Annotated in this window: 94 protein-coding genes, 1 tRNA gene and 1 pseudogene (1 of these 96 running past the window's edge); 70 read left to right on the top strand and 26 right to left on the bottom strand. The window is 64.5% G+C overall.

Annotated features, from left to right (window positions below):
- A protein-coding gene (locus tag BLU54_RS12830) for an exodeoxyribonuclease V subunit gamma (protein ID WP_170845140.1) crosses the window boundary here: on the bottom strand, positions 1-3500 show its 5' portion. It extends 454 nt beyond the left edge of the window; the window shows 3500 of its 3954 coding nt (coding positions 1-3500); its start codon is at positions 3498-3500; its stop codon lies beyond the left edge, outside the window.
- A gap of 318 nt (positions 3501-3818) precedes the next feature.
- On the opposite strand from BLU54_RS12830, the gene BLU54_RS12825 reads away from it, so the two are divergent.
- Positions 3819-6611, top strand: coding sequence for an FUSC family protein (locus BLU54_RS12825; protein WP_091909236.1), 2793 nt, complete (start codon positions 3819-3821; stop codon positions 6609-6611).
- Between the two features lie 261 nt (positions 6612-6872).
- Here the strand turns inward: BLU54_RS12825 and BLU54_RS23740 are convergent, their stop codons facing one another.
- On the bottom strand, positions 6873-7025 hold the full coding sequence (locus tag BLU54_RS23740; protein ID WP_170845139.1) for a hypothetical protein: 153 nt from the start codon (positions 7023-7025) through the stop codon (positions 6873-6875).
- Between the two features lie 335 nt (positions 7026-7360).
- Here BLU54_RS23740 and BLU54_RS12815 point away from each other — a divergent pair, with 335 nt between their 5' ends.
- From BLU54_RS12815 to BLU54_RS12805, 3 genes are read left to right on the top strand one after another with little or no spacing between them, the layout of a single operon-like run.
- The gene (locus BLU54_RS12815) at positions 7361-8674 is read left to right on the top strand and encodes an MdtA/MuxA family multidrug efflux RND transporter periplasmic adaptor subunit (RefSeq protein WP_091908822.1); all 1314 of its coding nucleotides are present in this window, start codon (positions 7361-7363) and stop codon (positions 8672-8674) included.
- Positions 8675-8697: 23 nt separating this feature from the next.
- Positions 8698-11910 carry an MdtB/MuxB family multidrug efflux RND transporter permease subunit gene (locus BLU54_RS12810; protein ID WP_091908821.1) on the top strand — a complete coding sequence of 1071 codons (3213 nt, stop codon included), beginning with the start codon at positions 8698-8700 and terminating at the stop codon, positions 11908-11910.
- An 8-nt stretch (positions 11911-11918) separates the two neighbouring features.
- Entirely contained in the window at positions 11919-15308 is a 3390-nt protein-coding gene (locus tag BLU54_RS12805) for an efflux RND transporter permease subunit (protein WP_091908818.1), read from the top strand.
- A gap of 358 nt (positions 15309-15666) precedes the next feature.
- Here BLU54_RS12805 and BLU54_RS12800 read toward each other — a convergent pair whose 3' ends face one another.
- Entirely contained in the window at positions 15667-15945 is a 279-nt protein-coding gene (locus BLU54_RS12800; protein WP_091908816.1) for a hypothetical protein, read from the bottom strand.
- Positions 15946-16082: 137 nt separating this feature from the next.
- On the opposite strand from BLU54_RS12800, the gene BLU54_RS12795 reads away from it, so the two are divergent.
- From BLU54_RS12795 to BLU54_RS12745, 11 genes are all read left to right on the top strand, one after another.
- Positions 16083-17198: an NAD(P)/FAD-dependent oxidoreductase gene (locus BLU54_RS12795; protein WP_091908813.1), complete on the top strand. Its 1116-nt coding sequence runs from the start codon at positions 16083-16085 to the stop codon at positions 17196-17198.
- A gap of 458 nt (positions 17199-17656) precedes the next feature.
- A complete protein-coding gene (locus BLU54_RS12790) occupies positions 17657-18394 on the top strand; it encodes a PIG-L deacetylase family protein (protein WP_091908810.1) in 738 nt (245 codons plus the stop codon).
- Positions 18391-19536, top strand: a complete 1146-nt coding sequence (locus BLU54_RS12785) for a glycosyltransferase family 2 protein (protein WP_235837944.1) — start codon at positions 18391-18393, stop codon at positions 19534-19536. Before BLU54_RS12790 ends, BLU54_RS12785 begins: the two co-directional genes overlap by 4 nt.
- Before the next feature lie 584 nt (positions 19537-20120).
- Positions 20121-21434, top strand: a complete 1314-nt coding sequence (locus tag BLU54_RS12780) for a glycosyltransferase family 4 protein (RefSeq protein ID WP_091909230.1) — start codon at positions 20121-20123, stop codon at positions 21432-21434.
- 38 nt (positions 21435-21472) lie between these two features.
- Positions 21473-22324 carry a D-glycero-alpha-D-manno-heptose-1,7-bisphosphate 7-phosphatase gene (locus tag BLU54_RS12775; protein WP_328586126.1) on the top strand — a complete coding sequence of 284 codons (852 nt, stop codon included), beginning with the start codon at positions 21473-21475 and terminating at the stop codon, positions 22322-22324.
- Positions 22321-24171 (top strand): glycosyltransferase family 9 protein, encoded by a 1851-nt coding sequence (locus tag BLU54_RS12770; RefSeq protein ID WP_091908807.1) that lies wholly within the window; start codon positions 22321-22323, stop codon positions 24169-24171. The genes BLU54_RS12775 and BLU54_RS12770 overlap by 4 nt, the downstream gene beginning before the upstream one ends.
- A gap of 2 nt (positions 24172-24173) precedes the next feature.
- Positions 24174-25928, top strand: coding sequence for a carbamoyltransferase family protein (locus BLU54_RS12765; protein ID WP_091908804.1), 1755 nt, complete (start codon positions 24174-24176; stop codon positions 25926-25928).
- Between the two features lie 22 nt (positions 25929-25950).
- Positions 25951-27210: a glycosyltransferase family 2 protein gene (locus BLU54_RS12760; protein WP_235837943.1), complete on the top strand. Its 1260-nt coding sequence runs from the start codon at positions 25951-25953 to the stop codon at positions 27208-27210.
- The gene (locus BLU54_RS12755) at positions 27207-28343 is read left to right on the top strand and encodes a glycosyltransferase family 9 protein (protein ID WP_091908801.1); all 1137 of its coding nucleotides are present in this window, start codon (positions 27207-27209) and stop codon (positions 28341-28343) included. The genes BLU54_RS12760 and BLU54_RS12755 overlap by 4 nt, the downstream gene beginning before the upstream one ends.
- Positions 28333-29295, top strand: a complete 963-nt coding sequence (locus BLU54_RS12750; RefSeq protein WP_091908798.1) for a glycosyltransferase family 4 protein — start codon at positions 28333-28335, stop codon at positions 29293-29295. The genes BLU54_RS12755 and BLU54_RS12750 overlap by 11 nt, the downstream gene beginning before the upstream one ends.
- Before the next feature lie 73 nt (positions 29296-29368).
- Positions 29369-30508 (top strand): UDP-glucuronic acid decarboxylase family protein, encoded by a 1140-nt coding sequence (locus tag BLU54_RS12745; protein WP_091908794.1) that lies wholly within the window; start codon positions 29369-29371, stop codon positions 30506-30508.
- Between the two features lie 393 nt (positions 30509-30901).
- Here the strand turns inward: BLU54_RS12745 and BLU54_RS12735 are convergent, their stop codons facing one another.
- Positions 30902-31468, bottom strand: a complete 567-nt coding sequence (locus tag BLU54_RS12735; RefSeq protein WP_091908788.1) for a Dps family protein — start codon at positions 31466-31468, stop codon at positions 30902-30904.
- Between the two features lie 340 nt (positions 31469-31808).
- Between BLU54_RS12735 and BLU54_RS12730 the strand changes: the two genes are divergently transcribed.
- Positions 31809-33584, top strand: coding sequence for a ClcB-like voltage-gated chloride channel protein (locus tag BLU54_RS12730; protein ID WP_091908784.1), 1776 nt, complete (start codon positions 31809-31811; stop codon positions 33582-33584).
- A 19-nt stretch (positions 33585-33603) separates the two neighbouring features.
- Here the strand turns inward: BLU54_RS12730 and BLU54_RS12725 are convergent, their stop codons facing one another.
- Positions 33604-33864, bottom strand: a complete 261-nt coding sequence (locus BLU54_RS12725) for a hypothetical protein (RefSeq protein ID WP_091908781.1) — start codon at positions 33862-33864, stop codon at positions 33604-33606.
- Positions 33865-34087: 223 nt separating this feature from the next.
- On the opposite strand from BLU54_RS12725, the pseudogene BLU54_RS12720 reads away from it, so the two are divergent.
- The 4 genes and pseudogenes from BLU54_RS12720 to pdeM all read left to right on the top strand — a co-directional run.
- Positions 34088-35146 (top strand): annotated as a pseudogene (locus BLU54_RS12720) (ligase-associated DNA damage response exonuclease); the annotation flags it as partial.
- 263 nt (positions 35147-35409) lie between these two features.
- The gene (locus BLU54_RS12715) at positions 35410-37065 is read left to right on the top strand and encodes an ATP-dependent DNA ligase (protein WP_091908774.1); all 1656 of its coding nucleotides are present in this window, start codon (positions 35410-35412) and stop codon (positions 37063-37065) included.
- On the top strand, positions 37065-39971 hold the full coding sequence (locus BLU54_RS12710; RefSeq protein WP_235837942.1) for a DEAD/DEAH box helicase: 2907 nt from the start codon (positions 37065-37067) through the stop codon (positions 39969-39971). The genes BLU54_RS12715 and BLU54_RS12710 overlap by 1 nt, the downstream gene beginning before the upstream one ends.
- Before the next feature lie 12 nt (positions 39972-39983).
- Positions 39984-40664, top strand: coding sequence for a ligase-associated DNA damage response endonuclease PdeM (gene pdeM / locus BLU54_RS12705; RefSeq protein WP_091908771.1), 681 nt, complete (start codon positions 39984-39986; stop codon positions 40662-40664).
- Between the two features lie 49 nt (positions 40665-40713).
- Here pdeM and BLU54_RS12700 read toward each other — a convergent pair whose 3' ends face one another.
- Together BLU54_RS12700 and BLU54_RS12695 are read right to left on the bottom strand one after the other, a co-directional pair.
- A complete protein-coding gene (locus BLU54_RS12700; protein WP_091908767.1) occupies positions 40714-42444 on the bottom strand; it encodes an AMP-binding protein in 1731 nt (576 codons plus the stop codon).
- Between the two features lie 75 nt (positions 42445-42519).
- Positions 42520-43653: an acyl-CoA dehydrogenase family protein gene (locus BLU54_RS12695; RefSeq protein WP_091908764.1), complete on the bottom strand. Its 1134-nt coding sequence runs from the start codon at positions 43651-43653 to the stop codon at positions 42520-42522.
- Positions 43654-43809: 156 nt separating this feature from the next.
- On the opposite strand from BLU54_RS12695, the gene BLU54_RS12690 reads away from it, so the two are divergent.
- Both BLU54_RS12690 and BLU54_RS12685 read left to right on the top strand, forming a co-directional pair.
- Positions 43810-44928, top strand: a complete 1119-nt coding sequence (locus BLU54_RS12690) for an AraC family transcriptional regulator (protein WP_091908760.1) — start codon at positions 43810-43812, stop codon at positions 44926-44928.
- A gap of 102 nt (positions 44929-45030) precedes the next feature.
- The gene (locus BLU54_RS12685; RefSeq protein WP_091908757.1) at positions 45031-45393 is read left to right on the top strand and encodes a hypothetical protein; all 363 of its coding nucleotides are present in this window, start codon (positions 45031-45033) and stop codon (positions 45391-45393) included.
- Positions 45394-45475: 82 nt separating this feature from the next.
- Here the strand turns inward: BLU54_RS12685 and BLU54_RS12680 are convergent, their stop codons facing one another.
- Entirely contained in the window at positions 45476-45736 is a 261-nt protein-coding gene (locus BLU54_RS12680) for a hypothetical protein (protein WP_091908755.1), read from the bottom strand.
- A gap of 141 nt (positions 45737-45877) precedes the next feature.
- On the opposite strand from BLU54_RS12680, the gene BLU54_RS12675 reads away from it, so the two are divergent.
- Positions 45878-47026, top strand: coding sequence for an FUSC family protein (locus tag BLU54_RS12675; protein WP_235837941.1), 1149 nt, complete (start codon positions 45878-45880; stop codon positions 47024-47026).
- Between the two features lie 91 nt (positions 47027-47117).
- Positions 47118-47208, top strand: a tRNA-Ser gene (locus BLU54_RS12670).
- A gap of 65 nt (positions 47209-47273) precedes the next feature.
- Here BLU54_RS12670 and BLU54_RS12665 read toward each other — a convergent pair.
- The 6 genes from BLU54_RS12665 to BLU54_RS12645 all read right to left on the bottom strand — a co-directional run bounded on the left by BLU54_RS12665 (position 47274) and on the right by BLU54_RS12645 (position 52334).
- A complete protein-coding gene (locus tag BLU54_RS12665) occupies positions 47274-48104 on the bottom strand; it encodes a tyrosine-type recombinase/integrase (protein ID WP_235837940.1) in 831 nt (276 codons plus the stop codon).
- A 205-nt stretch (positions 48105-48309) separates the two neighbouring features.
- A complete protein-coding gene (locus BLU54_RS12660; RefSeq protein ID WP_235837939.1) occupies positions 48310-48546 on the bottom strand; it encodes a DUF4224 domain-containing protein in 237 nt (78 codons plus the stop codon).
- 64 nt (positions 48547-48610) lie between these two features.
- Complete coding sequence (locus BLU54_RS12655; RefSeq protein WP_091908751.1) at positions 48611-49297, bottom strand: metallophosphoesterase; 687 nt, start codon at positions 49295-49297, stop codon at positions 48611-48613.
- Positions 49298-49544: 247 nt separating this feature from the next.
- Positions 49545-49724, bottom strand: a complete 180-nt coding sequence (locus BLU54_RS23295; RefSeq protein WP_139169679.1) for a hypothetical protein — start codon at positions 49722-49724, stop codon at positions 49545-49547.
- A gap of 689 nt (positions 49725-50413) precedes the next feature.
- Positions 50414-50632, bottom strand: a complete 219-nt coding sequence (locus tag BLU54_RS23290) for a hypothetical protein (RefSeq protein WP_139169677.1) — start codon at positions 50630-50632, stop codon at positions 50414-50416.
- Positions 50633-51647: 1015 nt separating this feature from the next.
- On the bottom strand, positions 51648-52334 hold the full coding sequence (locus BLU54_RS12645) for a LexA family transcriptional regulator (RefSeq protein ID WP_091908747.1): 687 nt from the start codon (positions 52332-52334) through the stop codon (positions 51648-51650).
- A 91-nt stretch (positions 52335-52425) separates the two neighbouring features.
- Between BLU54_RS12645 and BLU54_RS24555 the strand changes: the two genes are divergently transcribed.
- The 30 genes from BLU54_RS24555 (at position 52426) to BLU54_RS23280 (ending at position 82069) form a co-directional block, all read left to right on the top strand.
- On the top strand, positions 52426-52686 hold the full coding sequence (locus BLU54_RS24555) for a transcriptional regulator (protein ID WP_091908745.1): 261 nt from the start codon (positions 52426-52428) through the stop codon (positions 52684-52686).
- A gap of 1515 nt (positions 52687-54201) precedes the next feature.
- Positions 54202-55044, top strand: a complete 843-nt coding sequence (locus tag BLU54_RS12625; RefSeq protein ID WP_091908736.1) for a YdaU family protein — start codon at positions 54202-54204, stop codon at positions 55042-55044.
- A complete protein-coding gene (locus BLU54_RS12620) occupies positions 55031-55753 on the top strand; it encodes a DUF6475 domain-containing protein (protein ID WP_091908733.1) in 723 nt (240 codons plus the stop codon). The genes BLU54_RS12625 and BLU54_RS12620 overlap by 14 nt, the downstream gene beginning before the upstream one ends.
- Positions 55754-56076: 323 nt before the next feature.
- On the top strand, positions 56077-56511 hold the full coding sequence (locus tag BLU54_RS12615) for a hypothetical protein (protein WP_091908730.1): 435 nt from the start codon (positions 56077-56079) through the stop codon (positions 56509-56511).
- Between the two features lie 312 nt (positions 56512-56823).
- Positions 56824-57444 carry a phage neck terminator protein gene (locus BLU54_RS12610; protein ID WP_091908727.1) on the top strand — a complete coding sequence of 207 codons (621 nt, stop codon included), beginning with the start codon at positions 56824-56826 and terminating at the stop codon, positions 57442-57444.
- 5 nt (positions 57445-57449) lie between these two features.
- Complete coding sequence (locus tag BLU54_RS12605) at positions 57450-58913, top strand: DUF3383 domain-containing protein (protein WP_091908724.1); 1464 nt, start codon at positions 57450-57452, stop codon at positions 58911-58913.
- A gap of 5 nt (positions 58914-58918) precedes the next feature.
- Positions 58919-59365 carry a tail tube family protein gene (locus tag BLU54_RS12600; RefSeq protein ID WP_091908721.1) on the top strand — a complete coding sequence of 149 codons (447 nt, stop codon included), beginning with the start codon at positions 58919-58921 and terminating at the stop codon, positions 59363-59365.
- A gap of 11 nt (positions 59366-59376) precedes the next feature.
- Complete coding sequence (locus BLU54_RS12595) at positions 59377-59802, top strand: phage tail assembly chaperone (RefSeq protein ID WP_235837938.1); 426 nt, start codon at positions 59377-59379, stop codon at positions 59800-59802.
- Positions 59802-59981 (top strand): DUF6889 family protein, encoded by a 180-nt coding sequence (locus BLU54_RS12590; protein ID WP_091908715.1) that lies wholly within the window; start codon positions 59802-59804, stop codon positions 59979-59981. The genes BLU54_RS12595 and BLU54_RS12590 overlap by 1 nt, the downstream gene beginning before the upstream one ends.
- Complete coding sequence (locus BLU54_RS12585; protein WP_091908712.1) at positions 59974-61773, top strand: phage tail tip lysozyme; 1800 nt, start codon at positions 59974-59976, stop codon at positions 61771-61773. Before BLU54_RS12590 ends, BLU54_RS12585 begins: the two co-directional genes overlap by 8 nt.
- Complete coding sequence (locus BLU54_RS12580; RefSeq protein WP_091908709.1) at positions 61773-62351, top strand: phage baseplate protein; 579 nt, start codon at positions 61773-61775, stop codon at positions 62349-62351. The genes BLU54_RS12585 and BLU54_RS12580 overlap by 1 nt, the downstream gene beginning before the upstream one ends.
- Positions 62351-62668 carry a phage baseplate plug family protein gene (locus tag BLU54_RS12575; RefSeq protein WP_091908704.1) on the top strand — a complete coding sequence of 106 codons (318 nt, stop codon included), beginning with the start codon at positions 62351-62353 and terminating at the stop codon, positions 62666-62668. Before BLU54_RS12580 ends, BLU54_RS12575 begins: the two co-directional genes overlap by 1 nt.
- The gene (locus tag BLU54_RS12570) at positions 62665-63585 is read left to right on the top strand and encodes a phage protein (protein ID WP_091908701.1); all 921 of its coding nucleotides are present in this window, start codon (positions 62665-62667) and stop codon (positions 63583-63585) included. Before BLU54_RS12575 ends, BLU54_RS12570 begins: the two co-directional genes overlap by 4 nt.
- Before the next feature lie 235 nt (positions 63586-63820).
- Positions 63821-64567, top strand: coding sequence for a phage baseplate assembly protein V (locus BLU54_RS12565; RefSeq protein ID WP_091908698.1), 747 nt, complete (start codon positions 63821-63823; stop codon positions 64565-64567).
- 489 nt (positions 64568-65056) lie between these two features.
- Entirely contained in the window at positions 65057-65410 is a 354-nt protein-coding gene (locus BLU54_RS12560; protein ID WP_091908695.1) for a hypothetical protein, read from the top strand.
- A 254-nt stretch (positions 65411-65664) separates the two neighbouring features.
- A complete protein-coding gene (locus tag BLU54_RS12555; RefSeq protein WP_328586124.1) occupies positions 65665-66591 on the top strand; it encodes a baseplate J/gp47 family protein in 927 nt (308 codons plus the stop codon).
- A 1-nt stretch (position 66592) separates the two neighbouring features.
- Positions 66593-67369 (top strand): baseplate wedge 1 family protein, encoded by a 777-nt coding sequence (locus BLU54_RS12550; protein WP_091908689.1) that lies wholly within the window; start codon positions 66593-66595, stop codon positions 67367-67369.
- Positions 67370-67372: 3 nt separating this feature from the next.
- Entirely contained in the window at positions 67373-68011 is a 639-nt protein-coding gene (locus tag BLU54_RS12545; protein ID WP_091908686.1) for a hypothetical protein, read from the top strand.
- Positions 68012-68067: 56 nt separating this feature from the next.
- Positions 68068-70095: an exo-alpha-sialidase gene (locus BLU54_RS12540; protein ID WP_091908683.1), complete on the top strand. Its 2028-nt coding sequence runs from the start codon at positions 68068-68070 to the stop codon at positions 70093-70095.
- The gene (locus BLU54_RS12535) at positions 70092-70994 is read left to right on the top strand and encodes a hypothetical protein (protein WP_091908680.1); all 903 of its coding nucleotides are present in this window, start codon (positions 70092-70094) and stop codon (positions 70992-70994) included. The genes BLU54_RS12540 and BLU54_RS12535 overlap by 4 nt, the downstream gene beginning before the upstream one ends.
- A gap of 14 nt (positions 70995-71008) precedes the next feature.
- Complete coding sequence (locus BLU54_RS12530; protein ID WP_139169675.1) at positions 71009-71518, top strand: hypothetical protein; 510 nt, start codon at positions 71009-71011, stop codon at positions 71516-71518.
- On the top strand, positions 71463-71894 hold the full coding sequence (locus tag BLU54_RS12525; protein WP_211435349.1) for a hypothetical protein: 432 nt from the start codon (positions 71463-71465) through the stop codon (positions 71892-71894). The genes BLU54_RS12530 and BLU54_RS12525 overlap by 56 nt, the downstream gene beginning before the upstream one ends.
- Positions 71895-72321: 427 nt before the next feature.
- Positions 72322-74322, top strand: a complete 2001-nt coding sequence (locus BLU54_RS12520; protein WP_091908671.1) for an exo-alpha-sialidase — start codon at positions 72322-72324, stop codon at positions 74320-74322.
- 4 nt (positions 74323-74326) lie between these two features.
- A complete protein-coding gene (locus BLU54_RS12515; RefSeq protein ID WP_091908668.1) occupies positions 74327-75214 on the top strand; it encodes a hypothetical protein in 888 nt (295 codons plus the stop codon).
- A 756-nt stretch (positions 75215-75970) separates the two neighbouring features.
- Positions 75971-76405: a glycoside hydrolase family protein gene (locus BLU54_RS12510; RefSeq protein WP_091908665.1), complete on the top strand. Its 435-nt coding sequence runs from the start codon at positions 75971-75973 to the stop codon at positions 76403-76405.
- Positions 76405-77064, top strand: a complete 660-nt coding sequence (locus BLU54_RS12505; protein WP_091908662.1) for a hypothetical protein — start codon at positions 76405-76407, stop codon at positions 77062-77064. The genes BLU54_RS12510 and BLU54_RS12505 overlap by 1 nt, the downstream gene beginning before the upstream one ends.
- Before the next feature lie 346 nt (positions 77065-77410).
- Positions 77411-77794, top strand: coding sequence for a hypothetical protein (locus BLU54_RS23990; RefSeq protein WP_211435348.1), 384 nt, complete (start codon positions 77411-77413; stop codon positions 77792-77794).
- Between the two features lie 403 nt (positions 77795-78197).
- Positions 78198-79301 (top strand): hypothetical protein, encoded by a 1104-nt coding sequence (locus BLU54_RS23285; RefSeq protein ID WP_139169671.1) that lies wholly within the window; start codon positions 78198-78200, stop codon positions 79299-79301.
- A gap of 219 nt (positions 79302-79520) precedes the next feature.
- Positions 79521-81191 (top strand): hypothetical protein, encoded by a 1671-nt coding sequence (locus BLU54_RS12490; protein ID WP_091908656.1) that lies wholly within the window; start codon positions 79521-79523, stop codon positions 81189-81191.
- A 560-nt stretch (positions 81192-81751) separates the two neighbouring features.
- Entirely contained in the window at positions 81752-82069 is a 318-nt protein-coding gene (locus BLU54_RS23280) for a hypothetical protein (protein WP_139169669.1), read from the top strand.
- A 1409-nt stretch (positions 82070-83478) separates the two neighbouring features.
- Here the strand turns inward: BLU54_RS23280 and BLU54_RS12485 are convergent.
- The 4 genes from BLU54_RS12485 to BLU54_RS24470 form a co-directional block, all read right to left on the bottom strand.
- On the bottom strand, positions 83479-83832 hold the full coding sequence (locus BLU54_RS12485; protein ID WP_091908653.1) for a hypothetical protein: 354 nt from the start codon (positions 83830-83832) through the stop codon (positions 83479-83481).
- 151 nt (positions 83833-83983) lie between these two features.
- The gene (locus tag BLU54_RS12480) at positions 83984-84166 is read right to left on the bottom strand and encodes a hypothetical protein (RefSeq protein WP_091908650.1); all 183 of its coding nucleotides are present in this window, start codon (positions 84164-84166) and stop codon (positions 83984-83986) included.
- Complete coding sequence (locus BLU54_RS12475) at positions 84163-85962, bottom strand: FAD-dependent monooxygenase (protein WP_235837936.1); 1800 nt, start codon at positions 85960-85962, stop codon at positions 84163-84165. Before BLU54_RS12475 ends, BLU54_RS12480 begins: the two co-directional genes overlap by 4 nt.
- Positions 85963-86127: 165 nt before the next feature.
- On the bottom strand, positions 86128-87885 hold the full coding sequence (locus BLU54_RS24470) for a methyl-accepting chemotaxis protein (protein WP_170845137.1): 1758 nt from the start codon (positions 87883-87885) through the stop codon (positions 86128-86130).
- A gap of 771 nt (positions 87886-88656) precedes the next feature.
- Between BLU54_RS24470 and BLU54_RS12465 the strand changes: the two genes are divergently transcribed.
- Positions 88657-90441, top strand: coding sequence for a putative bifunctional diguanylate cyclase/phosphodiesterase (locus tag BLU54_RS12465; protein WP_091908641.1), 1785 nt, complete (start codon positions 88657-88659; stop codon positions 90439-90441).
- A gap of 52 nt (positions 90442-90493) precedes the next feature.
- On the opposite strand, the gene BLU54_RS12460 is transcribed toward BLU54_RS12465, so the two are convergent.
- The gene (locus BLU54_RS12460) at positions 90494-91246 is read right to left on the bottom strand and encodes a sulfite exporter TauE/SafE family protein (RefSeq protein ID WP_211435347.1); all 753 of its coding nucleotides are present in this window, start codon (positions 91244-91246) and stop codon (positions 90494-90496) included.
- A gap of 130 nt (positions 91247-91376) precedes the next feature.
- Between BLU54_RS12460 and BLU54_RS12455 the strand changes: the two genes are divergently transcribed.
- Together BLU54_RS12455 and BLU54_RS12450 are read left to right on the top strand one after the other, a co-directional pair.
- A complete protein-coding gene (locus BLU54_RS12455; protein ID WP_091909212.1) occupies positions 91377-92324 on the top strand; it encodes a LysR substrate-binding domain-containing protein in 948 nt (315 codons plus the stop codon).
- A gap of 167 nt (positions 92325-92491) precedes the next feature.
- A complete protein-coding gene (locus BLU54_RS12450; RefSeq protein ID WP_091908639.1) occupies positions 92492-92902 on the top strand; it encodes a group III truncated hemoglobin in 411 nt (136 codons plus the stop codon).
- A gap of 269 nt (positions 92903-93171) precedes the next feature.
- On the opposite strand, the gene BLU54_RS12445 is transcribed toward BLU54_RS12450, so the two are convergent.
- Complete coding sequence (locus BLU54_RS12445) at positions 93172-94638, bottom strand: YihY/virulence factor BrkB family protein (RefSeq protein ID WP_091909209.1); 1467 nt, start codon at positions 94636-94638, stop codon at positions 93172-93174.
- Between the two features lie 203 nt (positions 94639-94841).
- On the bottom strand, positions 94842-95240 hold the full coding sequence (locus tag BLU54_RS12440) for a hypothetical protein (RefSeq protein ID WP_139169667.1): 399 nt from the start codon (positions 95238-95240) through the stop codon (positions 94842-94844).
- A gap of 390 nt (positions 95241-95630) precedes the next feature.
- Here BLU54_RS12440 and BLU54_RS12435 point away from each other — a divergent pair, with 390 nt between their 5' ends.
- Positions 95631-95858, top strand: coding sequence for a hypothetical protein (locus BLU54_RS12435; protein ID WP_091908635.1), 228 nt, complete (start codon positions 95631-95633; stop codon positions 95856-95858).
- A gap of 124 nt (positions 95859-95982) precedes the next feature.
- Positions 95983-96624: a CDP-alcohol phosphatidyltransferase family protein gene (locus tag BLU54_RS12430; RefSeq protein WP_091908633.1), complete on the top strand. Its 642-nt coding sequence runs from the start codon at positions 95983-95985 to the stop codon at positions 96622-96624.
- 170 nt (positions 96625-96794) lie between these two features.
- Here BLU54_RS12430 and BLU54_RS12425 read toward each other — a convergent pair whose 3' ends face one another.
- Complete coding sequence (locus BLU54_RS12425) at positions 96795-97019, bottom strand: hypothetical protein (RefSeq protein WP_091908630.1); 225 nt, start codon at positions 97017-97019, stop codon at positions 96795-96797.
- 378 nt (positions 97020-97397) lie between these two features.
- On the opposite strand from BLU54_RS12425, the gene BLU54_RS12420 reads away from it, so the two are divergent.
- On the top strand, positions 97398-97955 hold the full coding sequence (locus BLU54_RS12420) for a YaeQ family protein (protein WP_091908628.1): 558 nt from the start codon (positions 97398-97400) through the stop codon (positions 97953-97955).
- Between the two features lie 58 nt (positions 97956-98013).
- On the opposite strand, the gene BLU54_RS12415 is transcribed toward BLU54_RS12420, so the two are convergent.
- The 4 genes from BLU54_RS12415 to acs form a co-directional block, all read right to left on the bottom strand.
- Positions 98014-98406 (bottom strand): response regulator, encoded by a 393-nt coding sequence (locus BLU54_RS12415; protein WP_170845136.1) that lies wholly within the window; start codon positions 98404-98406, stop codon positions 98014-98016.
- A gap of 976 nt (positions 98407-99382) precedes the next feature.
- Positions 99383-101479, bottom strand: coding sequence for a VC_2705 family sodium/solute symporter (locus tag BLU54_RS12410; protein WP_091908625.1), 2097 nt, complete (start codon positions 101477-101479; stop codon positions 99383-99385).
- A 5-nt stretch (positions 101480-101484) separates the two neighbouring features.
- A complete protein-coding gene (locus BLU54_RS12405; protein ID WP_235837935.1) occupies positions 101485-102150 on the bottom strand; it encodes a DUF4212 domain-containing protein in 666 nt (221 codons plus the stop codon).
- Between the two features lie 73 nt (positions 102151-102223).
- On the bottom strand, positions 102224-104209 hold the full coding sequence (gene acs, locus BLU54_RS12400; RefSeq protein ID WP_091908622.1) for an acetate--CoA ligase: 1986 nt from the start codon (positions 104207-104209) through the stop codon (positions 102224-102226).
- A gap of 431 nt (positions 104210-104640) precedes the next feature.
- Here acs and BLU54_RS12395 point away from each other — a divergent pair, with 431 nt between their 5' ends.
- The 10 genes from BLU54_RS12395 to BLU54_RS12350 all read left to right on the top strand — a co-directional run bounded on the left by BLU54_RS12395 (position 104641) and on the right by BLU54_RS12350 (position 114366).
- Positions 104641-105546, top strand: coding sequence for a DMT family transporter (locus tag BLU54_RS12395; RefSeq protein ID WP_091908620.1), 906 nt, complete (start codon positions 104641-104643; stop codon positions 105544-105546).
- A gap of 90 nt (positions 105547-105636) precedes the next feature.
- Positions 105637-106209: a TIGR00645 family protein gene (locus tag BLU54_RS12390; protein ID WP_091908618.1), complete on the top strand. Its 573-nt coding sequence runs from the start codon at positions 105637-105639 to the stop codon at positions 106207-106209.
- A 515-nt stretch (positions 106210-106724) separates the two neighbouring features.
- Positions 106725-108248, top strand: a complete 1524-nt coding sequence (locus tag BLU54_RS12385) for a fumarate hydratase (protein ID WP_091908616.1) — start codon at positions 106725-106727, stop codon at positions 108246-108248.
- A 310-nt stretch (positions 108249-108558) separates the two neighbouring features.
- The gene (gene bfr, locus BLU54_RS12380) at positions 108559-109035 is read left to right on the top strand and encodes a bacterioferritin (protein ID WP_091908614.1); all 477 of its coding nucleotides are present in this window, start codon (positions 108559-108561) and stop codon (positions 109033-109035) included.
- A gap of 427 nt (positions 109036-109462) precedes the next feature.
- Positions 109463-110302, top strand: coding sequence for a glutamate racemase (murI, locus tag BLU54_RS12375; RefSeq protein ID WP_211435346.1), 840 nt, complete (start codon positions 109463-109465; stop codon positions 110300-110302).
- A gap of 657 nt (positions 110303-110959) precedes the next feature.
- The gene (locus BLU54_RS12370) at positions 110960-111196 is read left to right on the top strand and encodes a (2Fe-2S)-binding protein (RefSeq protein WP_091908612.1); all 237 of its coding nucleotides are present in this window, start codon (positions 110960-110962) and stop codon (positions 111194-111196) included.
- Positions 111197-111405: 209 nt separating this feature from the next.
- On the top strand, positions 111406-112056 hold the full coding sequence (locus BLU54_RS12365; RefSeq protein ID WP_139169665.1) for an energy transducer TonB: 651 nt from the start codon (positions 111406-111408) through the stop codon (positions 112054-112056).
- Positions 112057-112075: 19 nt separating this feature from the next.
- On the top strand, positions 112076-112795 hold the full coding sequence (locus BLU54_RS12360) for a MotA/TolQ/ExbB proton channel family protein (RefSeq protein ID WP_091908608.1): 720 nt from the start codon (positions 112076-112078) through the stop codon (positions 112793-112795).
- 10 nt (positions 112796-112805) lie between these two features.
- Positions 112806-113228 carry an ExbD/TolR family protein gene (locus BLU54_RS12355; protein WP_091908606.1) on the top strand — a complete coding sequence of 141 codons (423 nt, stop codon included), beginning with the start codon at positions 112806-112808 and terminating at the stop codon, positions 113226-113228.
- 655 nt (positions 113229-113883) lie between these two features.
- A complete protein-coding gene (locus BLU54_RS12350) occupies positions 113884-114366 on the top strand; it encodes an SRPBCC family protein (protein WP_091908604.1) in 483 nt (160 codons plus the stop codon).
- Positions 114367-115343 lie beyond the last annotated feature (977 nt).

The raw sequence follows: 115343 nt of genomic DNA, 5'->3' as shown, positions 1-115343 counted from the left end.
GCTGCGAACCCATCCCGCGGCGTGGGCGCGGTCTCGTCGCGCGCCAATCGGGCATCGGAAAGCGTGGCCGGCGCGAGGTCCGGCAGCGCGGCGTGCAGGGTATCGTCGTCGAGCGCGTTCAGCACCAGATGCTCCAGCCATACCGCCAGCAGGACGCGCGGGTGCGGCCGGCTGAAGCGCCAGGCAATGCGACCTGACCGCGTTACGCCATCCAGCGCGCCGGTCAGTGTCAAAGGCGCCAACGCGTCGGCGGGCAGCGTGCGCGACGGCCACAGCGCTGCATCGAGGCCGGCCGGCCAGCGTGGCGTGACAGAAAGGATGAAGCGCAGTTGCGCCTGGCCGTCGCGGGTGGCGGATGCGACCCGCGACGCCAGCGAGGACAAGGCGCCGAATTCGCGTTCCCGCACCACCGCGCCGGTCGCCCCCCCAGGCAGTTCGGGGCTGGCCTCGGCCAACGCACGCGCGACGCGACGCTGGCGCTCGCCGTCGCGCGTGTCGCCTGCACCGTCGCTCGCACGGTCGCCGGCGCGCCCGCCTTCGTCCAGCAGTGCGGGCAGCACGCGTTGTGCGAGGGCATCGCACGCAGCGAAGTCGGCAACGAACGGCTCGTACGGCGGCGGCATCGCCGCGGCCTCGTCGAATACCACGCCGAGGCGCTCGCGCAACAGCGTCGCCTGCGGATAGCGCCAGAAACGGCTGAACGCCTCCATCGTGACCGCGTCCTGCCGCAGCGGCGGCAACGGCGCATCGAACAACGCGCCGGCGTGACGGCGGCCGCGTTCGCTCGCCCCGTCGTCAGCGCGATCGCCGTGGTCACCGCGGTCGCCGTGGTGATCATGTCGCGGTCGCGCCGTCGCGTCGGGCTCTGCCGGCCCGAACGACAGGCCGATGACCTGTCGCAACCTGCGGCCGATCTCGGCACGGTCGACATCGTAGGTTGGCACGGGCGCGTCGGGCGCCAGATACGCTTCGGCAAAAGGCTGCAATGGATGAACCGTAATCAACCCCTCCCGCTCGCGCGCCACATCGCTCGCATCGGCCCCTTCGCCTGCAAGGGCCTGTGCGCAGTAGTCGAGCAGTTCATCGACCAGCCCGGACGGCGGCAGCACCGCATTGTCACGGATGCTCCGCCCGGTGTAGGCGACGAACAGTCGATGCCGGCTCGCCAGCAACAGGTCGAGGAACAGGTTGCGCTCGTCGTCGCGGCGCTGGCGGTCGCCACGCCGGCCAAAAGCCGCGATCAGATCGAACTCTTCGGCGCGCAGCAGCGACGGCAGCGCGCCGTCGTCCATGCCCAGCAGGCACACCACGCGATACGGCAGCAGGCGCAGGCTCGGCAGCGCGGCGAAGGTCACGCCACCGCCCGGCACACCGCCGCGCGCCGACTCGTCGAGCGTCGCCGCGAGGGCCTGCCGGACCACGTCCACGGACAGGACGGTGTGGTCGGCAGAGGTGCCTGCACCACTGCGCAACGTCTCGAAGACAAGCCCGCTCGCTTCGACCAACGCATGGAGGTCGTCGCTCGACGCCGGCTCCGAGACGAAGAAGCGCGCCAGCGCCCAGTCGAGCAGCGCCTGCCAGTCGGCCGCGGAACGGGTCGTCTTCAGGCTTGCCCGCAAGCGGCCCAGGTCGTCGCACGCCTCGCTCAGGCCGCCGAGCCATTGCTGCGCCGCGCCGCTCGCGACCGGCAGCCAGTCGGCCTGCGGTGCGCCATCGTCCGGCATCGCATACCCGAGGACCAGTCGCATCACGGCGTCGTCCAGCGAGTGGCCGGGGCCCGCGCCAGCCGGCGCATCGTCGAAAGCCGCCCGCGCGCCGGCAGCCAGCAGCGCGCGCTGGATCGCGTCGACGTCGTCGGCCTCGATGCCGTAGGCGTGCGCGAACGCGTCGACCCGCAGCCACTCGATCATCTCCGCCAGTCCTGGCGGGTTCTCGGTCATCTCCAGCCAGGACAGGAACAGCCGCGCCACGCGATTCACGCGCGACGGCGGCAGGCCCGTGATGCGATAGGGAATGCGGCGCTCGTCGGGCATCGTGCCGAACACCGCATCGACCAACGGCGCCGCCGCGGTCAGGTCCGGGAACGTGACCAACACGTCATGCGGCGCAAGGTCGGGATCCGCATCGAACCAGGCCAGCAGGCGGTCGTGCAGCACTTCCAACTGGCGCGACAGACTGTGGCAGACATGAACCTCGATGCCGGCTGCCGCCTCGGGCTCGCTGTCGGGGACGGGGACGGGCGTCAGCGACAGGATCGCGTTCTGCACGCTGGCAAGCAGCGTCGGCTCCGGATTCTCGAGGAACACTTCGGCCTGCGCGTCGACCCGCCCTTCGGTCAAGTCGAACAGCGTGGAGAGCAGCGCGCGGCTCTGCCGCCCCCATTCGGCGAGCAGCGGCTGGCCGAGTTCGAGGTGCGCGTCGGCCATGCCAAGCGCGCCGACCTGGTGACCGCCGCCGTCGTCGAAATCGATCTCGCTGTCTCTGTCTCTGTCTCTGTCGCTGTCTTCCCAGTCATGCCGGGCCTCATCGCGCTCGCTGCCCGGCTTCCGCTCTTGGTCCTCTTCGCCCTGTCCGTCCTCGCCATCGTCTTCGTCGTGTTGTTCCTCGCCCGATCCTTCGCCTGCCAGATAGTGCGCTTCGCCGCCGTGCAGACCCGCTTCCCCGCCATGCAGCGCAGCCGTGGTGGCGCCGACGTCCGGCATCACGCCCGCGGCCAGCGCCATGCGCAATGCGGTGCGGTCGCCGACGACATCGAACCAGAATTCACGGCAGGGATTGAGCGCATAGACGCCGATATCGACCACGCTCGACAGCTGATTCAGCAAGGCGACGTGCAGCGGCGCCATCGTCGGTAGCGCCAGCACCGCGACACGACGATCGGCAAGCACGGACAACGCGGCCGGGTCGAGTGCCAGGAAGCGCTCGCTGGCCGGCGCATCCGCTGCCGGCACCGCTCGCCACAGCGCCGCCTGCCAGCGCTCGTCGTCACGCTGAGCGTCGTTCGGCGTCGCCCACGGCATGCGCTCGAAAATCGACCGGCCCGAGCGCCACGCCGCCAGCCAGTCGGTGCGATAGGTTTGATAGTGGTCGAAGACCCGTGCGAGGCGACGGGCCAGGCGGAAGCGCTGGCCCGCGTCGGCGTGCGCCAGATAGCTGTTCAGGCGGCCATCGGCCGGCAGCTCGGCGCGAGGCGACGCGGCTTCGTCGCCCAGCAGCGCGTACAACTGCCAGGCAAGCGCGTCGGGCGCCAGCGGCGAACGATCCGGTACCGGCATCACGCGGCCGATCTGCTGCCACAGCCACTCGGCAAGGTAGCAGCACCGCACGTTCGCGCACACGCCATGCCGCGTCGCCCAGTCGAGTTCGACCCGCCTGGCCACTGCCGCGCTTGGCACGATGATCTCCACGGGCGCGAACGGTCCGGTCCGCGCCGCCGACTCGGTGGCCATCAGGGCTTCGAGCAAGACTTCGAAGCGGTTGGACTGGAACAGTGTCAGCATCGGCAGGATCGGAAGCGCGGCCGCGACGTCGATCGAAAACCGACATCCGGTACAGGCGAAGCAGGATAGCAAATTCGAGCATTCGGCCGCCATGCGCCGCCTGGCCGATGCCGCCCGGAAACGGTCGCTTACACATTATTGCAGCAGCGGCGCGCGTGCCGTGGCGAAATGCAGCCGATGGCGCGGCTGCGGCCGGCCGCACATCGAAATGCGCTAGACTCGATGACGGTCGCGGTCGCCTTTGCTTTCCACGAGGATGCGCCGACGGCGGCGGCGCCTCCCGCCCGACCCGAGCGCTCCCTCCCGCAACTGGCACCGATGCGTTATTCATTCGAAATAAAAAAGTTTTTCTACAGCCAGTACGTGTTCAGCGGGCTGCGCGTCTCCCTCGGCCTGGCCCTGCCGCCCATCTTCTGTCTGCTCGTGTTCCACCAGGCCGATATCGGCTTCGTGATCGCATCCGGCGCAATCAGCGCGAGCGTGGTCGACCTGCCCGGCCCGCTGAAGCACAAGCACAACGAGATGCTGGCCTGCTCGGCCCTGGGCTTTCTGTCGGCGCTGGCGAGCGGCTTCGCGACGATCAGCAATCTGACGATGTGGCTGACCGTCGTGCCGCTGACCTTCCTGCTGTCGCTGCTCGTCGTGTATCCGAACCGCGGGCCGCAGATCAGCTTCGGCGCGCTGTTCATGATGATCATCAACATCGAACAGCACTTCACGCCAGTCCAGGCGATCACCAACGCCCTGTGGCTGTTGGCCGGCAGCCTCTGGTACACCTATTTCAGCTACTTCTGGAACCGTCTGACCTCCGAGCGCACCGAACAGCAGGCGATCGCCGAAGCGATCTTCGCGACCGCCGAGTACATGCGCGCACGGGCCCGCTTCTACGACATCAAGGAAAATCTCGACGACGTCTATCGAGAGCTCGTCGCCAAGCAGATTGCCGCGGTCGAGCGGCAGGATGCGGCGCGCGACATCGTGCTGCGCAACCTGCCCCACCTTGAACGAGAAGGCAAGCCAAGCGGTGAATGGCGGCGCGTGATGCTGTTCAACCTGTTCATCAATTCGGTCGACCTGCACGACACCATCATCGGCTCGCATACCGACTACGGCATGCTGCGCCAGTCGTTCGGCGAGGCCGACATCCTGCTGTTCTTCCGCGACCTGGTGCGCAAGTCGGCCACCGAACTCGAGGCGATCGGTCTGGCGGTGCTGCAGCATCGCGCGTCGGCGCCGGTGGTCACGATGAAGGCCGAGTTGCGCGCGATCGAGTATGAGATCGACAAACTGCGCCGCAAGGACCTGCCCAATCGCGATTCGGCCGCCTACGCGACGGTGGCGGCGAGCTACCGGCGCGTCTGGTCGGTGACCCGGCTGATCGACCGGATGCATCGCAACACCCAAGGGGAACGCACCGACACGGACATGACCGTCGATCAGGCGCTGTCGCGCTTCCTGGTCAGCCGGCGCTTTTCCTTCAAGCAACTGTGGACCAACCTCACGCCGTCGTCGCCGAGCTTCCGTCACGCCCTGCGGGTCACACTGGCCGTGGCGGTCGGTCTGGCGATCGGCAAGCTGCTGCCGCTGACCAATAGCTACTGGATCGTGTTGACCACGGTCATCATCATGAAACCCGGCTTCTCGCTGACGCGGCAGCGCAACGCGCAGCGGATGGTTGGCACGGTGATCGGCTGCGCGGCCGCCCTGGCGCTGATCGCGTTCGTGAAGGACGCACCCGTGCTGCTGGCCGTGATGTTCGCGTGCATGTTCATGGCGTACTCGCTGGTGATCCTCCACTACGGCGCCGCGACGGTCTTCATCTCGGCCTATGTGCTGCTGCTCTACCACCTGCTGGCGCCGGCCGGCATGCGACTGATCGGCGAGCGCGCAATCGACACGCTGATCGGTGGCGCGCTGGCCATCGGCATCAGCTACCTGTACGCGAACTGGGAATATCGGTTGATGGGGCCGCTGGTCAAGGCGGTGATCCGCGCCACGCGTGCGTATCTGGGCGCGGTGGTGGACGTCAGCCATCGGCGCGCGCCGGGCGACGGCGCTGGTGCGCGCGCCACGCCCGCCCCGGCCGCCGAAACGAATGCGACGCCGGCGCAGGATCAGGTGTTTCAGGGCGGCACGGTCGCGCCGGCTCCCCCAGGCGCCGGGCTGGGGGCCGCGTTCACGCCCGAAGCGGCCAAGGCTGCGGTGCCGCCGACGCAATCGGCAAGCGGACAGGCCAGCAAACAGGCGGACGAACAGGCAAGTGGGCAACCGAGTGCGCCGCTTGCTGAGAAGCCGGTCGTGCCCGGCGACCAGCCGAACGGACAGGCAAGCGAACAGGCAAGCGGACAAGCAACCGCGCAAGCCGGCTCCGAGGCGGGCACGCAGGCGGCCCGGACCGCCGTAACGGACATTACGGCCGTCCGGGCCGTCGCTCCGTCCGACACGCCCGCCGCGACGGTCGATGCGCTGACCGGTGGTGCGAGCGCGCCAGCGGCGGCCGCGAGCCAGCCCTCGACGGCTGGACCCGAGACGACCGCGCCGCCCGCCGCGGCCGCACCGATCGCCGCGGTACCGTCAACCGTGCCACGCGGCGGCGAAGCAATCGGTTCGCAGGCGGCTCGCGCGCTCGACTATGACTTCCGCTATCGTCTTGCGCGAAAGGATGTGCACATTGCCTTTGCCAATCTTGGACAGGCTTTCTTGCGCATGATGCGCGAGCCACGCTCGAAACAGCGCTTCGTCGCGGAATTCAATGAACTGCTGATCCAGAGCCATGCGTTGGCGTCGCAGATCAACGCGATCGGGCCCTTGGTGCTGGCCGCCGCGCCGCTCGAACGGCGTGCGCTGGACAGCGTGCTGCAGGCGATCGGCGAGAATCTCGCCCAGGCCGAGAACGGCGCGCCGCTGCCGGCCGACTATCGCGAAACCGCGCGCGCGCTGTCGCGTTCGCTGGACGAGATGGTGGTCGACACCGAACGGGCGGCGCCCAATCTCGACGGCATCACGACGCAGGAGTCGATCGAGTCGCTCAAGGCGCTGGTACATCACTGCAAACAGATGCTCAGCGCATCGCAGATCGTCCGTCAGGACGCCAGTACGATCAGGCTCTGAGGATTGGACGCGCTTGTTCTCAACGGTTTCGCGCCGACATGCGGCGCATCGGCCGTGCAACCGATCTGCGGCGAGGACGGCGCTCCGTCCGGCGACTCGAACCGGGACCGACGCGGCATCCGAAGCGGCGCACCGAACGGCGCCCCGCATGGGCACCTGAATGGGCAACCGGAACCGGCGACCTGAAGGCGCAACCTGTCGGTCGCCCGACGAGGCGAGCCGCCCCGCCGTCGGCCCGGCGCCGTCCACCGGCGGTGCTGCTCAGCGCGTCGACGGCGCCTGCTGCTCGCTGTCGTATTCGGCCTTGCCCTTGTGTGCGTTGTACAGCAACGCGCCGAGCACGAACAGGACGGCGAGAATGATGATGACGGCAACGCCGCGGGTGGGATCGCTTTTCGGCTTCTTGCTGGACATGATGCTTCCTGTGTGACGGGCGCTCCGCCGGGACCGTTGCGACAGGCGCCATCGGGTGCCGCCATCGGGGTGCCGCCGCCGGGCACCCCGATGGCGCCCCGCAGCGCAGTCCCGCGTTGGCGCCGCTCGAAGGCACTTGCAGCCACCTGAGGCCACCTGAAGCCGTCTGAAGCCGCGTGGCGACCCGCTGTCGGGTCGCGCGCCGGGTCGAGCGCGGTTCGCCAGAGCAGGCTATTGTAACAAGATGGAAATGGACGCCTGCCACGGAGCCACGTAGGATTTCGGTTTCCCAGGCGCAGGCAGTTCATACCGCTTCCCCACGCTCACCGTCCCGAATGCAGAATCCTGATTCCGAACGCGCCGTGCCTCCCGTGCGCCGGCGACCGCGCCGTATCTGGCTGATCGTCGTCATACTGTTGGTGATCGCGCTCGTCGCCTTCCTGGTGCTGCGTGGTCGCAATCACGCTGCACCGGGCCGAGGCGGTCACGGTGGCCGCGGTGGCCATGGCGCCGCCGCGATGGCCAACGTCGCGCAGCCGGTGCGGGTCGCGAAGGCGACGCGCGCCGAGGTCCCGATCGTGAAGTACGCGCTGGGCACGGTCACGCCGCTGGCCACCGTCACGGTGCGTTCACGGATCTCCGGGGAACTGCTCTCGCTCGGCTTCAAGGAAGGCCAGCACGTCAAGCGTGGCGACTTCCTCGCGCAGATCGATCCGCGCCCGACCCAGGCGGCGTTGGCGCAGGCCGAGGGCAACCTGGTCCGCGACCAGGCCCTGCTCGAACAATCGCGGCGCGATCTCGAACGCTACAAGATACTGCTGGCGCAGGATTCGGTTGCGCGCCAGACCTATGACGACCAGGTTTCGCTGGTCAAGCAGCGCGAGGGGACGGTCAAGACCGACCGCGGCGCGGTCGAGGCGAACCGGCTCGACCTGCAATACGCGCGCATCACCTCGCCGATCGACGGCCGTGTCGGCCTGCGTCAGGTCGACGTCGGCAACTATGTGCAGACCGGCGACACGAACGGCGTGGTCGTGGTCACCCAGACCGCGCCGATCAGCGTGCTCTTCACGCTACCCGAGGACGACGTGAACCAGGTCATGGCCCGGGTGCGCGCGGGCGCGTCGCTCTCGGCCTCCGCCTACGACCGCGCGAACACGCGCGAACTTGCCCTTGGGCGGTTGATCAGCGTCGACAACCAGATCGATACCTCGACCGGCACCGTTCGTCTGCGCGCGAGCTTCGAAAATCGAGACGACGCGCTGTTCCCGAATCAGTTCGTGAACGTCCGGCTGCTGGTCGACACGCTCCGCGACGTGATTGTCGTGCCGGCCACGGCGGTCCAGAACGGCTCAATCGGCAGCTTCGTCTATGTCGTCAAGCCGGACAACACGGTCACCGTCCGCAAGGTCAAGACCGGCCTGACCGACGCCGAGCGCGTCGTCATCAGCGAAGGGCTGGCCGAAGGCGACACCGTCGTGGTCGACGGCGTCGATCGCCTGCGCGAAGGGGCCAAAATCACGGTGCCGGGGACGGCGGCCGCGCCCCCGGCCTCGTCGGCAGCCGCAGCATCGGGCGCCAGCGGCAGCGGAAACGGAAGCGGCCATGGCCGGCGGCCAGGCACGGGCGCAGCGCGTCCGGCGCCCTGAACAGGCGGCCCGGTCAGCGCCCGATGAATCCGTCACGTCTCTTCATCCTTCGCCCGGTCGGCACGGCCTTGCTGATGGCCGCGATCCTGCTGGCCGGCCTGGTCGCCCTGCGCTTCATCCCGATCTCCGCGTTGCCGGTCGTCGAGTACCCGACGATCCAGGTGCGCACGCTGTATCCCGGCGCAAGCCCGGAGGTCATGACCACCTCGGTCACCGCGCCGCTCGAACGCCAGTTCGGGCAGATGGCCGGCCTGAACCAGATGTTCTCGCAGAGCTCGGCCGGCGCATCGGTGCTGACGCTGCAATTCGACTTGGGCCTGTCGTTGGACATCGCCGAACAGGAGGTGCAGGCGGCGATCAACGCGGCGGGTAATGTCTTGCCGTCCGACCTGCCGGCGCCGCCGACCTACGCCAAGGTCAACCCGGCGGACGCGCCGATCATGACGCTCGCGCTGACGTCGCCGACGATGCCGCTGACCGAAGTGCAGAACCTGGCGGATACGCGGCTCGCGCAGAAGATTTCGCAGGTGGCGGGCGTCGGTCTGGTGACGCTGTCGGGCGGTCAGCGTCCGGCCGTCCGCGTACAGGCCAATCCGCGCGCGCTGGCCGCCTATGGACTGGCGCTGGACGACCTGCGCACGACCCTCGCGAGCCTGAACGTGAACACGCCGAAGGGCAGCTTCGACGGGCCATCGCGGGCGCTGACGATCAACGCGAACGATCAGATTTCCAGTCCCGACGAATATCTGAACTCGGTCATTGCCTATCGCAACGGCCGGCCGGTGCGCCTGTCCGACGTCGCGACCGTGGTGCAGGGGGCCGAGAACAACGAGCTGGGCGCCTGGATGAACGGCACGCCCGCGATCATCATCAACGTGCAGCGGCAACCGGGCGCGAACGCGATCGCCACCGCCCGCGATATCCAGGCTCTGCTGCCGCGCCTGCAGCAGAATCTGCCGGCGGCGCTGAAGGTGGATGTGCTGACCGATCGAACCACCACCATCAAGGCGTCGGTGCGCGACGTGCAGTACGAGCTGGCGCTGGCGATCGTGCTCGTCGTGCTGGTCATCTACGTGTTCCTGGGCAGCGCGTCGGCGACGCTGATCCCGAGCCTGTCGGTGCCGCTGTCGCTGGTGGGCACGCTGGGCGTGATGTACCTGTGCGGTTTCTCGCTGGACAACCTGTCGCTGATGGCGCTGACGATTGCGACCGGCTTCGTCGTCGACGACGCGATTGTCATGATCGAGAACATCACGCGCTATCTGGAGGAAGGCCAGACACCGTTGCAGGCGGCGCTGAACGGCGCGCGACAGATCGGCTTCACGATCATCTCGCTGACGGTCTCGCTGATCGCGGTGCTGATTCCGCTGCTGTTCATGGCCGACGTGGTAGGCCGGCTGTTCTACGAATTCGCGGTGACGCTGGCGGTCACCATCGTTATTTCCGCCGTGGTCGCGCTGACGCTGGTGCCGATGATGTGCGCCTACGTGCTCAAGCCGCCCGAGGCGCGGCCGCCGAGCCGCTTCGCGCGCGCCACGCATCGCACGCTCGACCGGGTGATCGGCGGCTATGGCCGGCTGCTCGACCGCGTGCTGCGGCGCCAGGGCCTGACGCTGATCGTTGCGGTGTTGACGCTGGTGGCCACGGTGCTGCTCTACATCGCCGTGCCGAAAGGCTTCTTCCCCGTACAGGACACCGGCGTGCTCGAAGGCGTCTCGGAAGCCGACCAGACCGTCTCGTTCCGCGCGATGTCGCAACGCCAGCAGGCGTTGGCCGACCGCATCCTGGCCGATCCGGACGTAGTCAGCCTGTCGTCATTCATTGGCGTGGACGGCAGCAATGTCGCGCTGAACGCCGGCCGTTTCCTGATCAACCTGAAGCCGCGCAGCGAACGGAGTGCCTCGGCCAGCGAGATCATCCGGCGCATCAATCGCTCGGTCAGCGACGTCTCCGGCATCGGCCTGTTCCTGCAACCGGTGCAGGACCTGACCATCGATTCGACCGCGGGCCGCACACAGTACCGCTTCATCCTGCAGAACGCCGACTGGGCGGCGTTCGACACCTGGCTGCCCCGTCTGCTCGAAAAGCTCGCGACGCAGCCGGCGCTCGCCGACGTGAGCAGCGACCTGCAGCAGAACGGACGCTCCGTCTACATCACGATCGACCGCGCGAACGCGGCTCGCTTCGGCATCACCCCGGCCACGGTCGACAACGCGCTGTACGATGCGTTCGGCCAGCGCATCGTCTCGACGATCTATACGCAGTCGAACCAGTACCGCGTGATTCTCGAAGTCGACCCGGCGCTCAAGTATTCGGCGGACGCGCTGAAGTCGATCTGGCTGCCCGGCAGCGGCAGCGCGCAAGTGCCGCTCACCGCGATCGCGTCGATCGAGGAACGACGCTCGCCCCTGGTGATCAACCATCTCGCGCAGTTTCCGGCGGCGACCGTGTCGTTCAACCTGGCCCCCGGCGCGTCGCTGGGCGAGGCCGTCGACCAGATCCGCGAAGCCAGCGAGGCCGTCGGGCTGCCCGCCTCGTTCACCAGCCGCTTCCAGGGTGCGGCGCTCGCCTTCGAGGCGTCGCTGAGCAACGAACTGTTCCTGATCCTGGCGGCCATCGTCGCGATGTACATCGTGCTGGGCGTGCTCTACGAGAGCTACATCCATCCGGTGACGATTCTCTCGACGCTGCCCTCGGCCGGTATTGGCGCGCTGCTCGCGCTGATGATCGCCGGTCACGATCTGGACATCGTCGGCATCATCGGCATCGTGCTGCTGATCGGCATCGTGAAGAAAAACGCGATCATGATGATCGACTTCGCGCTGGATGCCGAGCGCAACGACGGCCTGCCGCCGCTCGAAGCGATCCGGCAGGCCTGCCTGCTGCGCTTTCGGCCCATCCTGATGACGACTTTGGCCGCGCTGCTGGGCGCACTGCCGCTGATGCTCGGCCACGGCGAGGGTTCGGAATTGCGCCAGCCGCTGGGACTGGCGATCGTCGGCGGCCTGATCGTCAGCCAGTTGTTGACCCTGTTCACCACGCCGGTGATCTACCTCGCCTTCGACCGCCTGGAGCGGCGCGTGTCGCGCCGCGGCCGCGGTGGCCACGATCGCCGCGATGGCGAAGGCGGCCATGACGGCAATGACGGCAACGACGGCCAAGCCGGCGACCGACGCGGCGCGGGCCTTGACGATGGTGGTCCGGCCGATGGCACGCCGGCGCCCTCGCCGCGCTGAAGGTCGTCATGACGAACTGGTCGCGGATCTTCATCTACCGCCCGATCGGCACGACCCTGCTGGCGATCGGCCTGGTGGTGGCCGGCTTCTTCAGCTACTTCAAGCTGCCGGTGTCGCCGCTGCCGCAGGTGGATTTCCCGACCATCTCGGTTACGGCCACGCTGCCCGGCGCGAGCCCCGAGACGGTTGCAACCACCGTCGCCAGTCCGCTGGAGCGATATCTCGGCGCCATCGCGGACGTCAGCGAAATGACCTCGATCAGTTCGCGAGGGTCCGCGCGCATCACGCTGCAGTTCAACCTGAACCGCGATATCGACGGCGCGGCGCGCGACGTGCAAGCCGCGATCAACGCGGCACGCGTCGACCTGCCGGCCGCGCTGCGCAGCAATCCGACCTACCGCAAGGCGAATCCGGCCGCCGCGCCGATGTTGATCGTCGCGCTCACCTCGCAGACGCTGGACCGTGGACAGCTGTACGACTCCGCGGCGACAGTGATGCAGCAGTCGCTCGCGCAGGTGCAGGGGGTCGGCGATGTCAGCATCAACGGCAGCGCCCTGCCCGCGGTCCGGGCCGAACTGAACCCGAACGCCCTGTTCCATTACGGCATCGGCCTGGAGGACGTGCGCGCCGCCCTCGCCTCGGCGAATGCCGACAGCCCGAAGGGCGCGTTCGACATCGGCGCGCAGCGCTTCCAGCTGTACACGAACGACCAGGCCCGCGAGGCTCAGCAGTATCGCGATCTGGTGGTCGCCTACCGCAACAATGCGGCCGTCCGTCTGTCGGACGTCGGCGAGGTGGTCGATTCGGTCGAAGACCTGCGCAACCTCGGTCTGGTCAACGGCAGTCCGGCCGTGTTGGTGATGATCTACGGCCAGCCGGGCGCCAATGTGGTCGACACCGTCGACCGCATCAAGACCGTGCTGCCGACGCTGCGGGCGTCGCTGCCGGCCGCCGTCGACATGACGGTGCTCGGCGACCGCACGGTGAGCATCCGGGCCGCGCTGCTGGACACCGAGATCACGCTCGCCATCGCGGTGCTGCTGGTGGTTCTCGTCGTGTGGGCCTTCCTGCGCGACTGGCGCGCGACGCTGGTGCCGGCGGTGGCGGTGCCGGTGTCGATCATCGCGACCTTCGCTGGCATGTACCTGTTCGACTTCACGCTCGACACGCTGTCGTTGATGGCGTTGACGATCGCGACCGGCTTCGTGGTGGACGACGCGATCGTCGTGCTGGAGAACATCGCGCGGCATGTCGAGAATGGCCGGCCGCGCATGCAGGCCGCCTTGCTCGGCACGCGCGAAGTCGCGTTCACGGTCGTCTCGATGAGCCTGTCGCTGATCGCCGTGTTCCTGCCGATCCTGCTGATGGGCGGTGTTGTCGGGCGGTTCTTCCGCGAGTTCGCGCTGGTGCTGTCGCTGGCCATCCTGGTATCGCTGATCGTCTCGCTGACGGTCACGCCGATGATGGCGGCGCGTCTGGTTCGTCCGCCGCGCCCGCGCACCGATGCGCAGCAGCCGGCGGCAGCGACGCCCGATGCGCCGGCCCGGCCGCCGAAGGACGCCGGCAGGCCTGACGCGGGCGCGGCCGGCAAGCCCCGCGACGGCCGTTTCCGGATCGCCCGGCTGCCGCGGCTGCGGATGCGCGACGGCTATGCGCGCACGCTGCGCATCGCGCTCGACCATCCGCTGCCGGTCATACTGGTGCTGCTGGCCACCGTCGCGTTGAACGTCTATCTGTTCATCGCGATTCCGAAGGGCTTCCTCCCGCAGCAGGAGACCGGCCAGCTGATGGGCGGCATCCAGGCCGACCAGAACATCTCGTTCCAGGCGATGCAGACGAAGTTCACGCAACTGATGAAAGTCGTCCAGGACGATCCGGCCGTTGAAACCGTCACTGGCTTCACCGGCGGCCGCGGCGCGAACACCGGCTTCATGCTGGTCACGCTCAAGCCGATGGCCGATCGCAAGCTGTCGGGCGACCAGGTGGTCGCCCGGCTGCGCCCGAAGCTCTCGACGACGCCCGGCGTGCGGTTGTTCCTGCAGTCCACCGGCGACATCCGCGCGGGCGGCCGCGCCGGCAACGCGCAGTACCAGTACACGCTGCTCGGCGATTCGTCGACCGAGCTCTACACCTGGGCGCGCAAGCTCGAACAGGCGCTGCAACAGAACAAGATGCTGGTGGACGTCAGTTCCGATGTCCAGCAGGGCGGCCTCGAAGTCAACATCCAGATCAACCGCGATGCAGCCGCGCGCTATGGCATCACGCCGCAGCAGATCGACAACACGCTGTACAGCGCGTTCGGCCAGCGGCAGGTCTCGACGATCTACAACGCGCTGAACCAATATCACGTGGTGATGGAGGTCGCGCCGCCCTATTGGCAGAGCCCCGAGACACTCAAGCAGATCTTCGTCAGCACCTCGGGCCGCACCAGCGGCAGCGCAAGCAGCAACCTGACGTCGACTTCCAGCACTACCAGCAGCACTACAGCCACCACCACGGCCGGCGACACGGCCGGCACGCAGGCGGCGCAGGCGGCGGCGGCAGTCCGCAATGCCGCCACCAATGCGATCGCCTCACGCGGCAAGTCGGGCGCATCGACCGGGGCGGCGGTCTCGACCAGCCGCGAGACGATGGTGCCGCTGTCTGCGTTCGCGCAGTTCGGCACCAGCACCACGCCGCTTTCGGTCAGCCACCAGGGTCCGTTCGTCGCCACCACGCTGTCGTTCAATCTGCCGCCGGGCGTAACCCTCGACAACGCCTTCCAGGCGATCCGGCAGACGATGGACGAGATCGGCGTACCCGCGACCATCCAGGGCAGCGCCCAGGGCACCGCGCAGCTCGCGCAGCAATCTCAATCGGACATGCCGTTGTTGCTGCTGGCAGCGCTGGCCGCCGTCTACATCGTGCTGGGCATCCTCTACGAAAGCTATCTGCACCCGGTGACGATCCTGTCCACCCTGCCGTCCGCCGGCATCGGCGCGCTGCTGGCCCTGATGCTGTTCAACTCCGAGCTGACCATCATCGCGTTGATCGGCGTGATCCTGCTGATCGGCATCGTGAAGAAGAACGCCATCATGATGGTGGACGTCGCGCTCGACATCGGCCGCGAGCGCAGCGTCAACGCGCGCGAAGCGATCTTCGAGGCCTGCCTGCTGCGCTTCCGCCCAATCATGATGACCACGATGGCCGCGCTGCTCGGCGCGCTGCCGCTGGCTTTCGGAAGCGGCGAAGGCGCCGAGCTGCGTAGCCCGCTCGGCATTTCGATCGTTGGGGGTTTGGTGGTGAGCCAACTGCTCACGCTGTACACGACGCCGGTGGTGTACTTGCTGCTGGAGCGGCTGCGCGAACGGCGCGGCGGGCGTCGTCACCGGCTCGATGCCAGCGGGCGGGAGGCGTGAAAGAAGCTCGGGTCGGCCGTTAGGCCGCGTCGCCCGGCAATCTCGGACGGCTGTACGCGTCAGGAACGCGACAGGTCAATCGTTAGCTGCGTCGTTCGCTGCGGCGGGCGCCGCAGCTGGGCGCCGCGGCACATGACAGCCATGGGTGGGCCGCGATGCGCGATCGCGCCGTCGAAGCATGCGGCCGCTGCGGCGGACGCCGCTTCCGAGCGGTCACGCGCTTGCTACCGGGATCCAGTAAGGCACGGTAAGACACGCGACGCAGTGTGAAGCAGCGCAACGGACCACTGCAGGCGGCCCGAATGGTCTACGCTCACCCGGTCACACCGCCGAGCCGGTCAGGCGAGAACCGTCGCGGTCAGGCCAGAACCGTTGCCGCCGGCGAGGCCTGCTGGCGCACGACGCCTGCCATCAGCTTGTCGCCGAGGTCGCGCGCGCACGCCATGCCGGCTTCCAGCGCATGGGAAGCCGCCGCGCTGCGATCGGCGAAAATACGGTCGGCGATATCCTGGTAGAAAACCACGCGTTGCGACCCGCCTTGGGTCACCGTCACGACGTAGGCCGAACACCATTGGTTCTGAGCCTTCGCCGTATCGATCGTCATCACTGCCAGGGCCCCGACCTTGCCGATAGCCATGCGCTCGCCTCGGTTTTCTAAGTAATGGTTTGTTGCCGAACGCTACCATGACAAAATGACATAACACAATTGGTTACAACTCGCTCTTACACGGTTTGTCGCAATTTCACCAAACGCTTGAATCATCCGGAATTTCGATGCAGGACGACGTCTTCCCCCAGCAGGCCGAGCAGACCGCCGATGTGCTGATCATCGGCGCGGGACCTGTCGGGCTTTTCGCCGCCTTCCAGGCGCAGGTGCTCGGTCTCTCGTGTCGTATTCTCGACACACTTTCAGTACCGGGCGGCCAGTGCATCGAGCTGTATCCGGACAAGCCTATCTTCGATATTCCGGCCGTGCCCGTCTGCACCGGGCGGGAACTGGTCGAACGACTGGTCGAACAGATCGCACCGTTCGACGTGCCGATGCATCTGGGTGACGAAGTGGTCGCATTGCAGGACGCACGCGGCACGACCAGCGAAGACGCTAACGGTGGCGCGCTGGCAGCGGACGAAGCGGGGGCCGCGCCACGCTGGCGTGTCACCACCGCAAGCGGCGCGAGCTTCGTCGCGCCAGCCGTGCTGGTGGCAGCCGGCGGCGGCGCCTTCGTGCCGCAGCGTCTGAACGTGCCGGGCGCCGAGGCGCTGCACGGCTCGCATCTGCATTATTCGGTGCGTCGTCTGGCCGATTTTGCCGGGGCGAACGTCGTGGTGGCCGGTGGCGGCGATTCGGCCCTCGATTGGGCGTTGGCGCTGCGCGGCACCGCCGCCAACGTGACGCTGGTGCATCGCCGCGCGGCGTTCCGCGCCGCGCCGGAAACCATCCGGCGACTGGAGGCCGCCAGGGCCGCGGGCGAGATCGCGTTCGCCCTCGGTACCGTAAGCGCCTTGGACGCGCCCGACGGGCGGCTCCGCGCCGTCACGATCAGCGGGCCGGAGCAGCCGTCGCAAGTGGCTGCCGACCATGTGATTGCATTGTTCGGGCTGGTGGCACAACTGGGTGCAATCGGCGACTGGGGGTTGAAGGTCGAGGCCTCGCGTCTGGTTGTCGACTGCCACCATTACGAGACATCCCTAGCCGGCATTTTTGCGGCGGGCGATATCGCCGGCTACCCGAACAAACAAAAGCTGATCCTGTCCGGCTTCCACGAGGCGTCGCTGGCCTTGCGCCGCGCCTATCGCTATATCCATCCCGAGCGAGCCCGGACCGCCGTGCATTCGAGCAACGATCGGCGATTGTCCGAGGCGATCCTTGGTCAGGACGGCAGCGCCTGAAGCGACCGCCGGGCACCGGGCGACCGTCCCGTCGGCCGGCGTGCTCGTACCGCCATCTGGCCCGGCGAAGCGTCGCACCGCGTACAACTGCCAAAGCGATCCAGCAACCGTGTAAAAACCGGCCGCGGGTCGGCACCAGGGACGTGCGAACGGAGGTTGCAAGCAAGCTGCAACGGCCGCAGGCGAGCACGGAGCAGTCAACGATGCCCGCCAGTCGGCAACCTCGCCCAGCCAGCGCGCCGGTCTCATGCGTGGCCCGGGGCGACGTGCGTCCAGGCCCGGACACCCGGGCCTCGGCGGCTTTCGCGGCTGCAGCGGCTGCTCGGACAAAATCCGCTGCCTCGGGGAACGGGCGCATTGGCAGCCGACTGCCCGCTCGTGGCGCTGCTTGTGCCTAGTCGCGCGGCACGCGACTTGCTGCCTCAGCCCTCGCCCGCAATTACCGACGCGCACATCGAATGGCCGAGACACCTGACCGCCTGCTGCTCATCTCGCCGCACTATGACGACGGTATCTTCAGCTGCGGCGAACTGCTCGCGTCGCACGACGACTGCGTGGTAGTCACCGTGTTCACCGGGGTACCGTCCGATCCGGGTTTGTCCACCGACTGGGACCGCGCATGTGGCTTTCGCACCAGCCGGGAAGCGATGGTCGAGCGGCAGCGTGAAAACGAAGCGGCGTTAGACCGCGTGGGAGCGGTAAGCGCGAACCTTGGTTTCTTTGACAGCCAGTACGAACAGACGCCGAGCGTGGAAGCAGTCGCCGCCGCGCTGGTGCGGGCGATCGATCGCTATCGTCCGACCTGCGCAGTGACGCCGCTTGGCCTGTTCCACTCCGACCATCTTCTGTGTGCGGACGCGGCCTTGTCTGCCTTCGAGCGCGTGCCCTCAATCGGCACCGTCGCCTATGAGGACGCGCTCTACCGCCGCATGCCGACGCTCGCCCAACGCCGCCTTGCAACGTTGCTGGCGCGCGGCATCGGCGCCACCCCCGCCTTCGTCTACGAGACACCAGGCGACCGTGCGCCCGCGGCGGAAGCCGACCATCGTGCGCGCTGGCGACAGCAGAAACGCAGCGCGGTCGGTGCCTATACAAGCCAGCTGAAGGCCTTCGGCAGCGGCGGCTACGACGACGTGGACGCGCCGGAGCACTACTGGCACCTGCGCAACATCGAAGCGAACAAGGACGAAGCATGACCGAAACAGTGACGTCCCGCCGCGCACAGGGCAGCACTCTCCCCGACTCGACGACCATGCTCGACGATGGCCTGGCCTTCGGCGAACGAGGCAATGCCGGCGCCGATCAGGCGGGGACAACGTTGCAACCGGCCGTCTCGACGACGCCCGCCGCGCCCTGGCATGCGAATGCAGCGGCCGGCCCGGCGCCGCTGCGGGCTGCGCGGATTTCGGTCGTCGTATTGACCTACAACCGCCTGCACGAAGTGCAACAGACGGTCGCGCGCTTGAAAGCCCTGCATCCGGCGGTACCGCTGATCGTGGTCGACAACGGTTCGTCCGACGGCACGGCCAAGCAGTTGCAACGTCTCCATCCGGACATCACGGTCGTCGCGCTACCGGAAAACCTTGGTGCGGCAGGCCGCAATGCCGGGGTGGCACGCGTGACGACCGACTATGTGGCGTTCTGCGACGACGACACCTGGTGGGCCGCCGGTTCGCTCGAGACGGCCGCGAATCTGCTCGACGCACATCGCGAGATTGCCGTGCTGTCCAGTGCGATCGCGGTCGGCGCCAGCGAAGCCGAAGACGAGACCTGCCGCTTGATGAGCGCCAGCCCGCTCGCCGCCGAAGGCATGCCGGGGCCGCTGCTGATTGGCTACATGGCCGGCGCTTCGGTGTTCCGGGTTTGCGCGTTCCGAGAAGTCGGTGGCTACACCGATCGCTTGTTCATCGGCGGCGAGGAAGAACTGGTCGCGCTGGATCTGCTCGAAGCCGGCTGGTCGATCGTATATGCGCCGATGCTACTGGTTCACCACCATCCATCGGCTTGGCGCGACGCGCCCCGCCGCATGCGGCTGCTGGCGCGCAACGCGGTCTGGGTCGCTGCGATGCGCTTGCCGTTCGGCACCGCGCTACGCCGCCTAGCCCGCGCGCTGCGCGTGATGGCACGGGAACGCGTCCTGTGGCGGGGCCTGCGCGACTTGTTCGCCGGTTTGCCCTGGGCACTGCGTCAACGCCGCCGGGTCTCAAGGCGGGTGCAGTCGATGCTGGACCGCGTCGCGGCCAGCGAGCGCGACGGCCGCGGGGTACGGACCACCGCTCAAGGCAGGTCGGACTCCGTCACTGGCGGCCGAAGCGCGCGCGACGCCTCGACCGCCTAGCACACGGCGGCGCAGAGTTGCTTGACACCGCGGGTCCCGCCGGGCAAAAGCACGCTTGGCGCGCTCGCCGAGTACGCGCGTCACGTCAGATATAAGGCTGCAAGCGCCATCGCTGGCCATCGCCGCCGACGCGGCACGGCTCATCACGCGCATGCGTGCGCCAACGCACGGTCACGAGCGCGCGGTTCGCGTACGGCTGTCTAGCGGCACCTCGACGTTGCTTCGACACTCTCGGCGCGTGCGCGTCCGCACACTGAAGCCAACCGCGCATTGCGCGCATTCTGGTTCAGCCGAGCGCCGGTTTTCTTTCGATCCGCTAACGAAGCCACAATTTCAACGGCACTTGTCTTGAGCGCCGACGCGGTCCCGGTAGCGTTCGATTTACGCGTCACGTTACCGCCGTGTTCATTTCAGGACCAAGTGCGTGGCCGCGTGCGAAACAACAGCGGCGCCACGCAACGCTTCAAACCCTTGATAAGACAAGCGCTTCTCCGACCCGCCGCGAATGGGCGACGCTTCTGGCACGTTACCTGCTGTTCCCGCCCGCGGCTGTGTCGGCCGAGTCAGAAAGGAGAATCCGGATGCTGAGAATCGCATTGATAAGCGAGCACGCGTCGCCGCTTGCGGCGACTGGCAGCGTCGACGCCGGGGGGCAGAACATCTACGTGGCGCATGTAGCCCGTCAACTGGCCCGAGCGGGCCATCAAGTCGATGTCTTCACGCGCCGCGACAACCCTCTCCTGCCCGAAATCAGCCGCATGGGCGGCGGCGCGCGCGTGATCCACGTGCCCGCCGGTCCGCCGACCGCCGTCCCTAAGGAAAAGCTCCTGCCGTTCATCGAAACGTTCGGCGACTGGATGATCGAGTTCGCCCGGCGACAGCGTCAGCCCTACGACGTCGTGCATGCGAACTTCTTCATGTCAGGCCTGGCAGCGCTCCGCATCAAGGCAGCGCTCGGCACCCCGGTGGTCACGACCTTTCACGCGCTAGGCAAGGTGCGGCGCCTTCATCAGGGCGAGGCAGACGGCTTTCCCGATGAACGGTTCGCGATCGAGGACCGACTAGTTGCCGAGTCCGACCGCATCGTTGCGGAATGCCCGCAGGATTACGAAGACCTGATCAATTTATACGGGGCGAGCGCCGCTTCCATCGACACTGTGCCATGCGGCTTCGACAGCAGCGAATTCGCGCCGCAACCGCGTCAGCTGGCGCGCCGCCGGCTCGGCTGGCGTGACGATGAATTCGCGATCCTTCAACTTGGCCGGCTGGTGCCGCGCAAAGGGGTGGACAACGTCATTCGCTCGCTGGCCGCGCTGTCCGATGCACATCGTGAACGGGCCCGGCTGTACGTCGTCGGCGGCAATTCCGAGATACCAAACGAAATCGCCACGCCCGAAATCGCGCGCCTGCGCGGGCTCGCTGAATCACTCGGCGTCGCGTCGCGCATCACCTTCGTTGGCCGCCGTGGCCGCAACGATCTGCGCCACTTCTACAGCGCCAGCGACGTGTTCGTGACAACGCCATGGTACGAGCCGTTCGGCATCACGCCCGTCGAGGCGATGGCTTGCGGCACGGCAGTGATCGGCTCGCGTGTAGGCGGTATCCAGCACACGGTGGTCGACGGCGACACGGGTCTGCTAGTCCCGCCGAACGACCCGACGGCGCTGGCCCAGGCGTTGGGCCGTTTGATGGACAACCCGGCACTGCAGGCGTCGTTCGGCGAAGCAGGCCTCAAACGCGCCACTCGCCGCTATACGTGGGCCAATGTCGCGGCCGAACTGGCGGCCGTTTACGCACGCGCGGCGGGCCTCGAGCCGGACGAAATCGAACAATTGCAACCCCGCGAATTCGCGACGCTGCGGACCGCCTCGTCGAATGCGCGTCCACTGGCGCTTTGACGGCGATGACCATGGTGTCCCAACGCAGGCCGTCCTCGTTGGACTCAAGCCGTCGGCTGCATCGTGCCGCCGGACGCAGCGGTGTCGCGCGCCCGCGCCCGGCGGTGTTTTTCGACAAGGATGGCACGTTGGTCGTCGACGTGCCGTACAACGTCGATCCCGCCTTGATCCGACTCGCGCCCGGCGCGCCGGAAGGGTTGCCGATGCTCGCGCGTCTGCGCCTGCCGCTGGTCGTGATCAGCAACCAGTCGGGCATCGGCTCCGGGCGCTTCGGCGCCGACGCCCTGCCCGCGGTCAGCGACCGTTTGCAGGTGCTGTGCAGCGCGCTTGGCGCAAGTCTCACCGACTGCTACTACTGTCCCCATGCACCCCAAGCCGACGGCACGCCCGCATGTGGCTGTCGCAAGCCGCGACCGGGCATGTTGTGGGCAGCCGCGCGCCGTCACCGCATCGACCTTTCCGAGAGTTGGTTCGTCGGCGACATTCTCGATGACATCGAGGCTGCGCATCGGGCCGGATGCCGAGCAGTATTGATCGACAATGGCAACGAAACGGTGTGGCGTGACGGGCCGGGGCGCCAGCCCGATGCGCGCGTCGCCGACTTGCACGGCGCAGCGTGCGCGATCGTCGCCGCACTGCGGATTGCCCGACATGCTCGGCGCGAACGACGCGCCGCCGTGTCGAAAGCGCAGGCTCGTCGTGTCGAATCCAGCTCGTCACTCAATCTCCGCTCGATGCGGACGGTGCGGCCACTGCGTGTGCCGCCGACGCGCATGCAATCGTCGCGGCTCGCCGCGCCTGCCGGCCGCCCGGGCCCGAGCCTGACGCGCCACGCGGCAGCAACGTTCGAGGCGAACGGACAGGACCGGACGTTCGGGGTGGCAGCATGACTGCCGTGCGTGACACCGATCGTGCATCGACCATTGCGTCCTCGTCGGAGGGGCTCGTGCCGCTGCCCGCCCCCCGCCGCGCGCACGCACGGCCGCAAGCGCCGGTCGTCACGCAATGGGACGCATCGGTGCAGCGCATCCTTTGCTTCCGGCCCGACAACATGGGCGACGTGCTGATGACGACGCCAGCACTCCGGGCACTGAAGCGCCGTTTTCCGGAACGACGGCTTACCTTGCTGGCGTCGCGCTCCGGCGCTGCGGTGGCACGCTTCATCCCATATATCGACGAGGTCATCGAGTTCGATCCGCCGTGGGCGCGCAACGACGGCATGGCACGCGCGGAGGACACGATGGCGCTGGTGCGGCGCCTGGCCGAAGGCGACTTCGATGCGGCGGTGCTCTTCACCGTCTACAGCCAGAATCCGTTGCCGGCGGCGATGGTGTGCCACCTGGCCGGCATCCCGCGTCGGCTTGCCTACTGTCGTGAAAATCCTTACGGCCTGCTGAGCGACTGGGTGCCGGAAACCGAGCCGGACCTGACACTGCGTCACGAAGCGCAGCGTCAACTGGACCTGGTGGCCGCCATCGGGGCCACGATCTCGTCAGCGGACGGCAGCCGCGCCGGAACGGCAGTTGGCACTGGCTTCGCGCGCGGCGCCGATACAAAAACGGACCTCGCAGCGGGCGTCGACGGTGACGACGATGCAAGCCTGTTGGGCACCGCCGGGCATGCAGCGGAAGACGATGGCGACGACGCGGACCATGGCGATCCGCGCGCACTGGTATTCGCGCTCGATCCCGACAGTCGCGCTGCGCTGCATGATGCGCTGAGCCAACGCGGCGTCGCGGCGACCGAGGACTATCTCGTTTTCCATCCTGGCGCCACGGCGGCATCACGGCGCTGGTCGCCCATTCGATTCACGGAGACCATCGTCGCACTGGCCAGCGCCACCGGTCTGCGCTGCTACATTACCGGCGGCCCCGATGAGACGGCACTCTGCGGCAGCATTGCGGCAGCGGCGCGGCGCGAGCTCGACGCCCGCAACCAGGCTGCCGGCGACGCCACGGCCGACGACGGCGCCGATGCGGCGACGATCGTCGACCTGTCGGGCGCGCTGTCGCTGGGCGCACTCGCGACATTGATCGATGGCGCAACGCTACTCGTGACCAACAATAGCGGCCCGCTCCATCTCGCCTCGGCACGCGCGACGCCGGTCGTCGTGTTGTATGCGCTGACCAATCCGCAGCACGGCCCGTGGCGTACCGCGCATCGCCTGCTGTCGAACGACGTGCCTTGCCGCTGGTGCTACAAGAGCGTCTGCCCCGAGCGGCATCATCTGTGCCTTGAGGGCGTCACCACCACCGAGGTGATCGCCGCGGCGCTGGATCTGCTGCACGAGACCAGCGGCATCCGCCCAAGCGTACGATCGGCACAGTCGGCGCAGTCTGCGCTATCGGAATATTCGGCCCATCCGGTACCACTGAACTGGTCGAGCAGCGCAGCAAACGGGCACGATACCGAGTTCCATCCCGCCGACGCCTTCCCGAGCGACGCCGCGGCCGGTGATGCTGCACCCATCATGATCGACGCCGCGACCGGCGGTGACGATTTTCCCGCCCTGAGCGGAGCGCGCGCTGGCCGCATTGGCGAACTGATCGGCGACAGCGACGTGGCGGCTGTCGACGATCCGGCAGCACTCGTCTTCCCCTTGCTCGATGCGGACGACCTGCCCCCGACTGCCCGTCAGGCAACGATTCAAAGCCGCTCAGAAGCAGACGCAGAGCCGCGCGTCGCCGCAGCCATCGCGCCCCCTGCTTCCCCGCCCACTCTCACTTCGACCGACTAGCCATGTACACGCTCGGAATCAATGCGGTTTATCACGACAGCGCGGCCGTCCTGATCAAGGACGGCGTCGTCATCGCGGCCGCCGAAGATGAACGCTTCACGCATATCAAGCACGCCAAGCGCGCCCTGCCCTTCTCTACTTGGCTGCTGCCGTTCGATGCGATCGACTTCTGCCTGAAGACCGCCGGCATCGCGCTGGCCGACGTCGACCACGTCGCGTATTCGTACGATCCCGCGCTGCTGCTGAAGGAAGCGCGCGGCAACGACACGATCACCCTGCCGCTCGAACCGTCGAAGCAGGCATTCGAGTCGTCGCCCGACAATCCCAACGGCTCGCCGTGGGACCCGCTGTTCCTGAGCTTCATCGTGAACGCCCCGGCGCAACTCGTCGACGGTGCACCGCATCACCTCGAAAAGCGCTTCCGCCGACCGGCCTCCGGCGATTTCAAGTTCCAGTGGCACTACGTCGATCACCACCTGGCGCATGAGGCCAGCGCCTTCCTGGCCGCGCCCTATGAGCAGTCGGCGGTGCTGACGATGGACGGGCGCGGTGAGCGCGCCACCACCTCCTACGGCATTTTCGAGAACGGCGACTATCGCCGGATCAAGCAGATCGACCTGCCGGACTCGCTCGGCCTGCTGTACGAGGAAGTCACCGAGCATCTCGGCTTCCTGCGCTCCTCCGACGAATACAAGGTGATGGCGCTGGCGTCCTACGGCAAGCCCACCCATCTTGATCTGTTCCGCGAAGTGCTGCGCTATCGCGGCGATGGCGTTTACACGGTCGCGAAAGTCGACTGGAGCGAACTGCTCGGCCCGAAGCGTGTACGCGGCAGCGAGATCGAACAGCGCCATTACGACATCGCCCACTCGCTGCAGCGCGTGCTCGAGGAAACGGTGCTGGACATGTGCCGCTGGCTGCATGAGCAGACGGGGCAGGAGACGCTGGTGATGGCGGGCGGCGTGGCATTGAACTGTGTGCTCAACGCACGCGTGCGCGACCGCAGCCCGTTCAAGAACGTCTGGGTCCAACCTGCCGCCGGTGACGCGGGCACCGCACTGGGCGCCGCGCTGTGGACCGACTACAAGCAACGTGGCGACAATCAGCGCAAGTGGCAGATGGATCACGCCTACCTCGGCCCGGAATACAGCGACGACGAAATTGAAGCGTTTCTCAAGTGGTCGAAGCTGTCGTACCGCAAAGTCGACGATATCGTGTCGACCGCGGCCAATCTACTCGCCGCCGGCAACGTGATCGGCTGGTTCCAGGGTCGTATGGAGTTCGGACCGCGGGCGCTCGGTGCACGCTCGATTCTGGCCTCGCCGGTCGATCCCGACATGCAGGCCAAGCTCAACAACATCAAGGACCGCGAGGACTTTCGTCCGGTCGCGCCGGTGGTGATGGAGCAGCACGCCGGCGAGTGGTTCAAGGACTGCGGCGTGGCGCCGTTCATGCTGTTCGTCTACGACGTGAAAGACGAGGCCGCGCAACGCATTCCGGCCGTGCGCCACGTCGACGGCACCGCTCGCGTGCAGACCGTCAATGCCGCGCAACATCCGCGCTATTACGCGCTGCTCGATGCATTCCGGCAGCGCACTGGCGTACCGGTGCTGGTCAACACTTCGTTCAACACGCGGGGCGAGCCGATGGTATGCAGCCCGCGCGACGCGATCGAGTCGTTCTGGACCTCGCCACTGGATGCGTTGGTGATTGGCAACTTCCTGCTCGAAAAGCAGGCAGCCGCCACCGCGCGCTGAGCGACTCGCGACAGGAGCAGACATGAGATTCGGTCACGCTATGATGCCGCGCGTCGGCCTGGACGCCGGCCTGGACGCCGGCTTCGGCGCCGCCCTCGACGGCGTCGCGCGCCTGCCTGCTGGACGCAGCGCCGACACGCCGGCGCTGCGTCGCGAGGATGCCCGCCGCGAACCCGCCCTGCACCCGGACCCAGGCGCTGGCGCGCTTCCCGTCGCGCCGATGCAGGCGCCGCCCGCGGTCACCGCGGCGCTCGATGCGACCGGCGGCGCCTCGGTCCTTGCCCCGCCGGCCGCCGAGCAGCGCACGCTGATCACGGTCGTGGTGCCGACCTATCGCCGACCGCTGCTGCTTGATCGTTGCCTCGGCGCGTTGCTCGACCAGGATTGCGACCCGGACTGCTATGAGATCGTAGTATGCGACGACGGCCCGGACGACGCGACCCGTGCGACCGTCGAAGCACGCGCCGCCGAGCGGGCGCACTGTGGTCCGCGCATCCGCTACGTCCCGGTAACCGCGACGCAGGGTCCCGCCGGCGGCCGGAACGCCGGATGGCGCGCCGGCACCGGCGACATTGTCGCCTTCACCGACGATGACACCTTGCCATCACGGCAATGGCTGACCGAGGGGCGGCGTGCACTGGCGCGCGGCGCGGCGGCCGCCACCGGGCGAGTGAGCGTACCGCTCGACGATCCCAGCCGGCCCACCGACTTCGAGCGCGACACGCAGGGCCTGGAATCGGCGGAGTTCGTCACCGCAAACTGCTTCGTCACGCGGCAGATGCTCGAGCGCCTCGGCGGCTTCGACGAACGCTTCACGTCGGCATGGCGGGAGGACTCGGATCTGCAATTCCGCATCCTCGAGGCGGGTGGCGAAATCGTGCGCGCCGAGCATGCGTTGGTCCTGCATCCGGTACGGCCGGCGCGCTGGGGCGTGTCGATCTCGCAGCAGAAGAAGAGCCAATACGATGCGCTGCTCTACAAGCTGCATCGCGGGCGCTTCCGCGAATCGATTCGTCGCCATGCACCATGGGACTACTATTTCATCGTTGCCTGCGCACTGGTGGCCGCCGGCGCCGCCCTGCTGGGCGAGCTCCCGGTGGCGGCCGGGGCGGCGCTGATCTGGCTCGCGATGACCGCGCGCTTCACGCTGCGCCGCCTGCGCGGGGCCGCTCTCACACCGTCGCACATCGCGGAAATGGCCTGGACGTCCGCGCTGATCCCCCCGTTGTCCATCTATTGGCGACTGGTCGGCGCCTGGCGCTTCAAGGTCCTGTTCCTATGACGACCAAACTGCCTGCTCGCCGCATCGCGATTTTCCGCGCGCTGGTGCTGGGCGACATGCTCTGCGCGGTGCCGGCGCTGCGCGCCTTGCGCGCGGCCTATCCCGATGCACACATCACGTTGGTCGGTTTGCCATGGGCACAGGCGTTTCTCGATCGCTACCCGGGGATGATCGATGAACTGATGGTGTTCCCTGGCGCCATCGGTTTTCCCGAGCAGCCCGAAACCGATGCCGGGCTACCCGCGTTCTGGGCGGAAGCCCGGGCCCGGCGCTTCGATCTTGCCATTCAACTGCACGGTAGTGGCGGCATCGCCAACGACATCGTCGAACGGATGGGCGCAACGCATAACGCCGGCTTTGTCCAACCCGACGAGCGGCCGCGCCAAGGCGTATTCATCGCCTGGCCGGACACGTTGATCGAGTCGGCGCGCTACGACGCGCTGATGCGCGCGCTCGGCGTTCCCGTGGACGACGAACGCCTGCATTTTCCGCTATACGACGCCGACCTCGACGCGGCCGAAGCACTGGCCGCCTCGCACGGCATCGATTTCGACCGGCTGGTCTGTGTCCATCCGGGTGCCCAACTGCCCTCGCGACGCTGGCCCAGCGAGCGCTTCGCCGAGGTTGCCGATGCGCTCGCCGCGGATGGTTGGCAGATTGCCATCACGGGCTCGGCCGGCGAAGCCGAGCTTACCGGCAGCGTGCTGGGTGCGATGGCTGCGCCAGCGCGCCACGTGGCAGGCCAAACGTCGCTCGGCGCGCTGGGCGCACTGCTCTCGCGAGCGCGCCTGCTGGTCAGCAACGATACTGGCCTCTCGCATGTGGCCGCCGGCGTGCGTACGCCGTCGGTGGTGATCGCCTCAGGCAGCGATACGCGTCGCTGGGCGCCACTGGACACCACGCTCCATCAAGTGCTGGCCGACCATCCACCCTGCCGTCCCTGCGCGCATGCGATCTGCCCGATCGGCCATCCCTGCGCGCGCAATATCAGCAGCGAAGCGGTGATCGCGGCCGCGCGCGCCAAGCTCGCGTCTTTGCGGCAAGCGTCGACCGCCCGCGCTGCGCCCTCCTTTTCCAATGACAAGTCGGCGGCCGAGCGGTCGCCTTTCGGGAGTCTGAGTCATGCTGCATAAGTCGCGAGGCGCCCGCCTGAAGGTGCTGACGTGGCACGTCCACGGCAACTACCTGTACTACCTGACGCAGGCACCGCACGATTTCTACATCGTCACGAAACCCGGCAATCCGCCCGGCTATGCCGGACGCGTCGGCGCGCTGCCGTGGGGCGACAACGTCCATGAAGTGAGCTACGACGAAGTACGCAATGGCGATTTCGACGTGGTGCTCTATCAGCATCGCAGCAATTACGAGCAGGACCGGCTGGCCATCCTAAGCGAGGCGCAGCTGCAGCTGCCGCAGGTTTACATCGAGCACGATCCGCCGCAGGAACACCCGACCGACACGAAGCACTGGATGCAGGACCCGAACGGGCTGCTGGTGCACGTGACGCATTTCAATCGGCTGATGTGGGATTCGGGCGTGACGCCGACGCGGGTCATCGAGCACGGCGTGCTCGTGCCGGAAGGCGTGCAATACGACGGTCAGTTGGAACGCGGCATCACCGTGATCAATCACCTGCGCCAGCGCGGCCGGCGCCTGGGTGCTGACGTGTTCGAACACGCCCGCGCCCGCGTCCCGCTCGACCTGATCGGCATGGACGCGGAGTCCGCCGGGGGCATCGGCGAAGTGGCGAACCCGGATGTCGCGGCCTTCTGTTCACGCTACCGCTTCTTCTTCAACCCGATTCGGTACACAAGCCTCGGGCTCGCGATCGTCGAGGCGATGACCATTGGCATGCCGATCATCGGGCTGGCCACGACGGAGCTCGCGACCGTGATCGACAACGGCTACAACGGCTATGTCTCGGCTGACCCCGACGCGTTGGTCGACGTCATGCAAATGCTGCTGCAGAACCCCGACCAGGCCCGCAAGCTGGGCGACGGCGCGCGGCAGACCGCGGTGGAACGCTTCGGCATCCAGCGGTTCGCGAACGACTGGGACGACCTGCTCTGCCATGTGACGCACTGAACACAGGCCGTGCGCGTCGCGAACGCGTACGGTCTCACACATAGAGGCGCTCGGCGAGCGCACTGGAGCTTTCATGAAAGACATGCATCGCAAGCGCATCCTGGTCACCGGTGGCGCGGGTTTCCTTGGCTCGCATCTGTGTGAACGCTTGCTGGCCGACGGGCACGATGTGCTGTGCGTGGACAACTTCTACACCGGCACCAAGGACAACATCGCCGCATTGTTGCAGCACCCTCGCTTCGAGTTGATGCGCCACGACGTGACCTTCCCGCTGTACGTGGAAGTCGACGAGATTTTCAATCTCGCCTGCCCGGCCTCGCCGATCCACTATCAGCGCGACCCGGTACAGACCACCAAGACCAGCGTGCATGGCGCGATCAACATGCTTGGCCTGGCCAAGCGCGTCAAGGCCTGCATTTTTCAGGCCTCCACCAGCGAAGTGTATGGCGACCCACGCATGCATCCTCAGCAGGAGGGCTACTGGGGTCATGTGAATCCGATCGGCACCCGCAGCTGCTACGACGAGGGCAAGCGCTGCGCCGAGACGCTGTTCATGGATTATCACCGCCAGCACGGCGTCGAAATCAAGATCGCGCGGATTTTCAATACGTATGGCCCGCGCATGCACCGCGCGGACGGCCGTGTCGTCTCGAACTTCGTCATGCAGGCCCTGGCCGGCGAACCGATCACGCTGTACGGCACCGGCGCGCAGACCCGAGCCTTCTGCTTCGTCGATGACATGATCGAAGCGTTTGTGCGTCTGATGAACAGCGAGGCATCATTTACCGGGCCCGTGAACCTCGGCAATCCGCAGGAAATCAGTATTGCCCGCATTGCACAGCGCATCATCGACCTCACCGGTTCGCAATCGCAACTGGTATTCCGCCCGCTGCCCTCCGACGATCCGGTACAGCGCTGCCCCGACATCAGTGCCGCGAAGGCGGCTCTGAATTGGCAGCCGAGCACCGAACTCGACGCTGGCTTGCAACGCACCATCGACTACTTCCGCGCCCGCTATTTCTCGGGCGACGCAAGCGAGGCCGAAACCGCGCGCAACGATGTGCATAATGAGGAAGCGGCGCAGGCAGCACACGCGGAGAGCATGGTGGCAACGCCTGCCGCGGCGCGACGCGCTGCGCCCCGCGCCGTCAAGCGCAAGCGCAGCGCCGCAGCCGGCGTCGATACTGCGCAAAGCGGCTCCGCCGCACGCTGATTCGGTCGGCATCGCGCTGGCACTCGCCGGGCGCGATGCCGAATCGCATTGCGTGTCGCAGCGCGCCGTCATGACGGCGTCTCTTGTCCGCTTTCCCACATACGGGCGGTACACGGTTCGCGCGAACTTCGCGCAACAGCTGCCGACCCGCGCCAGCACAAATGGAAAGGCCCGCCTTCAGTACGAAGGCGGGCCTTTCTCGCTTCAGGTGCCAAGGCAGTCGACCGACGGGCTCCTGAGCCTGCGCGCGGCGTACATGCGATACCGCGAACAGTCCTTCGCTACGCCACAGTGCTCGCAGCGTAGTCGCTAACGAGACATGCCGCGGGCAGCCTAGCGCGACTGAACGCGACTAAACGCGACTGAACGCGACTAAACGCGACTGAACGCGACTTAACGCGACGCTTCGAACAGGAACCAAATCCGTTCTTCGGCTTGATCGATCCACTCCTCGATCAGGCTGGCCGTCGCGACATCTTCGTGGTCGTCGCAAAGGTCGTGCACTTCGCGCAGATACTTGACGAGCTCCTGATTGTCGTTGCGCAATTCGCTGAGCATGTCCGGCGCCGACACGAAGTCCGCGTCGTTATTCTTCAAACGCTGCAACTGGGCAATCTGGCCGGTCGAACGCAACGTCGTGCCACCCAGCTTGCGTGCGCGCTCGGCGATCACGTCAGTGATCTCGTAGACAGCGGTCGCCTGCTCTTCGAGCATCAGGTGGTAGTCGCGGAAATGCGGGCCGCTGACGTGCCAATGGAAATTCTTCGTCTTGATGTAGAGCGCGAACACGTCGGCAAGCAACACGGTCAGTTGCTTCGCAATTTCCTTGCGTGCCTCGTCACCCAGGTCCGTCGGCGTGACCAATTGAGCGATGCTCTTCGACTTGGCATCCGGCCGTGCATCGGCCTTTACCGGGCTACGCTTCGCTTGGACCGGCTTCGCTTCCTTAACTTCAGCCATGAACGACTCCTAGGATGGTTGAACGAATGAGACAAACAAGTACGCAACGGGCGTGCCAGCCGTCCCCAGGGCGAGGCATGCCGTTGGGCGTGTCGACACGCGTTGGCACGCGTTGGCACTGCCGGCAGATCGATGCATCGCTCGTACCGATTTTGCACCAAGCCATCCCGAATGAGAACCCGAGACTGCATCCCGGCAGCCTTGTCAGGTGCGTCAAACTGGCCCAGCCCCGCGGAAACGGGGTATCGTCTCGTTCATTCGCGAACGGCAGCCGGCTGCGGCCGACATCGACACCGACACTCCCTATCGCGCCGGATCGGCTCACCTTTGTCTCGTATTCATGATCACACGCCTGCTTGCGTGGCGCACGCGCCTCGACCACCTGCTTCACATCGATGACAGTCATCGCTTGTTGCTGTGGGCTGTCGTGATGGGCGTGGTCGGCGCGCTTGCCACCCTGCTGTTTCGCGCGGGCATTCAGGCGCTGCAGTGGCTGGTACCGGGGGTGCCGCATGGCAGTGCGGACGGCATGTCGATGGTGGCGATGGCCGAATCGTTGCCCTGGCTCTGGCGACTTGCGCTGCCGGCTCTTGGCGGCGTAATCGCGGGTTTTCTGCTGTTGCTGGCGAAACGGTTTGCGGCCGGTCGTGCTTCCGACTACATGGAAGTGGTCACGATGGGCGATGGGAGCGTGCCCGTGCGGGAAAGTCTGCTGCGGGCGCTGTCCTCGCTGTTCACCATCGCCAGCGGCGGCTCGATCGGCCGGGAAGGACCGATGGTGCAGCTCGCCGCGCTGGGTGCGTCGGAGGTCGGCCGCCGCTTCAGGGTCGCACCGGCGCGCCTGCGTCTGCTGGTGGCTTGCGGGGCGGCAGCGGGCATCACTTCCGCATACAACACGCCGATCGCCGGCGCCTTCTTCATCGCAGAAATCGTGCTGGGCAGCGTCGCGATGTCCAGCATGGCGCCGATCCTTGTCTCCTCGGTCGTCGCTAATATCGTCATGCGCGAGTTGCCGGGCTATGCGCCGCCTTACAAGATGCCGCCGTTCCCGGAAATCTTTGGCGGCGAAGTGCTGCTGTTTTCCTTGCTGGGCATCGCGCTCGGCGTGCTTGCCCCGCGCTTCATGCAATTGATCGAGTTCACTCGCGTGCGCGCCAGCCGCCTGCCGCTGTCCGCGCCGGTGCGGCTCGGCCTGGCCGGTCTCGGCGTCGGCGCGATCTCGGTCGGCATGCCACAGGTATGGGGCAACGGCTATGACGTCGTCAACGCGCTGCTCCACCAGCCATTCGCATGGCAGATCGTCCTGCTGATCCTGCTTGCGAAGCTGCTGGCGACCGCGCTCACGGTCGGCTCCGGTGCGGTGGGTGGGGTTTTCACGCCGACCCTGTTCGTCGGCGCGACATTGGGCTGGCTGTTCGGCTCGGTCCTGAACGCCATCTGGCCGGCCACCACGAGCGCACCCGCCGCCTACGCGATCGTCGGCATGGGTGCGTTTCTCGGCGCGGCGACGAGCGCCCCGCTGATGGCGATCCTGATGATCTTCGAGATGACGTTGAGTTATGCGGTGATGCTGCCGCTGGTGCTCGCCACCGTCATCGCCTTTGTCGCCGCGCGTGGCGGCGCCGACGTCGCGATGTATTCGGTGACGGTGAAACGCGTGCGCGAGGCGCGGGCGCGCGAGCAACTCCGGGCGACCCGCGTCCGTAGCTTGATCGAACCCGCCGAAACGGTGGTGCGCGACGATGCCGACTTCGAAGCGCTGACACGCCTGTTTCTGGCCTTTCCGATCAAATACGTCTATGTAGTCGACGCACGCAATCGCTACCTGGGTGCGATCGCTTTGAGCGACGTCACGGCCGCCTTGCTCGACGCGCCGCGCGACGCACCAAAACCGGGCGCGTTGGCGCTGGTGCGGCCCGCCCGACTGGCGACCTTGACGCCCGACATGTCGCTCTCGGAGGCGCTGGAACGCTTCGTTGCGCACCAGGGCGAACGGCTGCCGGCGGTCGAAACGCCGGACGACCCGGTGTTGCTGGGTGTCGTGCACAAGACCGCGGTCTTGGACGCCTATGTTCGACTGGATGCCGCGCAGGCAGGTCCTCGGCTAGGCGCCTGACACGTCGGCGCCCGCCCGGTCAGCTCGACAGCCGCACGCGGCTGCGGTGCAAATGGGCGCGCGCACGGTCCTCTGCATAGGCGAGCGCGTCATCGACGCTCAGGAAGCGTCGCGGCTCCAAATGCTCTTCGACGAGGCGTTCCACGCGCACGTCGACACCCTCGAAGATCTGCCAGCTCGCCTGGAAGCGTCGCGAGCCGCCCGGGTCGGGCGGAAACGCGTCGGGCGCGGCGACGTAAATTCCATAGCCCGCCTCGGGTCTGCACAAACGTCCCTTCATAACTTCACCTGTTCGCAAACCGCGCGTGCGCGGTGCGATGAAAAAGCAGCTTTCGTACCGGAAAAGTGCACCATTTCGGCGCGTCGGGCCGGGCGATTCCCAACGCGTCTCTGAAAACCGGCGCGCGCCGCGGGCCGTCGGCACGACACTTGCACCATTGCGCCGCACTGCGAGGCGCGACGGTCGCATCCGCCGCGCCTTCCGCTGCTCTGACTTCCGGCCTATGGACCTCGTGATCGCTCGCCCGCAAGGGCTGTACTGCCGCGCAGGCGACTTCTATATCGACCCTTGGCGTCCGGTGGCCCGAGCCGTTATCACCCATGCGCACGGCGACCACGCAAGCCGCGGGCATGGGCACTACCTGGCGAGCACGCCGAGCGAGACCGTCTTGCGCTCGCGACTCGGCGATATCGCGCTACAGACGCTGTCCTACGGCGAGTCCGTGAAAATCGGCGATGCCACGGTGTCGCTGCACCCCGCCGGCCACGTCCTTGGCTCGGCCCAGGTACGCATAGCCGCGCGCGGCCAGGTCTGGGTCGCGTCAGGGGATTACAAGCTGGCGCCCGACCCGACCTGCACGCCGTTCGAGCCGGTTCGATGCGATACCTTCATCACCGAATCGACCTTCGGCCTGCCGCTCTACCGCTGGCCGGCGGCCGAGACCGTTGCGCAGGACATCGCCGCGTGGTGGCAGGCAAACGCGAACGCGGGACGTGCGTCGGTCCTCTATTGCTATTCTTTCGGCAAGGCGCAGCGCCTGCTGGCAATGCTCGAGCGAGCGGGACCGCTGCCCGGCCCGATCTTTTGCCACGGGGCTGTCGAGGTGCTGAACGACGCCTATCGCGACAGCGGGGTCGCGCTGCCGGAAACCGCACGGGTGCCGCTCGCGGCCGCACGCGGCGCCGCAGTCGCAGCCTATCGGCAAGCATTGATCGTGGCGCCGCCGTCCGCGGCCGGCAGCACGTGGCTGCGGCGCTTCGGCGACTACAGCGACGGCTTCGCCTCGGGCTGGATGCTGGTTCGCGGCGCTCGCCGCCGTCGTGGCGTCGATCGCGGCTTCGTTCTTTCCGATCATGCGGATTGGCCAGATCTGAATCGCGCGATCGGTGCGACCGGCGCGGAACGCATCATCGTCACGCACGGACAGGTCGCCCCACTGGTGCGGTGGCTGCGCGAGCAAGGGCTGGAGGCCGACGCGTTCCGAACCGAGTACGGCGGCGAGGAAGAATACGAGGGCAAGGAAGAGGCGGGATCGGCAACATCAGCGGCAACGCCTGCAGCGGATGACGCCGCCACGGCTGGCGCGATGGAGCAGGCGACGACGGGTCGACCGGCTATCGGCGCGGCAACGTCCGACGACGACCTCGCCACGCGGCGCGTGCCAGTGGCCGCGCGGGCCGCCGACGGCTCCGGCGACGAACCGGTGCCAGGAACCGGAATCGAATCGGCAAGCGCCACGGGGAACGCCGGCGAGGCAGGCGAGGCAGCAACGCGCGACGATGGACGCCCCCGAGGCAAAACGCGACGCAGTCCGCGGGGCAACGCATGAGAGCCTTCGCCGCGTTGTACACCACGCTCGATGCGACGACGTCCACGTTGGCGAAGCAAGCGGCGCTGACCGCGTACTTCCGCGCGGCGGCGCCGGCAGATGCCGCCTGGGCCGCGTATTTCCTGGCCGGCGGCAAACCGCGCCAGATCTTGCCAACCCGGCTGATGCGGGAACTCGCGTGCCGGCTTGCTCGGCTGCCAGACTGGCTGTTCGAGGAGTCGTATCAGGCGGTGGGCGACCTGGCCGAAACCATCGCCCACATCCTGCCGCCGCCGTCTCATTTGTCGGACATGGGGCTCGCGTGCTGGATGGAGACGCGCTTGCTGCCCTTGCGTGGCGCGCCGACCGAGTTGATCGAGACACGGCTCACCGAGTTCTGGGATGAACTGGACTGGGGCGGACGCTTTCTGCTGAACAAACTCATCGGCGGCAGCTTCCGCGTTGGCGTCTCGCGCCAGTCCGTCGTGCGCGCGCTGGCCGCGTTGAGCGGTCAGGATCCGCGCCGCATCGCGCAACGCATCGTCGGCTTCACCGATACGCGCAGGGCGCCGAGCGCCGAGCGTTATCTGCGCCTCATCGCGGCCGGCGAAGACGGCCAGGACGTGGTGCACGGCGACGATATCGGCCTGCCCTACCCGTTCTTCCTCGCGCATCAATTGGAGGGGTCGCCCAGTGTTCTCGGACCACGAAGCGGCTGGCAAGCGGAATGGAAGTGGGACGGCATCCGCGCCCAACTGGTCAAGCGCGCGGGCCGGGTCTGGCTCTGGTCGCGCGGCGAAGACCTGATCACGGAGCGATTTCCTGAAATTCAGGCGATCGGCGAGGCACTGCCGGACGGCACGGTGCTCGACGGCGAGATCGTCGCGTGGGATGCCGCAACGACAGCACCGCAGCCGTTTGCAAAGCTGCAGCCGCGCATCACGCGCAAGACCCTCACCCGCAAGATCCTCGACGAAGCGCCGGCAAAACTGATTGCCTACGACCTGCTGGAAGCGGCCAGCCGGGACCTGCGCAGCGAGCCGCAGCGTGTGCGGCGGCAACAGCTCGAGCAGTTGGTCGAGATGCTCAGCCATCCGGCGCTGTTGACCTCGCCGCTGCTCGACGGCGACGACTGGCCGGCGCTTGCCGCCTTGCGCACGGAGAGCCGTGCGCGCGGTGTCGAAGGACTGATGCTCAAGGCACTCGGTGCGCACTACGGTGTCGGTCGTACCAAGGCGGTGGGCGAGTGGTGGAAATGGAAGATCGATCCGTACACCGTCGACGCCGTGCTCATTTACGCGCAGCGCGGACACGGTCGACGTGCCAGCCTCTACACCGACTACACGTTCGCGGTATGGGACCGCGCGGTGGGCGCGGCCGGCGAACGCCAACTGGTGCCGTTCGCGAAGGCGTATTCGGGCCTGACCGATGCCGAAATCCGAGACGTCGACGCGCTGATCCGCAAGACCACCATCGAGAAATTCGGCCCGGTGCGCAGCGTGATTCCCACCCTCGTATTCGAGCTTGCGTTCGAAGCGATACAGGCCAGCCCGCGGCATAAATCCGGAATCGCCGTGCGTTTCCCACGCATCCTTCGTTGGCGCGTCGACAAACCGCTCGACGAAGCTGACACGATCGATACGCTGCGTGCGCTGCTGCACGCCGCACCTTGATGAAACAGCCCGCCGCCACCGCGGCGGCCTCGGGCACCGAGGCCAAGACGGCGCGAACGCGGCCGCGTCGCGCCGCGACCGCGTCGCCCCGCACCGTGCAGCGCTTGCTGGACGCATGGTTCGCGGCGCGCGGCTGGCGTCCGTTCCCATTCCAGCGCGAGGTCTGGCAAGCGCTGGCCACCGGCGACAGTGGCCTGCTGCATGCGAGCACGGGTTCGGGCAAGACCTACGCCCTGTGGTTCGGTGCGCTCGCTGCGGCGGGCGGCATCGGGATGGTCGAGACGACGAGCGCTGCAGACGCGCAGGCCGACGGCGGGTCCAGCATCGGCTCGACGGACGAGACGCCCAAGCGCGACGCCAAGCGCGCGAGTGCCAGACGCCGCGCGAATGCCCCGCCGCTCACCGTGCTGTGGATCACACCGATGCGCGCGCTCGCCGCCGACACCGCGCAGGCACTGGCGGAACCGCTTGCCGCCCTTGGCTCGCATTGGACAGTCGGGCTGCGCACCGCCGACACCAGCGCCGCCGAACGGGCAAGGCAAACGCGCCGCGCCCCCACTGCGCTGGTGACCACGCCAGAAAGCCTGTCACTCGCGTTGTCACGCGAGCATGCCGCCGAGGAACTCGCACATGTGCGCATCGTCATCGTCGACGAGTGGCACGAACTGCTCGCGAGCAAGCGTGGCGTGCAGACGCAACTGGCGCTGGCACGGCTGACTGCCTTCAATCCTGGCTTGCAGATCTGGGGACTGTCCGCGACGCTTGGGAATCTGGACACGGCAATGGACGCCTTGCTGCGCCCGGCCACGACGCCACGTCGGCTGGTGCAGGGCATCCAACCTAAAAAGCTGGAAATCGACACGCTGATCCCCGAACGCATCGAACGCTTTCCGTGGGCCGGCCATCTAAACACGCAGCTCGTCGGCCGCCTCGCCGCCGAACTCGACCACTGTACCTCTGCATTGGTCTTCACCAACACGCGGGCGCAAGCCGAAATTTGGTACCAGTCGCTGCTCGATGCCCGGCCGGATTTCGCCGGCGTGATGGCGCTGCATCACGGCTCGCTCGACAAGTCGGTGCGCGAATGGGTCGAGGACGGACTCAAGCGCGGCACGTTGCGGGTGGTCGTGTGCACCTCGAGCCTCGATCTTGGCGTCGATTTCTCGCCCGTCGATCGCGTGTTCCAGATCGGTTCCCCCAAGGGCGTCGCACGGCTGCTGCAGCGCGCGGGACGCTCCGGGCACTCGCCCGGTCGCGCGTCGCGCGTCACGGTCGTGCCGACGCTCGCACTCGAACTGATCGAGGCCGCGGCCGCTCGCCACGCGGTGCGCGCCGGACATATCGAAGCGCGCCGCCCGCCGCGCCGACCGCTCGACGTGCTGATCCAGCATCTCGCGACATTGGCACTCGGCGGTGGCTTCGAGGAACGGGCGACACTCGCCGAAGTAAGACGCTGTTGGTCGTATCAGGATCTGAGCGAGGCCGACTTCGCGTGGGCGATCCGCTTCCTGAGCGACGGCGGTGCGGCGCTCAGCGCCTATCCCGACTACAAGCGCATCGTGCGCGATGCCGATGGGCGCTGGCGCATGCCTCGTACGGATCTGGCGCGTCGCCACCGGCTGAATATCGGTACGATCGTCTCGGATGCCACGATCGAACTGGTCTGGATGACCGGTGGACGCATTGGACGCATCGAGGAAAACTTCGGCGCGAGACTCAAGCCGGGAGACGTGTTCACGTTCGCCGGCCGCTCGCTGGAGTTCGTGCGGCTTCGCGAGATGACGGCCTACGTGCGCAAGGCAAGCAAGAAAAGCGGCTTCACGCCACGCTGGCAAGGCGCGCGCATGCCGCTGTCGACCGAACTCGCCGAGGCGACGCTCGCGCTGATCGATGCCTATGCCCGCGCGCCAGCCGATGGGGTCAATGCGCACATTGCCACCGCGGAAAACGCGGTGGCCGCGACTGCAGGGCGACGCACCAGGCCCCGAAAGACCGTCAAGGCCGCCGCGGCGACCCAGCCATCGACCGAGACGACAAGCACCGTGCAGCCCGCGGCTCACGCGCCGGGGGATGCAGCATCCGCAACGCCATCCGATCCCGAAATCTCCGCGGTGGCGCCGCTGCTGGCACTGCAACAAAGGCAATCGGTGCTGCCCGCCTTCGGGCGGCTGGTGGTCGAGCTGGTCGACAGCCGCGAGGGGCACCATCTGTTCTGCTACCCGTTCGCCGGCCGGACCGCCCATCTCGGCCTTGCCTCCTTGCTCGCCTGGCGAGCCGCCCGAGACGCGCCGAACACCTTTTCGATTGCGATCAACGATTACGGCTTTGAACTGCTCAGTGCCGTCGCGATCGACTGGCCGGCACTGATTCGCTCCGGCCTGTTCGGTATGCAGAATCTAGCGGACGACATCGTCGCGAGCCTCAACGCGTCGGAGCTTGCCAAGCGCCGCTTTCGCGAAATTGCGCGCGTTGCCGGCCTGGTCGCGCAGCGCTATCCCGGGCTCGGCAAGAGTCAGCGCCAACTGCAGGTCTCCGCTGGTCTGATCTACGACGTGTTCCGCCAGCATGACGCCGGCAACCGGCTGCTGACGCAGGCCGACGAGGAAGTCCTGTTCGACGAATTGGACATGGACAAACTGCGCGCGGCGCTCGTGACGATCAACGCCGGCGTGATCGATATCGTACATGCGCCGCGACCGACGCCGTTTGCCTTCCCACTGATGGTCGCGCGTCTGCGCGAACGGATCAGCAACGAGAAACTGTCGGACCGCGTCCAGCGCATGCTGGCCGCCCTCGAAAAGGCCGCCGATAGCACCAACGCTGCCCGGCGTTCGGCTGCGGTGCGCGAGACGGTGCGCCCGACCGAAGGCGTCGTATCGCCTTGCGACGCCGAGGACGATTCGTGATTCAATGAACGGATGCACGACCTGCCGATAACCGTTGCGGCGCAGACGCTGGTGCTCTGCGCCGAACGCGCCCTCTTCGATCCCGCCCGCGCCACCCTGTACATCGCCGACGCTCACTTCGGCAAGGCGGCGACGTTCCGAGCCCGGGGCTTGCCGGTGCCGCACGGCACGACTGGCGCGACGCTTGCGCGGCTCGATGCGCTGATCGCGCGCCATCGGCCAACGCACCTTGCCTTCCTGGGCGACCTGCTGCACGCGGTGGAGGCGCAAGCGGCAAACGCGCAGCTTCGCGTCTGGCGTGCGCGTCATCCCGACTTGGCATTGACGCTGATCGTCGGCAATCACGATCGTCATGCCGGCATGCCCGATCCGTCGCTAGGCTTCGCACTGTGCGAGGAACCGCACCGTTTCGGTCCGTTCGCGCTATGCCATCACCCGCAAGCAGTGCCGGACGCGTACGCGCTTGCCGGCCACTTGCATCCGAGTTTCGTGATTCGGGGCCGCGGCGACCGCGCAAGATTGCCGTGTTTCCGGTTCGGCGCGACCAGTGCCGTGCTGCCCGCATTCGGCGCCTTCACCGGAGGCCTTGACGGTGCCGCCGAGGACGACGCGATTTACGTCTGCGCTGACGACCGCGTGATCGCGGTGCCGCGGCACACGGCAACGTCACGGACATTGCGTCGTCTCGGCTGAGCGTCCTGCCAATTCAGGCATCGGCTCAGGCATCGGCTCAGGCATTCGCTCAGGCATCGGCCCGCAGCTCTTCCTCCCAGAATTCGTGTGGTCCGCGTTGCCCGCTGGCGCGCCGAGCCTTTTCCTCGGCCCGCAGCGCGACGCGCCGGATCTTTCCGGAGATCGTCTTCGGCAGCTCGGCAAACTCGATCCGCCGGATGCGCTGATAGGGCGCGAGTCGTTCGCGGCAATAGGCGAAGATACGCGCGGCCGTTTCCCCGTCGGGCGCATGGCCGGCTCGCAACACCACGAACGCCTTGGGTACCGACAGACGCGTCGGGTCCGGACTGGGCACCACGGCAGCCTCCGCAACGCCCGGTGCTTCGATGAGAATGCTCTCCAGTTCAAACGGGCTAATCCGGTAATCGGACGCCTTGAACACGTCATCCGCCCGGCCGATGTACACAAAGCTTCCGTCCGCGCGCCGTTCCGCCAGGTCTGACGTTAGGTAGTGGGTGCCGGCCGGCATCGGCGCATTCGCATAGCCGGCCATCAGCCCAGCCGGACGGTCTTGATAAGACAACGCCAGCTCGCCGTCGCCGGGACCGTCGACGACGCTGCCGTCGGGACCGACCAGGTCCACCGCATAGCCGGGCAGCGGCCGTCCCATCGATCCCGGTACGACGGCCTGCCCCGGCGTATTGCCGATCTGACAGGTGGTTTCGGTCTGCCCGTAGCCGTCGCGAATCGTAATGCCCCACGCACGCCGTACTTGCTCGATGATTTCCGGATTGAGCGGCTCCCCTGCACCGACGATCTCGCGAAGCGTCACCGCGTAACTCGCCAGGTCATGTTGGATCAGCATCCGCCAGACGGTCGGCGGCGCACACAGCGTTGTCACCCGCTGCTCGACCAACGTCCGCAAGGTGTCGCCGGCGTCGAAGCGCGCGGCGTTGCGAATGAACACGGTTGCCTGTGCGTTCAACGGCGCGAACACACAGCTCCATGCATGTTTGGCCCAGCCTGGCGAGCTGATGTTCCAATGGACGTCGCCGGGCTTCAGGCCGATCCAGTACATCGTCGACAGATGCCCGACCGGGTAGCTGCGATGGGTGTGCATCACCAGCTTTGGGCGTGACGTCGTACCTGACGTGAAGTACAGCAGCATCGGGGCATCGGCGTGGGTGACGGGCGGATCGTCGAACACAGCGCTTTGGTGCAGGCAATCCTCGTAGCGCAACCAACCATCCGCCGGCGCGGCGGCGCCGGGCTCGGCAGGGGCGTCCGTTACTGCGATGCGCAGCAGGCGCGACGGCGCATCGTCCGCGCGCGCTGCAAGCGCCTCGTCGACGCGCTCGCGAGCCTCGGCTAGCGTGACGACGCCACGCACGCCCGCCGCTTCGATGCGCTCCGCCAGCTCGTAGCCACTGAACTGCGTGGTGGTCGGCACCAACACGATCCCAGCTTTCATCGCGCCCAGCATCAATTCCCAAAGCGCCGGGTGGTTCGGCAACATCATCAGCAGGCGGTCACCCGGAACCAGTCCCAGTCCGCGCAGTCGGTTTGCAACCTGATTGGAAATATGCGACAGCTCCGCGTAGCTGCGCCGGATCACCCGTCCGTCCTCCTCGACAATGCGCAGCGCTTCCTGCTGGTTGCCCTGCGCGACGACGTCGAAGTAGTCGCGCGCCCAGTTGAACCGATCGAGGATCGGCCAGCGGAAACCCTCGTACGCCCGCGCATACTCTTCACGGTGCGCCAGCAGGAAGTCGCGAGCGGCCAGGAAAGCGTTTGTGGTCATGCCTGTCTCCTTCGCCGGGCCTTCGTTGGCCGGTCGTATGGTGGCGATGCGGGACGACGACTGATGAAGTACGGCTCAAAGATCGCGCGCGATCAGCATGCGTTGAATCTCACTGGTGCCCTCGTAGATCTGCGTGATGCGCGCATCGCGGTAATGGCGTTCGACCGGATAGTCCTGCAGATAGCCATAACCGCCATGGATCTGGATCGCCTGCGAAGCCACCCATTCCGCGGTCTCCGAGGCGAACAGCTTGGCTTGCGAGGCCTCCGACAGGCAGGGTTCGCCGCGCGTGCGCGCGGCGGCGGCGTGGTGCGTCAGCAGGCGTGCCGCGTTCAGGCGAGTCGCCATGTCCGCGAGCTTGGCCGCAATTGCCTGGTGCTCGATCAGCGGCTTGCCGAACTGCACGCGCTCGCGCGCATAGCGGCGTGCCGCATCAAACGCCGCCTGTCCGATGCCGAGCGCCTGCGCAGCGATCCCGATCCGCCCGCCCTCGAGATTCGACAACGCGATCCGCAGGCCCTGGCCGCGTTCGCCCAGCAGGCTCCCGGGGCCGACGCGGCATCCCTCCAACGTAATCGCGCAGGTATCCGACGCACGGATTCCCATCTTCTTCTCGACATGCATGACCTCGAATCCCGCACTGTCGGTCGGTACCAGGAACGCCGACAGGCCCCGCTTGCCCAACTCGGGATCGGTCACGGCGAACACGATCGCAAGGGCCGCGCGCTGCCCGTTCGTGACGAATTGCTTCGCGCCGTCCAGGATCCAACCGTCGCCGTCCTGCCGCGCCCGCGTGCGAAGGTTATTCGCTTCGGAGCCGGCCTGCGGTTCGGTCAGGCAGAAGCAGGCAATCTTGCGCCCGCTGGCCAGGTCGGGCAGCCAGGTCTGCCGTTGGTCCGGCGTGCCGAATTTCAGTATCGGGCCGCAGCCGACCGAATTGTGCACACTCATCAAGGTCGCGCATGAGGCACAGCCAGCCGCCACCTCCGCGACCGCAGCCGCATAGCTTTCGTAGTCGGTAAAGGTACCGCCATACTCCTCCGGCACCACCATGCCCAGCAGCCCCAGCTCGCCCATCTCGGCGACGATCTCATCCGGCAAGACCGCCTCGGCGTCCCATCGTGCGGCATTCGGGGCGAGCCGCTCCGCCGCGAACCGACGCGCTGCGTCACGTACCATCTGTTGTCCTTCGTCGAGCAGTTCGGCCATGTGTTCTCCCGGTGCCGGCATGGCCTCCGCATCGCGGGTCGCCGCCCGGCGCGCAACGCCAGCCCTTCCGGCTCAGTATAGGTTTCATACCGATCGACTCGCTATGCCACTTTGGCGCAAGCTGTGTGCAACATTCAGCCATAGGGACGCACCCTGATGCCGAAGCGCTCGACCAAGTCGGCACGGACCTTCGCCGCGACGAACACAACCGCGACAGGCGATACGCCGCCGGCGCTGCCCGGCGTCGACTGGCAGCATGAGCCGGCGCGCGACACCGTCGCGGTCTGTTTCGTAGCTGCGGCGCTGCGCGCCGCCGAGCGCCGGGGCCTCGACAAGACCCGGCTGCTCAAGCAGGCCGGCCTGCCCGAAGATTGCTGCACTGGCGCGGACGGGCGCGTGCCCGCTGGCGCCTACCGCGCGCTGTGGCGCACGACCACCGAAGCGTTGAACGACGAATTCTTCGGCCTGGACAGCCACCCACTGCGCCCCGGTTGCGTCGCCGCGATAGCGGACGGCGCGCTGCGGTTTCGGACAGTGGGCGACGCGATGAACCATGCGTGCAGGATGCTCGACTTCCTGCTCGACGACCTGTGCATCCAGCTCGTTCAGGACGACCGTCAGGCAGCGCTGGTGGTCGCGGCGCACGACAGTGCGCAACCCGATCGCTTCGCTTACGAGACGATGCTGATGCTGCTGCACGGGTTGATGTGCTGGCTGGCCGGGCAACGCATCACCTTGGAACTGGCACGCTTCGCATACCCCGCGCCGGCGCATCACCACGAGTATCAGGCGATGTTCTCGCCGTGCCTGGCGTTCGACTGCACGCGCACCGAGGTCATCTTCGATCAGGCGGCGCTTGCACTGCCTATCGTTCAGACGACCGAGACGCTTGAAGCGTTTGCCAGGGCCGCGCCGGAAAGCGTCATCCTGAAATACCGCTCGACGCGGGGCCTGGGCGCCGCATTGCGACACCGTTTGCGCGCGCTGCCCTACGACGCGTGGCCAACCTTCGCCTGCCTGGCCGATGAACTCGGCATGACATCGGCAACTTTGCGTCGGCGCCTTGCCGAGGAGGGGCAGTCCATCCGGCGGCTGAAGAACCAGTTGCGGCGAGAGCGCGCCACTGCCTTGCTGAGCCGCAGCGCCGAACCGATCACCGAGATCGCCGTGGCCACAGGCTTTGCCGAGCCAGGCGCCTTCCACCGTGCGTTCAAGCGTTGGACCGGGGAGCCACCGCGATCCTTTCGCGCGCGCACCGCAGCGTCGCCGCGCTGAACGATCGAATCGCCACCTTCAGCGCCCCGTCAGCCCGCGCGTGTTCCGCTATGATCGTCATCTTGTCATACGCTGCCGGCAACGGGCCGGTCTGGACGAACGATGGAACAGGATCCGCTGGGTCTCGAAAGCCGCAAGGCCTTGCTTTTCGCACTGACCACCGAGCGACTCAACGGTTACTACGACCGCGACGAACTGGCCAGCGATGCCCGCGCCCGCGACGTTGCGGCGGCATGGCTTTCGCGACGTGAATTGCGGGCCTCGCAGGGTCTGCTCAAGGCTCTGGCGGCGATGAGCGACACCTTCGCGCGTGAGCTGATCGCGTCGCTGTCCCGTGAGGCAGGCTTGTACGTCGCGCATGAAATGCGCGAAGCGCTGGATCCCGCCTACCAGTCCGGCGTATCGATCGACATGCTCGCCGAGTGCGAGCGACGCTTGCGCGATGCCGATCTGGCTGGCGCTTGACCTAATCTGATTGGTTTCTGGAACGCGGTCGGGCCTGGCGCCGGCGCCTCCGGCACCGCGGGAAGCACCGCGAGAAAATTTGTCAGCCTTGCCGACGCAGTGACCGGTTTGCCACGTGACGCACCGCCCAATACACACTGTATGCAACCAGCCCGCAGACCGCGCCAGCGAGTCCGCCTGCGGGACCCAGCGCCGGGTCAAACAAGCTTGGCCACACGTCGTGCGGCACCGCGGCGGCATTGCCGGCTTGCATGAAGGCCATGCCTGCCATTGCGCCGGCGCCCGTGAATGCCGTAGCGAGCGATGCGTCGATCGCGTGAATATTGGGAGTTTCGTTGAACATTTCTGGAACAGTGATGCTGAGCTTGGCGCGTCTATCAGCAAAGCGCATGCCCGCGGCCAACGTCATGCCGCATGGCGACGCTGCGGACTTTCTGGATATCGCGCCATCCCGCGATCTCGATAATCTAAGCGAGGGCGCGCGTTGAGACCCGAAACTGCTCGCTATCGCTTCCTGGCTCAGGTTGGACGGCGCCTCGCACCGATTTTTGGCCCCCTCTATCGATATCGCCATGCACGTGCGATCCATGCAGTGCGGGTCGGCATTGCGATGGCGACTTCGCTTGTCGCGACCGCGGCGCTGCCGCACGGCATCTGGTCGTCCGTCACCGTCCTCGTGGTCATCGGCGGCCTACAACATCACGGCAACATCCGGAAAAAAGCCGGCGAACGGGCCATCGGCACCCTGCTCGGCGCCGCCGTCGGACTGCTCTGCATCGCCGTGCAAGCCGCCTTCGCTCAGACCTGGCTGACCTTTCTGGTCATGTCATTCTTTGCAGCCGTCTGCGCTTACTACGCAATCGGCAAGGCAGGGTACATTGCCCTTCTCGCCGCGATTACGATGTGCATCGTCGCCGAGCAAGGCGACGCCGCACTCGACGTTGGCCTCTGGCGCACCGCCAACGTGTTGATCGGCATCGTCATCGCGCTTGCGTTCTCGTTCGCGTTACCGCTGCACGCGACCTACTCCTGGCGCTACCTGATGGCGGAGAACCTCCGTCTGTGCGCGCACCTCGCCGCACAACTGGAGCGCGGCGGCGCAGTGGACCGCGCCACCGCCCGGAAACACTTCGCTACGCTCAGCCGGCGCCTCGTGCAGCTGCGCAACCTCATGCCATCGGTCGCAAAGGAACTCGGCGTGCCGCTCCGCTGGCTCGACGACGTGCAGCGCGAACACCGCGTCCTCATCGCGGCACTGGACATCCTGCTTGAACTGTCGGTCGATTGGGATACCGGTAACTGCCCGCCGCCCGGCGCAGCGTCTCGCGCCGCCCTGTACGATCTGCGCAATCGGCTTGGCGCAATGTCGCGAGCCCTGAAACTCGGCCGCGTAACACGACTGCAGACCATCGCGAGCGCGTCGCCATCGACCGCCGATGCCGCACGGACAATCGACCCGCCTGCCGTCGACGCAGCGTCACGGCCGCCAGCCGTTCCCGCAGCAGCGCCGATCACCGACCCCAGTGACCGCGCCGGCCTGCTGGCGCAGGTCGCACAACGAACCGAACGCCTGCGCGACATGCTGCTCGCCGAAAGCGGCCGCTGGCGACGCGGCGGCAGCCTGGGACGCTGAACCGTTCGCAACCGCCAGCCTGAGCAGCGCCGCCATGGCGAAACGAAAAATGCTGCGCGACGACTGCCGTCTGCTATACTTCTGTCCCTTCGGAGAGATGGATGAGTGGTTTAAGTCGCACGCCTGGAAAGCGTGTATAGGTTCATAGCCTATCCGGGGTTCGAATCCCCGTCTCTCCGCCACTGATTTCATTGGGTTTCAGCGACTTAGTCGACCGCTTCTGTACTATAGAATCGGTTTGTACTATTCAGCGCAAGGGCGCGACCCGTTCCGGGCGCCGCCGATACACCCGTTCCGTGATCCTCCCGTCTGCATGTGCGAGCAGCGTTCTGGCGTGCTCCAGCGTCTGCGCGTCGCTCGCGCACTTCGCCCGCAGGTCATGCTCGGTGAAGCGATCGGTAACGCTGGTCTCGGTCATGACCCGCTTCATGAAGCCGGACCACATCGATTCCCATCCTCCTGCCCGGCCATTCTCGTCGCTCACATAGCATTCGCCCCGCCTGTTGCAAAACAGGAATGGTGAAATCTTCACGGGGCGTGCAGCTTTTGCACTGGCGACCGCGGCGCGCAGTTCGTCCGACCATTCGATGATCAGCCGCTTGCCTGTCGTCAAGGCAGTCTTGCGCGGCTGAACGTGGATGCCATCGTCCTTGATGTCGGACATCGTCAGGCGGAGCAGATCGCCGCGGCGCAAGCCGGTCAATAGCTTGACCCGGATGTACGCCTGTACCGCCAGGACGCTGCCGGCGCGCCGCTTCGATTCGAGCGACAGGCACTCGATGATCTCGGCATCCTCGACGTATCGCGTTCGGGGCTTCTCTCCCGCCAATCGGACCTCGCCCTTGAAAGGATGGCGATCGATGATGCCCCACTCCACCGCCTTGGTGAAGGCGTGGGACAGAATCTCGATTTCACGGCGGGCCGCGGTCTTGGCCGTGCGCTGGTCGACGTACCGGTAGACGTGTCGTGGCTTCAGATCGCGAATTGGGAACGCGGCGAACACGGCGCGCAACGGCTTCATGGCCACCCGATTATGGGCCTGCGTCGACGGCTCCTTGGTCGGCACGACTTCCAGCATGTAGCGGTCGAGCAGCGCGCCGATGGTTGGCGCGTGCGCTATCTCGCCGATTCGCTCTGCCCAGGCTTTGTACGCCTCGGGCAACGTCTTGCCAAGACGGTATTGCTTCTTCCCGTCCCACAACGACTCGAGGCCCGGGGGGACTTGGTAATAGTAGGCACCATGCACCAACCGCCACCGCGCCGGCAGCCCCCGGTTCTCGGCATTACGCGCGCGCGGCATGCAGCGCACTCCAGTCCGGCTCGACGGCGCGTCGCTTGCGGACCGGTTGAGCGATTCCCATCTGCTGGGTGACATGTTCTCGCAGCACGGCCACGCTGCCGTCCGGTCGGATCTTGTGCTCGATGCCCATCAAGGTCAACGCGCTGGCCTGCGCGTCGCGCCGCGTGCGATATGTGAGGTCTCTCACCTCGTCACGGGTCAGAAACATGGATTCGTTCACCGCAGCCTCCAGGCACGCCTTGTCGTCTCGATTACCCGCACGGCGGCGGGCGTCAGTACCGCGTTCATTCGAATAGCGTTCCCAGGTCGATCATCGTAAGTTGACGTCCAAACACCGCGCCCGTATCGATGTAATGGACGTTGCCGAGCCGCTCCGGCTTGGTCATCGGGGTATGCCCGACGATCAGTGCGAGCAGATCCGGTACGCCGTCGCAGTTCCGGCGCGCTGCGCGCTCTCGCGACCACAGCGTCGTTTCCATCAAAGCGCGGGGTGGCGTCGTGGCGTTGAGCGCGAGAAGCGCCGTGCGGAACGCCGTCCAGTTTTGCCCCGCGATGTCCGCATGCACAATGCCGATGGCGCCACGTTCCGCTTCGATTTCGATCGCAAGCGGTAACATGTCGAAGACCTCGGCCACGGCCCTCTGTTGCCACGGCGCCAGTGCGAGAAACCAGCCGCCACCGTTTCGCAGATACGTATCGCGATCGTAGCGGCCTGATGCAACGCCGATCGCCATCTGCTCGTGATTGCCGCGCACCGCGTGGAAAAAGGGCTTGGCGATCCATTCGACGGCCTCATCGCTATCCGGCCCGCGATCGACCAGGTCACCCACCGAAAACAGGCGGTCACACGATGGATCAAACGACACCTGCGCGAGCGCGCGTTCCAAGCCGCGAAAACAGCCATGGATGTCGCCGACGGCGAAGTCACGGCCAACGGTGTTTCTAACGAAGCGCTTGTAAAGGACGGTCATTTTTGTGACTCCACAGCGGTTGATGGCACTCGTCGAGAAGCTTGAGTGCCTTCAGGCGTTCAGTTGCGGCTGCGGTGACGACCGCGTGCTTCGGGCGCACCGGACCATTGCCCGCATACAAATCTGATTGCAGCACTCACCGAAGCGCCGCCCGATCGGTTAAAGCTGTTTGGCCATGGGCATGCGTTTGACACAGGCGCACGCTCAGCGCAACCAGTTCGTGCAGCGCTTGGTTGACCGCGATGCATCATGTGCTTGCACGGTACACCTGAGTGCCTGCGGCATCGTTGCGCGTTGAGAGATCCCACACCCCCAGCACGGCGACGGTCAACAACGCGCCGGTGATGATCATCGCCAAATCGCGCGCCCATCGGCGTGAATGGCGTGAATGGCGCGACGATGCATCCAGGTCAGTAATGGCGTTCAAACTCGGTCTCCTGTAACAAGCAGCGTATTCGCTCGCGGCGGTTACGTTCGTTCTCGGCCTCGAGGAATTGTTTAATGCGGCGAGACTCAACGTCGATTGCCGGCCTCGCTTGAGTATTCGTCTCTTGTCGCGCGCCTGCGACTCCGGTGGCATCGCTTGTACAAGCCATGCCGTTATTAACGAGGTCTTGCACACAGTGCGGACGCCGACCGTCGCACCCTTGAGCGTAGTGTGTCACGGGCGCGTCAGGCGTCTGCCCGTCCGACCGCCGTGCGGCGGTAATGCAATCCGAACGCAGGACGGCGGCGTCCGTTGCCTCGGTGCCCTCGGTGCCGCGTGCCGCGATCGACGAAGGCCGCTTGCAGGCCCCAATCTCACACCGTCGTTGGCCCATGCCTGACGACACTGATGCTCCGGTCCTCATCCCTGGGCACCCACGTCACTGTCGACATACCTCACTCGGTCAACACGGTGCGCATGACCAGTCGCCACCGGCGGGTCGATGAACGCCCAGCGCTGCACTGCCCTCGATGAGCTATCTCCATGCCACAAATCATGCGCATTGGCAACGCGCGAGACACCGCGGCATTCGCCATAGGAACGATCGCGGCGCTCCGCATCGACGGTCGGCGCATCGCTGTCGTCGTTCGCCTGCCTTGCACCATGGCATGCCAAATCGGAAGCAGTCCTCATTTATTGGCCTGGAGAAAAAGAAGCGATAAGGCGCACAGCGCAAATGCCATCGCCACGAATGTGGCGCCTTGTCGTGGCAGGTAGGCAGCAACAAAGGTAAGCACGGCACACGCGAACAGGCTGGCAGCGAGTTGGATGCAGGTCATCACAGCACCAGCCAATACGCAGGGCGGGTTTTGCCCGCGTCGAGCCAACTCGAAATCGCCCCAATCCAATCAGCGCTCGGTTCGATTGAAGACGCGCGCGTGGATTCGTCCGCCGTCATATACGTCTGCGACTGCTTCAGGTCGATACTCCGCGCCGCAGTCCAGACGCGGTCCCTAATGAACAGACCAACCATGCGTGGCCTCGGCGCTGCTCCCGGGTGTTCCAAAGAAATCAATGAGCACGGGCATTGACAAGTTAGCTTGGAGAAAAAGGAGTACATCGGTCAGATGCGGAAGACGATGACCAGTAATTTAGCAACAGCGAAATGCTTCGTCAAGCATCGGCGAAAGTTTCAACGCCTGATCGCCGAGCGTTGATCAGTGGTTCGCGAACAAGCCGTATCCCGCCCGGCGCACAAACGCTGGCACCACTACACGACGTGTTTATTTCCGAAAAGACCGCGGCGAGGCTGGCATGTTTGAACGCGCGTGGTAGCGACGCTTGACTTTGCGTCGCTGGAGACCGGTGCAACTGTCTGTCTTTCAATCGCGACACGCCGATGAAGGCGCTGGGTACCGTCGCAAAGCGGCGTGCGCTGAATCCCCGCCTGCGACCAAGTCCGCAGTCGAACGCCTGCGACACCCCGGTATGCGACGGTGCGCGGTTAATCAGGCACCGACTATTCCACACCGCCAATCGATGGCGATACAGATGCCACCGAAAATGATGCGGCACTCGCCGCCAATCGCCTGGACGGCAACCCGTCCAACATACGAAACTCGCGTGAGTTCTCAGTCGCCTCGCGAAACAGCTAGGCGCTGGCATCTCCGTGCCGCACAATCGTTATGCGGTTCGGTCGACAAGGCCGCTCGCGAGTCTGGTTGCATTCGCCATTCGGCAGCCGGAGCATCAACGACTCGCCGCTGCTCGGCTACTTTTGTCCACCCGACAGTGCAAAATACGGTCATGACCGGTCACACTTGAGGCGCATCCCGCCTGCAGCTCGATGTCACCCTCGCTGCCTCCGTCAGTGGCGCTAGCTCGCCGCAGCCCTGCTCCCAACGGACCGACAGATGCCAGCCTTCAAATCCGTCGGACCGACCACGAGCCCGTCACCCGTCCGCAGATCGTCAACTGCTCCACTTCCTCGGGCGACACTTCGACGGGATCGTAGTTCGTGTTGTCGCTCTTGATGCGTAGGCCGCCACGGCCAAGCGATTGCAGGCGTTTGACCATCAGACCGTCGTTCCAGACGATGACATAAACGCCGTCGCCATCGAAATTCCGGACACTCCGATCCACAAAAACGATGTCACCGTGTTCGACCGTGCCGGCCATCGAGTCGCCTTTAACCGGCAACAGGTCCAGGCTATCCGGATTGCACCGCAGCTCCATCACAAGGTAATCGCGCAGTACGTCCACGTAGCCCAACACCTCCGGAAAATCGACGGGCTGACCGGCCGTGCCCATATACGGTGTTGCATCGAAGGTCCGCAAACGGACGTAACCCGGCCGGACTGGCTCGGACTCCCGCGGGACGGACTGTGCAACGGATATTTGTGTTTCTGGCGCCGCATCCAGCCAGCCGGCAGGCAGGCCCGCACCGTCTTCGATTTTTCGCGCGGCCCGTTCCCCGAGGTTCCTGTAGCCCCCAAGGTATTGGCCTATCTGCGATGGCGACATTCCAATGCGCTTGCAAAGCGCGGCCTGACTGCCGCCAAAGCGGTCAGCGATCAAGTTCCTGAGCTGTCTCACACGCACGTTTTCCATTCGTCAAGTTTAGCGAATGCTAATTTCGCATTGGCTTGACTTTAAGATTCGCACTTGCTAAATTTCAGCGAATAGTCCTCGGCTAATCGACATGAAGCTATCGGAGTACATCTCTGCGGAACGTGGCAACGCTTCGCGCCTTGCAGCGGCACTGGGCGTCGGCCTGTCTTATGTTTCTCAGATGGCCAATGGCACCCGCACGGTTTCTCCCGCTAGGTCACTTCAAATTGAGGGATTTACCGCCGGAGCGGTCTCGCGGAAAGAATTGCGGTGCGACTGGAATGAAATTTGGCCTGACCTCCTTGACGCCCCGCCCCGTTCGGCGCGCCGCAGCGAATCACAAACGGGATGAATGGGGCACCGGTGTCCCGGGCGGGATCGGCGCTGCTCGATCGAGGATGGCGACAGCGGGGATTCGACGGGTCACGCCAACGTCCGCGCGCAGTCGAGGTCTCCGGACGCCTCCTGCGGGACCGCCGCATGCAAGCGGTTCGCGTGCCTCGGATGGCGGGCTTGGCGGGCTTGGCGGGCTTGGCGGGCTTGGCGGGTTTGGTTGGCTTGGTTGGCTTGGCGAGAGCGACCGGCCGCCGCCCGCGCAAACCGAAGGCCGTGGCGCATCTTGCGGAGGTGCGCACGGCGTGCAGACAAGTCGGCGCGTCGATTTCAGGCTGCGCAGCAAGCCAAGCCTGGCTGGCTTCCCACCGAAGCGAGTCGCGCGATGAACGGCCAGTCACGGTACCGAGAGAAGAAGCCACTTATGAAGACCGAAACCGTCGTCCTGGACGAAGCGAACACCCACGGCGGCGGACGCGCACGACGTTCTCCACCGCTCTTGCCCAGCGCTTACTCTGGCCGGGCCTTGTTCGATGGCGCATCACCAGCGGCGCCGTCCGGTGACGACACGCGTGCGCGCAAACCACCGCGCTTGCGGGTGCTTCAGTTGCCAACGATCCACGACTGACATAGACAGCGGGCCAGACCGCGGGACCGCGCACGATCGAGCGCGCGAAGCGGCGAGCAAGCCGATTGCGTCGGCTCCGGTGCCGGACTGCGCTGCGCAACAGCCACTGCGCCCTTGGCCAAGACCGCATTCGCAAACAGGTTGAGATGAACGAGATATGAGCGACAGGATCACACTCCGCCCTCTTGACCAAGGCCGCGCCGCCTTCCTTGTCCTGACTCCCGATGACCATGCCATGCGAGCGCTCGGCGCCGCCCCGGCGCAGCTCGCGGGGCAAGACATGCTGCCGCGCGCTAGAGCGGTCTGCAAGGTCAACTTCGGCATGGCGTCGCCGGCGCTTTTTGCAAAAGCGGTCGTCGCGAATCCGCGCTTGAAACGCGATGCGGTCGACGCGCGTCGCGATGCGACGCGCCTCGCGGTCCACGGTGCGTTTTGCCTGCTACGACGCATCCCATCGGCGCGCGATGTCGCGGCCGCCGCTTGGCGAACGGCGATCCCGACCCGGGCACAAACCCTGTCACGTCTGTTCGCTCTCGACCAGATCGACTTGGCACGCCGCTTCGCCATCAACATGCGCAGGCAGCCGGCCATCGAACCGGCACTCCGCGTCCTGGCGCTCGTCCGTGGCGTGATGTTTCCGGAGGTAGACCGAAGCTGCGTCGAGCACAAGCGAGATGCGGAGCGCGTCGATCCTCTGATCACACGCATTAAGCAGCCGCGTGCGCCGGGCATGCTCATGCGCTTACGGCGACGTGACACAAGCGACCGCTCCGACGCGCCAGCGGCTGCTTGCGCCAGAGCACCGTACCGCCGCGCACCCCGCTATACCCCGAGCGATGTCATCCAAAAGTGCCAACCCGGGCATCGATCACCACTTCGCCGTCACTGCGCTTCGCGGGTGTTTGCATGAACTACTACCCCCACCATATCGGTGACTACCTGGCTGCCACCGCCCACCTCACCATGGTCGAGGATGGCGCGTATCGGCGCCTGATGGATCTCTACTACACGCACGAACAAGCGCTGCCGGCCGACGTGACACGCGTTTGCCGTCTCGCTCGCGCGATGACGGCCGACGAACGCGCGGCAGTTCAAACGATACTCGAAGAATTTTTCACCCTGGAAAACAGCGGCTGGACGCACAAGCGGTGTGAGGAAGAAATCAAAAAGGCCCAGGCCGCTGCCGACCGGGCTCGGGAGAACGGACGCAAAGGTGGGCGGCCAAGAGCACAAATCGACCCGAAAATGTGTCCGAATGAAGCGGACGACGAACCCACTGCTAACCCACGGCAAACCCAGCCGGTTCTCCGTGGGTTAGCAGAACTAATCATGTCCGATTCCCGCGCCGAAGCTCCCAATCCCAAGCCCAATCCCATTACCCAAGAGCCAAGAAGAGGAAGCGCGCGCGACGTGGCGCGCTTTGAACCGCAAGCGCACCTCGAATCGTTGAACGTGGAACCTGACGTCGCTCGAGACTGGCTGAAGCTGCGCACGAGTATGAAAGCACCGCCGAGCGCAACCGCCATTCGGGGCATTCACGCAGAGGCGAGAAAGGCCGGGCTATCGCTCAATAACGCGCTGCTGACGTGCTGTCAGCGCGGCTGGAAAGGCTTTGAAGCGTCCTGGCTGGCGCGTGAAGCGCGAGCGTCGCCAAGCCGGGATCCGCGAAACCGCCAGGAAGCCTTGGAAATCCGAAATCGCGACGTCGCCCGTCGCGCAGCCGAGAGGTATGCCCATGAAACCCAGTGACATCGAGCCTTTCACCGCCTTGATGGCGGAAATACACGCTTTCTATCGCCAGGATTTCTCTGAATTCGCGGCTGGCGTGTGGATCTCCGCGATGCGGCCATTCGATTTCGCTGCGGTACGCGATGCACTCAACCGGCACTGCGTGAACCCGGACAACGGCCAGTTCATGCCGAAACCCGCCGACGTGGTGCGAATGCTCGAAGGCTCCACGCAGGACAGCGCCCTTACGGCGTGGGCGAAGATCGATCGTTCGGTTCGGCTGGTCGGCACCTATCGAAGCGTTGTATTCGACGACGCATTGATTCATCACGTCGTAGCGGAGATGGGTGGCTGGTCACAACTGGGCGTACGCACGGAAGACGAGTGGCCATTCGTGCGCAATGAGTTCGTCAACAGATACCGCGGCTATCGGATGCGTGGCGAAGTACCGGCCTATCTCGCTGTACTGGTTGGCGTCACCGATGCCGCTAACCGACGCGAGGGGCTGCCGATCGAGCCGCCCGTACTGGTCGGAGATAAGGCAGCGTGCGAACGCGTGCTGTCGAGCGGCGGTGACAAACCGGCGTGGTCCTTTCATCAGGTGGAACAGCGGCCGACAAGCACGGCGCGGTTGGCGGATCGGGAAATGGTTCGAAGACCGCGCTCGGAGCCGAACAGGTTTTGCATCGAATCTGAAGGCAAGCGCGTGGGACGAGCAACGGAACAGTAGCCCAATGCAGCGGTCCTGCCGGCGTGTTCAGCAAGCCCGTTTCGGAATGCCAGTCCCCGTCGTGGAGGGCGGATGGCGCAACGACGATGCTGCTGCGGTCGCGCGCTGGCTCAACGCAATACCAGTGGCCACGTCATCCAATCGAGCTTCCCGGGCCGGCGCGCAGCGTCGTCCAGCGTCCGCCTTAGCGTACGAACTGCGCGCACGAACTGAGGGACAGTCAAGCGCCGGACATGCATCGAGCGCACACGGCACATGCGCCGCATAAGCGCGGCATATGCGGCGCAGCGGCGAGCGCAATCATTTATCAGTAGGGGAAGTCAATGACACTCGAAGATCGTTTGGAAAACTGGGGACGCGTCGTGCGCTCCCCGCTCTTTAAGTTTGGCGTCTGCGCGAAGTGGGCGGCGTGGTACTGCGGCATTCGAGGGTTCGTACGCGATGCCGATGATGAGTTTCTTGCGTCGCAACCGCCGATCACTCGCGATGACCGTGACGGGTGGGACGTCGAGCGCGCTTGGAAGACCATGACGAATCCCGTCACGAAGGAACTGCTCAAGCAGGTGTATGTCGAGCGGCGCTCGATGGAACAGATTCGGACCATCATGTGGAAGATGCACAACGCTCGCATCCGTACGCGCGCCTTCCCTTTCGCCCTGCAAAATGCGCATCGCGACATCGAGCGAGAACTGACTCGTATGGAACGCGAACGCCTCAATCAAAAAAATAGTTGTAAACCGGCCGAAACAGTTCTATAGTGTCCACAGATGACCGAATGCCGCTGAATTGCGTGCCTCTCTCCCTGCCCGTTGGCGGGGAGAGAGTGCCCGGAAGAAACGAAAGCCCGCCAGGAAACTGCGCGGGCTTTTTGCATTTGGCGTCTCAATCACTCATTCGCACCGCCCAAGCTGTCCGATAGCACTGCCTGGTTCCAAAATCAGTCCAGACGCGACGCGGGCAATCAGCATTCACACATCGCATTGTCATCGCGGTCGGCACCGCCGCCGAAGCGCGCTTGGGCCAACCGCGTCGCGGAACCTTGTGGCCTGCCTCTCATCCACGACGAAATTATGGACAGCACAACTGTCGGCTTCCTGTTGCCGACCGACGATGCGCCGCCCCTCGCCGATGCCGATCTGGAAGACGTTCTACGGCTCATGATCGGCGCTCTGACTGATCTGCCCGCCGAACGTATACAGCCTCGCTGGCCAGCAACGGTCGCGGCCGCGCCGGAGCCGGACACCAATTGGTGTGTGTTCAGCATCGAAGCGGTCGAAACGGATGGCAACGTGCTCATTCGGCAGCGTCCCGCGATCGATGCCACGTTGCACGCCGATGTGGCAGCAACGTCGCAGCAGGACGCGCGCCCGGTCAGCGTGTCAGCAACCGACGACCAGCAGGAACTGATTCAGCATGAACTGCTTGACCTGGTCGTGACCTGCTACGGGCCTCACGCGCAACGTTACGCGACGCAGCTCCGCGACGGCATGGTCGTGCCGCAGACGAACGAAACCTTGCGGCCGTATCGCCTGGCAGTGGTCCGCAGTGGCCCGCTGCAGGGCTCGGCCGCGCTTACTGACGGCACGTGGTTACGCCGCTTCGATCTGTCGATCGACATGCGGCACGAAGTGGTGCGGACCTATGCAATTCGCAACCTGTCATCGGCGCCGGTGGCGCTCAACAAGGACTAAAACTCATGGCTAGCGGACTTTCGGTATCGAATGTCGTCAATGTGTCGGTGTCGCTCTCACCGACCGATGCAGCAACGCGCAATTTCGGCGCGTTGCTGCTGATCGGTTCGACACCGGTCATCGACGTGCAGGAACGCATCCGCGTTTACGCGGACCTCGACGACGTGGCGACCGATTTCGGCATCGCCGCGCCCGAATACGCGGCTGCTGTACGCTTCTTCTCGCAGTCACCGCAGCCTGCCCTGCTGTATATGGGCCGCTGGGCGCAGGGCGCGTCGAGCGGTCTCCTGCGAGGGGCATCGCTTCCCGCCACCCAGCAGGCGATCGGCAACTTCAATACGATCGCCAACGGTTCTTTTTCGCTGGAAGTCGACGGCGTTGCCCGAAGCGTAACGGGGCTTGACCTCACCGGCGCGACGAATCTGAATGGCGTCGCATCGGCAATCAATGCCAAGCTGACGCAGGCAACGACCAGCTGGGATGGCACCCGCTTCATCATGACCAGCAAAACCAGCGGTGCAGCATCCGCGGTTGGACGCGCCGCGTCGACGGGTAGCGGCACCGACCTGAGCGCCAAGCTCGGTCTGGCGGCTGGCACATCGGTCGGTGGCGTCGAAGCCGAGCCGCTGGTGCAGGCCGTGAATGCGTTGGCGGACCTGTCGACGGACTGGTACGGTCTTGCCCTGGCCACGCCCAATGTAAGCGACCAAGACATCTTGTCGGTGGCTGCCTACGTCGAAGCGGCCAGCCCGGCTCGCGTGTTCGGCGTCACCACGCAAAACGCGGCAGCGCTCGACGCGCAGTCGGTAAACGACGTCGCCAGCGCGCTCAAGGGCGCCGGCTACAGCCGCACGTTCGTCCAGTTCAGTTCGACCGATGCGTATGCCGCGATCTCGGCACTCGGTCGCGCTTTCACCGTCGACTTCGACGGGTCGAACACGACGATCACGCTCAAATTCAAGCGTGAGCCGGGCGTCACCGCCGAAACGCTCTCGCAAAGCCAGGCGAACGCGCTCAAGTCGAAGAACTGCAACGTCTTCATCAACTACCAGAACGGCACCGCGATCCTGCAGGAAGGCGTCATGTCGAATGGCACCTTCTTCGACGAGCGACATGGTCTCGACTGGCTGCAGAACGACGTGCAGACCGAGGTCTACAACCTCCTGCTCGATCAGCCGAAGATTCCGCAGACGGACGCGGGCGTCGGCCTGATTCAAACGGTGGTCGAATCGCGCCTGTCGCAAGCGGTGACGAATGGACTGATTGCCCCCGGTGTCTGGAATGGTCCGCCGTTGGGCGACATCGTGACCGGCCAGACGCTCAGCAAAGGCTTCTATACGTACGCGCCGCTCATCGGCACGCAGTCGGCCGCGGCTCGCGCCGCCCGCCAAGCGCCAACCATTCAGGCTGCACTCAAGCTCGCCGGCGCGATTCACTTCGCCGACGTCGTCATTTCGGTCAACCGGTAATCCACATGGCAACCTACAGCTTTATCGACGTCTCCGCCAATATCGTCGGGCCGGGCGGCGCGTTCGCGCTCGGCTACGGCGAAGCCGCCGCGAAGGAAGGCATCACCATCGCAATGGCAAATGAGAAAAACACGATGCTCATGGGTGGAGACGGCAACGGCATCCACACCCTGCGCGCCGACAAATCGGGAACCGTGACGCTGCGCTACCTGAAGACGGCGCCGATTAACACGAAGCTGATGCTGCTCTATGACGCCCAGTCGCTGTCGTCGGCGCTGTGGGGGCTGAACACGATCGTCATCAAGCAGAACGTCTCGGGCGACATCACGACGGCGGTACGCTGCGCGTTTCACAAGAAGCCGGATCTCAATTACAAGGAAGATGCGGACACCATCGAGTGGGTGTTCGACGCGATCGCAATTGACACCATCCTTGGGAGCTACACGCAATGACGACTGTCGAGATGCAGGACATCACCTTCCAGATCGGAAAGCTGCCTGCAAAGAAACAGTTTCATGTGTCGCGGCGAATCGCGCCGATCATCCCTGCGTTGCTGCCGATCTACGTCGGGCTCGCGCGGGGCGGGTCGCTGATGGCAACCCTCGAACAATCGCCGGAGATCCTCAAGCCGTTCGCGGAAGCGTTGGCCGGCATGCCCGACGACGCCGTGGACTACCTGATCGACACATGCATGTCGGTTGTGAAGCGCCAGCAGGGAAGCGGCTGGGCGAACATCTGGTCGCCCGGCGGTCCGATGTTCGACGATATCGATCTGTCACTCCTCTTACCGCTGACCGTTCGTGTCATCACTGTCAATCTCGGCCCTTTTATCAGCGGGTTGCTTACCAGCCAGTCGAGCAGCCCGGCATCTCAGGCGCAAGCTGGCTGATGCTTCCCGACGGTGAAGACTGGCTGCTTGCGCCAGTCATTGCCGGGATGTGCCGGTATGAGTCTTTATTGGACGGGTCGATCGGCCTTGAGGACATTGCGCTGATGAACGATGCCCTAGCCGTACGAGCGGACAACGAGCTGCGCGCCCGCCGGCTGATGGAAGAAAAGAATGTCTGATCAAGTCATCCTCCGCGATTTTCTCGTGTCACTGGGATTTGATGCCGAGGGCAAGCCCCTGAAGGAATTCAACGACGCGATCGACCACTCCACTCGGAGTCTTGGGAAGATGGTCACCGCGGTCGAATCGGCGGCGAAATCCATCGGTAGCACCCTCACTGCCTTTGCGTCCAAACTCGAGACCCTGTCGTTCGCCGCGAAGCGCAGCGGCGCCTCGGTGACCAGCATCAAGGCACTGGAGTTCGCTGGAGCGAATCTCGGCACGTCGGACGGCGAGCCGCTCGCCTCGCTGGAGAAGCTCGCGCGTTACCTGCGCAACGAGCCGGACGGGGAGCGCCGCGTGAAGGACCTCGGCGTCGACACGCGTGATGCCGACGGCAAGCTGCGTGACACGGTCGATATCATGACCGACGTCGGCAAGAAGCTGTCGGCGATGCCTTGGGCCACGGCAAAGTCAACGGCCCAGCCGTTCGACTTCGACGAGAACACGTTGACCGCGATGCAAAGCGGTGACTTCGGCAGTTTCATCGCGCAGTACCGGACGATGGCCAGCGATGCCGGTCTCGATCAGGCGGCCGACGACTCGCACCGCTTCATGATAGAGCTGCGTGAACTCAGTTCGACTTTCGAGATACTGGGCGCACGGATCGAGACCGATCTGCTGCGCAATGGCTTGCCGGTATTGCAGCAGTTCAGCGATTGGGTGCATGAGAACGGCGACCTGATCACGAAGCGCGTCACCGAAGTGGTCGACGCGCTTGTGCGGCTTGGCAAATCTGTTGCACCGGTGATCGGCAAGATGCTCGACCTCCTGGTGGAAGCCGACGAGCACACGGACGGCTGGTCTACGAAGTTGATCGCACTAGTGGCGATCATGCGCTTGCTGGGCGCCGGCGGCCTGGTCAACGGTGTGGTGGGATTGGCCGCTGCGTTCTTTCGCCTCGCGGCAGGAATCGGCGCGACGAGTACTGCTGGCGCGGCAGCCAGCGTAGTTGGTGGCGGCCTCAGCCTTTTTGCGAGAGGCGGGCTCGCTGGCATTCTCAGCTTCGCTGCACTGCGGGTCGCAAAGGGCCTTGGCCTCCCGGACGTTGACGAGAAAACAGGTCGAGAGGAAGCACAACGCGGCGATCTGCTTCAGGCTTCGCTGCACCTCCCCGCAGGGGAGTTCCTAGGGACGCTGCTGCACCGATTGACTGGTACCCCCGAAACCGACCCGGCGTCATCGACCGCCGCCGACGAAACGGCGTACGTTGCGCCCGCGGATCGCAAGCGCAGTGCAATGGCCTATTTCGAGCGGATGGGATGGCAGCCTGCTCAGGCGGCCGGCATCGTTGCCAATCTGTTCCAGGAATCCAAGCTGCGCGCTGACGCGGTTGGAGATAACGGCGCAGCGTACGGCGTCGCGCAGTGGCACCCGGACCGGCAGGCCGAGTTCAAGCGAGTCACTGGCAAGGATCTAACCTCGGCTTCGATCGAAGAGCAGTTGTGGTACGTGAACTATGAGCTCATGTACGGTGCGGAGCGACGCGCAGGCATGCTGCTGCGCGCAACGACCAACGCCCGGCAAGCTGGCGAAATCGTATCTCGATACTACGAACGCCCAGGCTCGAACGACGTGGAAAAGAGCCAGGAAGCACGACTGCGCGGCGACGCGGCGGCGACCATCGCGACCGACGTCACGATCAATGTCAACGGCGTGGGCGACCCGCTCAACGTCGCTCGCAACGTCGCTTTGGAACAGGAGCGCCTGACGCAAGATCTCGCGCGCAACTTGCAAGGAGCCGTCTTCTGATGGGTATCCTCGAACAGATCGGCATCAGCCAGTCCAAGAGCATCGGCGGGATCGTTTTCCAGGCGGTTCTCGAGGAGCAGCACAACGACGAAATCCAGATAACCGACCATCCGGTCGAGCGCGGCGCCGTCGTGTCGGATCATTCGTACAAGCGTCCCTGTCAGGTGACGATCAAGTGCGCCTGGTCGAACTCATCGCTGGGCGGCATATCGGCATTGATCAATTCGTTCAAGGGTGGCTCGCTGATTGGATCCGATTACGTTTCCGGGATCTACTCGCAGCTGCTCGCGCTGCAGGAATCGCGTGAGCCGTTCGAGATCACGACCAGCTCGAGACGCTACGCGAACATGCTGATGTCGAGCCTTGGGTTGACCAAGGACAAGACCTCGTCGGAGGCCATCATGGTGACGCTGACATGCCGAGAGATTCTGATCGTCGAGACGAAGGCAGCAACGCTGCCACCGAAGGCGGCGCAGGCAAACCCTGCTGCCACCGGACAGATCGAGAACGCAGGTACCAAGCAGGTCACGGCCGCGACGCCCGCGGATAGCGGCGCGGTATCCAAGGCGAACTGGTAATGCCGAACTTCTACGAAATACCGCTGACGCCGACGCAGCAACGCTTCTCCATCCGCCTGGGCGACACCGTCTATCAATTGACACTCAGTTATCTGGCGGTGAGTGGAGGCGGCTGGGTGCTGGATATTGCGGACGAAGCTGGCACGCCGATGGCGTCCGGGCTGCCGCTGGTCACGGGGAGCAACCTGCTTGAACCTTATGCGCATCTTGGCTTTTCCGGCCGCCTGTGGGTTCAGACCAAGGGTGATCCGGATGCGGCGCCGACCTACGCCAACCTCGGAACCGAAACACGGCTCTATTGGGTGACAGACGAATGAGTACCAGGCAGTACAGACGGAAGGCGTCGCTGATGATTGGAACCGACGCGGACGCGCTGGATCTGTCGCAGCTCCGGTTCACCTTCGTCGCGAGACGCGGCAATCTGCAAACGCCCAATACGCTGCGTCTGAAAGTCTACAACCCGTCGCCCACGACCGTGTCGAAGACGATGAAGGAATTCAAGCGGGTTGTGTTGAGTGCCGGTTACGAAGGTAACTTCGGCTCGATCTTCGACGGAACCGTGAAGCAGGTCAGATTCATCCGCGAGTCGCCGACTGACACTTATCTCGACATTGCGGCGGCGGATGGCGACGGCGCCTACAACTTTTCGATCATTCGCCAAACGATGGCGGCAGGCTCGACGTTCAGTGAACATGTCGGTGCAATCGGCAATGCAATGGCATCGCGCGGTATCTCGCTCGGCGTGATGACGACGCTTCCCAGCACGGTGTTTCCGCGCGGCAAGGTCATGTTCGGTCTGGCTCGGGATCAGTTGCGGGGCACCGCACGATCGGTCGGCAGCGACTGGTATATCGACAACGGCCGTCTCAACGTCGTCGCGCAGACCGCCTACCTGCCCGGCGACGTACCGGAAATCAATTATCGGACCGGCATGATCGGCATGCCGACGCAGACGATCGGCGGCATCGAGTTGACGATGCTGCTCAACCCGAGTATCAGAATCGGACAGGCGATCAAGCTGAACAATGACAGCATCCAGCGTTACGAACAGACCGCCGCCAGCGACAAGGCAGGTGCTGACGCCGAGAAAAGCCATACCGGCATCAATTCGGACGGCATGTACAAAGTGACGCAGGCGGAGCACACCGGTGATTCGCGAGGCAACGACTGGCACAGCAAGGTAATCGCCGTCGACATCGACGAAACCATGAAACCGGTGGCCGCCAAGCCGTAGGATGCGCCCGGGGCGTGGCGCATTGCGCTCGCGATGTCACGCCAACGGTGAACACGCCGCGGCGCCCCCTTCCGTTGTTGAGCCTCTCAGATATCGGCTGTCGTGCGAACCTCGATGCGTGGCAGGTTGACAAGCGCCGCTCTGCGACCGCGAAGCCCGCAATATTCACGCGGGCGCGCTCGGCAGCAGTGTGACGAATCCATGTCCTATCGCAATATGCTACGAGTAGCAAGTAATGGATCCACGAGAACGACAAGACGATTTGATCGAGGCGCTACAGGCGGCCAGCGACGGTGCTCAAGCCAGAATCTGGACAGCCTTCCCGGGTGTGGTGCAGTCCTTCGACCCAACAACCCAGACTGCGACGATACAGCCATCGGTCCGCGCCCGGTTTCGCGACGAGACTGGCGAAGTCGCAAGTGTTGACCTGCCGCTCCTGACCAACTGTCCGGTGCAGTTCCCGGCCGGCGGAAACTGCACGCTGACGTTTCCACTTGGTCCGGGTGACGAGGCGCTGATGGTGTTTTCGTCGCGTTGTATCGACGCGTGGTGGCAAGGCGGAGGCATCGAAGAACAGGTCGAGTATCGAATGCACGACCTTTCCGACGGTTTTGCCATTCCAGGTATCCGGTCGGTCCCACGCGCCCTGCCCGGTCTCAGCGCAACATGCACTCAGTTGCGCAGCGACGACGGTTCGACGTTCATCGAGTTGAATCCGTCTACGAAGGCGGTGCGCGTCGTCGCGCCGGGCGGCTTCGAGGTCGACGCTCCAACCAGCGTCTTCACAGGTGAAACCGTCGTCCAAGGTCTGCTCACCTACGCGGCCGGTCTGGCGGGTAGTGGTGGCAGTCACGCGACTGCAACCATCACCGGGATCGTCAACGTTGTGGGGCAAATTATCGCAAACGGCAAGCGCGTAGACGACAGCCACCGGCATAGCGGCGTGGAACCGGGTGATGGCACTTCCGGCGCGGTGACGTAGCGCCCACGAGGCGCGGCAAGGCGCGGTAAGGCGTGGCTAGGCATGGCAAGGCGTCACGACGAGGTTGAAACGCTTCAAACCGGGCGTCGCCCCGCCATCCGTCTCGTCGCTAGAAAGCGGACGCAGGCGGTCCTCGCTGTACACGTCCATGCCGAGAACTTCGCGCGACCGAATGCTATCCGGCGACGCTGCGAAGCACGACGCCCCCTATGTCAGCGCGGCGCACGTCGACCGCTGCCGGCCTCCATCTCGCCGTCACAAACAGTTCTTTGATGCCGGCCTCGACCGCACGTCGATGACCGACCTGCCATCGACGCATCAGGCGTCATGCAGCGCAAGGCGCCAGCTGCGGCCTCGGTCGTCGGCGGCGAGTCTGCGCGAGTCGTTACGGCCAACGAGCGCGCGATGGACTCGGCCCTCGAAAGCCGGCGTCGCGGTTTCGTCGGTCACGCGATGCGTCGATGACATCCCCTGCTACGAGTGCAATACATGCGATATCGAAAATTGGACGCAAACGGCGACTACGTGTTCGGCGGGCAACAAGCCGACTTCTACAGAGACCAGGTCGACGGCATTGCGCAGGCGGTTCGAACTCGTCTGGCGTTGCTGACCGGCGAGTGGTTTCTCGACATCACGGAGGGGACGCCGTGGCACACCGACGTCCTTGGGAAATATACCTCGGCGGTCTATGACTCGGCCATCCGCAACCGGATCTTGTCGACGGACGGCGTGAACAGCATCGAGAGCTACAGCAGTACGGTGGACCGCGACGCGCGGCGCCTGACGGTCTCCGTACAGATCGACACGATTTATGGCGCAACGACGCTGCAGGAAACCATCTGATGGCGATTATCACGACCGCACCGACAATCGACGCGACTGGCATCAGAGCGCCGTCGTACGGCGACGTACTCGACTTTTTGAAGACAGCCTACCGAGGCATTTATGGCGATGACGTCTACCTGGCGGCGGATAGCCAGGACGGTCAGTTGCTTGCGATCTTCGCGCGCGCCATCCATGACGCAAATGCCACGGCCGTGGCGGTGTACCGCTCGTTCTCTCCAGCCACGGCGACCGGCGCGGCACTGTCTGCCAACGTGCGCCTGAACGGCATCGCGCGTGCGGCAGCCAGCGCATCGAGCGTCGACCTGACCCTCGTCGGCCAAGCTGGAACGATAATTTCGTCGGGCGTGGTGGAAGACGCCGCCGGCGGCCGGTGGTCGCTGCCGGCGCTCGTCGCCATTCCAAGTTCGGGTCAAGTCGTCGTCACCGCAACGGCGCAGACGCCGGGCGCAGTCTCCGCCAGCGCAGGTTCGGTGAACAAGATCGCCACGCCGACACGCGGCTGGCAGTCGGTGACGAATGCCAGCGCAGCGGCCGAAGGCGCGCCCGTGGAGACCGACGCCGCATTGCGCGCTCGGCAAGCCATCTCCGTCGCCCTTCCGTCGCGCACCGTGCTCGAAGGCATCATCGGCGCCGTCGCGACCATCGACGGCGTCACCCGATACCGGGCCTACGAGAACGACACCGCGGAAACGGATGAGAATGGCATCCCGTCGCATTCGCTGGCGCTCGTCGTCGAGGGCGGCGATGCAGTGGCGGTCGCGTCCGCGATCGAGGCGAAGAAGTCGCTGGGTGCGGGAACAGCTGGAACGACCATCGTGACGGTCAAAGACAGCTATGGCATCGCCCACAAGATCCGCTTTTATCGGCCCACTATCGTCAATATCGCGGTCACCGTTACCCTGACGCCCCTCACCGGCTACACCGCGCTGATTGGCGAAGAAGTCAAGGCAGCGATCGCCCAGCACATCAACGCGCTCGGCATCGGTCAGAAGGTGATGCAAACGCGGCTCTTCGTGCCGGCGAATCTGAGTGGCGCCGCTGATGGCCAGACTTACGAGGTCACTGGACTGACCCTCGGGCGCACTGTCTCGACCCAATCCGGTTCGGACGTAGCAATCGCATTTAACGAAGCTGCCGCGTGCGGTGCCGACGATGTGACTCTGTTAATCGCCTCCTGACATGGCCGACGCTTCCGAATACACCAATCTTATTACGTCCGAGCATGCCGACAAGCCGCGTTTTTCTGCGGTCGTGGCCGCCTTGTGCACACCGTTGATGGACGCTCGGCAGGCGCTACTCGATGTTCGCGACGCGTTCGATCTGGAGATCGCCAAAGGTGCCCAGCTTGACGCCATAGGCGCGTGGGCAGGCATTGAACGCAGGTTGTCCACCCCGCTGCAGGGCGTCTACTTCGCGTTGGACGACCCGGTCATCGGCCTCGATCAGGGTGTGTGGATCGGACCGTACGACCCGAGCGCGGGCATTGTCTCGCTCGAGGACGACGAATACCGCATCGTTATCCGAGCGAAGATCGGCGCCAACGCGTGGGATGGCACGCTGCCGGACGCGATTCGCGTGCTGGACGTCGTCTTCAACAACGACGGGCGAGCCTATGCGAGACCGGTCGTGACGGACGCCGGCGATCCTGTCGTTGCCTCACATGGGGGCAGCAATCGACAGCTTGTGATCGGGGTGGACCACGGCACTTACGTGATGATCGAGGACCACGACGACATGAGCGTGTCGTTCGTGATGTCCGGAAACATCCCGTCTCCTGTCGTGCAAGCACTTCTCTCATCTGGACGCATCGCGCTGAAGCCCGAAGCCGTGTCGGTGAACGGCTACTACCGCACCAGCCTGCAAGGGGGCCCAGTGTTCGGCTTCGATGCGCAAAATCAATACATCGCTGGCTTCGACGTCGGCGCCTGGCCCGAAAAACTCGTAGGAGCGCCTTAAGACATGGCAACCAATCAATTCAAACCGTTCGCTGCTGGCGCTGGCGCCAATGTGACCACGCAGGCTCAATACGAAGCCCTGCCCGCACTGTCGACCGGCTTCACATCGGGCACCGCCCGTTCCGACCAGGTGAACAAGGCCCTGCGACAGGGCACGACAATCGCCGCCACCATCGGACAGTTCATGGCCACGCGCGGCATCGATGCGCTCGACAACGGCGATGTCGCCACGCTCGAGAGCAACTTCCGAAACGCGGTCGTCCAGACAGTCCTCGCCCTCGCATCGGCCAAAGCGGACACTGTCTACTACCAGGGCATTCCGACCTCCGGCGCCGTGACCGCCTTCGAACGAACCCTCACGTTCAAGGCACCGTGCAGCGGCTACGTGCTGGCGACGCAATCCACGAACTTCTCGTCGCAGCAGCCAGGCAGCATCCAGAATTACATCGAGATCAAAGGCAGCGTCAGCGGGCTGTCGTCGAGCAGCGATCAGACGCTTTTCCCGATGACGAACAGCGTCACCAAAAAGGTGAGCGCAGGTGAAACGGTCAGTATCCGCGGCGCGGTGCAAAGCAATGGCGCCCCCGGAAGCTGGCTGAACACCGGCAACAGCTTGTCATACATGTTCACACCGGGCGTTTGATCGCGCCGACTGACTCAGCAAGGCCGCCTTCGAGCGGCTTTCTTTTTGGAAAAACCATGGCAGACAACGTTCGCTTGCGCGACTTCGATCCTGCCGGCGCCCCAGTGGCGGCCGGCAAGCTATATGCGGACATGGGTGCGGGCGAGGTCGCATTGACGCTGGCGGATCTACTGCGCTACCTGGCGGCGAATGGCGGCGGAGTGCTGCTGTCGAGCGGCGCCCCGTCCGCCGCAATGGGGCTCGACGGGCAGGTCGCGTTCGATCCGAAAGCCGGAATGTTCTACGGCCCGAAAACGGCAGGTGCCTGGCCCGCCGGCATGGCGCTGAAGTTGAGCACGGATCAGATCTCGGCGATCAACGATGCCAGAGACATCGCCTCGTCGGCCGCCGACGCTGCCCGCGCTACGTATCTTCTGGTGCTCGGACAGAACGGCGCGTTCAGCAGCGTGGACGAAGGGTTGAAGAAGACGAGCGCCGGACAGTTGTTTGGAGTGCTGTCGACGACGCCAGGCGCGTCGATTGACATCTACGAAAATGTAGATGGCGCAAAGGCCAATAAGACCGCCAAGGCACTGGCAGACCAAACCGCCGTCACGACCACGCAGATCGATGGCTACCTCGAAGTTTCCATCGTCGATAGCCAGCTTTATTCCGCATTCAAGTCCGACGGCACATTCGTTATCGCCGGATATGACGACGTCCAGGCATCGCTTGCCAAAGGCGAGTCGGCGGCCGCGCTGGTCGCGCCAGCCGTTCTCGCCAGCGAACGCGGGATTCAGGTTCTCTCGTCCGACGGTTTTGAGTTGGCACGCTTCGCGCCGGACGGCACCGCCTCATTCGCGGGTGTGCAGAGCCTGCAAGCAGCTCTCGAGAGCGCAGGGCCGGCCGCGGTCATTGCCAGGGCGGTGGCGCAGCAACGCACCTTCGCAAAGACGCTCGACGCGTCGCTACCGCTGACTGCCTGCCGTAACGACGCCGTCGCCCTTGAGTGCAACGCTGACCGCGGCTACGGCTACCGTTGCCCGGTTGTAGTCAGGCTCTCGCGCACGCGTGTGCTTCTGTTTGCGGGCCGCCTCCCGAATCCGAATCCATATTACGGCTCGGATAAAGGCGGGGATTTCATCGGGGCAAAGGTCGTGATGCTTGAGGCCAATATGAACGCTGACGGCTCCTGGGCGTTCAGAACCGATGAGCGCGGCGATGAGCGTGTACTGATCGACAACAGCGGCTTTGTCTCTGCGGACGGCATGCCGGCCGGCGCGTCGAACATGTCAGCCATCTTGATACCGTCGGGCGCGCATGCCGGACGCCTGCTGCTGTTTTACGCGACAAACAAGGACGATCCGTCGAATGCAAATACGCAGACGACGTACATGATGTATTCCGACGATCAAGGCGCAAGCTGGTCTGATCCGCGGCTCCTGACCGAATTCCAGGCTTATGACCACGAGGTTGTTCCTGCGTCCGGTCCCAAAGCGATACAGACGCGGTTCGGACCGGTCGCGGGGCGGATCTTGGTGCCGCTTTACGGTCCGGTCAACGGTCAGTTTCGAGCGTTCGCTGGTTATTCGGATGACGGCGGCGACACCTGGCATGTCTCGGGCCCTTCGCAATACGTCGCAACCGAGGCAGCGATCGCCGAAGACATTGACGGCAAGCTCTATATGTCGATACGCGGGAGCAGCGCGACCCTACGCTACGTCATGGTGAGCGACGATGGCGGCCTTTCCTGGACGCTCGCGTCCGACCGACAAACGGTAGCGGACCCCGCCATTAACGGAGATCTGCTGCAGGCAGCCGCATATCTCGACGCCCCGGCCAAACTGATTCTGAGCAATCTCGACGCCATCAACCACAACCGCGCGAATCCCGTGGTGCGCGTTTCGTATGACGGGGGAGCGAGCTGGCCCTATGCGCTGCATCTCAACGATGACCCGACGGCTTACGCCGGCTACTCCTCGCTCGACATGCTCGACGAAAACACCTTCGTCCTTGCCCGCGAAAGTACCCCTGGCGGCACTTACGGCAGCACGATCGTATTGACGAAGCTGAACATTGCGGACATTAAAGGCCAAACAACATGACGATCCAAATTACGTCAAACGCTTCGTACGAAGATGGCAAGTACTCACTGACCAATATCGCCGATATCGACCCCAATTATTACAAGAAGAGAGTGCTGGCCGATGGCGGCATGATCGTCGACCAGGCCGCGCTCGACGCGGCGCTGTCGTGGTTGCATGCGCTCAAACTCAGTATCTTTGATTGCTGGGCGGTCAGTGCCGCGTGGGGTGTGAAGAAGAATGACGATGGCACGCTCGTCAAGGTCTACTCTCTCGACGGCAACGACTTTATCCCGAAAGTGACGACGGGTAATCTGCCGGTGCTAGATACCAGCGGTGATTTTCCGGTCCTGCGCCGTAGAGCGGCAGCTGCCGGCACCACCGCGAGCGGCTTGCTCGTCTCGCAAACGCTGGCCAGCCTGGTCAGCGATAACGACTTTACCTTTGCGGCGATGCAGGCGACCGAAGCAGGCGACAACTTTCCGATGGGCTGTGGTCCGGCGCTCGTAGCGGGCTCGTCAACAGTCATCACCGGTGTGCCGCTTTCGCTCGCTGTGTACAACAACGACGTCGCACACACTTATGCAGCCGCGGGAATAAACAATGCCGCGGGTACGGGCGCGGTCCAGTTGAACAATGCGAAGTACGCCGACTACATGCCTCAAGTCACGCATGTGAATTACAAGACCAGCACGATGAAGTACTGGGCCGGGACGGACGGCCCATACGCTACGTCGAATGGCGCGGCGGGCCTGTACGACTTCCGCAAGAAGCGGTTCAACATGTTCTGCCTCGCTTACAACAACGGCACGGCCGATTACGCGTTAGCCACAAAAGGCGCTTGTCGAGAACAGTGGTTGATCCGACGCTCCAGCGAATCGATCGCACTCGCTCTTCTGTCGCGCATGCGGTCTCTGTAACCGGTTCGAAGACTATGGCCAGTCAAACCCGTGACTTCCACGCATACCACCCACCGCGCCCCGGCCGGCTCGCCGCCCGACACACGTTGCTAGCTGAAATCTACATGGGTTGGCAGATGATCGCGCTTGGCTACAGCGGCCAGGTCGGCGGTAGCGATGGGTCGGGCGTCCTGCATCAGGTGCTTGAACACCTTGGCATCGACGACATCTGGGGCTATTCGTTCCTGCTTGTCGGCGTCTTCATGCTGCAATGCGCGGCGGTCGAATTTGTCTGGGGCCGCAAGTGGGACGACCAAGCGATTCGCATTGCCTCCGGCTTTCGCAAAGCGTCATCGGCGGCTGCGTTGGTGCTGTGGGGGATTGCGCTCTATTACCTGTTGACGACCTCACTTGCCGCATTCAAGTCGATGACGATGCTGGTGCCGTTGCATCTCGGTATGGCCGTGTACTTCCTGTGGGAGAACAGCCGTGTGTATTTCTACACTGGAAAATGGAATGCTCTCTCGGCCTCGCGTCTTCCTTAACCTGTCAGTGTCATGCCTCGCCCTGATGTCTGCGGCATGGGCAGCATCGGTAGTGGTGGTTCCGGTCGAAACGGCCAGCGATCGTTTTGTCAAATATGCATGGGTCGCGCTGATTGCGTCGGCCGGGTGGGCCGCTTCCTCTTTGCCTGTGCTGGCCGACTGGGGGCAGGGAAATGCCCGGCGCCGCCTCGTCATCGTCCAGGGATTCGCGCAAGCCATGTTTTTCGGCTTTTCCGCTTTCTGGGCGAGTGCAGGCGCAGACCAGAATCTGATGGCAAGTTATCTTGCAACCGCGGCGGCTGCATACGCGGGCGAACGTTATTTCACATTCGGTCGCCGCAAAGAGACGGAGCCACCCGCGCAAGGCCCGGCGTAAGGTGCGTTGTAATGTCCGATGGTCATCGATTCGGCCTTCCGCTTCCACGCGCTAGCTTCACGTAAAGGCGGTGTGATGCCGTCTGGTCGATAAGCTTGCTACGCCGGGCTGACGAATTCGTCGACCTAAACCGGTACACGCCCACGTTGCCAGAGGCGCATCACCCCGCGGTCGGTGCTGACGGAAACGCGCAGTCGCGAACCTTCGATGCAGCAGTTTTAGTTCGGCCGTCACCAGCAACGATTCGAGATAAACATCACGGGTCAATCCTGAATCCACCCGCACCTCGCGGCGAGACTGCGGCCGACTTTGTCTGTGACGCGAGCGTACCTCCGCTGGACCGTATCGGCCGCCATGGTCGCAGGTTGTAGGCCTCTCACTAACCACGCTGAAACCGCCGGTGGGCGGCTTGTCTTTTGGAGACATCATGGCAGAGAACGTTCGTTTGCGGGACTTTGACCGAGCCGGCGATTTAATCTCGGGCGGAATGCTTTACGCGGACATGGGCACAGGCGAAGTATCGCTGACGCTTGCAGATCTCCTGCGTTATTTTGCGGAACAAGGTGGCGGGCTCGTGTTGGTCAATGGCACGCCCTCTTCCGCCACGGGACTGGATGGGCAGGTTGCGATCGATCCGCAGGCTGGCCTCTTATTCGGTCCGAAAGCGGGCGGACTCTGGCCTGCTGGATTGCCGTTGAGGTTGAGTGCAGAGCAGGTTGCGTTCATTAACACCGCAGTCGAGGACGCGCGTTCATACGCAACGTCGGCGAACGAGTCGTACCTCGACACACTGCTTGCCAAGAACGTTTGGGCAGACGTTGCAACTGGCATCGCCAACACAGCAGCCGGACAGGTCTTCGGCGTAATCTCCAGTGCCAGTCTCGGCGCGATCGACCTGTATCGCAACAAGGATGGTGCCGGCGTTGCCACTGGCAAGACGTTGATCAATGCCAGCGCTGTGACGCTGACCGAAACGCGCGGCTACATTGAGATGTCGTCGGTGAACGGCATGGTCTACTCTTCGTTCGCAGAGGACGGAAGGTTCACCATTCCCGGCTATTCGAACGTACAAGCAGCGCTTGCGAAAGGCGTTGCTGCTTCCGATATCGTCTCACCACTTTCTCTTGACGAAGAGCGCGGCATCACGTTTTGGTCGGCTGACGGATTCAACCTGGGAGGCATCGCACCGACGGGGCGTGTCACGTTCGCCGGTGTTCCTGATTTGCAGGGCGCGCTGGAAGCGTCGGGCCCGGCCGCGATCAAGGCTGCGAACGTCGCTCAACAGAGACTTTTTGCGAAGACGCTGGATGCGAGTCTCATATCGGCCCGGAAAAAAGTCGATTCCGTCGCGCTGCTGTCGAGCTCGGCGCGCGGTTACGGCTATCGCTGCCCATGTCTTGTTGGCCTCTCGGCGACACGGGCACTATTACTCGCGTGCCGACTTCCTAATCCCAACCCTTTTTCCGGCGTTGCAGGGGGCGACTACATCGGTGCGGTCGTCGTGGCTGTCGACGCCGAGTTGGATGCCGATGCCGGCACCTGGACGGTCGCGAATGAACGCGTCGTCGTGGACAACACCGGGACCGTAGCACAGAGCAACGGTTATCCCGCCGGCTCAGGCAATATTTCCTGCATCAGGATCCCATCCGGCAATAACGCTGGCCGGGTTCTGCTGTTTTACAGCACAAATGCGGTCGACCCGTCCCAGCCAGGCCGTCAACAAACATATCTGATCTACTCGGATGACGACGGAAGCACGTGGTCGTCTCCGCGTCCGATGACGGAATTCGCGCGCTTTGGAGCCTACTTCGTACCGGGCTCCGGACCGAAAGCCATCCAACTTCGATATACACATAAGGGGCGCATTCTTGTACCGCTTTACTCCGTGACTCCTACCGTTTTCTTCACCGGCTACTCGGACGACAACGGTGCAACGTGGAACGTCGGCGCGTCCATCCCGGCAACCTCGAACGAAACCGCGATTGCAGAGGATATTGACGGCACGGTCTACGCTACCGTCCGCACTGCAAGCGCCACTGTCAAATCCGTTTACGCGAGCCGCGACGGAGGAATCTCATTCATGAACGTAACGAACTCGCGCTCGTCCATTCCAGATCCAGGCGTGAACGGTGACCTGTTGCAAGCCGCTTCTCATCTGAGCGCACCGGCAAAGCTAATCTTCAGCAACCTCAATTCCACCGGGGGCAAGCGCAGTAATCCGTATCTGCGGGTCTCATACGACGGTCTCGCCACCTGGGACTACAGCACTGCGCTCAATGAAAGCGCAAATGATGAGGCCGGCTACTCTTCTCTCGACATGATGGACGAAAACACAATCGCGGTCGCTCGTGAAACTGCACCGGGCGACATTCTCTACGGCGCAAGCATCACTCTGACGACCGTCAACATTCCTGCCATCAAGGGGTAATCCCATGACGATTCGAATCGTTTCCGATGCGAACTATACAGGTCCTTACGCCCTGGAGAACCTCATTGACGCAGATCCCGATTATTTCAAGAAGCGCGTTCTCGCTGACGGCGGCACGATAATCAACCAGGCCGCGCTCGATGCGGCAATTGGCTGGGTACATGCCCAAGGGCTATCGATTCTTGATACCTTTGCCGCAAGCGCGGCGTGGGGCATCAAGTTGGATACGGATGGAACTTCCATCTTGAGGGTGTACTCGCTCGACGGGAACGATTTGGTGCGGTATGGCGCTTATCTGTCTCCCCAGCTCGACAGGACCTCCTTCTCCTTCCCAATCATGCGCAATGTGGGTAACAGCGCAACGTCAGGGTGGCTAAAATCGCAGGCCAGTGCGTATCTGGCAACAGCCAACGAGTTCTGTCTCGGCGCAGCGATGTACACGGAAGCCGGCGATGACCGGGCCATCAGCTGCTGTGCAGCGATCCCAGCATCGCTATCCAGCACGATCACGACCCAGCCCGCGTATTTGATTGCCCAGAACAACGATTCGGGCTTGAGCCGACAGGTCGCGCTACTGCGTCCGACGACAACGACGAATGCGGTACAGACCGCCACCAACGACTACGTCGATTTCCGCGCAATGGTCTGTCACGGGAATATCTCGGCGGGAACCAACAAGATGTTCGTCGGGAGCCAGCCGGCGACGTACTTGACTACCGCATCCGAGCAACTGCTGGACTACACGACGCTGCCGCTCGACCTATTGTGTCTCGCCTACGGGAATCGGAATAATGGCGTCGCGTGTAAGGGCGGTGTGCGCGAGATGTGGAACATCAAGAAATCGACCGAGCAAATCTCGCAGGCGCTGGCCGCTCGCCTCGCGTCGCTGTGACGGTAGCGTGCGAAACCACTTTTCTCAATAAATCAGCACGCGCCACCGCGATGGAACGTGCCCGCCGCTCGACGCTACGGCAGGCGCGAAATCGGTACGCCTTACCGCACGCGTCCACACGACGAAGCCCAACGGACCAGGTTGACGAGTATGCGCAAGTCAGCCACCGGACCGACTGAAAGGCACGGCTAATCCGATACTGCCACGTCCTCGTGAACGACGCGGGCGGACGACCGAACTGAACGGCTCACGCCGCCGCTTGATCCTTCCGCGCTGCCGTTAGCGACCAGTTACTGCGGCGTCAAAGGCCTCTACGTTGCGCTGAATCCGTACGCTCGCCCAGCCGACGACCGGAGAGACGCGGTCGGAGCATCACTCGCTATCCACGATGTAATGCCCGACCCGACGGATACGGGCGAGCTGACCGAAATAGCCGGCTATGCAGCATTTGGACGCGTGATCGCTATATCCATTCGCTGTACACCCTGCCATCACACGGCAAACACGTTCGTCCGATCGCGAATGACAAAAGCGTCGACGCCATGGTGCTGCCTCACCTCCAGCAAACGTCATCGCCGGCCCTCTGGCACGCCGCCCCTCATCTCGCTCTGACGAGACACCGCATGCGGCCGATACAGGTCCATCGCACCCTTACCACATGACCAAGCGCGCGACGTGTTTGCTTCCCCGATTGACCATATTGACCAGCCGCCTCGCGAGCGAGCGCCGGTTCAACATCAACAAAGACCACCCGCCATGACCAGCTACGATAAAGCGACGCTGCAAGCCGAACTGAAACGTGACGAGGGAGTACGCCTCAAGCCCTACAAGGATTCCTTGGGCAAACTTTCGATCGGCGTCGGCCGGAATCTCGACGACGTCGGTCTCAGCTCAGACGAAGTCGCTTTCCTCCTGACGAACGACATTGCGCGCACGGAGACGGCGCTCGACCGTCATCTGCCATGGTGGCGAACCCTCGACGCGGTGCGCCAGCGAGTCGTCGTCAACATGGCTTTCAATATGGGCGCCGATGCGCCCGGACGCGGCTTGCTCAGCTTCGCCAACACGATCGCAGCCATTCAACGCGGCGACTATTCGGCTGCCGCCATGGGCATGCTCGACTCGAAGTGGGCCTCGCAAGTCGGCTCTCGCGCCGAGCGCCTGGCCAACTTGATGCGCACGGGGGCCTGATGGAGTGGAAGGACATTGCGCATTCTGTGGAGACGGCCGCGCCATTCCTCGGCAGCCTGCTTCGAGGCCCGGCCGCTACGGCGGTGGGCAAGCTGATCGCCGCTGTGCTCGGCGCCAACGCAACGCCAGAGGACGTATCGAACGCGCTTCTGGACGATTCTGAGATTGCAGGCAGGCTTGTCGAGTTGCAAACCAATGCTCGCGCGGAATTGCAGCGGCTCGCGGTGATGGCGGCGCAAAAATCTCTACAAACGCAATCGCCTGCGTACGCCGCCAGCTCGGGAGACCCCCCCCGCGCATCCGACGAGTCGGCGAGTCAACCGACAGACTGGGTACGCCCCGGCATCACTGCAACGCTCCTGCTCGGCGCCCTTTCGATCATCATCTATGTTTTCTCGGGTCGGGCCGATGGTCTGCTGCGTGATGCCACGGCCAGCCTCACCATCGGCACAATCATTGGCTACTGGTTCAATGAACTGAAGCAGACACTCGCATTCTGGTTCGGCATGACCCGGGACGCCGCAGTCCAGGCACAGGCCATTACCCGTTTCGCGGTGGATCCGAACACCGTAGTCGTCGCGAAAACGATTCAAACGCTTAGCCGCCCACCTAGCGCACCCGGGGAGTCATCTTCGAGCAGCGAACGCCATGACGGTTGACCGGCTCGTCACCGCGCCGCTTATTCCGGAAACCTGCCCGAGCGCTGCCGCTCGGCACCGTCTTGCTCTCAAGAACGTCAGCGTTGAGCGCCGTTGCATTCGATAAGCGCACCCCGGGGATGTTCCGCTATGAGCTAACTCACCGCTTTCTTCGAGAAAGCTCTGCATCACAGGACCTGCTAGGGCCTTACGCGGGGCGGCTGGCGCACAAATATCTGTCCGTCTCAGCGCTCGACCGTTGCATTGCATCACCAGCCTTTGGACCGCTGGATTCGGAATCTACTTTCACGACTTCGACTGCCACCTTCATTCAAATCTCACACAGTCAATCCATAGCTATCCGCCCATGAAAATCTGCGACTACGACTGGGGCAAGATTGTCAGCGATCTTCATCGACAAGGGATGCAGCGAGTCGATATTTTACGAGCGCTGCACGGTTTGATCAGCGAGAGCACATTGAGGGCCTACGCAAGTGGCGTCCACCCTCAGCCCAGTCATTGGCGTGGTGAGCTGCTGTTAAATCTGTGGTGCGACAGGACTGGCGCAAATCGAACGGATGCACCCACGCGTCCGGCTCACATTGATGGCTACTGCGAACGGCGTGTTCGCAAGTTGCATTGCGATATGAGCGCTAACTCCCTTGCCACACTCGAGGCGCTTTTCCGACCGCTGCCAGACTTGCCGATCGATGCTTTCACTGATGCGCGCAGAAAACGAATGCAACCGTGAGCCGGTCTGCAGATCTTCCCGATCGCTGTCACCCACATGTCGACGAGATCACTTGCCGAAGCATGACTCGCTCTCGCCGTACACAGCAGCAGTGGAGGCGCCATTGTCGTTGGCAACGCATTTCGAAGTGACTCTCTTATCGGACGGCGCGCTCAAGAATCATTGAACCGTAACGGCGACCTGCATGAATCGCCATCGACCGAGATGCCTTGCACTGCACTTCGACATTCGAATAATGGACTGCCAGCACGATGTTTAAGCGAAAGAGGAGCCGCGTTATTGAAAAGCGGCGAGGACCCCTGGCTACGGATGCCTTAGATGTCGTGGCCAGTACTATGCGTTTTCCGCACAATCCTGCGTCCTCCCCAAGCGAAGATAGAGGCCTCATCTACGAGGTTTGATCATGAACTCTGAAAGTCCTCTGTCGGAAGTCGCATACAGCGGTGACGGTCACACGCAAACATTCCCGATTCCCTTTTACTTCGCCAACGACGCCGATTTGCTCATTGCAACGGTTAACGCCGGCACGATAAATAATCTTGTGCTGGATGCTGATTACACCGTTTCCGGAGCGGGCACGCCGTTGGGCGGCAGTCTTACAACTGCCGCTGTCTACGATTCAAGCCACCAAATCGTAGTCAAGCTCGCGGCGCTCTCCATTGAGCCGCCACATCCTTCCGGTTCTCAACGGAGCGCAGGCGCTCAGCGGGCGCTACTCGCTCGTCTGATAACCATGGTTCAGCAGCATCAGGTGGTCCCCGAAGAAGTGATCGGCTCGCTCGACGCTAATGGCGACGCGGTAGCGAACCGACTAGACGATAGACGGGCGACCGCGAGCGGAGCGCCGATTACCCCCGAACGGATGGTCGACAGTCTCTCTCGCTCACTTTCTGACAGTGCAGGCCTGAACACGCCAGAACCGTCGCCGGCTCCTGACGTCGGCACAGCCACGGCGAGCCGTTCGTTCGACATGCAAGCCGATCAACAGCGGAGCGACGCCTTGAGTGCGACCGATACGTTTGCCGCCGCTGCTACCATTGAAGGTGTTGAGCTTGATTCGATCGCCGCCCTGCGGGCGTATGATGGAAGCGCAATGTCGGCGCACGTCGCAGACAAGGCCGCCGGTTCCCCTCCCGGTGGAAAATCCGGTAACTTCATTCGCGACGATACCGACACCGGAACGACGACCGACGACGGCGCGGAATTTGTACGCGATTCCCTCAACCGTCTGTGGCATCGTCGGTACTCGGGCCCACGTCTGGCAAGATGGTGGGGCGTCACCGGCGACGGCGTCGATTGCGGAACCGCTGTTGCAGCTGCGTTGGCCGCGGGGCACGCGCGTGGCGGCTGCATGAGTTTTCCAATCGGCGAGGTGAACTGGGGCAATTACCGTCACAATTTCGTTACCGATGCCAACACCCGGGCGCTCGATATCGACAGCGAAGGTATTACGCGCTTTACCTTTGACAACATTGACCCGCCAGCCCGTCCCGATGGAGTGAACTGAGTATCGGAAACAGCTCTTTTTTCATATCAAGCGGCGGACTTGACTAATGGTCTGGCACCGCAGATTCGCATCTCGCGCCGCGTCGAGTGGAATTACGCTCGACAGCGCAACAAAGGTGGCACAGACCTAAACTCGCTAGACATCACTCACCCCACACCGCACTCCGTAGGTGCCCGCGTCTTTTACTTCCGTTATGTTGATCGTCCCGAGATCTGTAACGTGAAGATCAGTGAAGTCTACGGCGATGGAGTAGCGTTCCGCCAATGTCTTCTGCCAAACGCGGACGGCGTCCAGATGTTGAATGTTTCAGCCGGCAACATCCTTGCGCGCGACGGTTCAATGAACAAGGATAGCAACGGTGGCGGCGTGTTTTTCTGGGGGTGCGTCGGCGGTTCATGCCGCGACCACTTTATATGGAACACAAGGCGATACCTCGCTTCCGTCGTTTCGCCGGAAAACGGGCAACAGATTCAAGGCACGCTGTGCGGCTACATCGCGGCGTGGGCCGAGTATCCGGTTAACGTGAGCGACCAAACCCCTGCCCCACCGTTCGACACTATCGTGCAGGCACACTCGAGCGACAACGATCTTCTCTTCATCGATGAGAGGAATCGCATGGTGCTGTTCGAAAACGGCGTGAGCTACGGCTATGTGATCGGTTTGAAAACGGAAGCCGGCGCCTACGGCAGTGTGCGCGGTTGCATGGTGCTCAACGCTTATCTACCTATCTTTTGCAGCGGCACTCCGGGAATTTTTGAAGGTTGTTATGTAGATATGCTCGACGCAGGCAGCGTATTAAGCCCGCAGAAGGGATTCGAGTCAATCCGCGCGCACATCGTCGGGCATCAATACGCTACCGGGAGCACCGAAGGACCTGCACTTCTCGGATTAACCGTACGCGACAACTTCATTCATGCTAAGAGCGCATATCCAGCGTTCAGTTTCGACCGGGATGCAATGAACGTAACTGGCGGCATCGTGTGGTGGCGCGGTACTGTGGGCGGGGCACTGGTGAACAGCGCGAACGTTCCTTCGCGTGGCATGCGTGCCAATCGCTTGTCTGGTGTTAGCTTCCTCTACGGAGACAGCACCTCCGTCGTAAAAGAAACTAACTTTGCGAATCAAATCGGCTTCTCGTTCGACGGCAATGCCCTCATCAGCTATGCAGGCAACGCTATAAGTATTGTCTTCCCGAATGCCGGTGCTTTCAGCCGATTCAACGCCATGCGTGGCAATGCCTTTCATGCCGCCGTTACTGTCAAGAGTACAGCTTCGGATTTCCACTCGGAGGGGAATCAGTGGCATCGCACGGTCACGAATCCTGGCGGCAGTTGTCTGATTTTCGACGCAGGCGCAACTCGCTCAAAGTCGATCAATGACGTGTTTGACATTCCCTCAACGGTTACCGCTTGGCCAATCGACGCCACGCCGGCGCATCATACTATCCGCGGAGCCCGTTTCTACCTGACCGACGGCGGCGCCCCTGGCATCACGTACTTGATCCGTAATGTGCCAGGAACCGCGCGTGTGGGCGCCGTCTACGAAGACATTCATGTGGCAGGCGACAACCATGACCTGGCGCTCGTCGGCGCGCTGAACCTGACAGCCCCGACGTTCCGCAATTGTTCAAGCGACGGTGCCGGCTGCTTACTCGTTGCCAGCGGTACCACGTTCGGGCCAATGACAGTCGAGAATGTTCTGTTCGGAGGGGGGCTTACGAACAGCAGTTTCGCTAAGCCGAATACCTCATCCCGGCTCGCTTCAGATCTCGTACCGTACCCCGGCATGCGCTTGCCTCCGTACTTGCGTCCGGCGGCAGGCGGAGCAGAAGGGGAGCTGTATGTCGATGCCGTCTCGGGTTGGAAGAAATATGGAAGCGTAGGAATCTGAAAAGGGAAACACTGCCATGGCCAGCGCTAAGCGAGGCACCTGAACTAGGACAGACTAACGCCGGTCGGGCAGCATACGTGCTAGGCCACGGCGACTCCCCGTTTCCTTGGTCGCTCGCCGACCGGCCGAGCTGAGTCGTTTCGCGTTCCCTAACTTGGCGGTGTTCAATCTCACCGAGCCATATGCCGCAAAACAGTAATGAGTGGACTGGCCGCCACTGCATGCGGATGGCGCGTCGCCCACAACAGAAGCGCTGCTTCTTCAATAATTAGTCTGTCGTTGGCGGACGTAGTGCGAGCCAACGGAGGTACTCTAACCGCCTCGATTACCGCCGGTCCCGTCGATCGTTACGAGCCACCAATGACCGGGCGACCTGCACGCTTCCGGACGGATGGCTCGCTCTGAACACTTGCATCACGAAAGCATCGGTGCAGCCAACCGAGACCTCCTGTTTTAGCAGGATCGCCTGCGAGACCGCCCACGATAACCGGTACACCACTTCGAATGCTCCAGAAGTGTAAAACCACTGTACAAGTCCCAACAAGACATCCGAAAAACCAATGAGAGTGACCGTTGCAAGCCGTCAGGAAAGCCCGTACTGGGAGCTTGCCGCAATTCCTTACCGCCTCGCGCCTTCCTTTACATCTGTAGCCGACACTGCTGCATCCCAAATGCAGCAAGGCTCGCGCATTGATGTATTCCGAAATCCCGCCACAGGGTCATGCAACGTCGCAAGCGATGCTGCTTCCATCGACTTCATCCAAAGCGACAACGAACGAGTTATATTCGACGTTCCTTCTACGTCTTCGGACATGGCGGCGCTGATTGAGGTTCTAGTTCGGTGCGGCGCGTTTGTAGGAGTCGATGCGATCACGTGATATGCAAATGAAAGTAGTTCTATATACGAGGTAATTTGGGATTGGCAGGCAGGCAAAATTTCGATACTGACCGCGATTCAGCAATTCCGATCGCCTCCTGCCGAGACTTACGGTCGATCAGTACGAAATCACCCACGATGTTTCTCGTCGAGCGACGGCTGAAGCCTCGCCATACCGAAGCGATGCAGACGATGCCATGCTACCCGCATGAACTCATGCCCCTTTTGCATGCGCCGAAGCATTCCTCAACTGCGTCCGACACGAGGACATTGTTTTCGTACGTTTTCTCCGTATGGAGTTCCGTAGGATCTCCCGATTGCGAGGCCCATTCTATGCGTATTCACAGGGCCCTGTCCTATTCTGACAACGCTGAGCACGGTACATGCCGAGCTTGGAACATGACAACGGGGGGGACTCGCTGCGTCTCAGTCAGCGAATTGTGGCATTTGCGGCCGTGAGCAGGTTGAAAGCGAAACTGCGTGTAGCGGTCTAGCCCTTCCAGACTCGCAACGCAGCAGCGCCGTTCACGCGCAGATCATTGATCAGGCGACGCCCCTAGCATTGCGACCCGTATTCCCAGTGGCTGCGGAGAGGTTACGACCGGTATAAGTCACGTCTCGCTTCCTCCATGCACGCCGTACGCAATGGTTCAGTGCGATCGTCATCTTCTTTCCTGCCGAAGGTCAATTAATTGATGACTTCCAGTCGAAGATGCGTAGCAGGGAGAATCGGGACTCTGCCGGAAACTCGGCGCTCCCTGACACTACCTGAGGAGTACACGTCGCGCTGCGCGGTAGCAGGAGGGTCCTCCTGCGGTTCGCAACACGGCGAACGACCGTTTATCGTCTGTCACTGTAGCAACGTTCGTTACCTAAATTCATTGTGCGACCGCAGACAATCTCGCACGGAAAGCGACAGCTCATCCGATGGAAAAGACGTCGCGGACGCGGGGTGGCCGCTAACGCATCCTTCGCGCCGCGCTGCGGCTTCGCACACGCTCACGCCGATTTGAACCTAGCCAGCGCGCTATTCGATTGAGTCACTTCCAAGCGAATCAAACACTTGTTTGTGCAATACGGCGTGTCCAAAAGCGCACCCGCTATCGCGTAAGCCTCTGTTTATTTGTGATTAACCGGAGAAAGGTGTTAAGGTTCATAGCCTATCCGGGGTTCGAATTGGGATGGCTGTCCTTCGACTTGAGCCAGTGTTTCCGCAGAAATGTCCGACTGCCTTGACGGCGGCGGTCGCTGTACAACCCCCACACGCAACACGGGCAGAGAAACGGCTCAAGAGCAGCACTCAGGCTGCGAATGCCGATAGCGGCAGAAATCCGACATCCGAACCCGCACGCTCTTCTTCGGCGCTATGCCAGCGACCATCGACGACTGGACGCCACCATTCTGATCCCGTCACCGACACCCCAACCGCCGATACTCCGCCTCGAGTTCGGCGCGCTTGTCCACGTCTTCGCGCGGTCGTCCGCGGTAGGTGTAGTCGAGCCGCTGGTCGCCGATGACGGGAGGACGGGCTGTGGCCTGGCTGATCGAACTGGCGAGTTCCCTGCAGCGCGTGGCGTTGCCGTCGAGTTGCATGCCCGAATTGGGGCCGGTAGTTGCGCCCGGTATTCCGGCTGCGATGGCGGCCTGTTGCGGACTCAGATAAGTGGTTCGAGGCGTGTCGGGCGCACTACTCACGCGGCCCTGCGCCGCAGCGGTGTTGGCGATCAAGGCTAGTGCGGCGAGGGCGATCAGTGGACGGAGCATGATGGGTGGCGATCGTGACGCGTCGCGCGGGCGGATTGCCCGCGATGCAATTATTGCAGTGACTGTAGTTGCTCGAACTATCGCGCAGGACCCCGCGACTCGCAAGTGCCGAGAGACGCTGCGCGCCGATTCGACACCATTGCTCGGCGTCTTATTCCCTGCCCTTCGGCGTCGGTAGCGCGGCTTGCAAGGCAGCTTTCACGACGGACGGTTCGCTCTCGAGGATCAAGAGCATGGCCACGCGCGCGAGATAGAGAGATGTGCCCTGCTCGCCGACGGCGTCGATGTTATGGCACAGCGTGGTGTACGCGTCGTCGAGTTGATCGGCATTCATGATTGGGCTCCCTCGGCCATGCATCGCACGGCATCGTCCTGGAACACGCCGGCCAGCGCCAGCGCCGGATCGACCCTGTCGAGATCTCGCCATCGCCCAAGCACGTGTCCGTCGGGGCGCAGCAGATAAGCAGTGCCGGCTTTCGCGTCGAACAGGCGATAGACACTGTGGAATCGGTCATCGCCGCAGACTGCACGCACGGTGTCCGCCCCGTCCGCCCTGTCCGCCATCTCGGAACGCGTCCCCTCGGGCAGCACGGTGACGACGGTGACAGGCTGTCCTTTCGCTTGCCGGCCGGTAATTTCCCGCGACCAGCCATGGGGTAGATGCGCTGCCGTGCCGAAATAGATCAGCGTCACTTCTTTGCCAAGCACCGTGCCGAGGAAGGTCTGCACTGGGGACGGCGCATCGTTTGCGTCGGCGGTCACGTGCGCAAGGGCTGCATCCTGGATAATCGCGCCGGGCGGCAGTCCGCCTTCGAAGCCAGCGTTGTCAGCCAGGTTCAGCGGCGACGTGGGCAAGGCGATCGCCGCGGTCTGGCGCGGGTTGATCAGTGTGCGTACGCCAGGATGCTCGCCTGCAAGTCCCAGCACCGCCGTTCGCATCAGTTCGAAGCCACGATGCGGCGGCGCCATGAACTCGGTACTCTTGGCGCCTTGCCGCATGTTCTCGACCGCGGCATAGCGTCGTTCGTCGCTGTAGCTGTCCAGCAGTGACAGTGGCGACCAGCCTTGCGCGACGAACGCGAGTTTCCAACCCAGATTGAACGCATCTTCGACGCCGCTATTCATGCCGCGCACGCCGAAAATCGGGACGAGGTGCGCAGCGTCGCCGGCGAACACGACCCGGCCGTGTAGATAGCGCTCGAGCGTGAGGCACTTCGCGTTGTAGATCGAGATCCACAACGGCCGCCATGGCGCGGTCTCGCCGATCATCGCCAAATGGCTTTGCACGCGTGGCAGCACGTTTTCGGGCTTGACGGCTTCCTCTGGATCCTCGTCGGCGCGAACCTGATAGTCGATGCGCCAGACGTTGTCCGGCTGCTTATGCATCAGGATCGTCGAGCCGGGATTCGAGGGCGGATCAAACCATGCGTAGCGCTCGGTCGGACGTTCGCTGTCCATCTCGATATCGACGATCACGTATCGTCCTTCGTACTGCGTGCCGGACAGCGACAGTCCCAGGGCATCGCGCACCCCGCTGCGGCCCCCGTCGCTCGCGACCAGCCAACTGCCCTCGGCGACATAAGCGCCGGCCGGCGTCTCGATCTGGACTGCGACATGGTCGGACAGAACGGTCAAACCGGTGACGCGCGACTGCCAGCGTATCTCGATAAGTGAGTCGAAGGCTTCGGCGCAGTCAAGCAGCGCCTGCTCGACGTAGTACTGCTGGATGTTGATCATGGGCGGCAGCCGTTCGCCCGGTTGACTCGGCATCTCGAAGTGCAGCACTTCGCGGTCGCGATAGAAGCTTCGCCCGCCGCGCCAGCTCAGTCCCTTGTCCAGCAGTGCGCTGGCGGCGCCGAGCTGCGAAAAGATTTCCAGCGAACGCCGGGACACGCAGATTGCCCTGCTCCCTTCGCAGGTGCCGTCATCCTGTTCGATAACCACGGACCGCACGCCGTAACGGGCGAGTGTCAGTGCAGTGGTCAGACCGACCGGCCCGCCACCGACGATGATGACCGGCTGTCGCCGCGCTTCCCGCCCTTCGTGCAGGAACGGTCGCACCGCAGCGTGCCGTTGGCGCACGTATGCCTGCGTGACAGGACTGGCCTTTTCCCCCGAACACGTTTCCACTGTTAATCTCATTTGAGAACAATGGCACACAATGTACGTGGCCGCGGCGTCACCGGCAAGCGTCAAACCGCTTGCCGGCGCCTGGGAGAAACCCTGATCAGATGTTTGGCGGTCGCCTGCCGGCGCTCGCCCTTGCTGCGGGCAATGTCCTGGCAACCCGTGCCCTCAGAAGCGTTCCCAGTCCGCGTCGACGGACGCGGGCGAGTTGAGATTCGCCTGGGTTGGCGTGGCGCGCCGCACCGGCGCAGTCGCCAGACGCTCCGGCATGCGGGCAGCGGTGGCGAGCAGAACGCCGGACGGCGACCACGCGGAACGATCGGTAGGTACGTCGTTAGTGCGGCTCTGCGGGCGCGCGGACCGACGCGCGTCATCGTCGTGCAACGAGAACGTGGCCACGCCCTGGCGCAATTGCTCGGCCTGATCGGCCATTGCCAGCGCCGCTGCCGATGCCTGCTCGACAAGCGCAGCATTCTGTTGAGTCACGCTGTCCATCTGTCCAACCGCCTGATTCACCTGCTCGATGCCGGCCCGCTGCTGATCGGACGCATCGGCAATACCGCCGATCAGTGCAGTCACGTCGGCCACCGAGGTGACGATCTCATTCATGCGCGCGCCCGCCGCCTGCACTTGCCCCGCGCCCGCTTTCACTTCACCAAGTGACGTGTCGATCAGCGTCTTGATTTCCCGCGCCGCTGTGGCACTGCGCTGCGCCAGCGTGCGCACTTCGCCCGCGACCACCGCGAAGCCACGTCCGTGCTCGCCTGCGCGCGCTGCCTCGACCGCGGCGTTGAGCGCGAGGATGTTCGTCTGGAACGCGATGCCGTCGATCACGTCGATGATATCGGCGACCCGCGCGGAACTTTCCGAGATGCCGGCCATGGTACCGACCACTTGCTCCACGGCGACGCCGCCGCGTGCGGCCAATTCCGAAGTGCGAGCGCTCAATTCCCTGGCGCGTTGCGCATTGTCCGCGTTCTGACGCACGGTGGCGGTCAGCTCTTCCATGCTCGACGCAGTCTCCTGCAGCGCGCCGGCCTGCGCTTCGGTGCGACGGGACAAGTCGGTATTGCCTTGGGCAATCTCGCCAGCGGCCAGCGCGATGGCTTCGCTGGACGCCTGAATGTCCGCAACAGTGCGCGCAAGCGTGGCGCGCATCGTCTCCAGCGACGTCATCAGACTGTCGCGGTCGCCCTCGCGCACAGGCACGACCGTGCCCAATCGACCCGCCGCGATGTCGGCCGCGACCCGCGCCGCGTCGACAGGTTCGCCACCCAGTTGGCGAAGCAAGGAGCGAGACACCGCGACCGCCACCCACACTCCGACCACCAGCGCCAGGCCGGTCAACGTCAGAATCGCGAAGACCGCCATCCTCGACGACTGGTGTTGCTGCTCGGCAGCGTTGAGCGACGCATTGTGTATCTCGGCGGTCAGCCGGTCCAATTCCTCGATTACCTGATTGAGCAAAGGCATGCACTGACCGGTCAGGTGCTGGATTGCCTCGGGCTGTCGCTGCGCGACCGCCAACGCAATGATGTCCTGCGCCACCGGCGCGTATTGCGTTTCGAGGTCGACCAGCCGCTTGAGCGAGGCCCGCTCGGAAGCGTCCATCGGCAGCGTAGCCAGCCGTGTCATCGCATCGTCGATCGCCTTCTTGCCCGCGGTGGCACGGGCCACTTCATCCGGTTGCGCCGCCGGGTCGCTGACCATCGCGACGTTTCGGGCCGCAATCGCGCGCAGGTCGAAGCCCGCGCGTATCCGCGTTGCTAAGTTTTCCTTTTCTTCTGCATCGCTGAAGGTCTTCTGGAAGTGATTTTCCGAAACCGTCATCTGATAGATCGACAGTGCGGCGGTGACGCCGAACAACACCAATACGACGGCGAAACCCGAGGCAAGGCGTCGGCCGACAGACAGATTGCGAAACATGTGAAACGCTCCGAGTTCAGAAAGGCGCGCGCTGCGGTTCAGTACGCGCGAACATGCTTGCCATGCGGCACCGATGCGCTGTTGCACTACGCGCGATGCACAGGGACACCAACCACGCCCAGACGGCATGTTGTTATTGTTGATTCAGCCGTCCGGAGCACGGTAGCCATTCCGGAGCGGTACAACGACGAGTAACGCTATCAGAGTTTGACGACGCCCGTCCGCGCCCTCCCATGCAAGTTTCGCGCCCCATCCATGCGCCCCGTGTACGCGACCGGTGCAGTGAAGAAGATTGCCGCGACAAGCACCACCGCGCGACCGTTTCGTCGCCACAACACTGCAATCGGCGACGTCGCTAATCGTCGCCGACCCATCGTCAACGGATTGCCGATATCTGTTGACCTCTCTCATCAACGCAACAATCTCGGAGCAGGTGGACACACGACCACACAATTTTCGCTATTGCGGCGATAGCCTTCCCGCGCTGCGCCTCAGTCGTTTCCGGACATCTTGCGCGTCACAAAATGCTGCGGCGCGATGCCGCATGTTCGACGGCACGCCAGCCTTATTGGTCGTAGAATCATCAGATGAAAGCGTTGCGCAGTGACGCATCGGCCACCGGCGCGACCGGTGCTTTTGAGATGTCCGCTGGCGTTGGCAACGAGTTCCGGGATCTGGAGCGCACCCCACTCGTCGGCCCGGACCAATGCGCTGCGGCGGCACCGCGGTAAAGTCCGCCTGCCTCCAGACCAACATGTCGTTTGCCCCACCATGAACCGACAGTCCACGATGATCGATGCAGCGGCACACGAACGCGAACGCCTCGACGCACTCCATGCGCTGCGACTGCTCGACACGCACGCCTCTGAAGAGTTCGACCGGCTCACGCGACTCACCGCCTTCTGCTTTCAAATGCCGACCGCGCTGATCTCGCTGGTCGATGCCGATCGCCAGCAGTTCATCTCCCGTTGCGGCTTCGACGTCTCGGAGACACCGCGCGCGCATTCGGTTTGCTCGCATGCGATCCAGTCGCCCGGCGTATTGATCGTCGAGGACTTGCTTGCCGACCCGAGATTCGCTACGAACCCGCTGGTGACGGCGCCGAACGGTCTGCGCTTCTATGCCGGCGCGCCGCTGATTACCGACTCGGGCCACGCGATTGGCAGCCTGTGCGTGATCGACTACGTCCCGCGCACGATGACGCGCGAACAGGCGGAGCAGTTGAGCGCGCTGGCGCGCCTTGTAATGAGCCAGATTGCGCTGCGTCAGTCGGTCGGACGACGCGATGCGCTCAGCGGGCTACCCAACCGCCAGCAGTTCATGGCCGACCTGGAAGTGCTGCCGCGCTTCTACGCAGGGGAACGCCGCACCCTCGTGTTGCTGGATGCGCTGCGTATCGACAGCGTGTACGACATGGCACGCGCGCTTGGCATGGACCCGGTGGACTCGCTCATCCGCCAGACGGGACTGCGGCTGCGACGCCTGCTCGGCGAGGATGCGCCGCTCTATCACGTCGGCGTGGCGCGCTTCGCGTTTCTCACGACGCTGCCGGACCCGCACACGCGCAGCGCCCTGCTCGAACGTATCGGGACCGAACTGGGACAACCGGTCAACGCCGCCGGCATTCCGATCCGACCAGCGGTGCACGCGGGTCTGGTCGAGGTGTCGATGGAAGTGGACGCAATGACTGACGCGCTGCGGCAGGCGATGAATGCGCTCAGCGAGGCCATCGAAGCAGACCGGCCCTGGGTGGCCTACGACGCCGACACGGATGCTGTGTTCCGCCGCAGCTACAGTCTTGCATCAGGTGTCCAGCGTGCGCTGGCCAGCGATGAGTTTCATCTCCTTTATCAGCCGCGCGTGGACCTGGAAACCGGCCGCATCGTCTCGGTGGAAGCACTTCTGCGGTGGAAGCATCCATTGCTCGGCAATGTGTCTCCGGCCGAATTCATTCCGATCATCGAGCGCACGGCCTTGATGCCGTCCGTCTCGCAATGGGTGTTTGAACAAGGCATGCGTCAACTCGCGGAGTGGCGGGACCTGTGCCCTTCGCTGCGCATGTCTTTCAACCTATCGCCACGCGACTTCGAGGGCGGCGATCTTCCCCAAGTGCTCGCGGATGCCCGTGCGCGCCACGGTCTGCGTGCGGCCGATGTGGAACTGGAAGTCACCGAGGGTGAGTGGATCATCCGCAATCCATCGGTCGTCGCCCAGTTGGCGACGTTGCGCACTGCGGGCTGCGATGTCGCGATCGACGACTTCGGCTCCGGCTACAGCAACTTCGCGTATCTGAAAGAGATCCCGGCCAACGTGATCAAGCTCGATCGGTCCCTCGTGCATGATGTGCGGGCGAACCCGCGTAGCCGCACGATCGCCGAGTCGATCGTTGAACTGGCACGAAAGCTGGGCTACCGCACGGTGGCGGAAGGCATCGAGGACACCGAGGTGCTGCGCGACCTGCGCGACTGGCAATGCGACGAGGTGCAGGGTTATTGCATCGCCCGTCCGTTGCCGCCAGAAGCGATCACGGAACTGGTGCTGCGTTTCCAGTGCTGAGCGACGTGTTGAGCGACGTGATGGTCGCCGCGCCTGCCTGCAGCGTGCCGGCTCAGGCGGGCGAGAAAAAGCGCAGCAACAAATGCGCGGCGAGCAACAACAAGACGCCGAAGAAACAGCGTCGAAACATGGCCGCGCTGATGCGCCGCCGGACCTCCTGGCCCAACCACATGCCCGCCAGCGCTGGAACGATGGCGATTGCGGAACGCAATGCATCGCCGCCGCCGAACGCGCCGGCTTCGGCCAGACCCGCGCCCAGCGCGAGCGTCGACGCGGTGAACGCGAGTCCTAGCGCACGCACCGTATCCTCGCGCGCCATGTCCAGAGACTGGAGATAGGGCACGGCGGGAATGACGAAAACGCCGCTGACACCGGTGACGAGCCCTGTGATCAGCCCCACGACGGGCGAGAGCCACCGTTCGAGATGCGCGGGTAGGCGCAGCGGACGAGAGAAAAGCCCGTACAGCGCATACAAGAGCAACGCGAATCCCAACGCACCGCTCGTCCAGCGCGTGTCACTCGCCAGCAGGTGAGCGCCGCACAGCGTGCCGACAACGATGCCACCGAGCAAGGTCCCGAAGCGGCGCAAGCGGTCCAGCAGACCAGCGCCCCATCCGCACTGCCAGAGGTTGGTGAGAAGGGACGGCAGGATCAACCACGCTGCCGCGGCTGCCGGCGAGATCAAGGTACCGAGGATGCCCATCGCCACCGTGGGCAGTCCCATGCCGGTGACGCCTTTGACGACGCCAGCAAGCAGGAACGTTGCGCAGACCAGCGGAAGAACAGGATCGTAGAGCACGGTCATGGTGTTTTGCGATGGAACGTACTGCATTCTGACGCGCTTGCCGTGCAACACAATGTGGGATTGGCGTAGTCTCGCTTCGCGCACGCCGAAGGCAAGGTCCGAGCGGCGTACGGCTGCTAAGATGCAACGCATGCGCTTCGATCTCATCGATCTAAAACTGTTCGTGGCCGTTGTCGAGGCAGGCAGCATTACGCACGGCGCAGCACGCTGCCACCTCGCTCTCGCATCAGCCAGCGCGCGCTTGCGCGCCATCGAAGACGATCTTGGCACACCGTTGTTGCTGCGCAAGCGTAACGGCGTGACCCCGACTGCCGCCGGCGAAGCCTTGCTGAACCACGCGCGCCTGATGCTGCGGCAATTGCGCGACCTGCACGGCGAGCTGGCCAGCCACGCCGGCGGCGCCAAGGGGCGCGTTCGCCTGCACGCCAACGGCGCCGCCTGCACCGAGCACCTGCCCGACGCGCTCGCGCGGTTTCTCGCGCAACGGACCGACATCGACATAGACCTGCGCGAAGCCACGAGCACGGCGGTGGTCAATGCGGTCGCGGCCGGTGAGGCTGACATCGGCGTCGTCTCCAATGCCGTTGCGACCGGTGACTTGCACTGCGTGCCATTCGCGGTCGATCGCCTGGTTGCGGTGGTCGCCGCCGACGACCCACTGGCCGGCGCATCCGGGGTGGACTTCGCGGTCCTCCTCGATCGGGATTATCTGGGGCTGCCGTTGGACAGCGCGCTTCAAATCCATCTCGATGAACATGCCTTACGCCTCGGCAGGCGTTTTCGCCATCGGATTCGGGTGCGTACTTTCGAGTCGGTGTGCCGGATGGCGTCGCTGGGCGGTGGCATCGGCATCGTGCCGGAGGCCGCCGCGCGCCGCATCGGAACGCCGCTGCCCATTGCAATCGTGCCCCTTCGCGACGCGTGGGCGAGCCGCCAGTTGAAGCTCTGCGTTGCGACGGTCGACGGCCTGGCGCCGTTCACCCGCGCGCTCTTCACCTTTCTTGCCGAGCCTGCGACTTTACCCGCAGTCGCTTCGTCCAAGCAGACAACTGCATCGGCGTCGGCCTCCCCGCCATAAAGATCGGACGGCGCCGGCCGCCCCTGCCCGAGACGGGCCCTCAGGGCCGGCACGGAATGCAAGGCCGCCAGCTAGGCGCGGTGCGCAACCCGTCTCTCGCGGGAAGCAAGCATCCACAAGCGCATAATGTCGCTCTCGCTCGACGCGGTTCAAATGGAGAGACTGCAATGGGATCGCCCGATCTATGTACGGAAGAAGAGATTCGCGAACTGGTGACGCGCTTCTACGCACGCGTGCGCGCGGACGCGGACCTGGGCCCGATTTTCGAACGTCACGTGAGCGATTGGGACGCGCACCATGCGCAACTGATCGATTTCTGGTCGTCCGTGCTACGCGGCACCGCACGGTATCGCGGCACGCCAATGCCAAAGCATGCGGCGCTCGACGAGCTGAGTCCGGCGCGCTTTCATCGCTGGCTGGCACTGTTTGCCGAGACCACCGCCGAGTTGGGCAATACCGGGTTGCGCGAACGCGCGACCGAAATGGCGCAGCGCATTGCGCAGAGCCTTTGGCATGGACATCAGATGAGCCGTGAGCGCGGCCGAATTTCCGAGCCACTGGCCGTTCGGGATCTCTGACTCGTTCGTCTCAAACTAGTCCCCCGCGCTGCCATTGCTGCCGGCAGCGCGAAACATCCAGATCGCTACACGAAGCTGAACAGGAATCGATCCCGGATGGCGCTTGGCGATCACGTGTGATCAGCAAGACGGGTAGCGGCGTGCGGCTTCGCTTGCGCTGCCGCACGCCGTTCCCCGACGTCCTATCCGAAGTGCTGCCCGGCGATTACCTGGACGGCATCGGACAGTCAGGAACGTACGTCGATTGCGCGAGGCGCTGTCTCACATCGTTATGGCTGGCGCCGGGAGACCCGGTCAAGCCGGTCAAGCCAGCGCTTGTGTGGAACCGCCGGTTTGTTCTTGCGCTTGTCTGCGAGCGTGCCCAATGCAGCGGCAGCCATGCCGATCCCCGACGCAATGATCGCACTGCGGATCGGATGGCCTGACTGCGAACGCGGCGCACCAACCCGACGTGTCAGTCCTCGGATACCGCCGTGTTGCGGTTTGCGCTTGCTTGCCTGCCGTTCGGCAAGCGCCTGCACGAGGGTGTGCGCGACCAGAACGCCCAGTTGCAATCCCGTGGCGCGACGACCAAACAAGGCGTTGATTGCGATCCGGCCCGCGCGGCCACCCAGCGACGCATTGCGCTGGGACAGCGCCGTGGCCAGCTCCGCACGCTGTTCGGCAGCATAGGTGCCTCGGGTCGTCTTCACCGCGGCTCGCGGCGCGCCGTCCTTCACCTGCGCAACTGCGGTTGCCGCAGCGGCGGTGGCAGCGTTCGCGGCGTGGCTGGTGGCCGCGCCAACGTCGGTGTCACCGGCCGCCAATGCGGCATGACGCGCCACGTCCTCAGGGTGCGCCACTTTTCCGGGCACCGAGGTCGGGTCCTTGTGATGCGCAAAGCCCATCTTGGCGGCAACGAATTCCGCGCCAACCAGCAGCACCACCGCCGAGAAGAACAGCCACATCAGCAACACCGCCAGCGAGCCCGCCGCACCGAATGCACTTGCGGTGCCGGCATGCGAGAGATACAGCGCAAACAGCTTCTTACCCGCAGAGAACAGAATCGCCGATACGATGCCGCCCAACATGGCATCGCGCCAAGCGATCGACGCGTCGGGCAACAACTTCAGCAATGCGGTGAACGCCAGCGCAAGAACAACCAGGCTGATGAGCACTTGGACGATATCGCCGACGACAACCCACGGCGTATGTGCCCACATGATTTCGCCGATGTACGAGACAACGGTATCGAGCACCAGCGACGCAATCAGCAGGAAGGCAATCCCCAGCACCAAGCCAAACGATGTCAGCCGCACGCGCACCAGCAACGCGATGCTGGACGGCCGATCCTTCTCGGGTACCGGAAAGATCACGTTGAGCGCGGTGTTCAACGTAGAGAAGGTCGCCGAGGCACCGACGATCAAGAGGACCAGGGACACGATGGCAGCAATGCCACCGCCGCCGTCCTTGTGGGCGTTCTCGACGATCGACTGAATCGCCGCCGCCGCATCATTGCCAAGGAAGCCGTTGATGCGCGAGAACAGCTGGCCGCGCGCCGCTTCCGCGCCGTAGAACCAGCCGACCACGGACAGGACCATCACGAGTGTCGGCGCGAGCGAGAACGCGGAGTAGAACGCAATCCCCGCGGCCATCGTCGTGCAATTGTCCGAGCTGAAGCGCTTCGCGGCGCTTTTCGCGACGGAAATCTCACGCTTCGCTTCGTCACCGACCGAGTGCTTATGTGTAGTAGACATCAACGGCATCCCCCGAATGCTGGAGCCCGACACAGAGCACACTTCGTTCCAGGTGACCGACTGGACGAGGACAACGCTGCGATTGCGTACGCCGCCGCTTACCCTCTCACGCCTCGCGGGGAGCACGCTGCGCCATACGTGAAGCGGCGCTCACCGCATGCGTGTGGATTCCGAAGGCAGCTGTGACTTCCGAACAATGCCGCTCAGCGGGCAGCGCTTTGCTCGCCGTAAGTCCGCAACTGGCCCGCCATCGCGTCGGCAAAGATCGCCGCGCCGATCGACACGCCATCGTTGCGGGTCTTCTCCGCTCTAGTCTGCTTCCCGCCGACGAAATAGCGCGTCAGGATCTGGTCGCAGGGTGCGCGGCAGGACATCTGACCAACCGCATCGCCCTTCTGGATTTCGGCGGTGTATACGCCACGTTTCTCTCCCAGGTAACGAACCATGACGATCCGCTGCTTGTCTGCAGCCTCGTAGCCGTACTCGCCGTCGCGCGCCAACACATAGTTGTGGGTCAGCCGCGCCTCCACTGGCGCGCCGCTGAGCGCGCGGGATGCCGCCGGATCGCTGCCCGGTCCTGCGCTTGCTGCGCTGCCGGCCACGGCGCCACTGGCCGCTTGCGACGGCGGTGACTCGGCGCCGCTGGTGCCGCGCTCGCCATCTTGCGGCGACGCCCCGACGGCAGAAGCCCCCGGAGAAGCGGACGCCGCCACCGGTGTATCCACCGACCGAGCGGCATCGGTGGCTGCCGTGGCCGGTTTTCTGTCCTCGCAGGCACAGAGGGAGAGAGCAAGCGTTGCTACCGCCAGCCATTTGAGATCGCGTACGTCAGCCATGCAAAGTCGTTCCTTCTATCGATGCCGGCGCCCGGCTTTCAAATCGCTCACACAACCTTATCATGCAAACGCGCTGCAACGACGCAACGCGGGTACGAACGATGCATGCTTAAGGACGTTACCCGTAAGGGCGTTACCCGATCGTAGGAGACAAAGATGAGTACGGATCAGCGCAAAGGCAATTACGTGCGGGACGATGGGAAGGTCCATGCCGACGGACATGGCAATACCGACCCCACGATGACAGTGCAGAAGGACAACGACGAGCCGACCACGCAGCCGGTGAACGATCACGTGGCCAGCCCGCTGGACGAACCGGCGCCGACGGGGCATAACTTCGATCAACGGAAGGAAGCGCGCACCGCAGAGAAAACCGGCAAGTAACTGCGCGCATCGGCGCGCCGCGCGCGGTACGCGCGCCGAGCCGACTCGCAAGTCCACGTCGCCCGGCTAAGCGTACCGTGCGGCGTGGCGTGCAAGCTCATCGAAATCGGACAGGAATTTATCTATGTCAGTCACGTCCAAGCGTCCCGAGCCCTCCCGGCATTTCAGCATGATCCGCGGCCTGCACCTCGCGGATCTGTTCACGCTTGGCAATGCCGGATGCGGGATGGCTTCGATCTTTCTCGCGATGGTCTTCGTCGGGAGCGGCGTTACGCGCGATTTCCTGGTGGCCACCGCGATGGCGCCGTTGGCCCTTGTCTTCGATATTTTCGATGGCAAGGTTGCACGGTGGCGTCGGCGGCATTCGGCAATGGGACGAGAACTCGATTCGCTTGCCGATATCGTCTCGTTCGGCGCGGGTCCGGCTGCAATGGCATTCGCTGCCGGCATGCGCGGCGGCTGGGACGCGGTAATACTGATTTATTTTGTATGTTGCGGCGTCAGCCGTCTGGCGCGCTTCAATATCACCGCCGAAACGCTCTCGAGTGGCAGCGACAAGGTGAAGTATTTCGAGGGTACGCCAATACCCACCAGTGTCGTGCTGTGCTTGGTATTGGCCGCATGCGCCTGGGGAGAGCGCCTGGGCGCAGCTCTGCCAGGTGGCGCGCTACAGGTGGGCCCGTGGATTTTGCACCCGTTGGTCCTGTTGTTCGCCGTCTCCGGCTCCCTGATGATCAGCAAGACGCTGCGCATCCCCAAGGTTTGAAGACGCCGCTGCTGACCCGGGTCGGCTAAATGATCGGCGAATTGATCAGCGAACAGGCCGGCGCACGGCTCACGCCCGCGCCGGCCTGCGGCTCAGACTCGGACGCCGCCTGTCGTCGAGGACGATAGGCGCAGTGCGCGAGCGCGTCTGGTCCGGCGGCTCGCGGACGCTCAATGAAGAAACGCTCCGACAACCATCAAGACGATCCCAGCCAGCGCCACATATTGCATCACGCGCAACACGCGATAGCGGCGTGGTGCCCAATGTCCATACTCACGCCATCGCGTGCCGAATTCGATATGCGAATAATGGCCGTGAACATACAACATGCGTAGGGCGGACAGCAGCGAGAGCGCGACATAGCAAGCAAGCGCCACGAAGCCGAGGAAAACCATTGCAGCCTCCGATTCGGTTGGTGGATCTGGCCCGACGATTTTGCATAGGGGGCTCCTGCAATGCAACAAGAAACGTGTAACACTTACTGACAAGCGGGTTTTCGTCGCCGAAAATAGATCGAACGATCGGTAATTCCATCCATTTTCTGCTTGCTCCCCTGCACTTCTACCAACCACGGCCTTGCTGCGGTCGCGTTGCCTCGGGGTCAGCTTCTCATCGGCTTATCATCGGCTTTCCGCCCGCTTTCCCATTGGCTTCTCGTTCATTCTTCGTCGGTTTTCCGCCAGCATTGCACGGCTGCGTGACATGACCTCTCGCGCTGACCTGGCAACGCCTTAATCGGTTAAGCTTCGCGCCACGTTCTCGGGGTTCAAGGCATGGCGCTCAAATCGATTATTTACAAGGCGGAACTGCAGATTGCGGATATGGACCGGCATTACTACGCGGACCATGCATTGACGATTGCGCGTCACCCGTCGGAGACGGACGAGCGGATGATGATCCGCCTTGCCATGTTCGCGATGTTCGCGAGCGACACGCTCACCTTGACCAAGGGACTCGACGATGTCGACGAACCCGATCTATGGGACCGCGACCTCACCGGCCGCATCGAGCGGTGGATCGACCTCGGACAGCCGGACGAGCGGCGCCTGGCGCGCGCGGCCGGACGCGCCGACCAGGTTGTGGCGATTGCGTACCGAAACGCCAAAGTGTGGTGGGCCGGCGTGCAAAACAAGGTGCAACGCCTGGGTAACCTGACGGTACTGTCGATCGACGAAGGCGTGGCACCAGAGTTGGCGCGCATGGCATCGAGGACGATGCGCCTGCAGGTGACGCGCCAGGACGATCAGATCTGGATCGGGTCGACCGAGTCGGATCCGGTCGCCGTTACCTGGCAAGTGTTGAAGGAAGGCGGGACCGGCGCGCGAATGTAATTCGCGCGCGGGACGGGTGCCAGTGAGGGGCGCCAGCCGGGGGCGCCAGCGATACAGGTTAGCCTGCGAGCAAGTCCAGCATCCGATCGATGTCTACAGGCTTCTGGAAGAAGTGATCGAAACCCGCTTCCTGGGCGAGATGGATGTCCTGCTCGCTGCCGAAGCTGGTCACTGCGATCAGCATCGTCTGACTGAACTGCTCGTCGTGGCGCAGCACGCGTGCGACCGAGTAACCATCCAGGCCGGGCATCGCGATGTCGAGCAGGACGGCATCCGGCCGACTTTGGCGAGCGAGGCGAATGCCATCGTCGCCGTTGGCAGCCATCATGACGTCATAGCCCTCAGCGTTCAGAAGTTCGTACATTGCAAACCGCACACTAACGTTGTCATCGACAACCAAGATGCGTCGGATAGGATGCGCAATGCGCCCGCCGCGTGGCTTCAGCGTCATACCAGATGCAGCGTTCCTCGGCGCCGAATGATGGCGACGCGCGGGCGTGATCTGGGTATGGAATGCACGAGGTGAGGCGCCGTGGTGGTTCGCATCCGTACGGAAGGTCAATGACCGGGCCGGCAAATTCATAATTGCTTACGCAAATGCAAAGGTTAGTGGTGCAATAGCACAAAGGGTGCCCACAACCAAACGCTTGTTTGAATTTCGCCCTCCGGTGCGTCAGGCAAAGGCGGCGGCGCTTGGCTGAACAACGGTCGCAACCATGAGCCGATTCGCGATGCAGCCGCTCGCCAGCGAACCTTTTCCTTCCGTGATGCCGACATATCCAATAGTGTCTACAGTGGCTGCCGCTACAGCGCTGAAATTTGTTGCGATATTTACAATTTGATTGAAAAGCCTGCGCCGGGGGTGACTACGCCTACCTACCCGCCCCGAACGGCAATGTGCCCTAAGCTCCGACGCGCCACTCTGGGCTTGGAGCAGGCGGCAGGCTCCGCCGGACTTGGCTCTGCCTGCTCCCAGAGACAATCATCCGCCCTCACTGGCAAAGCGTGACATCGCTTACCAGCAAGCATGCGGCACGCGCGCCGTGTCTGGCCATGCCGACGCACGTTCGGCGCTGGATGCGCTAAACCTCGATGCACCGGCGTGCTGGATGGCACGGCCAGCGAGGATGCCGGGTGCTGGATGCCGAGTGCCAGGCGTTCAGCCAGCGGGCCAGTTCCAGCGAGCGCGCTGGCGGCGCGGCCGTCCCGGGCTCAGCACGTCGTCAGGGGCCTTGCGGGGTCGGGAAGGATCACAGGCTGGCACCGCGATGCCAGTCCCGCTGCGTCATCTGCCCGAAGCGGTCGCGCGCTGCCCTCGGGCAGCATGCCCCCGCCGCCCTCGGCTCGCCGGTGCCCGGCAAGCGCCCGCACCGACAGGCCGGTGGTCGGGCAGGCAGTCACCCGCCATGCGTTCTACCCGCCCGCCTTCACGGCAACCGCATTGCGTCCGCCACGGCTGCCTGCTTGCCGGCCTGGGGATCGCATAGCGTTCCGATCACGGCAACGGCAAAGCCGGCCGACACCCCGAACACGCCCGCGCCGGAAGGATCGATACCGAACCAGCGCGGCCCGAGGAAGCCGGTCAGATGCGCGAACGGCGGATAGGTTGTCGCGATGTAATACGCGCACACGCCGAGACCGGCGGTCATCGCCGCGGTCGCTGCTCGCGGCGACGTGCGCCGCCAGAACACGCCAAGGACCAGCGCGGGGAAAAGACTCGAGGCGGCCAGCGAGAAGGCGGCGCCGACCAGGAAGAGGATATTGCCAAGATTGCGCGTGGCAAGCCAGGCAGCCAGCAGGGCTACCGCAAGCAGCAGCAGCTTCGACACGATCACGCGCCGATGGCTGGCGGTTCGGCGTCCGAGGAGGTGGAAGTACACGTCATGCGACAGCACGTTGGCAATCGTCAGCAGCAGGCCGTCCGCGGTGGATAGCGCTGCTGCAAGCGCGCCTGCCGCCACCAGGCCGGACACATAGGCCGGCAGCCCGCCAATCTCGGGCGAAGCCAGCAGAATCATGTCGGTATCGAAACGCAGTCCCGCCCAATGCACCCGTCCGTCGCCGAGAACGTCCTCGACCGCAATCATCGGCGTTTCGAGGCGCCGCCATTGCGCGGTCCAGGCCGGCAACGCATCGAGGGAACTGCCGAGCAAATGGCTGAGCAGCTCGAATTTCACCATGACGGCCAGAACCGGCACCGTCAGATAAAACAATCCCACCAGCCCCAACGTCCAAGCGACCGCGCTGCGCGCCGAACTGACCGACGTCGCGGTGGCGAAACGTGTCAGGACGTGCGGCAAGCTGGCGGTGCCGAGCGTCAGGCAGATCAGCAACGCGACAAAATTGGCTCGTCTGTTCGACTCGATCGCAGCGTTCGGCAGAGTCCTTCCAGACGCCCCCGCCGTTGCGTCCGTCTGCCGGTCCGCAACCAGTGCGCGTGGCGGGACCATGCGGGCCAGCAGCGCCGCGCGTTCGACACGCCAACGTTCGGCGGCGGTCCGTGGGTCCGGTGGAAACTCCGCCTCTTCGGCAGCCAGGCGAGCGCGCAGCGCAACGTAGCGTTCGCGCACGCTTTCATCGGGCGACTCGGCATCGGCGGCGGCCGCGTGCAAGGCCGCGATACGCGCAGCCAGGTCTCGCCGCGCTGCCTCATAGCTGCCCGGCAGCGCGGCGAGACGCGCGTCCAGCAAGTCGGCGCGCGCCTGCAAGGCGGCGCGCGCGTCCTTTTCGACGGGGGACGCGGCAAGTTGCGTCTCGAGCCGGCCGAGGCGCTCGACCAAGCTGCCATAGTTGAACTGCGGCACCGGACCGAGACCCAGCTTCTGCCCAAGCAGACTGGTCGGCAGCAGGATCGCGGACAGAAGCACCAGGCATTGCGCGACCTGCGTCCAGGTGACCGCGCGCATGCCGCCGAGAAACGAACAGACGAGGATCCCCGCCAGTCCGAAGAATATGCCGATGCCGAAATCGACACCGACGAAACGGCTCGCGATCAGGCCGACGCCCTGAATTTGCGCGATCAGATAAATGAACGAGCAGATCATCGTGGCAGCGATCGCGATCGCACGCACGCCGACGCCCGGGTAACGCGCCGCCAGGAAATCGGGAATCGTGTAGCGGCCCAGCTTGCGGATATAAGGCGCCAGTAACACGGCCACCAGACAGAACCCGCCGGTCCAACCCAACAGGTACACCAGGCCGCCACGCCCATTACCGATCAGATAGCCGGCGATCCCTACGAAGGACGCGGCCGACAGCCAATCGGCTGCCGTTGCCATGCCATTGAAGACCGCCGGGACCCGACGGCCCGCGACGTAGTACTCGTCGAGGTCGGCCGTGCGGGCGCACAGGCCGATCACCGCGTAGAGCATCAGCGTGGCCGACAGGAACAGCACGCCGATCCAATCGCCCGCCCCGATCAGACGTTCCAACTGAGCAACGCCCGCGATGAAAGCGGCCAGTCCCACCGCGAACAGCAGATAGCGGCGCGCCAAGCGTCGGGATGCGGCGCCATCGATCGACATCTGGCTTACTCCGCGCGCTCGGCCTGCCGCGGTGCCGGCGAAGCCATCGACGCGTCGGCCGGACTGGGCGGTGTTTTCGCGCGGGTCGCCGGTGCAGCAGCGCGCGCGTCCAAGGGCTCGGCCGAATCCGCCGGGACGGTCGGCCGCCCCGTGTCGGCACGCGCGTCGCGCGGCTTGTCGACGCCGATGCCGATGCCGACGCCGATGCCGATGCCGGGACGGTTCGCGCCAACGCCCTCCGCCGCGGCTGCATCAAGGTATCGCCGGTCGGCGCGATTCATCACAAACGCATACAGGGCGGTCAGGCCGATATAAATCAGGATTGCGCCCTGCGCCGGCAGATAGAAGGACAGCGACATACCGGCGACCCGCTGCTGCGAGAGCACGCGTTCGAAAAATGGTGGCAACAGGGACACCGCGGCGCTGACGCCAAGTACGACGGCAGTGATCGTGAGGTTGCGCCGCCAGTGCAGACGCGCCGCAACCGTATGGCCGGCGGCACCGGCATGAGCCGCAAGAAGGGCATGACCCGCAGGAGGGGCATGACCCGGTTCATCGGCACGCCCCTCGGGACGCGCGCCGAACGGACCGCCTGCGGCACGGGCATCGGCCGACGCGTCGGCAAGACCGGCGGCGCCCGTCGCGTCGGATGGCTCGGTGGAACGCTTCAAACGATCCGCCGGCCGACGACGCGGCAGCGCGGCGTCGCCGCTGTCTGCGGACGGCGCGGACGCCGTTGTCGGTTCAGATGGCTTCACCGAGTTGATCGAGGATCGCCGGGTTCTCCAGCGTCGACGTATCCTGCGTCACTTGCTCGCCCTTCGCCAGACCACGCAGCAAGCGGCGCATGATCTTGCCCGAGCGCGTCTTCGGCAGGTTGTCACCGAAGCGGATATCGCGCGGCTTCGCGATCGGACCGATTTCTTTCCCGACCCACGCGCGCAACTGATCGGCAATCTGCTTGGCCTCGGCGCCTTCCGGGCGTGACCGCTTCAGCACGACGAACGCGACGATCGCCTCGCCAGTGGTCTCGTCCGGCCGCCCTACCACTGCTGCTTCGGCCACCAGCTCGTGGGCGACCAGCGCCGACTCGATTTCCATCGTTCCCATGCGATGGCCCGAGACGTTCAGCACGTCGTCGATGCGGCCCATGATCGTGAAGTAACCGGTCTTGTCGTTGCGCACCGCGCCGTCGCCAGCGAGATACAGGTTGCCGCCCAGTTCCGCCGGAAAGTACCCGCTCTTATAGCGCTCCGGGTTGCCCCAGACGGTGCGCAGCATCGCGGGCCAGGGACGCTTGACCACCAGAATGCCGCCCTGGCCGTTCGGCACGTCCTGGCCGGTCTCGTCGACCACGGCGGCCATGATGCCCGGCAACGGCAGCGTGCACGAACCCGGCACCAGCGGCGTGGCGCCCGGCAACGGCGTGATCATGTGGCCGCCCGTCTCGGTTTGCCAGAAGGTGTCGACCACCGGACAGCGGCCGCCGCCGACCTGCTCGTGATACCAGATCCACGCCTCGGGGTTGATCGGCTCGCCGACCGTGCCGAGAATACGCAGCGACGACAGGTCGTAGCGGCGCGGATGGATCGCTTCGTCGGCGTCCGCCGCCTTGATCAATGAACGGATCGCGGTCGGCGCGGTGTAGAAGACCGTCACCTGGTGACGTTGGATCATCTCCCAGAAACGCCCCGCGTTCGGGTAGGTCGGCACGCCCTCGAACATCACCTGCGTGCCGCCGGCCGCGGTCGGTCCGTAGCAGATGTAGGTATGGCCGGTGATCCAGCCGATATCGGCCGTACACCAGAAGACATCGCTTTCCGGCCGCAGGTCGAAGGTCCAGCGCATCGTCAACTCGGCCCACAGCAGATAGCCTGCCGTGCTGTGCTGCACGCCCTTCGGCTTGCCGGTGGAACCGGAGGTGTAGAGGATGAACAACGGGTGTTCGGCGTCGACCCACTCCGGCTCGGCCGTGTCCGCCTGATCGGCAACCACGTCGTGCAACCAGACGTCGCGACCGGCCTGCCACGTTACGTCGCCGCCGGTGCGTTGGTAGACGATGACCTGCGCGACCGCTTCGGTGCCGCCCATGCCCAGCGCTTCGTCGACGATCGACTTCAGCGGCAGGCGCTTGCCGCCGCGCACCTGTTCGTCCGCCGTGATGACCGCGACCGCCTGTGCATCGATCAGGCGTTCGTTCAGCGACTTCGACGAGAAGCCGCCGAACACCACCGAGTGCGTGGCGCCGATGCGCGCGCACGCCTGCATCGCGACCACGCCCTCGACCGACATCGGCATATAGATGACGACGCGGTCGCCCTTGCGCACGCCGCGCGCGCGCAGCGCGTTGGCCAGGCGACAGACGCGCGCCAGCAACTCGCGGTAGCTGACGCGCTGCACCTCGCCGTCGTCGCGCTCGAAGATGATGGCCGTGCGCTCGCCGAGGCCAGCTTCGACGTGCCGGTCCAGGCAGTTGTAGGACGCATTGAGCTGACCGTCCGCGAACCACGTGTAGAACGGCGCGTTGCTCTCGTCGAGCCCGCGCGTGAACGGCTTGTGCCAGCTGAGGTGTTGCTTGGCCAGGCGGCTCCAAAAGCCTTCGTAGTCGCGCGCCGCTTCGTCGACCAGCGCGCGGTAGGCGTCCATGCCCCCGATGCTCGCGCGAGCCATTTGCTCGGCGCTCGGCTCGAACACCCGAGCCTCATTCAAGACGGATTCTATAGCGGCCATTCGCGGTCTCCTTCGTATCTTACATACTCTGCAAACTGTTTTCGCCGACGATACCCGCCGACGCTTACCCGTATCTTACGCGTGACTCTACGCGTGACGCCTTTGCACGCAACACGCTCGCAACAATCCATCGGTACGACGCGGCCGCGGCCACCAAGTCGTGCGCGCGGGCCGAATGGCTTGGCGCGTCGCACGATCACGGTGCCCCGCGGCGGCGGCGCCGTATGGACGGCGCCAGACGCTCCGCATAGAATTCGCGCTCCAGGCCGGCTCTGCGACGTCGGCGCGCCAGGTGTCCGGCCCATCACGTCCACGTCCGAATCAAGTCGGGCGTGCGACCGGCGGCTTCCCGCCTTTGCGCGTCATCGCTGCGACACCGGTCTTCTACGTTACTGCGCGGGTGCCTGCCCGCGTTTCCGGAAGGTCGCTTTGTGAATCGATACGCCATCCTGCTTGCCGCCGCAATGCTCCTGGTAGGAAGCAATGTGGGGCTTGGCAAATCGATCCTGATGGTCGCTCCGCTCTCGGTCCTGATGCTGCTGCGCTTCGCGGTCGCGGTGGCTGCGCTTTCGCCTTGCTACCGGCCGGCGCGACTCGGACGGCTGCGGCGCGCCGAATGGTGGAACCTGTTTCTGCAGGCTTTCTTCGGAACCTTCCTGTTCACGCTGCTGATGCTGGGCGGTACCGCGCGCACCAGTGCGCTGGCGGCCGGCGTCATCTGCAGCGCGATCCCGGCGGTGGTCGCGCTTCTCTCCTGGCTGTGGCTCGGTGAACGGCCGGATCGCCGGGCGCTGCTGGCGATCGGCCTGACGATCGGTGGCGTGGTGTTGATCAATCTGGCTCGACAACCGGTGGCGGACGGCAACGCGTCCGCATCCGCGCAACCGCACGCGCTGCTCGGCAACCTGATGGTGCTCGGTGCGGTCGTGTGCGAGTCGATCTATGTCGTCCTGTCGCGGCGGCTGGCACAGACCGTCGAGCCGCTGACCGTCTGTGCCGTGGCCCATCTGTTCGGTTTCGTGCTTGCCTTGCCGGTCTGCATCGCAGGCGCGCTGCGTTTCGACTGGCATGCGCTGACCCTGTCCACCTGGACGATGATCGTCTGGTATGCGTTGTCAGCCAGCGTCTTCTCGTTCTGGCTATGGATGCGCGGCATCAGCCATGTGCCCGGTGCGCGCGCTGGCGCGTTCACCGCGATGTTGCCAGTGGCGGCATCGGTGTATGGCATCGCCTTCCTCGGCGAGAAGCCGGGCATCGCCCATGGCCTGGCGTTTGTCGCGGTCCTCGCCGGCGTGCTGGTGGCGAGCCTGGCGCCCCGGCAGCGCACTGCGGGATAAAAGCTTGCATAATGCAAGCCTCGGCGCGAGGCCCCACGAGGCGGCAGCGCGTTCGGGACCGGCGTTTCACTCCTGCATTCCGTACCCATCATGCCGCATCGCCCCTCGCCTTCCCTCCGTCCCGTTCCCGCGCTGATCTTCTTCAGCCGGTGGTTGCAATTGCCGCTCTATCTCGGCCTGATCGTCGCGCAGGGCGTCTATGTGTTCCTGTTCCTGAAAGAGGTCTGGCATCTGCTGAGTCACGCCGGCGGACTCAGCGAAACGGCCGTCATGCTCGCGGTGCTGAGCCTGATCGATGTTGTCATGGTGTCCAACCTGCTGATCATGGTGATCATCGGCGGCTACGAGACGTTCGTTTCCCGCCTAGGCATCGACGGCCACCCGGACGAACCGGAGTGGCTGGATCACGTCAACGCGGGCGTCCTGAAGGTGAAGCTGTCGATGGCGCTGATCAGCATCTCGTCGATCCACCTGCTCAAGACCTTCATTGATGCCGGCCAGCGCGACGACATGTCGATCCTGTGGCAGGTGGTGATCCACATCGCGTTCCTGATCTCGGCGTTGGTGATGGCGCTGGTCGACAAGATGACGACGCACACCCACCCTGGCCACTTCCATGCCAAGGCGGACGCGCCGGGATCCCGCGCTCCTGCCGAGCACTGAAACGCGTGCGGGCGACGGCGGCGGGTACCGCACCGGGTACCGCACCGGGTATCGCACCCGTCACCGCACCGAGCACCGAGCACCGGGTACCGCCGCACCGTGCACCGGCCGCCAGCGCGCCTGCCTGCGCCGGCCGCTTCGCTTCCAGCGCGCGCGCAGCGCTGAAGCCGGCCACGTACGACCACTGCCACCACGCGAAGAAACGAAAAGAAGACAAGTGCCTGCGCAGGCCTACCTTGCCAGCGCCGACGCGCGACCGTCACGCGTCGCGCCGGCCGGCCGGCGGAAATCTGCGCTGCGTGGCGGTGCATCGCGCGAAAAGCGTTGTAGCGCATGTCGCGCCCGCCCGCGATTGGCTTATAGTTCGGTCCGTGGCGCCATCCGCAACGGTCGCCGGCCCAGCCGTGGCCGGCCACGCGCTTGCGCGGCACCCGGCTCGCCTGTCGGCGGGCGCCCAGTGAATCGTCAATCAAGCCGGCCAGAAGTGACGAGCCGGCGGCCCCACGAGAACCGCGATGCCATCGATCAAGCAGGACGACCTCATCCAGAGCGTCGCCGATGCCCTGCAGTACATCAGCTATTACCATCCGCTCGACTACATCACTGCCCTCGGCCACGCCTACGAGCGCGAAGAGAGCCCGGCGGCAAAGGACGCGATCGCGCAGATTCTGACCAACAGCCGGATGTGCGCCGAAGGACGGCGCCCGATTTGCCAGGACACCGGCATCGTCACGGTCTTCGTCAAGATCGGCATGGACGTGCGGTGGCAGGACGCCACGATGAGCATCACGGACATGATCAACGAGGGCGTGCGTCGGGGCTACACGCATCCCGACAACGTGCTGCGCGCCTCCATCGTGAGTCCGCCCGAAGGCGCGCGCAAGAACACGCGCGACAATACGCCGGCGGTGATCCATTACGAGGTCGTGCCCGGCGACAAGATCGATATCCAGGTCGCGGCGAAGGGCGGCGGCTCGGAGAACAAGACCAAGTTCGCGATGCTCAACCCGTCGGACTCGATCGTCGACTGGATCATCAAGACCGTGCCGCTGATGGGCGCCGGCTGGTGCCCGCCCGGCATGCTCGGCATCGGCATCGGCGGCACCGCCGAGAAGGCGATGGTGATGGCGAAGGAATCGTTGATGGATCCGATCGACATCCACGACGTGATCGCCCGGGGGCCGCGCGACTGGATCGAATCGTTGCGGGTCGAGCTCTACGAGAAGGTCAATGCGCTGGGCATCGGCGCGCAGGGCCTGGGCGGCCTTGCCACCGTCCTCGACGTGAAGATCCTCGCGGCGCCGACGCACGCGGCGTCCAAGCCCATTGCGGTGATTCCGAACTGCGCGGCCACCCGGCATGCGCACTTCGTGCTGGATGGCTCGGGTCCTGCCCATCTCGAACCGCCGCCCCTCGACGCCTGGCCGAAGGTTCAGTGGCAACCGAATACCGAGACCAGCAAGCGCGTCAATCTGGACACGCTGACGCCCGAGGAGGTCGCCTCCTGGCAGCCGGGCCAGACCCTGCTGCTGTCCGGCAAGATGCTCACCGGCCGGGACGCGGCCCACAAGCGGATCGCCGACATGCTCGCCAACGGCGAAAGCCTGCCGGTCGACTTCCGCAACCGCGCCATCTATTACGTCGGACCGGTCGATCCGGTACGCGACGAAGTGGTCGGCCCGGCCGGCCCGACGACCTCGACGCGGATGGACAAGTTCACCGACATGATGCTGAAGCAGACCGGCCTGATCGCGATGATCGGCAAGGCCGAGCGCGGCCCGGTGGCGATCGAAGCCATCAAGGCAAACAGGGCGGCATATCTGATGGCTGTCGGCGGCGCGGCCTACCTGGTCTCCAAGGCGATTCGGGCGGCCCGCGTGGTCGCCTTCGAAGACCTTGGCATGGAGGCAATCTACGAGTTCGATGTGCAGGATATGCCGGTGACCGTCGCGGTCGACTCGAGCGGCGTATCGGTCCACCAGACCGGCCCGAAGCTCTGGCAAGCGAAGATCGGCAAGATCCCGGTCGCGGTCGACTGATCGACTGCTCGACTGATCGACTGCTCGCCGGCACGAGCGGCATTGGCGCATCGGTCCAGCGGCCCGCCGCCCCATCGATGCCGCTGCTCGCGCCCGGCCACTGGCGGGCCCGCGCGCTACTGGACAGGCCTGCGAGCGTCGACATTCGCCCAGCCACCGGCGGCCAGCACCCCGTCATGGTCGCGGACAAAACGAGAACGCTTATGATTCGCGCTCGTCAACGAGCGCGGAATGTCGTCAAATGCTTGGCGTAAGCCAGCGCGGCGTTTATCGTGTGAACCTCTGAAGTACAGCATTTAGGAAAAGAGCCATGAAAGGCGACGTAAAGGTCATCGAATATCTGAACGCCCAGCTGAAGAACGAGCTGACCGCGATCAACCAGTATTTCCTCCACGCCCGCATGTACAAGCATTGGGGCCTGGAAAAGCTGGGCAAGCACGAGTACGACGAATCCATCGGCGAGATGAAGCATGCCGACTGGCTGATTCAGCGCGTCTTCATGCTCGATGGCCTGCCGAACCTGCAGGACCTGCACAAGCTGCTGATCGGCGAGAGCACCGAGGAGATCCTCGAGTGTGACCTGAAGCTCGAATACATCTCTCAGGCGACCTGCAAGGAAGCGATCGCCTATTGCGAGTCGGTGCGCGATTTCGTGTCCCGCGAGATCTTCGTCAAGATCCTGGACGACACCGAAGAGCACATCGACTGGCTGGAAACGCAGATCGAGCTGGTCGCCAAGCTCGGTATCCAGAACTTCCTTCAGTCGGCGGTCGGCGAAGGCGAGTAAGCATCGTCCGGACTGCGCGGCGGCAACCCTGCCACGCACCGAAGACAGCGGCCGGGCCTGCGACGCAGGCCCGGCCGTTTGCTTTGAAGATGGCCACTGGCTGGCTGGCTGGCACTGCACCGTACTGCGACAGCCCGGCATACTGGCCGGGCGCGGCGAAGCGACATCGCAACGACATCGCAACGGCAGGGCAGCGGCACGGCAGCGACCGCGCAACCACAGGGCAGCAACAGGGCAGCAACAGGGCAACCATACCGCAACAAGCGACACAGCGACGACGCGCCGGTCGCGCCCGGCCGGGCGCGGAACGGTTAAACTGGCGGTCAACGGCGCCGTGGGGCGCTCGTTCCTTTTCGCCCGGCCAGTTGAACGCGTGAGCTCCCATATCGCTCCTAGCTGCCCTCCGCTGTCGTCCGAGGCGGTCGACTTGCAACCACTGCCCGCCGACCCCACCGGTCCGGTCGGCGTTTTCGACTCGGGCGTCGGCGGCCTGTCGGTGCTGCGCGCGATCCGCGCCGCGATGCCCTGCGAATCGCTGTTGTACCTGGCGGACTCGTACTACGCCCCGTATGGCCAACGTTCCGACGCTTTCATCGCTTCCCGAAGCGCGGCGCTGGCCGACTGGCTGATTGGCAAAGGCGCGAAGGCGATCGTCGTGGCCTGCAACACAGCTACCGCACAGACCATCGAGTCGCTGCGCGGCCGCCTCGCTCTGCCCGTGATCGGCGTCGAACCCGGCGTAAAGCCGGCGATGGCGTTGAGCCAGACTGGCCGCGTGGGCGTACTTGCGACCGCCGCCACACTTCGCAGCGAGCGTTTCCAGACCCTGCTCGGACGGTTCGCGGCGGGCTGCCGCTTCGTGTGCGCGCCTGGCACCGGCCTGGTCGAAGCCATCGAAGCCGGTGTGACGGAAGGCGCCGCCATGGACGATTTGCTGGCCGCATGCCTCGCGCCGATGCGGGAGGCTGGCGTCGACACTATCGTGCTGGGCTGCACGCACTATCCGTTCATACGCGACGCCATTCAGGCGCAGGTCGGCGACGGGGTGCAATTGATCGACACCGGTGCCGCGGTGGCACAGCAGCTTGCCCGACGACTGGCGCAGACCCGCCTGGCCGCGCCATCCGGCGCCGCGGCGCCGCTCCGCCTGGTTTCGACCAGCGACGGTGCCACGCTCGGCCGAATCGCCGGTGCCTTGCTGCGCCTGGACAGCACGGTGGAGCACGTCGACATCCCGCTGACCGAGTCGACCGCTTCAGTCGACTGACCGCGCCGTAGCGCGCGGACGACACCGCTACGGGCGTGGTCGGGCCTTGCCGTGGACGGCGGTCGGCTCGACCGGCGTGGGCGCGATGCCGGTTCCGCCGTCGTCCTTCGACCCGAGCGCGTCGCCCCGCATGAATGGCAGGCTTGCCGAGCGCTCGTCGCCCGAAGTCCGATTGTGCATTGGCACGGGGCGCGGCGCACCGGCGCGGTGGCCGTCGTCGCCACGGCTTCACGTCTTGCGTGGCAGGTGCGCTTAGCCTCAGACCCCTTCGTGGCCTTGTCTACGGCCGCGCGGCCCTGCCCCGTCCGTACCGACGGTGCCGGCGCCTCGGAGCAAGCGAGGCTGCCTCGCTTTGCGCACTCGAGGTCCTCGTCGATGACGCGAATGTCGTTGCTGTGATCCAACACCGCCCTCGCCTCGTCCCGTCATATCCGTCCGCTATAAAGACCCTGACCGAGGTCTGTCGCAGGCCCGCGATCCGGCGTCGCTCCCCCGTTCCCAGAGCCACGGCAGCAAGACAGACGGGTCGCTCCGAATATGTCGGCCGCCTCCTATTGTGATTGCCCATTTCGTATGACAGGGAATTCCGCGACTACTTGCAAAGAAATATCGTATGAATGATAATAATTCGCATTAGCGCTCCAACACCGCATCATCATGATCGTTTGTGTGTGCAAGGCCGTTTCCGATCGCCGTATCCGCAGCTCAATCGCGGAAGGAAATCATTCTGTCGAAGAGCTGGAATTTGAATTAGGCGTGACCGGCTGCTGCGGAAAATGCAAGGACACTGTGCAGGCTTTGATCGTCGAAAGCCGGCGCGCAGTGATCCATGTCGCGCCGATCAGTTTCGTTGAAGCCGGCACCGTTTCCGCTCCCTGCCGCGTTGCGGCCTGAAGTTGTCCGGGCTGTCGCGCGCTTTTTTGCCGCCATGGGTGTCAGGCGGCCGCGTTCAGTTTCGGTTGCGAGCCAGTCGTTTGCGATAATCACTCTTTCGGGCGCGTGTTGACTCCGCCGCCCAGACAGGCTCTTTTCACAAGAACATGAATACTTCTGTGCAAGCCGCGTCAGGCGACGATTCGTCGCGCCGCGCTTTCTGGACGACCATGGTTGTGGTCACCGGTCTGCACGCAGCGGGGCTGGCCCTGCTGATGGTGGCCCGGCATACGCCCGAGCCAGAGCCCGTCGAACGTATCGTGTCCGTGAGCTTGATCACCGACACCCCCGCCCCGCCCGCGGCGCCGCCCGCCACCAAGCCGGAGCCGCCCAAACCGCAGCCCAAGCCGGTCGTCAAACCGCAGCCAAGGCCCAAGCCAGCACCGCGCCCGACGCCGCGTCCGGCACCTACCCCGACGCCCACGGCGACACCTGAGCCCGCCCCCGCCCCGACGCCCGCACCGAGCGAACCGGTTCAACAGGCCGCCGCCGCGCCCAGCGCGCCGGAACGCGCGCAGGTGCCGGTCGGCTCGCCCAACATCCCGCGCGACGTACGGCACCTCACGTGCGCCAGCAATCCGCCCGACTATCCGATGATGTCGCGCCGCCGCGGCGAGGAAGGCACGGCGATCATCGAAATCATCGTCAACACGGCCGGGCGCGTCGAAAGCGCTCGCGTTGCCAAGAGCAGCGGCTACGAACGCCTGGACGAGGCCGCGCGGCAGGTCGCGCTGGCCACGCCTTGCTCGCCTTACATGGAAGAAGGTCGCCCCGTGAAAGCAAAGACCGTCCGCCCCTATCGCTTCAGCCTGACTAATTGAACAAAATCGAGGATTTGCAATGCAAGACTATGGAATAGCCCACGTCTGGGGACAGGGCGACTTCGTAACACGCGCGATCGCCATCGTGCTGCTGATCATGTCGGTGCTGTCGTGGACCGTGATCATCGTCAAGGCCTGGCAAGGCGCACGTATCAAACGGCTCACGAGCCACGGCGAGAAGGCGTTCTGGCACTCGGACAACTTCGATGAAGGAATGGCCAAGCTGAACGACGGCAATCCGAACAACCCGCTGGTCATGCTCGCGCTTGCCGGCAAGGAAGCCGTCGATCATCACCAGCAGAACCAGCAGCAGCTGCACGACGCGATGAACACCAGCGACTGGGTCGCACGTTGCCTGAAAAGCACGCAGGAAGAGATCGTCACGCGCCTGCAAAGCGGCCTTGCGGTGCTCGCGTCGATCGGCAGCACCGCGCCGTTCGTCGGCCTGTTCGGTACGGTGTGGGGGATCTACCACGCCCTCGTCGCGATCGGCACCAGCGGCCAGACCTCGATCGACCGCGTGGCCGGCCCGGTCGGCGAAGCGCTGATCATGACGGCCTTCGGCCTGTTCGTCGCGATCCCGGCTGTGCTCGGTTACAACGCGCTGACCCGGATGAACAAGAGCACCGCCGCGAAGCTGAACCGCTTCGTGCACGGCCTGCACGCCTACTTCGTAACCGGCACGCGCCTGCGTTCGAGCAGCCAGCGCTCGGGCCTGCGCCTCGCGCGGGCGCGCTGAGGAATCGATCATGTCGATGAGCCCCCTCTCCTCGGACGAAGAAGATGGCGTGATGAACGAGATCAACATGACGCCGCTGGTCGACGTCATGCTGGTCCTTCTGATCATCTTCATCGTCACCCTGCCGGTACTGAACCAGGCGATCAAGGTGGACCTGCCACGCGCTAGCAGCCAGCCGATCGATCAGAAACCGACGCATATCGATGTGTCCATCGAAGCGAGCGGACAAGTCAGCTGGGACAAGACGCCCGTGGACGACGCCCAGCTCGCGCTGCGCGTGCGCTCCGCGGCCGAGGCGCAGCCGCAGCCCGAACTTCGGCTGCACGCCGACCGCAACGTGCGCTACGAGCGCGTTGCGCAGGTGATGGCCGCTGCTCAGAATGGCGGCTTGAGCAAGATTGGCTTCGTGACGGACCCCGAGGCCGCGAAGTGAGCGGCGACGTGACCGGCGACGTGAGCGGCAGATAAGCCGCTAATATGCCGCCTCCGGGCGATGCGATATTCAAAGGCCCGATCCACTCCGGATCGGGCCTTTCCATTCCTTCGGGTTGCGTGTGCGCACCGCTTGGCCCGCACCTTACGCCGCTGCCCACAGGCTCCGGGTGTCCGGCAACGCCTCAACGGCGGCGGCCGATGGCGCGGCTGTCGATGGCGCGGCTGTCGCGGCGCACGGTGTGGCTCCGGCGCGCAGGGGGCGTGCAGTTGTTGATCGGTCGCACTCGAGCCGCTTTCACCCCTACCCGCCCCAGGCTCGTCCGCGCGTCGTCAACCGCGCGCTGGTGCGCCGTGTACGGCGCGACGGCGCGGTCGGACGAGCGCGCCGCAGCGCTGGGCCGGAGACACCCGGGCACGCGCCGGCTGCGGGCGCTAGCGTCGTTCCCCTAGCTGCACCCGTGTGGCTCGCCGGTGTCGGCGCCACGGCTAGACGCGACGTTCGACTCGGACGGTCTTCGGTCCAGCCAGTCGCCTCGGACAGGCTAGCGGGCATAGCGCACATACTCAATGCAAGCCCCTCCCGACACTGCGGGCACGGATATCGCACAATACGCGTATGCGACCGTCCGGCCGCTCTGCTTCGGAACGATGCCTTGAACTACGAACACCTCGTACAGATCAATGACCCGCTCAATCCCCTGGTCGCCACGCTGACGCGCGCCGACCTGTGGCGGGGGCTGGTGCTGCGCGCCGAGCAGCCTCAGATCTTCGTTCCCGGACTGGACGATTGCCGGATCACCGCACGCGGTCCAAATTCGCTGGAGCGGGAACTTCACTACGGCCAGGCAATCGTGAAGGACCGCGTCATCTTCACGCCGGAAGAATCGGTGCGCTACGAAATCGATCCGACCAGCGAATACGTTGGCGGACACCTGACGATGACAATCGAGACGCCCGATGAAATCCAGCTGTTCGTGCGGTTTCGCTATGAAACGACGCTGGTGGAGGGCTCAGGCGGCGAAGATGAGCAAACCAGTGAAATCGTGAAATCGGCCTATCGCGAGGCGGACATCGACACGATCACGATGATTCGACAATTGATCGAATCAGGGCGGTTCGAACGACCACTCCACTGACTGACGACGACTCGCTGGCCGAAGCCTTCACGCGGCTCGCACAGGTCGACGGGTCGACGGGTCGTCGAAAAAGCGGCGTAAGCGCCAAGCAGTCCAGGCATGCGCCCGCCAGACTGCTTGATTGTCAGGCTGCTTACTGCCAGGCTGTTTTACTGCTGAGCTGCCTGATGCCCAAGCAGTGGCGTAGTCAGTCGCAGAATCACGTGTTTGCCAGCACGGCCGTGAGGCGTGCGCTGCCACCCGTGACGGACGCAAGCGCTCCGTCCCACGTTGCCGCCGCGCGCTGCAATTGGAGGAGCGGCAGCATTGCCACTCTACACGCGGCACCAACGCGCTCCACCCCGCCTCAACCCCGGTCCAACTCGCTCAACCCGTTCCGACCCGGCCGACGTCGGGTGTCAAACGCTGCTCAGCAGTGGAAGCGTTGTCGAGCCAAGGCGTAGGATGCGCCGCGCTGACAAGCAGCGTCCAAGGAGCGAAGGGCCTTGCGAAGGGCCTGCCGAAGGGCCTTGCAATCGGCACAGACCGCTGTGTACAGACGCCCCGGGGCTCGACGAACAATGCTGTTCCGCCAGCGTACTGCACAAAAAACGTTGCCAGTATATGCCAAGGTTGCCGGCAGATTCCGCGTCGGGGTGTCGGGGTGTCGGGATGTCGGGATGTCGGGGTGTCGGGGTGTCGGGGTGTCGGGGTGTCGGGGTGTCGGGGTGTCGGGGTGTCGGGGTGTCGGGGTGTCGGGGTGTCGGGGTGTCGGGGTGTCGGAGCGTCGTCGATTGTCCGGCTGTGATGCTGATCCATCGCCGGCACGTCGGACAGGATGCCTCGACGCGCGCCTCGCGGCGGACGACACTGCGGCAAACGACGCTTCAGCGTCGACGCGGTCCTACTGCCCTCCTGCCGCCACTCACGGCTGCGGCGCTCGGACGAGCCATGCGGGCATTGAAGCCCGGCTGATGCGTGGCTGGCGCTCTGCTGCT

This window comes from Chitinasiproducens palmae (assembly GCF_900095735.1).
GTDB lineage: Bacteria > Pseudomonadota > Gammaproteobacteria > Burkholderiales > Burkholderiaceae > Chitinasiproducens > Chitinasiproducens palmae.
Note: the sequence above shows the minus strand (reverse complement) of the source record. Positions and strands in the feature narration are given on the sequence as shown.

Bases quoted from the DNA above. Each gene is read 5' to 3' on its own strand.
- BLU54_RS24555 (WP_091908745.1), top strand. From the start codon at position 52,426: ATGAAGCTATCGGAGTACATCTCTGCGGAACGTGGCAACGCTTCGCGC.
- BLU54_RS12365 (WP_139169665.1), top strand. From the start codon at position 111,406: ATGGTTGTGGTCACCGGTCTGCACGCAGCGGGGCTGGCCCTGCTGATG.
- BLU54_RS12445 (WP_091909209.1), bottom strand. From the start codon at position 94,638: ATGTCTACTACACATAAGCACTCGGTCGGTGACGAAGCGAAGCGTGAG.
- BLU54_RS12765 (WP_091908804.1), top strand. From the start codon at position 24,174: ATGTACACGCTCGGAATCAATGCGGTTTATCACGACAGCGCGGCCGTC.
- BLU54_RS12750 (WP_091908798.1), top strand. From the start codon at position 28,333: ATGCTGCATAAGTCGCGAGGCGCCCGCCTGAAGGTGCTGACGTGGCAC.
- BLU54_RS12550 (WP_091908689.1), top strand. From the start codon at position 66,593: ATGGCCGACGCTTCCGAATACACCAATCTTATTACGTCCGAGCATGCC.
- BLU54_RS12580 (WP_091908709.1), top strand. From the start codon at position 61,773: ATGGGTATCCTCGAACAGATCGGCATCAGCCAGTCCAAGAGCATCGGC.
- BLU54_RS12690 (WP_091908760.1), top strand. From the start codon at position 43,810: ATGCCGAAGCGCTCGACCAAGTCGGCACGGACCTTCGCCGCGACGAAC.
- pdeM (WP_091908771.1), top strand. From the start codon at position 39,984: ATGCACGACCTGCCGATAACCGTTGCGGCGCAGACGCTGGTGCTCTGC.
- BLU54_RS12370 (WP_091908612.1), top strand. From the start codon at position 110,960: ATGATCGTTTGTGTGTGCAAGGCCGTTTCCGATCGCCGTATCCGCAGC.
- BLU54_RS12760 (WP_235837943.1), top strand. From the start codon at position 25,951: ATGAGATTCGGTCACGCTATGATGCCGCGCGTCGGCCTGGACGCCGGC.
- BLU54_RS12585 (WP_091908712.1), top strand. From the start codon at position 59,974: ATGTCTGATCAAGTCATCCTCCGCGATTTTCTCGTGTCACTGGGATTT.
- BLU54_RS12570 (WP_091908701.1), top strand. From the start codon at position 62,665: ATGAGTACCAGGCAGTACAGACGGAAGGCGTCGCTGATGATTGGAACC.
- BLU54_RS23280 (WP_139169669.1), top strand. From the start codon at position 81,752: ATGAGAGTGACCGTTGCAAGCCGTCAGGAAAGCCCGTACTGGGAGCTT.
- BLU54_RS12810 (WP_091908821.1), top strand. From the start codon at position 8,698: ATGAATCCGTCACGTCTCTTCATCCTTCGCCCGGTCGGCACGGCCTTG.
- BLU54_RS12505 (WP_091908662.1), top strand. From the start codon at position 76,405: ATGGAGTGGAAGGACATTGCGCATTCTGTGGAGACGGCCGCGCCATTC.
- BLU54_RS12430 (WP_091908633.1), top strand. From the start codon at position 95,983: ATGTCAGTCACGTCCAAGCGTCCCGAGCCCTCCCGGCATTTCAGCATG.
- BLU54_RS12600 (WP_091908721.1), top strand. From the start codon at position 58,919: ATGGCAACCTACAGCTTTATCGACGTCTCCGCCAATATCGTCGGGCCG.
- bfr (WP_091908614.1), top strand. From the start codon at position 108,559: ATGAAAGGCGACGTAAAGGTCATCGAATATCTGAACGCCCAGCTGAAG.
- BLU54_RS12455 (WP_091909212.1), top strand. From the start codon at position 91,377: ATGCGCTTCGATCTCATCGATCTAAAACTGTTCGTGGCCGTTGTCGAG.
- BLU54_RS12595 (WP_235837938.1), top strand. From the start codon at position 59,377: ATGCAGGACATCACCTTCCAGATCGGAAAGCTGCCTGCAAAGAAACAG.
- BLU54_RS12770 (WP_091908807.1), top strand. From the start codon at position 22,321: ATGACTGCCGTGCGTGACACCGATCGTGCATCGACCATTGCGTCCTCG.
- BLU54_RS12450 (WP_091908639.1), top strand. From the start codon at position 92,492: ATGGGATCGCCCGATCTATGTACGGAAGAAGAGATTCGCGAACTGGTG.
- BLU54_RS12815 (WP_091908822.1), top strand. From the start codon at position 7,361: ATGCAGAATCCTGATTCCGAACGCGCCGTGCCTCCCGTGCGCCGGCGA.
- BLU54_RS12695 (WP_091908764.1), bottom strand. From the start codon at position 43,653: ATGGCCGAACTGCTCGACGAAGGACAACAGATGGTACGTGACGCAGCG.
- BLU54_RS12615 (WP_091908730.1), top strand. From the start codon at position 56,077: ATGACACTCGAAGATCGTTTGGAAAACTGGGGACGCGTCGTGCGCTCC.
- BLU54_RS12560 (WP_091908695.1), top strand. From the start codon at position 65,057: ATGCGATATCGAAAATTGGACGCAAACGGCGACTACGTGTTCGGCGGG.
- BLU54_RS12485 (WP_091908653.1), bottom strand. From the start codon at position 83,832: ATGCTCCGTCCACTGATCGCCCTCGCCGCACTAGCCTTGATCGCCAAC.
- BLU54_RS12745 (WP_091908794.1), top strand. From the start codon at position 29,369: ATGAAAGACATGCATCGCAAGCGCATCCTGGTCACCGGTGGCGCGGGT.
- BLU54_RS12465 (WP_091908641.1), top strand. From the start codon at position 88,657: ATGAACCGACAGTCCACGATGATCGATGCAGCGGCACACGAACGCGAA.
- BLU54_RS12460 (WP_211435347.1), bottom strand. From the start codon at position 91,246: ATGACCGTGCTCTACGATCCTGTTCTTCCGCTGGTCTGCGCAACGTTC.
- BLU54_RS12360 (WP_091908608.1), top strand. From the start codon at position 112,076: ATGCAAGACTATGGAATAGCCCACGTCTGGGGACAGGGCGACTTCGTA.
- BLU54_RS12540 (WP_091908683.1), top strand. From the start codon at position 68,068: ATGGCAGACAACGTTCGCTTGCGCGACTTCGATCCTGCCGGCGCCCCA.
- BLU54_RS12565 (WP_091908698.1), top strand. From the start codon at position 63,821: ATGGATCCACGAGAACGACAAGACGATTTGATCGAGGCGCTACAGGCG.
- BLU54_RS12825 (WP_091909236.1), top strand. From the start codon at position 3,819: ATGCGTTATTCATTCGAAATAAAAAAGTTTTTCTACAGCCAGTACGTG.
- BLU54_RS12545 (WP_091908686.1), top strand. From the start codon at position 67,373: ATGGCAACCAATCAATTCAAACCGTTCGCTGCTGGCGCTGGCGCCAAT.
- BLU54_RS12730 (WP_091908784.1), top strand. From the start codon at position 31,809: ATGATCACACGCCTGCTTGCGTGGCGCACGCGCCTCGACCACCTGCTT.
- BLU54_RS12515 (WP_091908668.1), top strand. From the start codon at position 74,327: ATGACGATTCGAATCGTTTCCGATGCGAACTATACAGGTCCTTACGCC.
- BLU54_RS12355 (WP_091908606.1), top strand. From the start codon at position 112,806: ATGTCGATGAGCCCCCTCTCCTCGGACGAAGAAGATGGCGTGATGAAC.
- BLU54_RS12590 (WP_091908715.1), top strand. From the start codon at position 59,802: ATGCTTCCCGACGGTGAAGACTGGCTGCTTGCGCCAGTCATTGCCGGG.
- BLU54_RS12805 (WP_091908818.1), top strand. From the start codon at position 11,919: ATGACGAACTGGTCGCGGATCTTCATCTACCGCCCGATCGGCACGACC.
- BLU54_RS12425 (WP_091908630.1), bottom strand. From the start codon at position 97,019: ATGGTTTTCCTCGGCTTCGTGGCGCTTGCTTGCTATGTCGCGCTCTCG.
- BLU54_RS12510 (WP_091908665.1), top strand. From the start codon at position 75,971: ATGACCAGCTACGATAAAGCGACGCTGCAAGCCGAACTGAAACGTGAC.
- BLU54_RS12610 (WP_091908727.1), top strand. From the start codon at position 56,824: ATGGACAGCACAACTGTCGGCTTCCTGTTGCCGACCGACGATGCGCCG.
- BLU54_RS12385 (WP_091908616.1), top strand. From the start codon at position 106,725: ATGCCATCGATCAAGCAGGACGACCTCATCCAGAGCGTCGCCGATGCC.
- BLU54_RS23740 (WP_170845139.1), bottom strand. From the start codon at position 7,025: ATGTCCAGCAAGAAGCCGAAAAGCGATCCCACCCGCGGCGTTGCCGTC.
- BLU54_RS12435 (WP_091908635.1), top strand. From the start codon at position 95,631: ATGAGTACGGATCAGCGCAAAGGCAATTACGTGCGGGACGATGGGAAG.
- BLU54_RS12700 (WP_091908767.1), bottom strand. From the start codon at position 42,444: ATGACCACAAACGCTTTCCTGGCCGCTCGCGACTTCCTGCTGGCGCAC.
- BLU54_RS12410 (WP_091908625.1), bottom strand. From the start codon at position 101,479: ATGTCGATCGATGGCGCCGCATCCCGACGCTTGGCGCGCCGCTATCTG.
- BLU54_RS12605 (WP_091908724.1), top strand. From the start codon at position 57,450: ATGGCTAGCGGACTTTCGGTATCGAATGTCGTCAATGTGTCGGTGTCG.
- BLU54_RS12685 (WP_091908757.1), top strand. From the start codon at position 45,031: ATGGAACAGGATCCGCTGGGTCTCGAAAGCCGCAAGGCCTTGCTTTTC.
- BLU54_RS12665 (WP_235837940.1), bottom strand. From the start codon at position 48,104: ATGCTGGAAGTCGTGCCGACCAAGGAGCCGTCGACGCAGGCCCATAAT.
- BLU54_RS12735 (WP_091908788.1), bottom strand. From the start codon at position 31,468: ATGGCTGAAGTTAAGGAAGCGAAGCCGGTCCAAGCGAAGCGTAGCCCG.
- BLU54_RS12680 (WP_091908755.1), bottom strand. From the start codon at position 45,736: ATGTTCAACGAAACTCCCAATATTCACGCGATCGACGCATCGCTCGCT.
- BLU54_RS12790 (WP_091908810.1), top strand. From the start codon at position 17,657: ATGGCCGAGACACCTGACCGCCTGCTGCTCATCTCGCCGCACTATGAC.
- BLU54_RS12530 (WP_139169675.1), top strand. From the start codon at position 71,009: ATGGCCAGTCAAACCCGTGACTTCCACGCATACCACCCACCGCGCCCC.
- BLU54_RS12480 (WP_091908650.1), bottom strand. From the start codon at position 84,166: ATGAATGCCGATCAACTCGACGACGCGTACACCACGCTGTGCCATAAC.
- BLU54_RS12620 (WP_091908733.1), top strand. From the start codon at position 55,031: ATGAAACCCAGTGACATCGAGCCTTTCACCGCCTTGATGGCGGAAATA.
- BLU54_RS12800 (WP_091908816.1), bottom strand. From the start codon at position 15,945: ATGGCTATCGGCAAGGTCGGGGCCCTGGCAGTGATGACGATCGATACG.
- BLU54_RS12535 (WP_091908680.1), top strand. From the start codon at position 70,092: ATGACGATCCAAATTACGTCAAACGCTTCGTACGAAGATGGCAAGTAC.
- BLU54_RS12625 (WP_091908736.1), top strand. From the start codon at position 54,202: ATGAACTACTACCCCCACCATATCGGTGACTACCTGGCTGCCACCGCC.
- BLU54_RS12390 (WP_091908618.1), top strand. From the start codon at position 105,637: ATGCCGCATCGCCCCTCGCCTTCCCTCCGTCCCGTTCCCGCGCTGATC.
- BLU54_RS23285 (WP_139169671.1), top strand. From the start codon at position 78,198: ATGAACTCTGAAAGTCCTCTGTCGGAAGTCGCATACAGCGGTGACGGT.
- BLU54_RS12645 (WP_091908747.1), bottom strand. From the start codon at position 52,334: ATGGAAAACGTGCGTGTGAGACAGCTCAGGAACTTGATCGCTGACCGC.
- BLU54_RS12575 (WP_091908704.1), top strand. From the start codon at position 62,351: ATGCCGAACTTCTACGAAATACCGCTGACGCCGACGCAGCAACGCTTC.
- BLU54_RS12795 (WP_091908813.1), top strand. From the start codon at position 16,083: ATGCAGGACGACGTCTTCCCCCAGCAGGCCGAGCAGACCGCCGATGTG.
- BLU54_RS12755 (WP_091908801.1), top strand. From the start codon at position 27,207: ATGACGACCAAACTGCCTGCTCGCCGCATCGCGATTTTCCGCGCGCTG.
- BLU54_RS12420 (WP_091908628.1), top strand. From the start codon at position 97,398: ATGGCGCTCAAATCGATTATTTACAAGGCGGAACTGCAGATTGCGGAT.
- BLU54_RS23990 (WP_211435348.1), top strand. From the start codon at position 77,411: ATGAAAATCTGCGACTACGACTGGGGCAAGATTGTCAGCGATCTTCAT.
- BLU54_RS12655 (WP_091908751.1), bottom strand. From the start codon at position 49,297: ATGACCGTCCTTTACAAGCGCTTCGTTAGAAACACCGTTGGCCGTGAC.
- BLU54_RS12725 (WP_091908781.1), bottom strand. From the start codon at position 33,864: ATGAAGGGACGTTTGTGCAGACCCGAGGCGGGCTATGGAATTTACGTC.
- BLU54_RS12415 (WP_170845136.1), bottom strand. From the start codon at position 98,406: ATGACGCTGAAGCCACGCGGCGGGCGCATTGCGCATCCTATCCGACGC.
- acs (WP_091908622.1), bottom strand. From the start codon at position 104,209: ATGGCCGCTATAGAATCCGTCTTGAATGAGGCTCGGGTGTTCGAGCCG.
- BLU54_RS12520 (WP_091908671.1), top strand. From the start codon at position 72,322: ATGGCAGAGAACGTTCGTTTGCGGGACTTTGACCGAGCCGGCGATTTA.
- BLU54_RS12710 (WP_235837942.1), top strand. From the start codon at position 37,065: ATGAAACAGCCCGCCGCCACCGCGGCGGCCTCGGGCACCGAGGCCAAG.
- BLU54_RS12715 (WP_091908774.1), top strand. From the start codon at position 35,410: ATGAGAGCCTTCGCCGCGTTGTACACCACGCTCGATGCGACGACGTCC.
- BLU54_RS12785 (WP_235837944.1), top strand. From the start codon at position 18,391: ATGACCGAAACAGTGACGTCCCGCCGCGCACAGGGCAGCACTCTCCCC.
- BLU54_RS24470 (WP_170845137.1), bottom strand. From the start codon at position 87,885: ATGTTTCGCAATCTGTCTGTCGGCCGACGCCTTGCCTCGGGTTTCGCC.